The following is a 115,343-nucleotide window of genomic DNA, read 5'->3' as shown; positions in this document are numbered from 1 at the left end:
GGAATCAGCTCACTGCCCTCTCGATAGACCCCGACACGCTCACCATCGTTATTGAGCAGCAGGGCCTGATGCAACGCCGCACGGGTAACCCCGACACGGCGAGCCTGTTCATCGAGGAACTCGGGCACCATGACACTCTCGCGATTGCTCCATGACAGGCGCACCCCATCGGCCATCGACTCGGCCTGGAAGATGTTGCGCACCTCGGCCCCCAGACGACGCAGGGTGTCGGCGTCCGGCCCGAAGATACGTGCCTCGAGGCTGGCCTTGGCCGACGGACCGACCTGCAAGGCCTGTACCTTGTACTGCACCCGCGGATACTGCTGGCGCAGCGTGGTGATGACCTCCTCCATCCGTGCCGCCCGGCTCTCGGTATCGGTGGTTTCAATGATCAACTGACCATAGGCCGCGTACCGATCTTCCGGCGCATAGGTCAGGGTGAAGCGCTGAGCACCACCACCGATCACACTGGTCACCCGGGTAACATCCTGCATGGCCAGCACCTGTTGCTCAAACTCGGCCACCGTGCGTTCGGTCTCGAGAATATCGGTGCCTTCCGGCAACCACAGGTCGGCGAAGAACAGCGGTGTGGTGGCCGAGGGGAAGAAGGCATTCTTCACCTGGCCTGCCATGGACAGCGTTCCGACCAACAGCACCACCGCCACGCCCAGGGTCAGGTAACGCAAGCGAATGGCCATCCGCAACAGTGATCGGAAGCCGCGATAGACCACCCCTCGGTAGGGATCTTCTCCTGCGCCATCGCCCGACTGTGGATCATCGGAATCCTTGCGGTAGAACAGGTCGAAGAAGAACGGTGTCAGGGTCAGTGCAGTGATCCAACTGAGCAGCAGCGAATAGCACAACACCCAGAACAGCGAGCCGATGAACTCACCCGTGGCGTCGGGCGACAGACCGATCGGTGCGAATGCCGTGATAGCAATCACCGTGGCTCCGAGTAACGGCAGGCGGTTCTGACCAACCACCTCGAGCGCCGCCTGGCGCTTTGTCTTGCCCCGCTGCAGGCCGATCATCATGCCTTCGGTGATGACGATGGCATTATCCACCAGCATGCCCAAGGCAATGATCAGCGCTCCAAGAGAGATCTTCTGCAACTGGATGCCATGAATCGACATCATGATGAAGGTGCCGAGGATGGTCAGCAGCAGTACCAGCCCCATCAACAGGCCGCTACGCACGCCCATGAAGATCAACAGCACCAGAATGACGATACCGACCGCCTCAGCGAGGTTGATCAGAAAGCCATTGACCGCCTCTTCCACCACCTCGGGCTGGTGATAGACGGTCGTCAGCTCCATGCCCAGTGGCATGCGGGGCTCGAGTTCGGCGAGCCGCTGCTCCACCAGTGCCCCGGCATCCACGACATTGACCCCGGCGGCAAAGGACACCCCGATCGACAGTGCCGGAAGACCATCGGCATGATAGATCAACTGGGGAGCATCACTGAAATGGCGCTCGACCTCAGCAATATCCCCGAGCCGAATCAGCCCATTGCCCGGCCGGCCGATCACCAGTTGCTCGAGCGCTTCAACGCTGTCGAATTCACCGCTGGGCTGAATCGACAATGACAGCCCATCGAGCTTGATATGGCCGGCATTTCCGACCACATTCTGAGCATTGAGCAGATCGGCCAATTGATCGGGCGACACTCCCAGCGCCTTCATGCGGTCGCGATCAAGCAGCACCACGACTTCCTCGTCACGGGTACCACCGATGGCGACCTTGTTGACACCGTCGACCAGACGCAACTCACGCTGGAGGAGATCCGCATGATCCTCGATATCGCGTTGGCTGTAGTCCTCACCACTCAGCGTCACCAGCAGGCCGAACACATCACCGAAATCATCATTGACGATGGAGCTGCCGGCACTAGGCGGTAACCCGGACTGAGCGTCGCTGATCTTGCGCCGCAAGCGGTCCCAGAACTGATCGAGTTCATGCTCCCGCACCGTGTCATCCAGTTCGACGATGATCTGTGACAGGCCATCGGAGCTGACCGAAGTGACATTATCGAGGCGGGGAATCTCCTGAATGGCCTTCTCCAGCCTCAGGGTGACTTCCTCTTCGACCTGCTCGGGCGTGGCGCCCGGATAGGGCGTGGTGATGACCGCATTGCGAATGGTGAACTCGGGAAACTCCAACTGGCCAAGGCCAAGAAAGCTCACCACCCCGCCCACTGCCAGCAGCAGCGTCACCATCCAACTGATCACTTTCTGACGCAGGAAGTAATCGACCATGCTAGAGCCCCTGTTCCTTGACCCAGGGCTGGACGCGCAGGTCCTCCTGCAACGCCTGGGTACCCGCTGCGATCAGCCGGTCACCCACGGCGAGATCACCTTCGACGAGGATTCCTCGGGCAGTCACCCTTCCCGGCGTCACCGTGACCGCTTCGACACGCCCCGGCGACTGCGGGTCTTCGGGGTCGTCGGCCACATAGCGCCACACTACCGGCTGCTCCGGTTGTTCATCGCGGGTCGTCAAGGCAGAGACCGGCACTCGCCAGGCCTGCTTCTGCTCCTGGGTCAATGCCTGCATATCCAGCAATACCGTGGTGCTCATGCCGGACAGCACGGTGATGTCCTCCGGCTCGGGCAGTGTCAACGTGACCTCATAGCTCAGTGAGCCTTCACTGACACTGCTGTCATGCTTGCGATAATGAGCGGGATAGCGCTTGCCGCCATGGGAAAACTCGACCCAGGCCACTTCGGTGCCACTGGTCCGCACCGCATCGGTACGCTGCTCATCTATCTGCCGAACCTGTTGCTCGGGCAGCTGGAAGGTCACATCAATGGAGCCGGGTTGCTGGAGCTCGGCAATGGTCTGCTGGGCGCCCACCACCTGGTAGTTGTCCACCGGCACCTGAGCAATGACGCCATCGAAGGGCGCGCGCAATACGGTATAACTGAGCTGATCCTCCGCCTGGGACAGGTTGGCCCGAGCCGAGAGAAACTGGGCACGCGCCTCGTCATAGCTCGAACGGCTGATGGCACCACGCTCCAATGAAACCCGCATCCGCTCATGGGTCGCAGCAGCCAGCTCATAGCTGGAACGAGCATTGTCCAGTTGGCTTTGCGCATCACGGTCATCGAGCCGTGCCACCTGATCACCGGCCTTGACCTCATCACCGGCACTGACCGACAACTCCGCAAGCTCTCCGCCGGTACGGAATGACAGCGCCGAGCGCTCCGAGGCCAACACCACGCCGGGGTAACGCAACAAACCGGCCTCACGACCGGCATCCAGCGTCACCAGTTTGACCGGATGAATCTGCTGCTGCTCAAGGGGTGAAGCAGCCTCACTGCAGGCCGTCAGCAGGCTGACTATTACGCTCAGCAGCACCCATGGGTACCAGCGCTGCCCAGCGCCAGTGGACATACCACGCTGCAAGGTCATGACACGGACTCCTGTGAAGCACAGTGCTTCAGCGCAACGGCATCCCAGGCCATGGCAAAGGCCATGTCGATGCTGGCGCTGTCGGGTTCGAAGGGGTGGCAGCCGCTGGACTGCACCAGATGATGAATCGGTCGAAACAGAAAGGCTTCCAGCAACGCCAGTCCCACCGGCTTGATCAGCCCCTGGCGTTGCCCTTCCGCCAAAGCCTCCAGTAACGGTGCCAGGCGTTGGTCATTACGCTCACGCAGTTCATCGGTCATCCACGCCGAATGACTGAACATGTCGTAGAAGCGGAACAGCCGCGGTGACGCCAGAGCCACCTCGAACAGGGCCACCCACACTCGGCGCAACTGTTCACGCAAGACCAGATGCTCATCAACCTGCCCCAGGGCGGTATCGATCAGCCGGTCACAGACATCGAGGAAGGTGGAGACCAGCAGCGCATCCTTGTCCTCGTGATAGATATAGAGCGTACCGGGCGAGACACCGGCACGGCGCGCAATCATCGCCACCGAGGTCGCCGAGAACCCCTGCTCGGTCACCAGTTCCAGTGTTGCCTCGAGCAGTGCAAGGCGTTTGTTGTCATCACGTTGACGCATGGAGAGCTGTCCTGAAGAGCCGTTCCTGAAGAGCACCGTCCGCCTCTGACTTGCCGAAGTTTCCCGGTGCTGGAATCAACTCCGCAAAAATAAATGAACAATCATTCATTTTCAATACTCATTATCGTTGGCCAACCATTCAGCACGGTCAATCGCGACTTGGTATCATCAGCGCATCACACCGCCTGCTGTCAGGAGTCTGCCGGTTGACCACGCCCCCCACCCCCTCGGCTCGTTCCCACCGACATCGCTCGCTTTCCGGCTGGGCCTGGTTGACCTTCGTGGTGGCCACTATCGTGGCCCTGCCGGTACTGGTGATTCTCGGCCATCTGGTGGTGCCCTCCGCCGAGGTCTGGCAACACCTCGCCAGCACTGTGCTGCCTCGCTATCTGATCAACACCTTGATACTGGTGACCTGTGTCGGCCTGGGCACCCTGGTGATCGGCACCGGCACCGCGTGGCTGGTGGTGATGTGCCGCTTTCCGGGCAAGCGCCTGTTCGAGTGGGCGATGCTGCTGCCTCTGGCAGTACCGACCTATGTCATTGCCTACGCCTATACCGATTTCCTGCAGTACTCCGGCCCCTTCCAGAGTGCACTACGTAACCTGTTCGGCTGGACGCGCCATGACTACTGGTTCCCGGATATCCGTTCACTGCCGGGTGCCGCCGTGCTGATCACCCTGGTGCTGTACCCCTATGTGTACATGCTGGCGCGCGCCGCCTTCCTCGAGCAGTCGGTATGCATGCTGGATGTGGGCCGAACTCTGGGACGCGGCCCCTGGCAGATGTTCCGGCAGATTGCCGTGCCGCTGGCTCGACCAGCGCTGGTTGGTGGTGTTTCGCTGGCGTTGATGGAAACCCTCAACGAGTTCGGTGCCGTGCAGTACTTCGGTGTCGATACCTTCACCACCGGCATCTATCGCACCTGGTTCGGACTCGGTGAACAGGTTGCCGCCGCCCAGTTGGCCGCCTGCCTGTTGGCACTGGTGATCCTGCTGGTGCTTCTGGAGCGCTGGTCACGGGGACAGCGTCGCTATCACCACACCTCACACCGCTACCAGCAACTCCCCGAATACCAGCTGCGTGGTCTCAAGGCCGCACTGGCGACGTTCGCCTGTGCAGTGCCGGTGGTGATCGGCTTCGTGGTGCCCTGTCTGGTGCTCGGGGAGATGGCGCTGCGCAAGGGCGACTCGGTACTCGGCCGAGGATTTCTCGAATATGCCGGCAACAGCCTGGTACTGGCGGTGATCGCGTCGCTGGTCGCGGTCGGCATGGCGGTGGTTCTCAGTTACGGCGCGCGCCTGCAGCCTGGTGTATGGACACGCACGGCAACACGCATTGCCTCGTTGGGCTACGCCATTCCCGGCTCGGTGGTCGCGGTCGGTATTCTGATTCCCTTTGCCTGGCTGGATAGCCAGATCAATCATCTGTACAAGGGCTGGAGCGGCGAGGTACTGGGGCTGGTATTCAGCGGCACCGCCTTTATCCTGATCTACGCTTATGTGGCGCGCTTTCTGGCGGTGTCATTCAATGCCGTGGAGGCCAGTCTGGGCAAGGTCACTCCCTCCATGGATGCCGCGGCGCGGACCCTGGGCGAGACCGCCACCGGCACGCTACGCAAGGTGCATGCACCGATCATGCGCGGCAGTCTACTGGCGGCCGCCATTCTGGTATTCGTCGATGTGATGAAGGAACTGCCGGCCACCATCATCCTGCGTCCATTCAACTTCGACACCCTGGCGGTACGCGCCCACAACCTGGCCGCCGATGAGCGCCTTGCCGAAGCTTCGACAGCATCACTGACCATCGTCGCGGTGGGCATCGTGCCGGTGATTCTACTGAGCCTGGCCATGCGCCGCTCGCGTCCCGGCCAGACAGGTCAGCAAGTTCAAGCTCAGGTCGCCACGGGGAAGACAAACACCTGACTCGGATCCAGGCTCACCTGCACCGGCTGCCCTTCCTCGGGGAGAAACACCCCCGGCATCCGGGCATGCAGGTGGGCTTCCTGTCCTTCAGTACCATGGGCGCAGAGGTGCAACAGGCTGGTCCGTCCCAGCAGACGCGCCATCAGCACGTGACTATGGTGTTCATGGGGTTGGGTGCTGGCGATCTCCACCACCCGTAGCCCTTCTGGCCGCACCAACACCTGAACACGGCTGCCATCGGGTTGATCCGTGGCAACCGGGCCCACAGAGGTGTGTACATAACCATTACTGACAACGCCTTCCAGACAATTGACCTCACCGAAGAAGGTAACCACAAAGGGATCCGTTGGCTCGCAGTAGAGCTGTTGAGGCGTGCCGACCTGTACTACCCGCCCTTCGCGCATCAGCACGATACGGTCGGCCATGAACATCGCCTCCTCCGGGTCATGGGTCACCAGCAGGGCGCCGGCTCCAACCTTCTTCAATACATGCAGAGTGTCATCGCGAATGCGGTCGCGCAGCCGTGCATCAAGGCTTGAGAAGGGTTCATCGAGCAGCATCAACTGCGGTGATGGCGCCAACGCCCTGGCCAGGGCGATACGCTGTTGCTGACCACCGGACAGTGTGTGTGGAAAGGACTCGGCGTAGTGCGTCATGCCCAACTGCTCGAGCAGTTCCCGAGCACGCTCGTTGCGCTGCCGTGCTCCCATCTGCTGCAGCCCGAAAGTGACATTGTCGAGTACGCTCAGGTGCGGGAACAATGCCGACTCCTGGAATGCCAGCCCGACACTGCGACGCTCCGGAGGTACATGCGCTCGGTCGGTGGCAGCCAGCAACTCGCCGTTGAAGTGCAACTCCCCCTGCTGAACGGCTTCCAGCCCGGCCACGATACGCAACAGTGTGGTCTTGCCACAGCCGGATGGCCCCAGCAGACAGACCACCTCCCCCGGCTCGATATCAAAGGAGACATCGGACACCGCTGATTGGCCGTCGTAGTAATGGCAGAGCCCCCGCACCTCGAGCAACTTCCGGGCGGCGGTGTCCACTGGCGTTGCAGCGGGAGAGCGGGCAGGTTGCGACATGGACAAGGCATTGGCTCCTGCAGGCATTGGCGGGCTGGTTGGGGAAAACGCTGATCATCTTACCGCGCTCGTCAGCGAGATGCCTCCGACGGCGCAGGCGTAGCGTTGACAGAAGCGTCATCAGAGAAGGCTTGCCAGGATTCTGTGCCGATTCAATTCAACAGTAATGACACTTATTATCAAACAACATCTCTTACCTATACTATGCAGTGCCATTCATTGTACCGCCCAACGATAATTCGAGGTCAACCATGCGCCATCTCTCCGCAATCGCCGCCGCCGTCGCTTTGGCCAGTGCCAGCACTGCGGCACTCGCCGATGGTAGCGTCAATGTCTACTCCGCGCGCCATTACGACTCCGACCAGGCCCTCTACGATGCCTTCACCGAAGAAACCGGCATCGAGGTCAATGTACTGCAGGGCGAATCCGATCAGTTGATCGAGCGTATCAAGCGCGAAGGCGAGGCCAGCCCGGCGGATGTCATGATCACCGTCGACGCCGGTCGTCTGTGGCGTGCCGAACAGGAAGGCATCTTCGCCCCGGTGGACTCCGAAGTACTCAACGAGCGCCTGCCCGAAAGCATGCGTCACCCGGAAGGCAAGTGGTTCGGCTTCAGCCAGCGGGCACGAATGTTCTTCTATAACCCCGATACCATCGAGCCGGAACAGATCGCCACCTACGAATCGCTGGCCGACCCGGCGCTTGAAGGCAAGATCTGCATTCGCTCATCCAACAACATCTACAACCAGTCGTTGCTGGCATCGATGATCGAACACCATGGCGCGGAAGGCGCGGAAGAATGGGCCCAGGGCGTTGCCAACAATCTGGCCCGCGACCCGGAAGGCGGTGACCGCGACCAGATCAAGGGCGTTGCTGCAGGCGAGTGTGACGTGGCGGTGGCCAACAGCTACTACTATGCACGAATGCTGAACTCCGACGATGCTGCTGAGCGCGAGGCTGCCGAAGCTGTCGAGCCACTGTTCCCCAACCAGGAAGATCGTGGCACCCATATCAATGTCGGCGGCGCAGGCCTGGTCGAAGGGGCCCCCAACCACGACAATGCTGTGAAATTCCTCGAGTTCCTTGCCTCCGATAAGGCTCAACACCTGTTCGCCATCGGCAACCATGAGTATCCAGCCGTCGAAGGCGCAGAAATGGATGAGACCCTGGTCTCCATGGGCGATTTCAAGAAAGACGATATCAACGTCAACGTACTGGGTGAGAACAACCCGGAAGCAGTGCGCATCTTCGACCGCGTTGGCTGGCGTTGATTGTCATTGCCTGAGGATTGATGCTCGGGCGGAGCGACATCTGAGGTTACACCGACAGAGCCCACGCCATTCGGCGTGGGCTCTGTATGTTGTGGGGGTAACACCAGTGCACCACCAGAGCTGATGTTACGAATGCAGCAACGACGGTAGAAACAGGCTCAGCTCTGGAACCAGAGTTACAACAGCCAATACAGCGAGAAGCGCGAGAAGAAATGGCCAGATCGACCGAATTATCTGTTCGACTGGAAGTTGGGATATCTGGCTGGCCACAAACAAATTGACTCCTAACGGCGGCGTAAGGAACGCAATTTGAATATTGGTCACCAGAATGATCCCAAAGTGTACCGGGTCTATCCCAACCGCTACCACCAATGGAACCAGTATGGGTGCCAGGATGATAATAGCGGAGATAGTCTCCATAAACGTACCCACAAACAGAAGAAATACATTAATCCACAATAAGATGATAAGAGGGTTGGTCGAAATGCTCGAAAATGCCTCACTGATCTGTTGTGGTACGTTTTCCAACGTGATCATAGTGGCAAGAAGAGTCGAGCATGCCACGACTATCATCAACGCTCCCGAAATCCGATGGGTCTGCTCGAAGGCTGACGACAGCGCCTCCTTATCCAATTTTCTGTATACAAAACGGGCAACCAGCAATGCGTATACAACAGCAACAACGGATGCCTCTACTGGTGTAAATATCCCCGAATATATACCACCAAGAATGAGTACGGGAAGGAACAGTGCAAACTTTCCCTTCCAGACCAGCACTGCAACGCTCTCTGTCTCGATCTCATCTTCGTTATTGACCACAGCGCCAGTACGCTTGGCGACCAAGTATGCTGTAAATGCCAACACCAACCCCATCAAGAGCCCCGGAAATAACCCGGCAGCAAAGACATCCGCGATGGAAACATTAGCGATAACTGCATAGATAATCATGGGATTGCTTGGTGGGATCAGAATGCCAAGTGTACCACCAGTTGCAGTAACTGAGGCTGCGTACGGTGCTGGGTATCCGTAGCGGATCATTGAAGGGATCATGATGGACCCAATTGCAGCTACCGTGCCCGGGCCTGAGCCAGAAATGGCTGCGAAGAACATGCAGGAGAAAATGGTGACGATCCCCAAGCTACCGGGAATTCCGCCGAAAGCACGACGAAATATCCGAATAATATCGTGAGTCAACCCTCCCTTCTCCATGATATTTCCGGCCAGGATAAAAGCCGGTATCGCCAGCAGTGCGAAATTATCGACACCGTTGAAAATTGCCTGAGAAGCGAAAACCAGCTGCGCGTCCATCAGATATGCAGCAGCGAACCCGGTCAACCCCAGTGCTGCATAGATAGGTACGCCCAGCAAGAGTAACAATGGCAATACGACTGCCAGGACCATCTGCACGCTTGTCATGCCGTATCCTCCACCGTAGCAGTACGATTCTTCCAGCCAGGAATTCGTGCCACGGCTGACAGAGAGAAGGCGAACACCAGCACCAGAAACAAATAATTGGTATTGAAGCCAAGCACTGGAGAGACACTAGGGTATTTACGGCCATCCAACACATTACCAAAGCAATATATAGCCATAAGACAATCGAAAAGCACAAGAACCACGGTAACAAAAAGTTGAACGGGTGCCTCACCGACGCGGTTACACAGCCAGTCAGCGAATACGCCAATCCTCAAATCAGCCTTCATTATAGTTGCATAGCTTGCACTTATAAAAACAAATGAAATAAAGGTGAACCTGGATATCTCTTCCGTCCACTCCACACCAAAATTTAAACCACGAGAGATGATTTGTAAAAACAATGCCAATACCATCACCGACAGTAGCGCATGGCACAGCGCCAGCTGAATCTTTCGAATAATTCTTATCATATTCACACTCCACCGACCGAACCTCGGACGAAAAACTTCACACTAAACCATAAGATTTAGCGGCGTGATTATTGATTATTTTTACTGTCGTACTTCTCAACTATATCTGTAGCCACCTTAACCAGATCGGCACCGTCTTCTCCGATCAGATCGTAGTAGTCTGGCCAGGTCGACTGTGCACGCTCTCGCCACTCCGACTCATCCTCGATGAAATCGACCTGAAGACCTGCTTCTTCGGCCATCATCCACCACCGAGCCTCATCCAGTGGCTGCCACCAGCGCACATATTCTGTGGTTTCCCTCCCCGCTCTCAGTACTACCTCTTGTAGATCCTGAGGAAGGCTCTGGAACCAATGCTCAGACACAACAATGGGGTGTGTAAGGATGGTGTAGTGAAGTCGTGTGACTCGAGAAATTACCTCATCAAACTTCATACCGAGGATATCGGTGATGGGATTGTCCCCACCTTCTACTACACCTTGCTGTAGTGCGCTGTATAGCTCATTCCATGCAATCGGTGTTGGTGAGGCACCCCACGCCCGGTAGGTACCAAGCATGATGGCGTTGGGTGGCACGCGCATTCTCAACGGAGCAAGGTCAGCCGGGCTTCTGATAGGATCAGGCGCGTTGTAGAAGAAGTTTCGCCAACCGGTATTTTCCCACCCGACTATTCGTACACCGGCTTCTTCGATGACCCTTGGCACCAGTACCGGGGTGATCTCGTCAAGAAGGAAATTGGACTCTTCCGTACTCTGCGTCAGGTAAGGTAGCAGTAACACATTGAGGCTCGGAGCGAGCTGCGCCATGTTATTGGTCGCTGGAATGGTCACCTGAATCACCCCTTGTCGGGCCTGTTGCAACATTTCCTTTTCGCCACCCAATTGTGATCCAGGAAAAATCTCCGGCTTGATCCGATTGTTGGAATAGATGGCGACAAGCTCTGCAAAACGCTTGATGGCTACCGTTTGAGAACTCCACTCCATGTTCAAGGAATGAGCCAACCGCATGGTGATCTGGTCATCTGTTTCCGGAACCGAAGACCAGTCAAACGGGTTTGATGTGGCGGCATGGGCTGAAGCCGACAACAGCAGCAGCGCAAGCCCCATTAATCTTTTCATTGTTTTCATAATAATTACCCTATTGTTATTCATGCCGAGCTAGAGGCCGATCCATGCCATCCTCATGACACCTGCTCTGGCCTGTCACCAGGCTAGATAGGCACTTTGTTCCACGGTATAGAACGCCGCAACCGAGGCTCCTACCGAATATGGGCCGACGCCAGATGCTTTCGTGCCACCAAAAGGCATATTCACATCCGGCACGGTCCCATTGTTGATATGCAACATTCCGTGGTTGCTCTCCTGAAGAAACCGCTGAACAAGCCTGTGCGAATCAGAGAACAAGCTGGAAGTGAGTCCATAGCGTGTCTCATTGAGCATTACCAATGCTTCATCGAAAGTGTCATAGGCCATCACCGCCAGTACCGGGCCGAATATTTCCTCTCTTCCGGCAGTGGTAGAGCGGTCAGCGTTGTCGAGAATCGTAGGCTTGTAGAAGTAACCGTCGGGGCATCCCGGCACAACGTCAACGCCTCCACCGGCAATCAAGCTGGCTCCTTCGTTTATTGCTTTTTCGGTAAGCTCTCTAACCGAATGCCAGTGTTCTCGATGGCAAAGTGGCCCCATTCCGGTCTCGTCGCTCATACCGTCACCCAAAGCAAGGTTCTCGATACGTGCAGTCAATCCTGCCACTACCTGCTGGTGTAACTCTCGGTTTACGATAACGCGGCTGATACTGGTGCAGCGCTGCCCACCAGTCTGAAATGCTGCCGAGAACACCTGGTCAAGACAGTTATCAAGGTCAGCAACATCATTGATGACAACCGCATTCTTCCCCCCCAATTCCAGTTGCGCCGGTATCAAATCAGCAGCAGCAGCCTCAGCAACCTTTCTTCCAACCTCCACTGACCCAGTAAAACTCACACCATCAAAACACCCAGAAGCAACCAGTTCACTCGCAAACTTTCCTGGGCATGGCATGACTTGAAACAGATTATCAGGAAAGAATTCCGCGGCAATATCTGCCAGTATAAATGCCGCCGCAGGAGTATACTGTGATGGCTTGATCAGCATTGCATTGCCAAAAGCAATAGCAGGGCAGAGCTTGCGCAACGGAGTCATGGCCGGGAAGTTCCATGGGCATATTGCAAAGACAGTACCTCTTGGCCGGTGGAGAATCAGGTTACGGACATCACGTCGTGCGGCGGCAACTGATTGCGTTTGCTGGCGAGCAGCTTCACCAGCAATAAAGCGACCTTCGGCACAGCCTTTGAGCACCTCATTACGACTCTCCTTGAAAGGCTTTCCCTGTTCGAGTGTGATGGCCTCCGCTATGCGATCAACCTGCTGCTCTACAGCAGCCAGATACTGGCTCAATATGTCACCGCGCTGTACACCCGGCACCTTCGACCACTCAGCCTGTGCCTTACGCATTTTGGAGATAAGTTCATCAGCAACTTCGCGATCATTAACCTCCCGATATCGTCCGACACGCTCCCCCGGATGGGCCGGGTTGCATGTTTCAAATACGCTTCCACAATGACTGCTGCCTGAATAATCGAACTTCATTTCAGTTCCTCCACTGCCGAATTTTCAGTTTTGGATCCGGTCAATGACATTCCACCATCCATGTCACTATTCAGAACCATATCCACTCCTCTTTCACCAATCATCAGTGACGGAGCATTGGTGTTCGCTGAAGTCACCGTCGGCATGACGGAAGCATCTATGACTCTTACTCCCCGTACACCGCGAACCCGTAGCTGAGGATCCACTACCGAAGCAGCATCCTCTCCCATACGGCATGTACCTACACAATGGAAAACAGTGCCTCCCTTGTGGCGAACTGCATTCCATATCTGCTCATCACTGGCCACATCAGCACCCGGCTCGAGTTCACACTCCCAAAGCTCTCGAAATGGTGACTGGTTGGCGATATCGCGAAGCACCTTCACGCCTTCCACCATGACGTCACGATCAAACGGGTCGGAGAAGTACTTTGGATCAATTACTGGAGCCACCATGGGGTCGGCAGATGCAAGCCTTACCGTTCCCCGCGAACGCGGATGACACTGCCAGACAGAAGCGGTAAATCCAGGATATCGATGCAGGGGGGTTCCAGGCTTGTCGACTGTGAGTGGCATGACATTGAACTGAATGTCTGGCCGGTCACCATCGGCGTAACGCGTACAGGCGCTGCCACCAACCTGCCCGGCTCCTACCGTCAGAGGTCCTGATGCGTTGATAAGCCAGCGCAGCCCCATTTCCGCGAGTTTGATCGGGTTACGTACGTCCGTGTTGAGCGAGACCTTCTTCTTCAATCGGTAGGTAACTCGCATCTGGTAATGGTCCTGCAAGTTCGCTCCGACCTCCGGAGAGTCGTATATCGGTTCGATGCCATTCTCCCGCAGGTGGTCAGCCGGGCCGATACCCGACAATTGCAGCAGGTGGGGCGACTGTATTGCACCGGCACACAACAGCACCTCTCCGGCCACATGGGCTCGACGCAAGTCGCCATTCTGCTTCCACTCAACTGCGTTCGCCTGTGTACCGTCGAAAAGAACGCGAGTGACATTCGCACCAGTGACAATGGTCAGGTTAGGGCGATGTTTAATCGGTTTGATAAATGCGGATGCCGCACTACAACGCCAGCGCCCCTTCAAACTCAGCTGGTAGGAGCCCACTCCGCGGGTATCACCACCATTCAAGTCAGCGTTGTATGGGAGGCCGTATTCCTGTGCTGCTGTCACCCAGGCTGCACAGTACGGGTGGTCATGGCGCAGGTCAGAGACACAGAGTTCGCCCTCTCCACCACGATATTCGCTGGCACCTCGGCAGTACTTCTCAAGACGCCGGAAGTAAGGCAACACATCCTTGTAGGACCAACCCGTGGCCCCTTGTGCCGCCCAACCATCAAAATCTTCCTTCTGCCCACGAATGTAGATAAGTCCATTGATGGAGCTGGAGCCGCCAACAACCCTCCCCCTGGGCCAGATGATATTCCGTCCCCCACTGCCCTCAGAGGGGACCGTGTCGAACAAGCGGGAGAACCGCTCATCGTAGATGGAGCGAAAGTACCCAACCGGCAGATGAAGCCAGAAATTTCGATTCCACCCCCCGGCCTCGAGCAGAAGAACTCTTGTATCGGGGTTGGCTGAAAGTCGGTTTGCGACGACACACCCCGCCGACCCCGCACCCACTACGATGTAATCATAGGCCTGAGACACTGTTTGGCTCCCTCGACATTTCAATCGATGTTGTTCTGTAGATGAGAATTCTGGTCATGCAGCACCTGGCTGGCAGCTTCACAACCACGACCTATCATGTCATGTAGTCCTAATGTTAGGACGTCTCTTGTATAGGACGTTTCCACATGCTAGCATTGGTGTCAAGATTTTTTGTCGTGAGAGAGGGGGAGCCAGACACTGCTCCCCTTGAAGCCGGTAGAAGGCTTCAGCCGTGCAGAGAGCGATTTAGCCGCCTTCTGGAAAACAGTTTGGAAGTCGCCCAGTTGGAAGATCATCAATGACTGATCAGACGAAAAAACCAAAATTCTTCGATTCGAGCCCGATACCGTTATACGTCCAACTAGCCGATATCATTCGCTACCGGATTGAACGTCAGCTCTGGCCGGAAGGCACCATGCTGCCGACCATCGATACGCTGATGGATGAGTTCTCGGTTTCCCGAGTAACCGTGCGTCATGCGATGCAACTGCTGAGCAGTTCTGGCCTTATCGAGATACAACGAGGGGTGGGGACTTTCGTCCTGAAAAACCATACCCGGCGCAATCCGGTCAAGGTCGAAACGACACTGGATGGCCTGATCGAGGCCTATCGGAACGACAAGCCGTTACTCACCTACATATCAGATTCCAGCGAACCCCTGTGCCTGACCGAAGATGACGGTATACCCGCCCCGTCTTACCAACATCTGCGCCGTGTGCATACTCGAGACGACGTCAAGTATTGCGTCATATCCATCTATCTGGATGAGCGGATATTCAAGATGGCAGAAGAGCGCTTCCGAACCGAGGTCATTCTGCCAGTACTAGCATCGCTTGATGACGTCACCGTTGCCAACGCGAAGCAAAGCATCACCATCTCAAAGGCTGACCTGGAGACCTCTCGCCTGCTCGATCTTCCGTTGGGAGATCCCGTTGCCCACGTCCGTCGAGTTCTGACCGCCTCTGACGGCACCATTATCTATGTTGCCGGAGTCACTTACCGAGGTGATTACATCCACCTCGAAATGGATCTAAAAAAATGAACAATCAGATCGCTATTCAGGATATCACCGCTTTCGTTTACCGATGCCCACTTGAAAAGCCGGTGGAAACGTCTTTCGGGACGATGTCAGACAGACCTATGGTCATCGTCAGGGTCACCGACCAGGACGGGCAGGAAGGCTGGGGCGAAGTCTGGTGCAACTTTCCCATGGTGGGGGCCGAACATCGAGCACGCCTTATCTCCAGTGTATTCAGTCCACTGCTGAAGCAGACCACCTACGACTCTCCCGAGCATGCCTTCGACATGCTGACCCAGCAAACAGAAGTGCTGTCCCTGCAAGCAGCGGAGCCGGGGCCATTCGCCCAGTGTATCGCTGGTATAGACCTCGCCCTCTGGGACCTTTGTGCGCGTCGTAGCGAACAACCATTGTGGAAATATCTAGGCGGTGTGAACAACGAGATCCCGGTCTACGCAAGCGGACTGAACCCCTCTCAGCCTGCCCGGCTGGCCGCAGCCATGCAGGCACAAGGCTACACGCGGTTCAAACTCAAGGTTGGCTTCGGTTTGCAACGAGATATCGAGAACCTTCAAGCATTGCGCAGCACCCTCGGCAGCGATGTCGGCTTGATGATCGATGCAAATCAGGGCTGGTCTCTCGAACAGGCCCAAAAGAACCTTCCTGCACTGGAACGATTTCGCCCTGGATGGATCGAGGAGCCTCTACGCTGCATTGAAGAGTGGGCACAGTGGAAGGAACTGCAGAAAACAACATGCATTCCGCTAGCAGCCGGAGAAAATATCCTTGGCGAAGGAGATTTTCAGAAAGCTCTGGATAGTCAGGTTCTATCTATTATCCAACCGGACGTCGCCAAGTGGGGAGGCATCAGCAAGTGCTTACCTCTGGCAAAGGCCATCAACGGCTCGGGCTCTCACTATTACCCTCATTATCTTGGTGGAGGTATTGGCCTGATGGCCTCTGCTCATCTCCTTGCAGCAGTCGGCGGCGAAGGTGCTCTGGAAATCGACTCGAACCCCAATCCTCTTCGGACAGAGCTTTCACTGCCACTCAATAAGCTGGAAGACGGGAAAGTGGTCCTGGGCAACGAACCGGGCACCGGTCCCCTGTCCGGGCTGGCAGTCATCCAACGTTACATGACTGGTGAATACTGAGGAGCCCGGAATGCTCTTCGAGAAGCGCCCCGCACACTCCAGCTAGTTGTACTCCCACCCATATGCACTGGAAACAGCCGACCTTGAAACGATCCAGCCTACTGCCACGCGTCACGTTTGGAGAAGGAACAGATCCAGATCCCCGCTACACGCTTGCAAATGAACGCACGTTTCTTGCCTGGGTACGCACTGCACTTGCACTAATGGCATGCGGCGTTGCGATAGAAACGTTCACAGCGGACCTTCTTTCGCCTCTGCTACGCAGCACAATGGCGGCCTCACTGCTGATACTTGCCGCAGCAATCAGTGGCTGTGCATGCCTTCGCTGGTTGGCTGTTGAGCGCGCATTGCGTAGAAAGGAATCACTGCCCTTACCACTGCAGGTCCCCATTGTTTCGGTCACACTAGCGCTGGTCAGCCTTGTGTTCATGGCAATCCTGCATTACTGAAAATGACTGCTACCCCTATCTCACCAACTAGCCCATGAAGAATATACAGCTACATCACGATCCAGGCCTCCAACCTGAACGCACCGTACTAGCATGGGGGAGGACCGTTGTCTCCTGTCTGCTAGTCAGCCTCGGCCTGTTGCGCTGGCTACCTACTTACCCACATCTCGTCTCCAGCTCGGTCTCGCTTGCTCTGATATTGACGGGCTGGTGCCTTGCAACACAACGTCAACGTTATCGCAGGCAATCACTGGGTATCGTAAAGCAGAAAATCACGCCAGCACTAGGATTGATTTTCGCAACCGGGTTGAGTGTTTCATTGGCAGCTACCAGCTTCGCTATCGTTCTCTTGCTGGAGCCACGCTAGCTTATCGGCTCACGTCAGAAAGCACTTGCTCAACATTGCAACCTCAAACATTGCCGTGTCCAACCCCACAATGCACGACGTTACAATGCCAACATTACAACGACAGAACCCACGCCATTCGGCGTGGGTTCTGTTCATGGTGAGCGCCAAAGTATCTATTGCGCGCCCATTTCCTCATCGGCCAACGGCATGGCATCGGCATCCTGCTGGAACACGCTCAATGCGCCCATGCGGTGGCCTCGGTCATTGACGAAGGTTTCCAGCGTCACCACGGCATCGGTGCCTGCACGGGAGAACAGTACTCGATCATCACCGGGCGTTGCGGTCCAGTCATTGCCGAGACACTGTCCCAACGCTGCGCTGCCCGCCGCCAGGCTGCCACGCGGATCCTCGACCTGCATCCTGCCGAAGCATACATAATGATCCGGGCGCTGCGCCGAAGTGATCACACAGGCATTGTGGAAGGCCTGCACATCAGTATCCCAACTGCGGGTCAGGCGAGTGTCGCTATAGCGCCCCTTGATATCCTCGAAGCCGTTCGCTGCGCTGGCAACGGCCTGGTCCAGCGCCGCACAATCGAAAAGATCAGCTGCCTGCTGCGGCGTGCTGGTGGTGACACATCCCGCCAGGCTCAATCCTGCCATGGCCAGGCTGGCCCTGATGAAGATTCCCCGTGTCATATCCTTGTCTCCGACCGATAGCCGTGTCCATCACGACCTTGATGAGGTAAACAGCTGACACCATAGCATTATGCCCACATACCTCGCATGCGCTATGTCGCCCCTCCCTTCTATATCGGCATATCAGCTACGGAGCTTGAGGCGGCGTAATGTCGTTACGCCCAGACAGGAGACCCGCGCTGGAGGGCGCGGGTCGAGGATTGGGGGTTGGGGATTGAGGGTGATATCAGGCGTCCTGCTGACCATCCGGCAAGGTCTGGGCATCGGCCTCCTTCTGGAAGACGCTCAACGTGCCTACGCGGTGATGACGATCATTGATGAAGGTTTCCAGCGTCACCACGGCATCTGTCTCCTGGCTCCGATACATGACACGTTCACCAGCCATCTCAGCCTTCCAGTCCCCTCCGAGACATTGCCCCAGTTCTTCGCTGGCGATGGCAATGGCGCGCTCTGGGTCCTCGATGTCGATGCGTCCAAAGCAGTCATAGTGATCCGGACGCTGCGCCGAGGTAATCACACAGGCCTCATGAAAAGCCTGCACATCGGTGTTCCAACTACGCGTCAGGCGCGTTTCGCTGAGCGGGCCCTTGATGTCGTCAAAGCCATTGGCAGCGCTGGCAACGGCCTGGTTGAGCTGCGCACAGTTGAACAGGCCAGCCACATGCTGCGGCGTAGCAGTGGCTACACAACCTGCCAGGCTCATGGCACTGGCCATGGTCAGTCCCATCCAGATGGAAGTTCTCCGCGTCATTTCCTTGTCTCCATACAATAGCCGTGCCCGTCACGACCCGAGGGACGTTACCATGCAACATCACGGCATCCTGCCGATATGCCTCCCATGCACCGCACCCTGTACCCCCTATAGACCCATTGGCAAAAGCAGAGTCCGGCTGCACGGACTTACCAGTGGGTTGTCAGACCCAGTACAGGTGTTCGTGCTCAGCCTCGCCCTTCCTCTTCAGCCAGGGTTTCACTGAGCAGCTCGGCAAAGGAGGCCATGGCCGGCGGCATCGAACGCCCCTGCGCCACACAGATTTCGATTCTGGCACCATCAATCGGGCGGTCCTTGAGCGGCCGAAAGACCAGTTCGCCTCGCTGCACTTCCCGAGCGACATCCAGCGGGTTGAGAAAGGCTATTCCGAGCCCAGCACTGGCCAATGACTTGATGCTGAGAAGCCGACTGCATTCGGCCAGAACACGGAATTCCACCTGATGATGGGCCAGCGCCTGCTCAAGAGTAGAACCACGAAACATGTCCCGATCGGGAAGAATAACGGGATACTCCGCACAATCCTGCAGCCGCACCTCAGGCTTTCCCGCCAGGGGGTGACCACTGGCCATCACAGCGCCGAACCGAAAGGTGGCTCTACACAACGTGCGAACACGCGGGTTGGGGTTGGGATTCACGCAAATGCCGATGTCCGACTCTCCCGAGACGATACGATCCACAATCATATCGGTCAGGCCGGTCAGCAACTGAAAACGAACCTTCGGATAACGCTGACCGAAACGCCTCATCACATCCGGCAGGGCCATATCAGTCATGGACTCGACGCTGGCGATGCGAATTTCCGCACACCCCGTTCCACGAATCTCGTCCAGCACCCCCAATATCTGGCGCTCATCACGTTGCCATTGGCGCGTTTGATAGAGCAGTAGCTCTCCAGCGGAAGAAAGCCGAAGCCCCCGTGGGAGTCGTTCAAAAAGCGGGACGCCGAGCTCCTCCTCCAGTTTGAGAATCTGTCGGTTGACCGCCGAGGCCGCGACATGGAGGCGTTCGGCAGCCTTGCGCAGCGAACCCTGGCGCGCCACTTCCTCGAAATAACGCAGCGCGATGGTCATCAATGGCATGACTCACAACTCCTGATCACCAGTACACCGGGACATCGTTGCCAAAAAGGCAACACCATAGACGAAAAACGATTATGGACCGGTACAGTCAATCAAGGCTAGCTTGCTGGTCAGCCTTGTGAGTTTCCAGCTGGCGCCGCCCCCTACCCGGCAGTTACACAACAACAATGAGGTACTTCCATGTCTCGCATAGCGTCTCCTGTCCCGGACCCCGTCGATGAACGACTCCCCTGGCTAACAGCCCTCCTGTTTGGCCTGCAGCATGTGTTGGTGATGGCGGCCGCGCCGATCACCGCCGTGTTTCTGGTCGGTCAGGCCATGGGCTTCGGTGCCGACATCACGGTACCGCTAATGAGTGCCACCTTTCTTGCCTGTGGTCTGGGCACCCTGCTGCAATCCTTCGGCCCGTGGGGCATCGGAGCACGCCTGCCCTTTGTACAGGTACCCGGTGGTGCGCCAATCGTGATCTTCCTGGCCATCGCCCAGGCGACGGATATGCAGACCGCCACCGGAGCCGTGATTCTCACGGGCCTGTTCTACTTCCTTGCCTTGCCGTTCTTCACCCGGGTGCTGCGCTTCTTCCCCCCTATCGTCATCGGCACCATGTTGTTGCTGGTCGCCGTCAACCTGGTCAAGATCTTCGGCGGACTGATTACCGGCAAGGTCGATAGCCCCCAGTTTGCGGCCAGTCCGGATATTCTGCTGGCCCTGGCAACCATGGCTGCCATCGTGCTCTGCGCTCGAGTGTTCACGGGAGTGCTACGGCGTATATCGGTCATGCTGGGCCTGGTCGCCGGCACCTTGATCGCGGCCTCCCTCGGAGCCATCGACCTCAGCGGCGTGGCCGATGGTCCCTTGATCGCCTTCCCGCAGTTGTTTCCCTTCGGGATGCCGAAGTTCGACATCATCGCCTCCCTGCCATTGATCATCTTCAGTGTGGTCTCGATGACCGAGGCCACCGGCCAGACCATGGCAACGGCCGAGATCGTCGGCAAGCGCGGGGACTCCCGAGCGCTGGTACCGCGCAACATTCGCGCCGATGCGCTGGGGTCGCTGTTCGGAGGCTGCCTGGGCACTTCGCTGATCATCACCAGTGGCGAGAACATCGGTATTGTCCGAGCCACCGGTGTGCGTTCACGGTATGTCACGGTGGCAGCGGGATTCCTGCTGATCATCATTGCCATGCTCGCGCCTCTCGGTCATCTCGCCGCCTCCTTGCCCACCCCCGTCGTCGCGGGTACCGCCGTGATCGTGTTCGCCATCATCGGGGTCATGGGCATCAACATCCTGCGCGGCGTGAATCTCAACGAGCACGGCAACCTCTACACCCTCGCCTCGGCACTGGCCATGGGCCTGTTACCCATCGTCGTGCCCGGTTTCTACTCCGACTTCCCTCAACATCTGCAGATCATTCTGGGCAACGGCCTCGCCATGGGCACCCTTACCGCCGTGCTGGTGAACATCCTGTTTCAATGCATGGGCAGGGCTGCCTCACGTCGCCAGAGCCCGATCACCGCTGCCAACGACCAGGAGCCCCGCTGATGCCCGTCGACCATGCCTCCTCGACACTCTCTACCAGCCTTGTTGACGCCAAAGAGCTGTTGCTGGTACCTCGAGAAGTACTGATCAATGGCGATGCGGTCACCGGCCAGGCCGTGCATGTGACCGAAGGACGCTTCGCCGCCATCGGACCCGCCGCCGAGTTGCGCGCCCGACTACCTCACCTGACTGCCATTGAGCTGCCATCGCACCTGCTGATGCCGGGCTTCATCGATAGCCACCACCACCTGACCCAATCCCTGGGCAAATCACTGGTGTTCGGAGAGCCGTCGGAGATCTTCCGCCGTATCTGGGTACCGCTGGAATCGAGCCTCGATGAGCGCATGCTCTATCTGAGTTCGAAGCTCGCCGCGCTGGAAGCATTGCGCGGAGGTTTCACGACCGCTGTCGATGCCGGCACACGTTCCGCAGGAGAAATCGACTCTCTGGCTCGGGCCGCCGACGAAACCGGCCTGCGCTGTGTGCTGGGCATGATCTGCAATGATCGCGGTGGCAGTGCTGCTCAACCACCTCGGCAACAGATCATCGAAGGTGCCGAACGCCACCTCAGCCGCTGGAAGGACGCGCCCTTGATTCATCCGTCACTGGCCATTTCCATTCCGGAGGCTGCCAGCGACGACATGCTCCATGATGTTTCAGCCCTCTGTGCGGGTCATGGCGCCATCTTCCAGAGTCACGTCAATGAGCACCTGCAGGCGGTGGAACGTTCACTGGTGGCTCGTGGCCAGCGGCCCCTGCAACATCTGCATACCGTCGGTGCGCTGGGTCCACAGACGCTGATCGCCCACGCCACCCTGGTCACACCGGATGAGTTGAACCTGCTGCGGGATACCGACACCGCCGTTGCCTTCAACCCGGTGGCCAGTAGCTGGAAGGGAAACGCTGTCGCTCCGGCACTGCAGATGAATGCGCTGACGATTCGGATGGGACTGGGCACCGACGGGACTCGTAGTGATGGCTTCCGTCTGATGGATGCCGCCGAAACCAGTCAGCGCCTGACGAGTGGATTGGCGACAGGAGACAGCTCCTGTGGTGGAGGCTGGCTATGGCTTGATATGGCGACCTCCCGTTCGGCCGATGCAACGGGGCTCGGCAAGGTATGCGGCCGCATCGCTGAAGGTCTTGCTGCGGACTTCCTGTTGGTCAATGTCGATGTTCCGGAAATGACCCCGAGTTGGGACCGTCCCTGGGAACTGGTGCGCTATGGCAATCGCGATCAGATCGATGCTGTGTTCACCATGGGCAAGCTTCGCCTGTGGCAGGGCTGGCCCTGCGATTGGGATGCCCGGTCTCTGCTGGCAGAAGTGCGTGAAGCGGCCGCTGCAGCTATTGAGCAGGCACCGATACAGCGGGTTCATCCGCGCTCCTTCGAGCACCGAGCGGCCATGCGGGGACATACCAGAGAGGGACAGGCATGATCGAGCTGAGCCTGTACATTCCGGTGGCCATCGCCACCGGAATCGCCGCCTTTGTACAGGGTGCCATCGGTATCGGCTTTGCTCTGGTCGTCGCGCCGATCATGGGGCTGCTGATCCCGGGACTGCTGCCGGTGGCATTGCTGGTACTGATGCTGCCACTGAACCTGTTCGTCGCCCTGCGCGAGCGCAGTGCCATTGACTGGCGTGGTAGCGCCTGGATCACTGCCGGTCGCCTGCCCGGCACCCTACTGGGGCTATGGATACTGGTCATCCTGAGCGTCGAAGGACTCAATCAGGTGGTTGGTGCCTCGACCGTGCTCGCGGTGCTGGCGGCTCTGTTTGCGCCAGTATTTCGCCCCGGAGGGACGGCTTGCGTATCCGTCGGGGTCATCACCGGAATTACCGAAACTGCCACCGGCGTTGGTGGGCCTCCGCTGGCACTGCTCTATCAGCACCGTCCCGGCCCCGAGCTGCGATCGACCATCGCCTGCTGCTTTCTCGCCGGAGAGCTGATCTCGCTGGCCATTCTCGCGGTTGTCGGCAGGATCACCGCCGAACAACTCTGGTGGGCACTCGCGCTGGTTCCGCCCTTGCTGGTCGGCAGCGTGGCCAGTCGCGTCGTCCATCAACGTATCGACGCACGCCGACTGCGCCAGGGCGTGCTGTTGTTTGCCCTGGTCTCAGGTCTGCTGCTGCTGATCCCTCATTATTAACCCGGCATGCTTTCATGTCGGGTTAATGGCGGCACAGGGATGTGCCGCCGTCGGCCATCAGGCCGACGCGAGACCATACCCCACCAGCAGATCCGCGCATCTGCGCCAGTGGGGTGCGGACGACAATCAAATCGATCAGGATGAGCGATTTGATTGCCATGTCAATAATGGCGCCGCTGGGCCGAAACGAGCCGGGCTGTTGCATGGCGACAGGAGCTGACTACCCTGTTGAAACACGCATCCGCACCGATAGGCCAGGGAAGGAACCAGGGAATGTCCGGGATACTGCTATGGGTCGCTGTCGCCGTTATCGCCACAGGAGTGATCTGGAAAGGTAGCGGCCTGCTGGAAAGCTCGAGTCAGCGTCTATCCGCCTACTATCGATTGCCCGAAATCGTTCAGGGCGCCATCGTGGTCGCGGTGGGATCCAGCTTCCCTGAATTGTCGACCACCGTGATCTCGACGCTGATCCACGGCGATTTCGAGCTCGGGGTTTCCGCCATCGTCGGCTCGGCACTCTTCAACATTCTGGTTATCCCGGCGCTCAGCGGCCTTGCCTCCAGGACACCGCTCCAGGCCAATCGCGACCTGGTCTACAAGGAAGCCCAGTTCTACATGATCGCGGTGGCGGTGCTGTTGCTGACCTTCGCCTTCGCGGCCATCTACTATCCCGTCGAGCCGGATTCCGGTGCAGGGGGCGGCGCCATTCAGGGTGAGATGACCCGCTGGCTGGCGTTGATACCGATTGCTCTCTACGGGCTGTATCTGTTCGTCCAGTACCAGGACACCATGGACCACGAATCCGAGGAGGATGTCGGCGACATCCAGCCTGGCCGGGAGTGGGGCAAGCTCGCCGTATCGCTGTTGATCATCGTCGTCGGGGTGGAAGGCCTGGTGCAGGCAGCACTGAATTTCGGCGAGATCTTCGGCACCCCCAGCTTTCTGTGGGGCATCACCGTGGTGGCCGCGGGCACCTCGATTCCCGATGCCTTCGTTTCCATTCGTGCGGCACGTGACGATCGTGGCGTAACCAGCATTGCCAATGTGCTCGGCAGCAACACCTTTGATCTGCTGGTCTGCATCCCGGCCGGGGTGTTGATTGCCGGAGTCGCGGTGGTCAACTTCTCGGTAGCGGCTCCGATGATGGCGGCGCTGACCTTCGCCACCGTGCTGCTGTTCCTGATGATGCGCACACGGATGACCCTGAGTCGGGTGGAGTGCGTGATTCTGCTGGTGGTCTATGGGTTGTTCGTGGTCTGGATCAGTCTGGAAACCTTCGGCGTCATCGACAGCGTGCCCCATCTGCCACCAGCCACTGCATCTGCCTGAACATGTCTGCGCTCACCAGGCAGGAGCCCTCCAGCCTCCCCTGTGCCTCGGCATTGCGTCAGCATGACTCAATGCTGCCAGGAGATCTGTAGCGAGCCGAACTCGTCGTGAGCGTCCTGACCTTCGAATTCATGGGTACGGTAGACACTGGTCAATGACAATTGCCAATTCTGCCAGGTCAGAGTCAGGCCCAACTGGGCATCCCCCACCCAGTCCTCTCGCTCCACCGAATGGCTGTCACTGAAGGTATTGCCATCCAGCAGCAGGTTATGGGCCATGAAGCGACCTTCGACATTGGCAAAGACAAACCAGGCAAAGTCCCCTCCGGGGCGAAACCAGGCCTGTCCGGTCACCGCAGGGGCCACAGCGGGAATCGCATAGCTGCGATCCAGCCCCTGACCGACACGCAGTGCGCCACCCGCCGATACATAAGTGTAGAGATTGCCCAGCGCGACCCCGGCAGTGGGTCCCACATCCATCTCCAGGGCACCGAGTGAGCGCTGCGCGATCCACCCGCGTTTCATGGCCAGGTTGACGATCGGTTCGAAGTCGAGCTGATGATCCCAGCCCTCGGGACGATCACTATCGGTCAGTTCATGGATGCCCTTCTGGGTCTGTTCGGCGAAGCTGGCAGGACCCACCCACCCCACATCGAGATGCACTCCGGTCATCTGACGCCAGCTGTCATGGCGTTGTTCATCGAACAGCGACACTCCGCCGTACAGCAGCCCCGCGTAGGGGCGATCATCCTCGACGAGGTCACTGCGCGAAATGTCGATGGGGGTATACATCTGCTGGCCAAAGCGCCAGGCAGCAAGATCGAGCTCGCTTTCGGGCAGGCCTGTCAGGGTGTGCGCCATTCTACGGCTCCAGTGCCCCGACGGTGGCACAAAGGTCCAACTGGCCTCGACGCCATTGGAATAGTGGCCATCGGTGGTACCGGCGAAGAGGTCATTCTCCATCTTGACGCTGGCCACGCCATCCGCCCCGGCCAGGCTTGGAGGAACCCAACTCAGCAGCAATACCCCGCACACCGTCAGGCGGACCGCTGGAGATTGCAGGCGGAGACGGCAACGCATGGAAGACGTGGGACTCATGGATGCACCCAGGCAAGGTTTCATGCAGATACCTTACCCAACTACCATCGTGCCTCTCGATCCCTCGAATGAGGGGTTGCATCAGGAAAACATTGGATAGCGATGTCAGCAGTCCAGCTGTGTCGCCAGGTCTTCCAGTGACTCAGCATGGAAGTCGTTGGCAGGCGATCCACTGACATCCTTGCTCTGCTGATCGCGACCGAACTCTGCGGGACGCTCGATATAGGCCGTGCGCAAGCCACAGTCCCGGGCAGCATCAAGATCATCCTGATGGGCGGCAACCAGCATCACATCAGATGGCTCGACATCAAAGACGTTGGCCACGCCAAGATAGGTCGCCGAGTGCGGCTTGTAGGCACGAAACACTTCCGCCGACAGGATCAGATCCCATGGCAGACCTGCTCGCTTGGCCATGTTGGCCAGCAACCCAAGGTTGCCGTTGGAAAGCGAACACAGGGTGAAGCCCTGCCTCAGGCGGGTCAGCCCCGGCACACTGTCCGACCAGGGGTCGAGTCGATGCCAGGCCAGGTTGAGGTGACGACGACGCGCCTCGTCCAGATCGACACCATACTCGTCCAGTACCTCATCAAGAATGATGCGATGCAGATCATCGATCAGCATCCAGCCCAACTCTCCGGCCATGACGCGGGCCATTGCCGGCTTGTATCCGGCACGCCAGGTACGCACGAAATCCGCGGCCCTCACGTCCTCGGGGAGGATATTGAGAGATTCGAGCTCATGGGTGATGGAACCGTGCCAGTCGACCACGGTACCAAAGACATCGAAGGCGAGAATACGGGGCAAGGTCATGACGCGCTCTGAAGCTCCTGTGGAAATGGTCCATCGGAGCCTTAAGCCTGGCAGGAGCCCGGCATCTCTGCCGCACAATTCCTCGTGCGGCAGGCAACATGCAACAGACAATCAAAAAGGCGCTGGGGCATCTTTTTCGCAGAAACCGAGGCCCGCAGCATCTGAGTGTCCACAGAAACTCAGCTCCCAGAAGAATCCAGTGTCTACATAAGTCAGTGCCACCAGCGCCTCTCTATTGGATCAGGGTGATCGATCCGGTATCAGTGCTTCAGTGCGCTTCATCCCAGTTGACTCCACTATTGGCTTCGACGGTCAACGCCACATCCAGGCTGGCTGCGCCCTGCATGCGTTCCTTGACCGCTGTCATGAAGCCATCAACCTGCTCCTCGCGTACCTCGAAGACCAGTTCATCGTGTACCTGCATGACCATCCAGGCATCGTACTCACACTCACTGTTCAGCCAGGCATCAACATCGATCATCGCGCGCTTGATGATATCGGCGGCAGTCCCCTGCATCGGCGCGTTGATCGCAGTTCTTTCAGCCCCCTGACGGCGCCCATGATTCTGCGAATGGATCTCCGGCAGATACAGGCGGCGACCAAATACCGTTTCGACGAAGCCATCCTCGGCGGCCTGGGAACGAATACGTTCCATATAGCGGGCAACACCGGGATAACGATCGAAGTAGCGCTCGATATAGACCTTGGCCTGCTTCTGTTCGATATGCAGCTGGCGTCCCAGTCCCCAGGCGCTCATGCCGTAGATCAATCCGAAGTTGATGGCCTTGGCACTGCGTCGCTGATCGCTGCTGACCTTGTCCAGCGCCACACCAAACACCTCGGCCGCCGTGGCGGAGTGAATATCCTGGTCGTCAGCAAAGGCGGTCAACAGCCCCTTGTCACCGGACAGGTGCGCCATGATGCGCAGTTCAATCTGCGAGTAGTCGGCAGCGACAATGCGATAGCCGGGACGCGCGATGAAGGCCTGGCGAATACGACGCCCTTCCTCGGTACGGATCGGGATGTTCTGCAGATTGGGGTCAGACGATGATAGCCGTCCGGTGGAGGCCACCGCCTGATGATAGCTGGTGTGCAGTCGCCCAGTGCCCTTGTTGACCAGCTTCGGTAGCTTCTCGGTATAGGTCGAGCGCAGCTTGGACAGGCCACGATGCTCCATGATCACCTTGGGCAGCGGGAAATCCAGCGCCAGTTCCTCGAGTACCGCCTCCGCTGTAGAAGGCGCGCCCTTGGGAGTCTTCTTGCGCACCGGTATGCCCTGCTCCTCGAACAGAACCTGACCGAGTTGCTTGGGTGAGCCGAGATTGAACTCGCGCCCCGCCAGCTCATAGGCGCGCGCTTCCAGTTCGCGAATACGCTTATCCAGTTCACGGCTCTGGGTATGCAGGCGCTCGGCGTCCAGCGCCACCCCGTTGCGCTCCATCCGCGACAGCACCCGGATCAGCGGACGCTCGAGCTCATCCAGCACCGCGGTCAGACGACCGGTCTTTTCCAGTCGGGGGCGCAATTCCCGGTGCAACCGCAGGGTGATATCGACATCCTCACAGGCGTAGGGTACCGCCTGCTCCAGCGCGATCTGGTTGAAGGTCAATTGTTTGGCGCCCTTGCCGGCAATATCCTCGAACTTGACCGTGGCTTCGCCCAGATACTTCAGCGCCAGCGAGTCCATATCGTGACGGGTCGCCGTGGAATCCAGCACATAGGATTCGAGCATGGTATCGATCAGAGGCCCCTCGACCGCGATGTCATGCCGTGCCAGCACCGAGATGTCGTACTTGAGGTTCTGGCCGATCTTGGTGATATCGGGATCGCCCAATACCTCGGACAGTGCCGCCAGCACCGTCCTGCGGTCGAGCTGTGCCGGCGCATCGAGGTAGTCATGCCCCAGCGGAATATAGGCCGCCTCACCAGGCTCGATGGCCAGGCCGACACCAACGATGTCGGCTTCCATATAGTCGAGACTGGTGGTTTCCAGGTCGAAGCAGAAGGCCTCCGTCTGCTTGAGCCGCGCCAGCCATTCGTCGAATTCGGCCTGCTCGAGGATCACGCAGTCGCGCCGTTCAGCGCTCGACATCTTCTGCTCGTCACTATCATCAACCGTATCATCAACCGTCGCGTCATCGGCCGGTGTCGGTGTACCAGCCGCCACGTCATCAACGCCCTTGTCCTGCCCCTTCAACAGTTCCGACAGCCAGTTCTTGAACTCGAGCTTCTGATAGAGGGTTTTCAGCGCCTCGCGATCCGGTTCCGCGATCGCCAGGTCGTCGAGCCCGACCTCCAGCTCACAATCGGTCTTGATGGTCGCCAGCCGGTAGGACAGATAAGCCTGATCGCGATTGGCCTCCAGCTTCTTCGGCAGCGTCTTTGCGCCACGGAAGGACAGGGTAGTGACACGGTCGAGATCGGCATAGATGGTATCCAGACCACCGCCCATGCCCTGCAGCAGGCCAATGGCCGTCTTCTCGCCGACACCGGGCACACCGGGGATGTTGTCGACCTTGTCGCCCATCAACGCCAGGTAATCGATGATCAACTCCGGCGGCAGACCAAACTTGTCGTTGACGCCAGCCACATCCAGGGTCTCATCCTTCATGGTGTTGACCAGGGTGATGTGCTGGTTGACCAACTGCGCCATGTCCTTGTCGCCGGTCGAGATCACCGCATCACGCCCTGCTTCGGTAGCCAGGCGCGCCAGGGTGCCGATGACATCATCGGCTTCGACGCCCTTGATGCACAGCAGCGGCAGGCCCAACGCCTTGACGCAGTCATGCAGCGGTTCAACCTGGGCACGCAGGTCATCCGGCATCGGCGGACGCTGAGCCTTGTACTCAGCGTACAGGTCATCGCGAAAGGTCTTGCCCGGCGCATCGAAGACCACCGCCATGGGACTGCCGGGGTAGTCACGAATCAAGCGCTTGAGCATGTTGATCACGCCCTTTACGGCACCGGTCGGCTGACCTTCGGAGGTCGTCAGCGGCGGTAGCGCATGAAAGGCACGATAGAGATAGGAGGAACCGTCGACGAGAACGATGGGGCTTGCGGCCATGAGCGACGTCTCTGAACTGATGGGTGACATGAATGGTCCAAGGGAAACACTGTGCGGAAAAGCCACCGGCCATCATTCCGTCACAGTGCCATCCCTTCACACTGCCCTTCATGATACGCATCCAGGGCGGGAAATGCCGGGCTTTTGTGCGAACCGGGATGGCCGTATAGTGAGTCACCTGACACATATCCTGCCCACCGACCGGTGGAGGAGAAAAGATGATCAATTCCCGTCTGTTACCCGCCCCGTTCTTGAGGGCCCCGTTTTCGAGAGCCCCGTTTTTGAGGGCCCCGTTCTTGAGGGCCATGCTGGCGACCATGCTGGCGACCACCCTGCTGGCAGGTGCCGCGCCGGTGCTGGCCCAGAGTGTCACACCAGACGTCAGCGTGCGCGAGGAAGCCGACCAGACCATCCGTGAATATCGGGTCAACGGCAAACTCTACGCCATCCGCGTCGAGCCCAGCAACGGCTCTGCCTACTTCCTTGTCGACCGCAGCGGAAACGGCAATTTCGAACGTCAGCAAGGCGATAGCGTTCCGGTCCCGGACTGGGTCAAGTAAGCCGTTATCATTCACCCTGCTGGAGTGCGTGCAACCACAGTCGAAGTCGCTACAATAGCCCCCTTGGATTTTCCGGGGCGAGACAACACATGGCCGTATTCACTCCGCTTGCCGATGCGCAGGTCGCAAGCTTCCTCAGCCGTTTCGATGTCGGTGAGCTGACCGAACTCAAGGGTGTACCAGCCGGTACCGAGAACAGCACCTTCTTCGTTACCACCGACCAGCGCGAGCTGGTACTGACCCTGTTCGAACAGGGAGAGCACGAGGAACTGCCCTTCTTTGTCGAACTGCTCGACTTCCTCGACGAGCACCGCGTCCCGGTTGCCGGCCCGATCCATGACCGCGAAGGCATTGCTCTGCATGAGCTGGCCGGCCGCCCGGCGCTGTTGTTCCCGCGTCTCCCCGGCGCGCACCCCAAGGCGCCCAACCTCGAGCAATGTCGAGCCCTGGGTGATGCACTGGGGCGCCTGCACCGTGTGTCCCAGCATTTCCCCGGCCAGCGCCCCAATCCTCGCGACCTGCACTGGTTGAACGCCATGTACCACAAGGTGCTGGCATTCCTGTCCCCCGAGGATCAGGCACTGATGCAGGACGAGGTGGAAGGCTACCAGACGGCGCTCAGTGAAGCCGCTGAGCTACCGCAGGGAGCGCTGCATGGCGACCTGTTCCGAGACAACACGCTATTTGACGGCGACCGTCTCGGCGGCATCATCGACTTCTACAACGGCTGCACCGGCGACCTGCTGTTCGATCTGGCCATTGTCATCAACGACTGGGCGACCGACAGCGATGGCAGCCTCAACCGCGATCGTCACGATGCCCTGCTGGGCGCCTATCTCGCCCAGCGCCCCTTGAACGCGGATGAACGTGAGCTGTGGCCGCTGATGCTGCGCCTCACCGCGCTGCGCTATTGGCTGTCACGCCTGCTGGTGGTCTATGTTGATCCGCCGGCGCACGACCTGACGCCCCACGACCCGGAACAGTTCCGCCGCATCCTGCTGGCGCGCATTGAACATGGTGCGCTATCTCTACCCGTCCCCGCTCTGCACGATCCAGGGCGGCCCAATCCCGGAGATGCCGAGTGAGCCAGACAACACCTGATGCCGTCACCCGCGCCCGCCGCACATGGAACATCGACCAGTGGGGCAGCGGCTACTTCGACGTCAATCCCCAGGGCCAGGCGCTGGTACGTCCCCTCGGCGATGGTGTCGAAGGTCCCAGCCTGCCGCTGGTGGAGTTGACGCAACAATTGCGTGATGCAGGGTTGCGCCTGCCGGTGTTGATTCGCTTTGCCGATATTCTTCACGACCGGGTCGAGCAGTTGTGTGCCGCCTTCGATCAAGCGATGAGCGAGGAAGACTTCAGCGGAGGCTATACCGCCGTCTACCCGATCAAGGTCAACCAGCAGCGGCGCGTAGTCGAGGAAATCCTCTCCACCCAGGAGCGTGGTCGTGGGCGTGTCGGCCTGGAGGCCGGCAGTAAACCCGAGCTGCTGGCGGTACTGGCACTGTCCGGCGATGGCTCCTCACTGATCGTCTGCAACGGCTACAAGGATCGCGAATATATCCGCCTCGCGCTGATGGGCGAGAAGCTGGGACATCGCGTCTACCTGGTGGTCGAGAAGCTCTCCGAGTTGCCGATGATCATCGAGGAAGCCGAGCGTCTGGGCGTCACCCCGCGCATCGGCCTGCGGGCGCGTCTGTCATCGGTCGGCAAGGGCAAATGGCAGAGCACCGGCGGCGAGAAGTCCAAGTTCGGCCTCACTGCAGGACAGATTCTCAGCGTGATCGAGATGCTCAAGGAAGCCGACCAGTTGGATAGCCTGCAACTGGTGCACTTCCATCTCGGTTCGCAGATCGCCAATATCCGCGATATCCAGCGCGGCCTGCGCGAGTGCGCACGCTTCTACCAGTTCCTGCGCGAGCTCGGGGCACCCGTGGATACCGTGGATGTCGGTGGTGGGCTCGGCGTCGACTACGAAGGCACCCGCTCACGCAGCGACTGTTCCGCCAACTACTCGATGACCGAGTACGCACGCAACGTCGTCTACGCCTTCAGCCAGATCTGTGAAGCCGAGGAGCTGCCGCAGCCACACCTGCTCAGCGAGTCAGGCCGCGCCCTGACGGCTCATCATGCCGTGCTGGTCACCAATGTCATCGGCGAGGAGCGCGTCGATACTCACGCCCCCGAAGAGCGTATGGCCGATGATCCCGAGGTCGCTGCCCTGTGGCGTGTCCACGATTATGTCGAAGGCGACCCCGAGCCCCGCGAACTGGTCGAAGCCTGGCACGACCTGGTCCAGCATATGGGCGACCTTCATGACCGCTTCCTGCTGGGGCTGGCCGATCTGACTGCCCGTGCCGAAGGTGAGCGCGTCTATTTCGCCGCCGCAGCCGCCCTGCGCAAGCGCCTCGACCCACGCAACCGCGCCCACCGGGAAATCCTCGATGAGCTGGCCGAGAAGCTGGCCGACAAGCTGTTCGTCAACTTCTCGCTGTTCCAGTCATTGCCGGATGCCTGGGCCATCGACCAGATCTTCCCGGTACTGCCGCTGACTGGCCTCGAGCGCAAGCCGGAACGCCGCGGCATCATCCAGGACATCACCTGTGACAGTGACGGGCGTATCGAGGGATATGTAGACGGCCAGGGCGTCGAGACTACCCTGCCACTGCCGGAATGGCAGGAAGGCGAGGAGCGTCTGTTCGGCTTCTTCCTGGTCGGCGCCTACCAGGAGATCCTCGGAGACCTGCATAACCTGTTCGGCGATACCGATGCCGTCGAGGCCTCACTGGACAGCAAGGGCGAATGGGTACTGAGCCATATGCAGCGTGGTGACCGGGTCTCCGATGTGCTTGGCTACGTCAACTTCAATGCTGAAGTCCTTCGCGACCGGCTACGCCACCAGCTCGCCGACAGCCGTCTGGATGCCGCCGATCAGCGCCGTTTCCTCGATGATCTGTCCAACGGACTCGATGGTTACACCTATCTGGAATGACTCCACCGAACTTGAATGTCCTCTCCAACTTGAAGAAGGGCTTCGAGTAGATCCTGAAGAGCCGGCAATTCCCGTGTCCTGAACAGTGAGGCCGACATTTTGGTGTCGGCCTCACTGTTGTTTGAGCGCTTGCTACGCCGCTTGCCACCGGACAACTGACGTTCTGCCGGTGAGCCTCCGGCTCCGGGTCTCAATCAGCGACTCGGGTATCCACACGCAGGGCCTCACCGCTCGGCAACACCAACTCGAAGGTCAGTTCCGTGCCCTGCTCCAGCTTGCCCACTCCCGCCGGGGTTCCGGTCAGCACCACATCGCCGGGCTCGAGAGTGAAATGCTGACTCATCTCGGCCAGCAGCACTGGAACCGGGAACAGCATGTCGCTGACCTGGCCATGCTGCTGCCGCTGCCCACCGATATCCAGGCTGAATTCCAGCGCCGACCAGTCGGGCACTTCATCCAGGGCAATGAATCGCGACAGCGGGCAGGCCCCGTCGAAGCCCTTGGCGATTTCCCAGGGATGTCCCTTCTTCTTGAGTTCCGACTGTACCCCTCTCAAAGTCAGATCCAGTGCCAACCCTACCCCGACCACGGCCTTCTCGGCCTGCTCGGCGCTGGCGCCGCTCAACGGACTGCCGATCAACAGCGCCAGTTCCGTCTCGAAATGCACCTCGGAACGCGCAAAGGGCCCACTAACCGGCTCCTCCAGGGGCACCGCACTGGTTGCTGGCTTGATGAACAGCAGGGGCGCATCAGGCACCGGATTATCCAACTCCCGGGCATGCTCGGCGTAGTTGCGACCGATGCAGACTACCTTGCCCAGGGCATGGTCAAGGCTCTGGCCGTTGGTAAAGCGCGGTTGGAAAGGCATGCGGGACTCCTTGGAAACGTTGGGGGGCTATTGTTTGGGGGCTATTGACGTGGCGAACACATCGAGTCTATCCCAGCGCCCGCTTGTGAATGAAGCCGTTGTGTCTGTAATGGCGCGAGAAGCAACGCCACGAGAGCACCTGCGGCCGGGCTGGCAATCGGTTAGGCTATCGGTAACGCGGCCCATGCGACCAGCAGAGATGAGCGTGATACGAATCCTCGAGGATGATCTGACCCGCGGTGAGATGATTGCCTTGATCCGCGATCACCTGACCCACCTTCGGCAACTGGCTCCGGACTCACCGCCGGAGAGTCACCACGCGCTGTCGGTGGATGACCTGCGCCGCAACGACATCATCCTGTGGGGCGCCTGGCAGGAGCAGACGCTGGTCGGCTGTGTCGCCCTCAAGACCCTCGACGGTCAGCACGGCGAGATCAAGTCGATGCGCACCGCCAGCGGCTTCGAGCGCCAGGGCATCGCCTCGCAGATGCTCAAGCACCTGATCGCTGCCGCGCGGCGACGCGGTCTCCAGCGCCTGAGCCTGGAAACAGGCTCCCAACCCGGCTTCGCGGCAGCCCGCGCTTTCTACGAACGTCATGGTTTCCAGTCCTGCGCCCCCTTTGCCGACTATGTGGATGATCCCAACAGCGTCTACATGAGCATGATGTTTTTCGATCAACGGGCCCCACAGGCGGAGGCCAAGGCATGAGCTCAGGCGAGACCCGCGGTCGTGAGGCCGCTATCGGTGAACGTGACACCAGCGGCCATGATGCAGTGCCGGAAGGCGCTCTCGATGTGGCCTTCATCAGCGCCGGAACAATATGTCGCGGCTGGCATTTCCCTCCCGCACGGGAGCCAGCTCACGCCACCGTGCTGATGGCGCACGGGCTCGGCGGCACCATCGACGGTGGTCTGGTCGACTATGGCCGCCAGCTGTCGCGGGCAGGTTATCGAGTGGTGGCCTTCGACTACCGCTACTTCGGCCGTTCGGATGGCACACCACGTCAGTTGTTGACAGTGCGCAATCAACTGAGCGACTGGACGACAGCCATCACCTTTGCACAGCGTCTGGCACCGACGGCTCCGCTGGTACTCTGGGGCACCTCCTTCTCCAGCGCCCATGTGATGAACCTGGCCTCGCGTCGCGACGATATCGCGGCAGTGATCGCCATGAACCCTATGCTGGATGGCATGACGTCGGTACTCGCCAAACTGCGCGAGAGCGGCTGGAAATCCGTCCTCAAGCTGACGGCATTCGCCCTGCAAGACACCCTGCGTGGCCTGATCGGCAGCGAACCGAAACATGTGCCTATTGTCGGAGAGCCGGGCAGCCTGGCGGCAATGACGGCGCCCGATGCCGAAGATGGTATTCGCCGCTTTGCCGCCGACAATTTCATCAACAGCATGTCGGCACGCATGCTGATGACGCTGGGGATGTATCGCCCCATCCAGCGTGCCGGACGTATTCGCTGCCCGGTGCTGCTGCAGCTCTGTCTGCGCGATACGGTGACACCCACTGCCGCGGCCTACCGCACCGCCGCTCGCCTTGCCGACCTTGCCACGCTGAAGACCTATGATGCGGGCCACTTCGACATCTACCAGGGTGCCATGCAGGACACCTTCAGCCGTGATCAGATCGCCTTCCTCGACCATATGCTGAAAGATGCATAATCCATAACATGCATGTCGTCAGCCAGCGCCACAGGCGTGGTTATACTGCCCTTCGTTCCGGGGCAGCTCCCCCCGAGGAGGCGATATGCGCTATTTCACGTGCCACTGCTGTGACAACCGACTGTTCATCGACAACACCCTGTGCCAGTCCTGCCACTCCGAGCTCGGCTGGTGCTCTGCCTGCCAGACGATCAGTGCCCTGACGCCACTCGGCGATGGCCGTTACCACTGCAGCAATCCCGACTGCGTCAGCCTGCTGGTCAAGTGCCAGAACTATGCCGTGGAGAACGTGTGCAACCGCATGATCCCGTTACACAGCGCCGAAGCCGGCATCGTACTCTGTGATTGCTGTCGCCATAACAGGCAGATTCCCGATCTCGAGGTCGACGGGCATCGCCATCGCTGGGCCAAGCTGGAAAGCGCCAAGCGACGCATGTTCTATACCCTCGACCTGTTGGGTCTGCCCCATGAGGTGGACCCACAGAAGGCCCCTCCTCCGCTGACTTTCGCCTTCCTTGCCGATGAGGTTCCCAGCGACGATGGGGAGTGGCAGTCCCATCATGCCCTCGACCCCGTCTACACCGGGCATGCCGACGGGCTGATCACCATCAACGTCAAGGAAGCCGACGATGTCGAGCGCGAGCGTCTGCGTCGCGATTTCAAGGAAGCCCAGCGCACCCTGATCGGCCACTTTCGGCATGAGGTCGCGCATTACTACTGGGACCTGCTGATCAAGGGGCATGACGAGGAAGCGGCCTGCATCGCGGTATTCGGCGACCACAACTCGCCCAGCTACGCCGAGGCCCTGGAGCGCTACTATGCCGTGGGGGCCCCGGTAGACTGGGCCGAACGTCATGTGTCCGCCTACGCCACCATGCACCCCTGGGAAGACTTCGCCGAAACCTTTGCCTTCTACCTCGACATGGTGGCCGTACTCGATACCGCCGGAAACTTCGGGATCACCCCCACCGGTTACGAAGAGGATCTGCACGCCATGCTGACCACCTTCCAGCGCCTGGGCATGGCGCTCAATGAAGTCAATCGTGAAATGGGTCTGGTGGATATCGTGCCGGAAATCATCACCCCGGCGCTGTACGCCAAGCTGGAGTACGTCCATGAACTGATCCTGCGCCAGCGACTACAGGCACCCGCCAACTGACAGGCGTCGGGATTGCCTCACCCTTGAAAACCCCAGGGGCACCGATGAGGTGCCCCTGGTGATGGCTGACAGGTCGACGACTGGCTCAGGCCTGAGCGACGTTGATCGGCTCAACCTCCCCCAGAGCATGAATGGAAGGGAAGTAAGTCAGGGCAATGGCGTCGTGCAATCTCCCCAGCCCTACCTGGACCTCATCGATGAAGGCACTCAATGCCTCCGGAGAACTTACCAGGGCACTCACATCGGCCTCGGCCACATCCGCTCGTATCCGGGTGGCTGCCGCCAGCGCTCGCTCGTGCCGCGGCAGATCCTGCAAGGCATCGGAGAGATCCCTGACACTGCGCGCCACCGAGCGCGGCAGGTGCGGGTCCTGCAACAGGAACGTCAGCACGTCGACGGCACAGACGCGCAGGCGGACATGCTGACGATACATCTGGTAGGCGGTCAACGACTTGAGCACGCTCATCCACTGCAGATGCACAAAGGGCAGGATCTCGTCATCGTTACGTGGCAGCAGGTTGCCCGAGCGCACGTCGATGATCCGCGTGGTCATGTCGGCTCGCTCGACCTGCTGCCCCAGTAACATGAAGGTCCGCGGCTCGCCGTGGCTCAAGGTCCCCTCCACCAGCCCGGTGAGGGTCTGGCAGCCGTTGATGACCTGACCGAGGAACAGATCCAGGCAGCTCGGCCCCAGACCGCACTCCGCCTGGCTGCAGGCGGTCATGTACAGCTGGTTGACGCCCTCCCAGACTTCGCGAGGCACCACGTCACGTGTGGTGCGTAGATTCTCCCTGGCCAGTGCCAGCGCCGACAGGATCGAACCGGGATTGTGGCGATCGGCACACAGGAACTGCACCACATTGTGGTCAGTGCGCTCGTCATAGAGGCGTTCGAACGCCTCGGCGCCACCGGTGATATCGATCATCGCCGACCAGCCCAGCGGCTGGCGCTCCGGCATATCAAGCATCAGGTGACTGGTGACGTTGACCAGACGAGCGGTGTCCTCAGCGCGCTCGATATAGCGCGCCACCCAATACAGGTTCTCGGCAACTCTTGAAAGCATCAGCATGGCGTCACGACTCCCCCATCTCGACGATCCAGGTGTCCTTGCTTCCTCCTCCCTGAGAGGAATTGACCACCAGCGAGCCCTCCACCAGTGCCACTCGGGTCAGCCCCCCAGTGGTGACATAGGCATCGTCCTGTCCGGAGAGGATGAACGGACGTAGATCGACATGACGTGGCTGTGGCCGCCCTTCGAACAGCGTCGGTGTGGTCGACAGTTTGAGCATCGGTTGCGCCATGTAATTGCGAGGATCGGACTCGATACGACGGGAGAACTCGGCGCGCTCTGCCTGACTGGCATGGGGGCCAATCAACATGCCATAACCGCCCGACTCATTGGCCGGCTTGATGACCAGTTCGTCGAGGTGCTCCTGTACGTAATGGCGATCGCCTTCGTTCATGCACAGGTAGCTGGGGACATTGGGCAGCAAGGCGTCCTGGTCCAGGTAATAGCGGATCAGCTCGGGCACGAAGGTATAGACCACCTTGTCGTCGGCCACTCCAGCCCCCGGTGCGTTGGCCAGTGCCACCGTGCCTCGCCGCCACGCACGCATCAGCCCCGGTACGCCGAGCGTCGAATCCTTGCGGAAGGCCTCCGGGTCGAGAAAATCATCGTCGATACGCCGATAGATGACATCGACGCGGGTCAGGCCCTGGATGGTCCGCATGTAGACCACGTCATCATCGCCCACCACCAGGTCCGATCCCTGCACCAGTTGAACCCCCATCTGCTGGGCCAGATAGGCGTGTTCATAGTAGGCCGAGTTGTAGATGCCCGGTGTCAGCACCACCACTTGAGGATCATCCCAGTAACGGGGCGACAGGCCCGCCAGCATATCGTAAAGCTGGGGAACATAATCATCGACCGGCAGGATATGCCCTGAGGCGAACAACTCCGGCAATACCCGCTTGGTGACGTTACGGTTTTCCAGCATGTAGGAAACACCGGAGGGGATACGCAGATTGTCCTCAAGCACATAGAGAGTGCCGTCGTCACCGCGCACCAGATCCGAGCCACAGATATGGGCCCAGGTGCCATGGGGCGGCGATACACCAACACACTGCGGGCGGAAGTTCACCGACTGCGCCAGTACTTCAGCGGGTAACACCCCATCCTTGACCACCTTCTGGTCGTGATAGAGATCGTCGATGAAAAGATTGAGTGCCTCGACACGCTGCTTGAGACCTGCCTCGGTACGCCGCCATTCATCGGCGGGGATAATGCGAGGAACAATATCGAAGGGCCAGGCCCGATCAATCATGCTGCCTTCGGAATAGACCGTGAAGGTAATTCCCATGGTGCGTATCGCCACCTCGGCGGCGGCCTTGCGCTCGGCCAGCTCATCGGCATCGAATCCCGCGAGCGCATCACACAACATTCTAGCGGCATCACGAGGTTTGCCTGGTGCCGCCATCAGCTCATCATGAAAGTCGTGACAGCGATAGGACTGCCAGTCTACCTGGCTCATTGTCTATACCTCCCTGTACAGAATCCCGGGCTCTCTCCTGTCATCTTTCAGACAGGATTCCTTGAGCAGGATCTACAGATGTATAGCAATCGACACGGTATCGGCGAGGAAAACATGTCCCTTTCTCCATACCGCGCCGTTATTTGATCGTTTTGCAATAGTTTCTACTAATAAAGTAATTTACGAGCATATAAAAAGCACAATTCACCGATAATCCATGCGTAAATGCTGGATGTTTTCAGGAAGATGATGCATGAAGTCTGCACAGATTCATTTTTCATTGCCCTTTCCTGATGTATGCAATATTCAGCTCAACCCCGGCCGCCATCGCCATCCTGAATACAGCGCTGATGCCTGACAGATTCGGATTCCATCGCGCACCCTGCAACGACCAGGCGATAATAGGCATCGATCAGTTACATCGATCAGTTACATCGATCAGACAGTTGGACATCGATAGCGATGACGGGATCCTTCGCACATAACCCAAGGAGCATCATTGGATGCAGGACATTCTGATCTGGCTGGCCTCAGGCCTTGGTCTCGGTCTCTCCCCCCGGGCTCCCGGGACGGTGGGCTCCCTGCTGGCCATACCGCTGGCCTGGTGGTTACTGAGCCTGCCGCAATATCGGCGCATGATCATCTCTCTGATTCTGATCTTCGCGGCCATACCACTGTGTGATGCCGCCTCTCGCTGGCTGGGCGGTGGTGATGTGCAACAGATCGTGGCCGATGAGATTGTCGCCATGCCATTGGCCGTCATCCTGCTGAGTGCCGCCACACGGGTGTGGAGCGTCCCCCTGGGGTACGTCCTGTTCCGGGTATTCGACATCATCAAGCCATTTCCCGTGGGTTGGGCGGAAGGCCTGGACGGAGGCGGCGGACTCGGTATTGTCGCCGACGATGTGGTCGCCGCCATCTACGCCGCCATCATCATCGCCGTGATATACCGCCTGACTCGGGGGCGCAGCACGCACAGTTCATAGCGTGGCCAATACATCAAATCAGGACATCAAAAATCAGTACATCAAACCGTCACACACCCAGTGCAACATACGTCTCGCTGGCCAGGGCCTACCGGACCACAAGACCCTGCGGCGAACAGCGATTTGACGAGCCTGCATAGTTTCTGCCGGCAGTGGAAAACACTGCCGACACATGGGAAGGACGCCATGATGTACTACCCGATCAGTTGCACGCGTTGCGGATGCTCCCGGACCAATCTGCCTCAGAACACCCAGAGCTGGGAGCCCGTTCATTGCCGTGATTGCGGCGAATTTCTCGGCACTGTTGATCAGTGGGAAGAGTGGCTGACGATCAACTACGCGGTGAAAATGCTCAATATGTCTCGCGCCCTGCTGCTACGCATGGCGCGCGAGCGCACCGCCTGCGGGAGAGCCTCGACATGATCTCGGTCGCGCTGGATCTGACCTGCTCGGTATGTGGTTTCAGCCAATTCCTGTTGCCGATTCATCATCAGGATGGCGCCAATGTGTGCTGCGCCAACTGCACTGCCTACAAGTGCAAGGCCCTGGATCTCGAGCGTGTGCTGACCTCTGTACAACGCACGCCCCATACACAGCCTCAACCGTTTTAAGCCATCCGCGTCCTGGCTTGCACGCCGCTCTGTGGAAACACCTCACAGGGCGGCGTTTTTATTGGCGTGACTCACCCCCGAAGAGCATGCGATGCCACCAGATGGCGGTCGAACCCCTGGTCGATCAGCGCCTGCCAGGCCTCCAGCACCTCGCCGGGAATATTCAGGTGGGCCTGATATCCCAACTCGGGGTACACCAGCAGGCGGTGGACATCACCGACCATCTCCTCGATCAGCCCCAATACTCCCACCTGATTGGACACCTGATCGGGAAAGCGAATCGCCGGTGCGCTGACCGCGGCCTCCACTTCGGGCCATTGGATGGGTAACGTCTGCTGCACACGGCGAATGGAGTTGGGTTTGGTCACCAGCGTCACCCGCCGGACGCCCTCCACCAACTGCCGCGACATGGCGATGTTCTCGGCAAAGTTGGTCGCACGACTCTCGAGGATCAACTGCTCTTCGGCAACGCCGTTATCCCGTGCCCGAGCCGCAAATATTTCCGCCTCGGAGTCGGACCACAGGTAGCGCGTCCAGTTACCTGTGCTACCAGAAATCAGCAGGCGCGATGCCACTCCCTGATGCAGCAGGTCACAGGCGTGGTCACACACTCGAAGATCGTAGGAGCCGCATACCACAAGCACATCACTGTGCGGCAGATGTCCGCTGCCTGTGCCGAGAAACTCCCAGAGGCACAAGGCATGGCGCATGGTGGGTGTCATCCGACTCTCCCGATCGTTCAGTGGCGAGGTTCAGTTCCGAGGTTCGGCCAGCCCGTCGATGATGGCACGGGCAAAGCCCGCTTCCACATAGTCCACACTGCCGTCGGCCAGGCCCAGAATGCGATCCACGACCACGCCCTGGAAGCGCAGCACCTGCTCCAGTTCATCGGCCGCCGAATCGGCCTCGTCGGTACCGGCGGCATTCATGGCCTTTGCCACACTGCGATAGGTGGCAGCGCCGAGGTGCAGGATGGTTTCCGCAGCCATATGCGCATCGGGCACGTCGAAACGGTCTTCCTGACGCCCCTGCTCGATAATCCGGGCCAACAGCGGCGAGACCACCGCCATCGATGCAGCGTTGATGCGGTGATAGAGCACCTGATTTCCGGGCTGGAACAGGGTCTCGAACAGCCCACGCATCTGCGGTACCTGCTCCACCTTCATCTGCCGCGCACGGGACAGGAAGGTGTTGAGCCTGGTCAGAGCATCAAGATCAGGACCTTCCAGCACATCCTTCAACTCCGCCATGCTGGCACTGGCCAGACGCTCCACCAGAGCCTCGAGCACCTCTTCCTTGGAACTGAAGTGATGGTAGAAGCCGCCCTTGGAAAGCCCCGCGTGCTGAATCAGATCATTGACCGTGGTCTTGTCGTAGCCACGCTCGAAGAACAGTGCTTGCGCACTGTCGAGCAATTCGCCGCGCCGCTGTTCCGCGGGTTTTATCTGGCGAGCCATGATGAGTTCCCCGTCGTCCCTTGTGAGTTCGCAGATTCAGGATTCTACAGAACCAGCGAGTGAATAGTGCTTGACCCACGACCGACCATTGGTCTGTAATTGGACCGACCGTCGGTCTGTTAAAGGTAACTCGGCAATGAAGCCCGCGCAATCTACATTACGTCGTCTGCGGCGTCTGTCACTCGTATTGGTGCTGCTGGCCGGCTTCGCCATGATCGTCTGGTGGGTGCTGCGCCCTACAGAGGTAACCACCGTTACCCCCGAGCGTGGCGAAGCCGCGGAGATCGTCTATGCCACGGGCGAGGTCGAACCCCACGACTGGGCGCAACTGGCGCCACTCGCCAACGGCCGTATCGAGTATCTGTGTCAATGCGAAGGTGAATGGGTCGAGGCAGGAACCGTGCTGGCACGGCTGGATGACCGTGAAGCCCAGGCTCGGCTGGAAGAACTGACCACCCGCGCCGAGCAGACGACCGACGACCTGGCGCGCATGGAGCGGCTGGCCAACCAGCGTGCCGTGAGTCGCCAGGAATTGGATCAGGCACGCAGCGATGCCAGCCGTGCTCGAGCCCTTGCCAGCGCCCAGAATACTCTGCTCGACCACCATGTACTGCGTGCGCCGATCGCCGGCAAGGTGCTACGCCAGGACGCCGAGGTCGGTGAGATCGCGGGCCCTGATCAGGTGCTGTTCTGGGTAGGAGAGCCGAGCCGCCTGGAAGTGGTGGCCGAGGTCAATGAGGAAGACATCCCCGAGGTCGAGAGCGGGCAGAAGGTGCTGATCCATGCCGATGCCTTCCCCGAGCAGACACTGAACGCCGAGGTGATGCGCGTCACGCCCAAGGGTGACCCGGTGGCGCGGACATACCGAGTCTATCTCGCGCTGCCACAGGACACGCCGCTGCGTATCGGCATGAGCGTGGAGGCCAACATCATCACTCGAGTGGTCGAGAATGCCCAGCTACTGCCCATTGAAGCCTTCCAGCAGGATGCCGTCTTCGTGGTCGACGATGGCAAGGCACAGCAGCGCCAGTTGGAAGTGGGCATTCGTGGCACGGAGCGGGTGGAAGTGCTGGAACCGCTGGAGGAAGGTACCGAGGTGATTGTGCCCTGGCCAACCGACCTGTCCGATGGGGCCAAGGTCACCACCAGTGCCGGAGATGACGCATGACACCCCTGATCCTCGAACTGGCGATCACCCATATTCTGGGGCGCGGCCGTCAGACCTGGATTGCCGTACTCAGTGTCGGCCTTGGCGTGGGATTTTCCATCGCCATGGCGGCACTGATGCAGGGAGGGGAGGACGATCTCATCGACCAGTTGGTCAATGACATGCCCCATGTGGAGATCAGCGACGAACAGCGCGATGCTCGCCGCCAGCCCGCCGAAGACAGATTCGACGCGGCGCAGATCAGCGGCTTGAGGCCGCTGGAGGACAGGCGCGGGATGCTCAATCCCGAGGAGATTCGTGCCCAACTGAGCGCCTGGGTGCCCGGCGAGATGGTATGGCGCCTGCAGACCCAGGGCGTGGTACGTTATGCCGGACGAGACGAGGGCATCAGCCTCTACGGCATCGAGCCGGAGCAGGAAGCGGAAGTCGAATCCATCAAGTCCGAGGACTTCGTCCACGGCGACTTCAACTCGCTGCTCAGCGGCGGCAACAACATCGTCATCGGCGACCGCCTTGCCGACAAGCTGGGCGCGGATCACGGCACCACGTTGTCACTGGTGTCGTCCACGGGTCAGACCCGAGCCTTCAAGATCACCGGTATCTTCCATACCGGCACCACCGCACGCGATGAGGGCGAAGGCTATGTCCTGCTGAAGAAGGCCCAGATACTCAGCGAGCGGCCCAATGTCATCAACAGCATCCGCCTCTACCTGCCGGACCCGGATATGGCGCCCAGCGTGGCCGCCCGTGCCGAGTCCCAGATCGGCTACAAGTCGGTCTCCTGGCAGGAGGCCAATGAGTCACTGCTCGAGGCGCTGGTGATACGCAATGTGATCATGTACACCGTGGTCGGCACCATCCTGCTGGTGGCCGGTTTCGGTATCTACAACATCATCTCGACGCTGACCCACGAGAAGGCCCGCGACATCGCCATTCTCAAGTCACTGGGCTTCACCGAGCCGGATATGCGGCGGCTGTTTGTGCTGGAAGGCATGATCTTCGGCGTCGGCGGTTCCGTGCTCGGCTGGCTGCTGGGCTTCGGATTATGCGTGGCGCTGTCGATGGTGCGCTTCGAGCTCAGCGGCGATGTGGTGGCTCAGGAAATCACCCGCCTGCCGCTGGCCTGGAGCATCTGGCACTACGTGATTGCCGGTGGCTTCGCGATGTTCTCCGCCGCCGTGGCCGGCTACCTTCCGGCCCGCAAGGCGGCCCGTCTGAATCCTGTTGCCATCATCCGGGGGGCCTCATGAAGACACTGGTCGAAGCCCGCGACCTGGGACGCACGCTGCCCGCCACCGTCCCCGTGACCCTGGTGGAAGGCATCGACCTGAGCATCGGCGACAATGAGTTCGTCGCCATCACCGGCCCCTCGGGGTCGGGCAAGTCGTCGCTGCTGTACCTGCTGGGCCTGCTCGACCAGCCCAGCCATGGCAGCCTGCATATTGACGGCCACGACACCGCCACGCTCAAGGAGCCTCAGCGAGCAGCACTGCGCCTGGAATCCATCGGCTTCGTGTTCCAGTTCCACTTTCTGCTGCCTGAATTCAGCGTACGCGCCAATGTCGAGCTACCGATGCGCAAGCTGGGAAGGCTCTCGGCAAGCCAGCGACGCGTGCGAGCCGAGGAACTGCTCGACTCCCTCGGTCTCGCCGACCATCTCGACAAGCTGCCCGAACAGCTTTCCGGCGGACAACGCCAGCGTGTGGCCGTCGCCCGCTCACTGGCCAACGACCCGCCCCTGCTGTTCGCTGACGAGCCCACTGGCAGCCTCGATACTCAAAGCTCCGAGCAGGTCTTCAATATCCTCGACGAGCTGGTTCACCAGCGCGGCAAGACGGTGGTCGCCGTCACCCACGATATCGATATGGCAGACCGCGCCGACCGCCGCGTACATCTCGTCGACGGCAGGCTGACGGATCATGCAGAGTCACATTGAAAGGTCTGGGGCGAGCCGGTGCTGTAGCCAGCCCTTAGCCCAGCGCATGACTACTGCTGGAGGAAGAGATCAACTTGGCCCCACAGCTGGTAGCACAGCCGTGAAAGGCAGCCGCCTTGCCATTGACCGAAATGGTGGGATGCCCCTCGATGATGCTGCACACCCCATGACCATCCTTGGGACACGTTACCTTGTCCCCTACCACCGCCACCTGCTTGCCATTGACGAGGTAGTTCGACTGCCCGGAAATCACCCGACCACCATGGGTAGTGGCATCCCCCAGCAGAATTACACCATCACCTGAACCGAACATGGTTGTGCTCCTTTTCAGCCCCGGACCATGGCCCGGAGATCATCCTTCCAGAACGTCTTGAGATTGCTTGCCACGCTCTACCCTGTTCCTCAATGCCAGCTCGAAGCGGCCTCTGTCGTGTTGCAACAGACCGCCTGAAGCAATCCCGATCTTCCTGTCCTTATCAACCTCATTGCCCTGCCGTCGGTAATGCAGGATACAGGATCTCCTCTTGTACTCGACCCGCAAGATTTCGCTATACCGCAACATCAATTTCGACCTCACTGGTCCACGATTGATCAACAAATGATCATCGCGGAATTCGACCAGAGGAGAGCTCTTCCACCACACACCCATCACGATCATGATGCCACTGATTGCCCCAAGGCTCGCGGTACTAGACAAGTCAGACAGCATAAATATCAGCAACACCACAATCCCGCATCCAAGCATGAGGTTGCCTTGCTTCACCGCATGGAAAGTTGCTGAGCCCCGCCCTGATGTCTCACGGCCCTCGAGAGACGCATCCGTATCCTTACTGGTGGCTTTTCTCGCACCGAGAATGGCTACCAGGCCCAAAGGGACAAAAATGATCGAACCAATGATCAGGAGAACAGAGCCGACTTTCCTCTTGCCGGTCAACATCATAAGGAAACCGACAACAGACAGACTCCAGAAGCCGATACAGAGATAGGTTCCCACCTCGACAATCTGCGCATTATTGAAGCCATAAAGGTCCTGAGACAACCCGAAGGTCCATAGCAGGTTAAGTACAAGACCAATAAACGCGACTTTCATTGGAAAACTCCTTTTTCCAAGTCTTACATAATCCATAATTCAGGCTTTCATGTCGTCAATGGTCAGTTCAAGTTCGTTCAATCCCATGTCTCGGTAGCGTTCGCTTGTCCTGAGCCGGCCGAAACAAGTGACCCAGCCAGTTCTGACATTGTTGCCCTTTAACCAATACGGCAATCACCAACATCACACCCCAACTCGAGCTCCATAGACAGCAGCCAACGTCAACGCAGTCGCGTCAGCTGCTGACAGAGAATAAGCTGCCCGCTCAATACTATGGACCAACCACGATGATCCAGCCGATAACGCCGATGAAGGCTCCTACACCAATAAGGGTGCAGATCAGTGGCCAATAAAGCTCCCACCATCCGATCGTGTCGTTGTCGCGCCAAGTCAGCACGTAGGGATCATCCGCATCCACCTGACTTTCCTGCTCTACCTCTGCAGGCCACTCCGGCACCTTGCTGGTCCACATCGCCAACATCCGGCCGACGGCATTCAGACCCAACACGGGGGAGGCAATGAACTGTAGCCATGGCCAATGACCTGACCAGGCATAGTTCTGCACGATGCTCCAGCGCCAGCCTTCCCTACGGCCATCCACCGGCATCAAGTAGCCTGTTTGTTCTTTGAGATGTCGCCAGGTGCGCTCTACGCCATCTTCCGCTTCCATATACGGCTGCAGAAAGGCCCAGAACTTGTCGATCGACTCGGCGTTGCCCAGTAATGATGGATATCCCAGCGAAAACGACTCGCGTACCGTTTCGCCGTCGGCATCCAGTACATGAGCGCGTAGGTCATAGGTGGTGCTGGTGATGGGACTCTTGGCTTCGCCAAGAGTGATGAACAGGTCGTCCCATGGCACCGTCAGTACCGTGCCATTCTGGCGGAAAAAATACACTTGACGCGTCTTGCGGTTCAGACGCATGGGATAGTGGGTATAGCCTAAGCATTCAACTTTGAACGCATACCACGCACCAAACCAGGCAAACAAAAAAAGTACGACCGACAATAAAACCAAAAATATAGCTGGACCAAGTTCTGAAACCATCGGATCTCCCACAGGGAGAAAAACAGCATAAAGTAAAGCACCTCCTGCAATCACTGATGCTCCACCCAACATGACCGAAAGCCATGCCCAGAATCCTCGAACGGGATACCAGCGATCAACAAGTTCGATATAGCTACTGTTGAACTTGATCACAGAAAGAAAATCCATCGGTGGCGCTTTGCTCGATTTTTTCTGGTCGTAACGTGCTGCGCGTTCGGCATCACTCAACGGACGGTTGATAGGAAAGTGATTCCTCTTTCCAAGTCCTGCATAATCCATAATTCAGCCTTTCATATCGTTAAGGGCCAGCTCCAACTCGTCTATCTCCAGCTCCGGCTCCTGGTAACGTTCGCTTTCCTCGAACTTGCCGAAATAGCACCGTTCCAGCCAGTCCTGCACCTTGTTGTCCTTGAACACCTCGATCAATATCGCAATAGCGATAACCAATACCACCAACACAATACCGATACCCGTAGCAGACAATCCGAAAACAGTTGCTCCAAACCAGCCCGCAAACATTCCCATAGCAAGCAAGCTAAACGTACCTGAGGCGAATAATAATCCTCCTACCCAACCATTTCCTTCTCCAAGCTCTTGGAATCCGCGTCGAAAGTCCCATAGCGCCATCACCACCCCTGCGCCAATGCCAAACGTTTTTCCCACCACACGCAAGGCTATACCAAGGTATCGCTCCAATGCCCTGGCAACACGGCTACCAGCCTTAGATGCACTCTCCGACCATTTGCCCACCGTCTCCGCCAACGTACCTATCAAGCCCGTGAAGCCGGTGCGATAGCGCCAGCGGTTTTCGTTCTGCTCGTGTGCCATGCCGTTGTCCAGGTCATCGGCCAGCTTGCCCAGAGCCATACATTGCAGAATACCCGCCACCACGCCCAACCCGGCCTCGGTGGGCAGCAATTGGCGCCAGCGCAGACGCGTCAGCTCTGTACGCTCGACCTCGGTCAGGATCGCGGCTTCGGCAAAGCGCCGTGCATTGCCCTGCGCGTCCTGTCCAGGGAAATCGCCAACGACCCTGGGGTCGGCCATGATCAGGTAGCGATGCTGACTAGTGCCTTCGATATGCATACCGTAGATACGTGCCTTGCGCATCTGGATATCAATCGCCCGATTCAGGTCATCCAGCGTCCCCACTTCTGGGTTGACTGCCATCATGCGTGCGACCAACTCGGCAATCGCAGCCTGTTTGCTCATCGTTACATCGGCCAGGATCACTGGCGCACGACCGATGACGCCCATTGCCACCAGCGCCGGCCCCACGACCCGGTCGACCGCATCAGCCGCTACCTTGGCGAAGGGTCCGCCCAATACTGCTGTCAGCCGTACTACCGCGTTCTGGCTACCATCGCGCAGGGCATCGAGCGCCTCGCCGTAACCGGTAATCAAGGCATCCCAGGGTAGCCCGCGCAGAGCATCTGGCTTCAAGCCACCCTGCAATGTCCCTTCCCACTGTTCCAGTATCGCCGCCTGGTGGTAACCCAGGGCTCTCAGCACCAGGTTGCGTCGCGCTATGGTCGTAGCGGAAAGCCAGCGCTGGTATAGCGCTGCGCATGGAGCGTACTCCTGCGTATCCTGAATGCACAGCAGCAGCGTATCGACAAAAGCGGCACCGGATTCGATATCCCTATCGTCGTGTTGAGTGTCCAAGTGCTCGTAGAGGTTATCGCTCTCCATCCACTGCACATGAGCCCGAGCCAGCGGGACCAACTGCTCGGTGTCGAAATCCTGCAATTCTTTTTGCCATTTGCTCTCCCACGCCTGCAGCTTTGGCATATTGAGCTTGCTCGTGTAGTCATCCCAGGCGTCGTCCCGAGCGGTGCTCAATTGCACAGGAGTAGGATTGCTCCAGTTCTCCCGTATCTCTTGCTGCATTTCGCGCACATCGGAGCTGAACAGCCCTGCCAACACCATGCCTCTGCTATATGCCAGTTGCGTGGCTTGACGCTCGGTACGATAGATCTGCCGGTTCTCGGCATCTTCGCGAATACTCTGGCGGATATTGCCAATGGCTGCGGAGATCGCCAGCGGCCGGGCTTGCGCCGGATCGGTCATCTTCTCGCCTAGTCTTGCCCCCATCAGGCTGGCCAGATCGGAGGCGATGCCCACCGGATCATCCAGAGCAACCATCACCGGAGGCATATCTAGTGGTTCGGCCTGCTCTTCGGCCCAGGTCACCAAGCCCTCAACCTGATCGTCCATGCCATGTATCGACGCGGGACTGTGACCAAAAGGAGCAGTCCATTGGTAGAGGTCGCTGCGCATCAAGGTGACGGGCGGCAAATTGGGTGGCATCGACTCGTAGTTGGCTTCCGCTACCCGATCGGCCAGCTCGGCCATAGGAGCAGCATGCTTGGCGCTACCCCCGCGCCACTCAGCCAACGAGAGCTTACGCATATGATCTCGCCGCTGCAGGCCGTTGTCGCCTACCTGGGCATTGGTGGCATGCTCGTGCCAGACACGTTTGGTCCAGGCGGTATCGGAGAAGGCCAGGTATATGTTGTCGGCCTGGTCCGCATTGGGGATAGTAATGCAACGCCCCGGATATTGGTGGTCCGGGTTGAGCGTGCAGGTGAACTCTTCCTCATCGGGCGGCGGCTGCAACTGGGCATCAATGCCACCCTGCACCTGTTCAGGATTCATCCCCGCCAGAACATCATTTTTTATTTCAGAAACATAGGGGAATAGATACCCTCGTTCAGTCACGATGTACCCAGACCAGGTTTTCCCTGCTTCATTAAACACATAAAGATACCCAGCACGTACCAGGCGGAGGGTATAAGACTGCCCTTCCGGTAAGGCAATATCGGTCACTCCCTCACCAAAGGACCCGCTGAGCTCTGGCCCCTGGGGAAGCCCACTTCCGCTGTCAGTACGTGTGACGGCATAGCGCAGGGGAAGAATAGGCAGTCCTGATTTCTGACAATATGGACAGCTTGCAATACTCTGTTGCTGAGTCGCCTCGCTCATGGAGCCTCCTTGCGCGTATTCTGGTTATCCAATTCCGCGGCCATGCGTTCCAACATGGCATCATCAAGATCTGCACAGATACGGGTATAGGTGCTGCCCTGCTCTCGAGCGGAGTCGAGTCGGGCCTTGATGGCGGGATGGGAATGAATGTCTTGATGAAAACGAACGGCCTGCTCAGCATAAAGCTGGCGATCCTCGTCCTGCCCCAATGACAGCTGCTCCGCCTTTGCCAACAGCGAGTCCACTCGCCGCCACAGAATCTCGTCCTGTGTCTGCTCTGGAGCAGAGATCAACAACCTGTCCAGGATGCCATTGAGTGATGCCAGTCGATCAATGCGACGCCACTGCGTCCTGTCGAGCATGAGATGAGGCAGGGCAGATTGCCTCGTTGAGTGGTGTCGCTGGCAATACCAGTCACCTTGAACATCTGGCCAACGCCATGCAGTTATTGGTCCCAACAGGCGGTCCATCTGCTCCGGCTCCAATTGCCAACTCAGGTGCCGAAAGACGTGTGGGTCGTAGAACCGCAACCACCACCGTCTACTGTCACCGCTCCTGCGCTGCTCGAGGTGAAGCTTGAGGTGCTCGGCGATGGCATCGGCGGAAGCCTGACTTTGGAGGAGTGCACAAAAGAATGTCACTCCGCGTCGCTGATGAAGTTCGATGCGCTTCACCAGCGCCAGCCGAGCCTCAGATGAGAGCTCATTCAAGCAAACCAGTTGCGGTAGCAGATGGGGACGGACATTGGCATGCGGAGTCACCAATGGCTCACAAGGCAGGTCTGCCCATGCCTCCGAGTCCACTATCAGTGGATTCAGCAAGGCGTACTCGTGCGTCAGCAGCCAATCAGGTACGAGAGGTGCCGCCCTCTGATGCCGGGTATCTGGTTGTTGGGGGGACATGAAGCGTTACCCTCCCAACGGCATGGCGCCGCTACGCTGCTTATCCGCACCTTTCATCTGGGTCTCACAGCCACCTTCAGGCAACTCCGCCAACTCGCTACTCATACTCGCGGGCCCGGCAAACAGGTGTTGTGCGCCCTTGATATCGATCTTGCCGGGGCCGTGGATCTCGATGTTGCCGCCCTTGAGGCGGATATAGCCTCCGCCGCTGGTAAGGAGGATTTCCTCGGCGGCGTCGATGCGTACTCCCGCTTCGGTGGAGGTGACCTTGACGTCCTTCTCGGCGGTCAACTCCATGTTGTCGCTCTGGGCCTGCATCTCGACCTTGCCCTGGGCGGCGAACAGCTTGATGCCGGCGCGCTGGACGAACATCGACAGCTTCTCGGACATGGTGGCGATCAGGCTCTTGCCGGTGGCCAGGTTGATGTCACGACCACTGGTCACGCTCAGTGACTTGCCCTGGGCGAGGTGGGTTGATTCCGGTGTGCTCATGGCGATGCCCGCCGGTGATGAAGCGTGCAGCCAGGGGGCGTTGAGCCTGGCTGCTTCACCGAGTCCGCCCTGGCTGGCCGTTCGCGCGCTGCTGCCGTCGAATCCTCCACTCCCCTCGGCGCCACCCCGGTTTTCCGCAGCACCATAACGCCCCTCGGCGTCTTCACCGGCCTGCTTGAGGTTGTCGCGGGCGTCCAACGGTTCGGCGTTGTGACTGGTGGCGCTTTCACTGAGCGAATCGGAGAGTTGCCAGGCACTCGAGAGCTGTTGCCAGGCCTGGGTCATGTCGAGCTGCTCGCCATTGGCACCGAGCTGGCCCCAACTGGTCAGCAACAGGCCCTCATTGGCGCGGACGGCGCCGTAGGCATCGGTACGCAGTTCAAAGCCGGTGCCACGGAAGGCACCGCGGGTATTGCCCTGTTGGTCGATCAGGTAACCGAGGTTGAGCTGACTCTTGCTGTGCTCGGAGTTGAGCTTGACCCGTTCCTGATCGGTGGCATCGTCGAACACCAGTTCGTTGAACTTGCCGCCCCGATAGGTCCTGGTCTTGAAGCCCGACAGCAGGCCGTTGCTGTGCCACTCCGGGGTCTGGTCGCCGTTGTAGACGCGACCGGTGATCAGCGGACGGTCGGCGTCGCCCTCAAGGAAGTCGACGATGACTTCCTGACCGATCCGCGGCACGAAGACGCCGCCCCAGCGACCTCCGGCATTGGGCTGCGAGACGCGCACCCAGCAACTGGAATGGGCATCGCGCTGGCCCTCGCGATCCCAGTGGAACTGCACCTTGACCCGGTTCAGTGCATCGGTGTGGATCTCCTCGCCTTCGGGGCCGACCACGGTCGCGGTCTGCGGACCACCGATGACCGGACGCTGATGATCGAGGAAGGAACGATAGGGCTGGCTGAGCCGCTGGGCTTCGAAGTCGACCAGATAGTGGCCGGTGCCGACTCGCCGATAATCCTCTCTGTAGGCGTCATCATCTTCGAGCCCATGAGCCTTGAAAGCCGCATCGATGCGCGACTGCAGACTACCCGGCAGGGTCTTCAGATGAGCGGAGACCGGCAGCGCATTCTCGGCGTGGATGTTGAGGCCAAGAACCAGGAACTGGCGTTCGCCTTCATCGCCCTGCTCGTGCCGGGCATGCTGGCTGATTTCGAACCACTGTCCGGTCTGCAACTGGCGCACACCGCCGGAGCCATGGAAGCGCTTGGCTTGCGACTCCAGTGCTTCGAGGCGATTGAGGGCCAGGTGCTCACCACGCTCAGGGCCAAGGTAGTAGTACTCACCGGGGTAATCGTAGACTTCCAGATCCGGCAGGTTACCTTGATCGCGAACCGTCTCCATGCTGGTGCGCTTTTCCAGTCCCGGCTGCTTGTAGTCGAAGGTGCCGAGACTGACGCGGGTCGGCTGCTGCTGACGCACCCCGCCCCACTGGGTAATCGAATCCTCGGTCTCGGTGGCATCCTGACGATGGAAGCGGATGACCTGAGGCGCGACCGGCATGCAGGTTTCCGGGTCATCGGTGAAGACGATGCGATGGCCATTGAAGTCATCATCTTCTGTGGCATGTTCCGCATACCACCAGATGCCCTCTTGCTCGAGCAGCCGATTGACGAAGTTGAAGTCGCTCTCGCGGTACTGCACGCAGTAGCTGCGTGAGGGGTATTCGCGGCGCAGATCGAAGCGCCAACGCACCGAGTCCTCCCCCATGGCAGTGGCGTGCTTGCCGAATACCTGTTCGAGTATCTCGACCACGTTGTGGTCCTGGAAGATACGGCTGTCGCGTCCCAGCTTGAGCATCGCCAGCCAGGGCACCAGGCTGATCTGGTAGTAATAGACCCCACCATCCTCACCGAGCAGGGCAGCAGATTCGACCAGTCCGGAGAGTCGACGGTAGTTGCCGTCCGCCTGACGTATCGTCAACGCGGCAGGCTGGGCCATCAACGTCTTGAGTTCGATGTCGCCATTCTGGGAGATGCAGTCGAGGGTGTAGGAGAACGGTCGCGAAAGACGCTCTTCACCCACCAGCCGATGGGGGATGAAGTCGCTGTCCCCCAGTTGCAGCTGCAGCAGGCGCTCGTCCTGCGTCAGTGTCACGTCGAAGGATTCGAGGATGTTATCCAGCAGGTTGAATTCTTTCATGTCGCGTTCCCTTCTCCATTGGCGGAGGTCCCTTCCGCATCCTCACCGGCAGCGGCGCCGTCCCCGGATACCGCACAGCTACGCAGTGCCATGCCGCGGCTGCTGCGCTCTTCCACCACGTTCAGCACCAGTGCGCTCTCGCCATCGCCAAGAGGGGCGATAGCCAGCAGCAACTGCAGGGCAGTCAGTGCCTCTCCCGGCCAACCACACCAGCGATCCACGCTGACGCCGTTATCGGTCAGGTCGATGCCCCTCCAGCGATCAGTCAGCGGCCCAGCAACGTCGGTTACACTCCCGGAGACGCCCAGCGCATCCATCACGATCCGTGATGGCGCCTCAGACTCGGTATCTGCCGCCGCCTCGGGCCAGCTCTTTTCCAGCAGATCCTTGATGACCAACGTCGCGCCACCCTGCCGAGTCCTGCTCGAACGCGGCGCATGTTCCTGCTCAATGGCGCTATCCAGTCTCCAGCCGGAGGCTGATTCCGCATCATCTTCTTCCGACACCCGCTGCATCAGTAGCGCCACTGCCGCTTCTCCCGGCGCCAGCCCTACCGACCGCGAGGCCTTCATCAATAGTCCGCGTCGATCGAGGCGTCCCACATCGGTGGCATTGATCAGGGAGTCGGCACACAGCCACAGCACATGGGGATGGCCGCCGGATTCCGACACTGCCAGGCAGGTATGCGGATCCCAGCCCACAGCACTGTGACGAATATCGCCCAGGCGCTCGCCGTACTCTGTCTCTGCCACCGCCTGCTGTATCTGCTCCAGCAGCAGGCTTGCGGCCTCCCCGGATCGCAATGGCGCGCTCAGGACGATATCGAAACGGCCATTCTCGGGCAGTGCCTCGAGCATCATCAGCGCATCGAGGAGGATGGTCTGGATCAGCTCGTGCAGGCGTAGAGCCTTGGGGTCGAGACGTCTCAGCCGCGACTCGCCCACCGGGATGACCTCCTTCACCGCACAGGCCATCAACTGGAAACCATCCGGCCCACGCATGTCCTCGGACAGTTCCACGCGGGCAGCCTCGGGCACCGAGCCCATGGCAAGCACTCCGGCGGCGGTCAAGGCGACACCATCCAACAGACGCAGCCGGTCGGCACGGAAGTGGCTGCGTTCCTCGACGACTACCGGTTGCTCGACAACAGGTTGAGCGCGCTGCTGAAGCAGGTCGTATATCGACGCCCTCGACATGGGTTAGTCCTCGTTTCGGCGCTGAGTGCCGAGTGTCTCGCGGATGCTGTCGATGATGTGGTCCTCGCGAATCACATCACGCAGCCAGTCTTCCAGCGGCATACGGCCCCAGCGCATGGCGCGTTCGACCAGATACGGCACCGGGCTGTGCGGCTCGCTGCCCTTGAAGAATTGGGCAACGCCGTTGAGCATTTCGAAGGCTTCCTCGCGGGACTGCGGTGTCGTACGCAGCGCCGCCTGGGGTGCGGCCCTGGTCTGTGCCGCGGCGCCCCCATCGGTGGCCGGCGGGGCCGTTGCTTCTGTCTCGGAAGCCTCGGCCGCGCCGGGCTCTTCCGATTCATCGAAGCTGACACCACGATCACTGAGCATCCGCTCGATCAACTGGCTGCACTCGCGTAGTACTTCCTTGAGCTCGTTGAGTCGCGGCGCGTGGTCGCCCATGCGTTCAGTCAGGGTGTCGTCCAGCTCGCGCAGTGCCTGCTGGCAGCCGTTGATCTCTCCGTGACGCTGGGTCAGGAAGTCGGTTTCCGTGAGCACCACGGAACGCTGGAAGATCTCGGCGTTGATCTTGCCATCGGCCAGTGCATCATCCATGGCATCGCGGTCGTTGCGCGCAAGGTTCTCGACCTGACGCGACTCCTCGTAACGCGCCAGCCCATACCCCTGACCTTCCAGCAGCGGTATCTCACCGACCATGCCGGCCAGGGTATTGTCCAGCCAGGACAGGCGCCCGAAGCGCTCCTCATCGCCATCTTCCAGGCTGGGGTAGAGCGTCTCCCAGAAGCGTCGGCACAGCTCGTTGACCAGCTCGATGCCATAGGTCATGCCGGTGAAGTGATTACGATGAGACAACCCTTCACACAGCCACCCGGCCAGCGCCAGGTCCTTGCTCTGCTCCGCCAGCGCTTTGGAGGTGAGCGAGATGACCTCATTCCAGTCGGACTTCTTGAGGTCGGCCTGCCACTCCCCCTGACTGAGATAGGTCGGATCGGCGCGGCGTGCTTCCTTGATCTGGTCCATGAGCAATGAAAAACTCAGGTCTTCCCCGGCACCATGCTCACCAATCGGTGCGAGCAGGGCTTCGCGATCCCATTCATCAGCCATGTGAGTTCCTCTCGGCACGGGGACTTGTCCACATCACAGTGCGTACTCCCCGGTTGTGGATAGATAGCGGTTACCACGGCGCAATACCATGGCCAGTCTCTGCGGCAATCCTGGCACCTGACGTTCAAGAACCCGGTTTCAAAAACCTGGAGCTCAAGAACCAGGCCAGGACTCTCGCAGTCACTGAAGGTTGACGGTCATGGGGTCGCCCCCATGACCGGTACAGCAGGGAACGGCGACAGATGCCGCCGCTCCCGTTACGCGACCTTCCCTGTACCTTGCGGTATCAGGAGTAGACGCGGTTGCGAGTGCGATCCCAGCCACCCGCGATGTTGCCGCCACCCTGGCCATCCTGGCGCTTCTGCTGGGTGTAGTTCACCTTGATACGCGCGTAGTTGAACTTGATCTCCTCGGAAGGCAGATCGTGACGCGAATCGTGCACGGAGTCCGTAGCACCGCCACCAGCGTTCTGGGAGAAGCTGGCCATGCCTTCCATACCAGTGGAGGACACGATGACTTCTTCCAGTTTCACTTCGAGGTAACGCACCTGGTCGCCGCCTGCACGGTGTACCTGCAGGGTGACTTCCTTGATGTGCTGACCACGGCAGCAAGCTTCGAACAGCTTGGGAGATGCCTTGTCAATGAACTTGGAGATAGCAAACTCGCTCAGGTTGACGCGCTCGGCGGAAGCACCACCCGCAGAGCTGGCCGTCGCAGAGGTCGCCTGGCTAGCACCGAACTCAAAGCTCAGCAGCTCGATCCAGTCCGTGTGGTTGGCATCCAGGCTTTCGCCGGGAATACCATCGATCTTCAGATATGCATCAAATGCCATGTTTGGATTTCCCTATTTCGCGGTGAATAGAACGACTCGACCCTTATCGGGAGTCGGGGCGCCCCCGGGTCCCACCGGGCCCTTTTTCAGGCACGCTACCGCCAGGAGCCGTCAGGCCCCGCCGGTGACTGCCCTCTCTTTTGCCACTCCATGGAGCGGCATGTTTCCTCCCTTGCGGGAGAAACCCTTGGGGAGTTGCCGCCTGAGCGGGCAGCTCCCCCTGTTTCTTCGATGCCGAGCCCTCAGTTGAGCGCCCGCACTTCAATTTCCACGCGCCGATTCGGTGCCAGGCACTGAATCCGCTCGGCGCGACTCATACTGCCGTCACACTGCACCAGAGGCCGCTCGTTGCCGGCTCCTATCGCTTCGATCAGTTCCGGTGCCATACCCTTGCCGATCAGGTAGGTGCGCACAGTCTGGGCACGCTCCAGTGACAGCCGCTTGTTGGCCGACGCCGAGCCGATCTGATCGGCATGACCGGTGATGGTGATACGGCCGAGATTGGGCGTGTTGGACAGTCGCTCGGCAATCTGGTTGAGCTGCCGCTGCCCAGCGCCCTGCAGGCCGGCGAAGTCCGCACGGCCAAAGGAGAACAAGGTGTCGGACTCCAGCGTGATGGTCTCCAGGGTGCGCAGCGAACGATCCAGCAGGCCATCGATGTAGTTGCGGCTCGACGAGATCAGGAACGCCTTGGCGTCGATGCGCGGCACGTCTTCGGCATGGATCTGAGCGGCGTAGAAATCGATCTGCCGACTGGCGTAATCGAGGTCACGCTGATCACGCTCACCACCATCCGCGGCGGTGATCGCTGGATACCAGTAATCCGGCAGGCGTTGACGCAGCAGGTCTGTCTCGACCTTGTCACGCGGTGTCCGCGACAGCTCGAGGTAGGTCAGCAAGGTGGCATTGCCGAAGTCCGCCAGTGCCTGCGGAGAGTTGTCCACCGGGCGGGCGTAGGGCTCGACACTCTCCACCTCGATGTCCTCGAGGCGTTCGCCCCCTGAGCGATAGACCGGGATGGTCGGCAGCACGAACAGTGACTGGGACAGGTTATCGGCCACCGGATCGAGCATGACGCGATCAAGCTGCGTGAAGTAGCTGCGGCGCAGCTCCGGTTCCATCTCCCTGCCGTGGTAGAGACCAAAGCGCAACGACCAGGGTACGCCCTGCTGGTGACGTTCGAAGTAGCGCTGGGATTCGCCACGCAGGGCATCCAGCGTCTGCCAACGGGTATAGCTGTCGGCATTCTGGTCATCGACCTCGCTGGCCTCGGCCAGTTGTGTCTCGATGCCGCTCAACTCATCGGCGTTCTGGAAGAAGGACACCCCCCAGGCAGTGCACAGCAGCAGCGCGATGGCGAGTGCCGCCCAGCTCCAGCGCAACTGGCGTTGGCGCTGGCTGTTGGGCCCGCTGTAGAGACCGACCAGATGCTGGTCCGGGAGAATCACCTGGGAGAACAGCCCGGTCACGAACAGGCTCTTGCCGTCCTGCCGGGAACCGATACCGCGGCCGCCCTGCAAGCCAAAACGCTGCGCGACCGTGCGCGCATGCTCGCCCTGGGCCGGCTGACCATCGGCCAGCGCACTGGTGAAATAGAAGCCACGCAGCAACGGCGCCGACTGGTAGGGGTTGGCCTGCAACAGGGCTCCGACGAAGCTGGTCAGCACGCCGGACAATGCACGCAGCTCAAGCGGGAACTCCAGCGCCGCCGGATCCTCGCGAGTCCGGATGACATCATTTTCGATCAGGCTCTGTTCACCGATCCCACGGCAGCGTGACACCAGCCGCGCCAGGCCCTCGGAGAAACGCCGGGTCAGGTTGGCATTGGCGAAGTCCTGATGCGGGAAGGTCATGCCCAGCACTTCCTCGCGCTGTTCCGGCTCCAGTTGAGCGTGGAACTGGCGGAAGCCGGGAATCAGGTCACTCTTGGTGAAGACCAGATAGATCGGCAGCGCGGTACCGAGCAGTTCGTGGGTTTCCTGGATACGTTCCCGCAGACGCTGGGCCAGCGTCTCGCGCTGTGCCTCACTGCTGTCGATCAGCTCGTCGGCGCTGACCGCCACGATCAAGCCATTGAGCGGGCGACGCGGACGATGGCGTTTGAGCAGTTCAAGGAAGGCTCGCCACTTGCCGACTTCCTCCTCGTCACTGACATAGCGACCGGCGGTATCCAGCAGCACCGCTTCGCTGCTGAAGAACCAGTCGCAATGGCGGGTACCACCGACACCGGACACCCGAGCGTTCTCGCGGTCGGCGAACGGGAAGTCCAGTCCCGAGCGGTAGACCAGAGTGCTCTTGCCGACGGCCGGCTGACCAATGACCAGGTACCAGGGCAGGCGATACAACAGATCACGCTTGCTGCCCTTGCCGCCGCCGTTCTTCTTCATGCGCTCGAGGGCGTTGAGCAGGCGCTCACGCAGCAGGCTGACTTCTTCACGATCCTCCGGCGCGGCACCGAGTACGGCATCATCGGCGTTCTGGATCAACAGCGACTCGACATCGCCGTCCTTGCTGCGCCCTTCACCACGATAGAGCAGCAACAGGTACAGCGCGGAGGCCACCAGGAACACCAGGATCCCCACCAGCAGGCTATCCAGTGACGAGAAACCCATCCAGCTGCCGAGGCCCCAGATCACGAAGATCAACAGGAAGAACCCCAGTGCCATTGCGTAGGGGCGATATCTTGCCCAATAGTATTTCAGCTTGTTCATCAGCTTTTTCACCACGACATGGTTCCCCTGCTCCCCATTGGGTTTTCCTGATCAGGAAACCTCGTTATATACGTCCCCATATCCAGCTCCGCCGGCGGCGGGGTGATCTCCGCCCAACGCGGGTCAAACTCCTCGAATGCCTCGAGCACATCGATGCGCGCACCACGCGAAGACGCGCCGGCAAGCAGCCGAAATGCCTCGTGATCGGCGCTGGCAAAGCGCCACAGTCGAGGGCGCATGAAGTCATCAACCAACAGACTGGCCTTGGCCCGTTGTGGTGATTGATGTTCCAGCCAGTGCAGCCAGAGATCAGCGGCCGGGCGCTTGAGCGCTCGCTCGGCAGGCAACGGCAGCACCGCCTGCCATCTCGCACCGTCCTTCAACTCCTGGCGAAGTACCTGCATGCGCAGCGCAAAGGCGTTGGCAATGAACTCCGGGAAACTCGGCTCCAACGCCTTGATCAGGTCGCTGAAACGCACATCATCGAGAAAGCGCTGCAGCAAGCGCTGCTGGAGCTTCACATCGGCATCACCCAGTCCGCGCAACTCATCGACACGTTGATGCAACTCATCGACGCTGGCCTCACCATGCACGGTGCGCTGCAACAGCTCACGCAGCTGCCCGGCGAAGGTCTCGCTGAGGGTATGCACACCGACACTGCCCTCCACCTGGGGCGCCACACTGAAGCGCTGGAAGATCAGCAGCGGATAGCGGCGCCCGCTGGCATCGCGGGAACTGTGCAGGCCACCGAGCAGCCAGTAGCCATTACTGGCCCTGAAGTGGAAGAAGCAGGTCGGCAACGCATCGAACTGGTCCTGCCAGTCGCTGTCGTGCTCCGCCATCCTCGCCAGGGCGTGCTGCAGCCAGCTATCCAGCTCGCGCACGTCCTTGTAGGCGGCGTTGTGGGCCACGAAATCGGCGCTTCCCGGCACCTTGCCGAAATATCCGATCATGACGCGACCTCCCTGACCTGCTGCCTTGCTTCCATCACTCAACCGGCTCCTGACGTGGGCGTGGGCATGCGCAAACGACGCACCTGTTCGAGATCGGTGAGCTTGACGCCCCCGAAGTTACGTACCGTCAGGCTTACCGGCCCCATGCTGGTGTACCAGGTGAAGCGCTGACGTACCGCATCGAGGTTGGTGACATCGGCGGAATCGATCAGCTTCAGCAGCCCCCAGCGCGACGGGTAATCAAAGACCGTCACGCGTTGACCGCCATAGGTGACCACTTCCAGGCGCGCCCCGGCCTGACGCTCATCACCCGGCCAGGTGAAGCGTTGCCAGGACTGCGGCCCATTGCGATAACGCTGCTGCTGGCCATCCAGAGTCAGCTCGATGGAGGTGAAGTTGGACGCCGGCTCGACCATGATCTCGAAGCCGTTCTCGACATCCGCCAGGCTCTCGAGCACACGGCCCACATTGGTGCCTTCGGCGATGGTGGCGGTGATGCTCGGGTCGACCAGCGGTTCACCGTCGCCCCCCGCCTCATCGAGATTGCCGACTTCCTGCTCATCGAAGGTCACCAACAGTCCAGACTGCGGATCGACGAACCGTCGCAGATCACGCACCGAGGCCTCGTTGCTGGAGTCGCTGACCGGATAGCGTCCACTGACCATGCTCCGCCAGGGCGCGGCGATCTGGTCACCCCAGGCCGCTGCCAGTTGCTCGGCAATGGGACCGTCGAGACTGCCCACGGAGAATTCCACCGGATCACGGAACAGACGCTGCACTGACTGCACCAGCTCATCACGCGAGGTATCGATGTTGGCCGCCACATAGTTGCGCGCCGCAGAAATCTCGTTGGGATTGCCGGCGATGACGTCTTCCATCAACTGCTTGGTGCGCTTGCCCAGGTCACCACGCTCGAGGCTGTCGAGACGCGCCTTCAACTGACGCAGCAGCAGCAGGTATTCGTCCATGTGGTTGCTGTCGCCCTCGGCACCGGATTCGGTGGAGAACAGATTGCCCACGGGCTCGAAGTGGTAGGCCAGCAGGCCATCATGGATCGGCGGCATATCGGTGAGCAGCGCCACCTTGTCGGCGGTTTCGCCGCCACTGACCCAGTCCAGAGTCCCCTTCCAGAAGCCTTCGGACTCGGCATCGCTGGATTCACCCTCGGCAGCAGCGCGCTCGGCCTGACGCTGTTTGGCTTCCGGTGAGTCCCAATGGGTGTTGTCATTCACCACCTGCAGCAAGATCTTCAGCGGCGAGCGCTGATAGTCACTGAGCTGAGTGAGGTGCGTACGCGACGCCGCCAGGTCATCGAAGCGACGGATTCCCACATCGGCAAGGAAGCGTTCCCAAGCCTGGATGTAGTCGCTCTTGTAGCGTCCCAGCACGTGTCTGGCGAACTCCGCCTTGCCCTGCACCTCATCCAGCGAGGAGTCACCTTCCAGCACCCAGTCACGCTCAACTTCGATATCCGAGGCCAGCGTCTTCGCCAGCTCGGGGCGCACGAACTCATCCCAGACCCGGTGGGTGAAGAAGGCCGGTACGGCTTCGCCGGCATAAATCACCGACTGGCTGGATTCCGGCAGGATGTCGTTCAGGGTCAGCGGTGGGAACTGCTGCTCGGCCAGCAGACGCAGACGCAGGTATTCGCGATCCGCCGGAGACTGGTTGACCAGGAACGACTTGAGGTCAGCACGCGCCTGGGCCACCAGTTGATCGTCACGTTCGATGGCCGGCGCGGTGCCTGCAGCAAGGTAATCGCTGTAACGAGCCACGCCATCGGCGATCAAGTCGTCACCACCCGGCACTCGACGATCCCGTGCGGCCAGCTGTTGCCAGGCCAGCGGCAGAGCGTTCTGTACGGCCTCACCCTGATCCGGGTGCGACTCGGGATCACTCAGGATCAGATACAGCTTGAGCACGTCATAGGCGTCGATCAGATCAGCGACCTGGTCAGGCTCCAGACGACTGAGCGCTGCATCGGTGAAGGCCGGCCCCGCGTGGGTAAAGGCCGAGTCGGCAATTTCCTCATCACTGAGGCCATTGCGCCAGGCGTCACGGGCTCGGTTGCGCAGGGCATCACGTCCCTGCTGGCGTGCGCCCCAGAAGGCATCGTTGGCGCTGCCGCGCACGCGATAGTCGAGCTCACCGCGGACACGTCCCGCCAGCTCGCCGGGCGAGCGAGGCACACTGCCGAGGGACGGGCGGCTGGTCAGACGATCACGCAGGCGGTCTCCGCTCTCCTCAACGATGTTGTTGCCCTCACCCATGGCATCGGCAATCACGCCACCGGTGTCACCTTCAGCACCTGCGGTCTCGACCTGATTGTCGAGCCCCAACGAGTCGGCCAGTTCGCCCACCTCGGCAAGGCGTCGCCCGAGGTCACGTCCCAATGGCGTAAGCACCTGACGGCGCATGGTATCCATCCACACCTGTTCGACGGCCGGATGCAGGTCATCCTCGATGCCCAGCCCCATGCTCTGCCACGCCGCCCAGCCTTCGAGTTGCTGGCTCTCCAGCTGTGCAAGCTGGTCGTTCAACATCATCAGGCGTTCGCTGTCGGAGGCCTCGTCAGCGCTGTCCAGCTGTGCATCCAGCTGCTCGGTGGCCTTGTAGTTCGTCCACCAGCCGTGGCCAAGCAGCCCCAGCACGCCGATACCAACGATCCCCGCCAGTCCCACCATCCACAAATTAGAGCCCTGACGACGCCCGTTACGCGAGTAGTGCTGCACCAGGTTGCGATCGGCAATCAGCACATCGCGGAACAGCCCCTGGATGAAGTAGCTACGCTCCCCGCGCACGCGGCTGGCAGCAGGCGCGATGCTGTCTTCCTTCAAAGCGAAGGTGTTGCTGGTCTGCACATCGAGGATGGCTTCCAGTCCCTCGCCCTGCTGCAGAGCGCTGGTGAAGTACAGACCACGAGTCAGTGGCGCCGTATCGGGGTTGTGACGCAGGTCGAAGGGCTCGAGAAAATCCCCCAGACGGCCATGGATCTCGGCCACATATTCCGGGAAGCGCAACAGCGTACTGCTGGTGTTGCGGCCTTCATCGACCACCTGGCGATCGACATGGGCGCGGAGCGCCTCGACCATCGGCGCAAACCGCCGCGCAAAGGATTCCCCCAGCCCCTTGCCGCGAATGTCGGCGACCGGGAAGGTCATGCCCCAGGGCCGCTGACGCGCCTCGGCGTCGAGTCCCTGGAAGGCCTCGACGAAGCCGGGCAACAGGTCAGCCTTGCTGAAGCACAGGTAGACCGGCGGCGCGGAGCCCAGTGCCTTGTGGTATTCGTTGATCCGTTCGATCAGTTGCTGCGCCTGGGCGTGGTTGTCCTCCCGCGAGGCACGCAGCAACTCGGGAAGATCAATCACCACCACCAGACCATTGATCGGCGTGCGCCGACGGCGCCGGGCCAGCAGGCGCAGGAAGTTGGCGAACTCATGGGCCGGCTGCTCCTCGGCCACATAGCGACCGGCGGTATCAATCAGCACGGCGTCGCTGCCGAAGTACCAATCGCAGTACTGAGTGCCGGACTCCGCGCCCAGGCCAGCGCCGGTGTTGAGCCCGGAGCGGGTCAACAGCGAAGTCTTGCCCGACGCCGAATGTCCTACCACCAGATACCAGGGCAGTTCACTCAGGGTGCCACCACGACCGCCACGGGCCTTGAGCATCCCCAGCGCCGACTTGAGGCGTTCGCGCAGCACTTCGTAGTCGCTGGCCTGGGACGCCGCACTGGCCGCTTCACGATTGACTTCCAGTTGTACCAGTTCCTCCAGGTCACGCTCGGCGCGAACCTTGCGGTACTTGCGCAGCACGATCGCCAGCAGCCACAGCGCCGTGATCAGCGCCACGGCAATGGCAAGACGCTGCGGGCCAGCACCAAGGCGCGGGATCCACCATACGCACAGTGCCACCGCGGCCAGCCACAGGACGAACGACAGCAGCCAGAAACTCTTGAGGAATCGTAGAACTCGCCTCACAAGCGTCTCCTCAAGATGCTTCAAACAGGGTTTGCAGACGCTCGATCAGCGCCTCGACGCGAGCGTCGAGAATGCCGTCCAGCACCAGAAACACCACTCCGCACAACAGGGCGATCAGCACCAGATACACCCACACCGGAATCTCGTGGCGCAGCAACTGACCGACCTGGTCCGGCAGACGCCAGTCCGGCGCGAGCTCCTGAGGAGCCTTGCGGTAGCGGGCGATGTCCTGTCCGAGTGTATTGGCGATGTAGCGCAGCTGGTCACGGTGCTCGAGGCGATACTTGCCCTCGAAGCCCAGGGCCAGACACAGGTGGTAGACCTCGAGCACATCCACGTTGCTCTTGACGTCACTGCGCAGTGAGTCGAGGCGCTCGAAGAAGCCTTCACCGGCGAGGTGCACGCCGAAATAGCGATACTGCAGCGGATGCAGCTCGATATGCTGACGGATGTTGTTGGCCCCGGCGCCCAGCACGCTCTCATCGAGGAAGGCGCACATGGCGTACTGGGCATCACGGTACTGTTCCATGGAGTAACCGGCAGCCAGCGCACGGGATTCCAGCTCAGTGAAATACGCCTCGACCCGCTCGAGGAAGGCATCGACGCTCTGCGCCTCACTGCCCCGGCGAATCATCAGCACCATGGAAAAGAAATCCTGGGTCAGATTGAGCAGCGTTGCCGGAGCTTCCGCGGCGGCATCCTGCTGTGTCGCTATGTACTGATTCATTTGAGCACCGCCATCAGTTCAATCTTGAGATTGGTGAAGCCACTGGGGACGTAGAAGGCGATGGCCTGCGCCGCCATCATCCGCTCGTACATCTGGCCGCGCGGTTCCAGGGCGAAGTAGTGGTTATCCAGGCGCACGGGGATGGCCACCGGCAGACGGCTGGAGTGAACCAGCGAGCCACCGGGCATAGCACTGTTGACCACCACCTCGATATCTTCCGGGGAGCCGACCTTGAAGGCGCGCGGCACCAACTCGATAAGGCGCGCACCGGGCATGTCGGCATGCACACAGACATAGAAGTCGGCATCCACCAGACGCGGGTCATGCAGCCGGCCGACGAAGTAGGAAGGCTTGGTCTGCTCCAGGGCAATCGGGATGTACTGGTTGGGCACCACGGTATCGAGCAGTTCCCGCGCCATGCGGTCGAGTTCGACCAGCGAAGCCATCGGATTGTCGTGCCGGTAAGCCGGCAGGTCGCCGAGCCGGTGACTCATCGAGAAGGTCATCAGGCTCGAGACCAGATCGGCCAGGAAGCCGTAAAGGCGCTCGGGGTGCAGGCGTGGATGCTGCAGCAGATGGGCCAGGTGCGGATAGGCACGATTGACGGTGTACAACAGCCAGAACAGCGTGACATCGCTGGAGCCGAACTCGGCCACCTGATCGGCCCGCTCGCGACGACGGTTCGACAGAGCATCGCTCTTGGCCTGCAGGACACCGATCAGGCGCTGCGCGAGGGTCATCAAGGACTCGCTGGCACTCAGGTGCAGGCTCGGCGCCACAAAGTCGCTGTCCACCGAGAAACCGCCGGTAGCATTGCGCTTGAGCAGAACCAACGGGCAATGGCTGGTGCCTTCGAGATCATCGCCTTCCAGCAGCAACCGAACATTCAGCTCCAGCAGCGAGAGTTCGTTCTCGACGTCGCCCTCGACCAGGTCCGGCAGGTTGCTGAAGCGCTGGCGATAGCGGCGGCTGGTACCGCGCCGATGCTCGTCATCCACCACGTTGGAGGAGAACGACTCGGTCAAACGCAGCGCCGCATAGATGCGGCACTCGGAGACGCCACTCAGCTCACTGAGGTCACGCGCCGGCGGCAGCGGATCGTGCTGAGGAGCGTCCACCAGAGTGCCATCGGGGAACACCAGCTTGAGACGCGTCAGCTGCAGACGTCCCTGGGCCAGGGCGTCGACATCCACACTCAACTCCTGCACGCCCCAGTTGAAGGCACCGGCACGCTGGCTGGCCTCACTCAACTGATGCTGGTGATACTCGTCCTGGTATTGAAAGTGCTGCGGTTGAAGGAACATACCCTCCGACCACATCACGCGATTATGCTTGCTCACTTGTCCCTTCCCTTCTCGGCGCGGATGGCGCGAGAGATCACTGGTCGTTGCTTGAGACGAGCAGCTCGGCGCTGTCGTCTACGGCCTCTATGTGGTGGCCCGCCAGATGGACGGTGACGCCATCGGGGGATGTCAGGATGCCGTCCTTGCGCATCTCCGCGGCATCGAATACCAGACGCCAGCGGTTATCCGGCACTTGTCGGAAGAACGCCGCCACGGCGATGTAGCGGGTCTCCACTGCCATGGGTGCGCTATCGACGACCTCGCCCTGAGGCAGCATCACGACCTCACGCTCACTGAGCAGCGAGTCCCCCAGCGCCTCGCCCGAGTCCTGCCAGAGCAACTGCGGTGAGGCCGCGTTGAAGGCAGTAAGCGAGTCGAGCTGATAGATGCGCACGACCACCGACAGCGGGTTGTCATCGGCGTCCGGGTTGAGGTTTTCGTCACCCTCGAGCGTCACCACGACCTTCTCGTTCTGATCGAACAGGATGTCGCCCACGGTGCCGTCGAATTGCTTGCCGACCCGTCCACTGATGCCACAGCCGGCCAGCAGGCTGGATAGAATCGCCACCAGCAGGAGGCTCCACAGCCCCCTGCGGTACTGAGTGTGTTGCGTCACTTCCCTGCGAATTATCATTTTTCTTTTATCCTCTGCTGCGTGTCATTCCATGCGATAGGTGAAGTCGCTGTGCTCATCTACCCCGACCTGGATGCTGTCGATGGGCGTGTCCTCGGCCATGCGCTCAAGCACCTGCTCAGCCAGCTCCGGCATCAGGGCGCCGGTCAGCAGATGGTCGATACTGCGCGCCCCGCTGTCGGTCTGGGTGCAACGCTCGGCGATGTGCTCGGACAACTCCGGCGCAAAGCTCAGCTGAGCACCGTGGTTGATCTCGAAACGCTGAGCCAGGCGCGCCAGCTTGAGGTTGACGATGCGCGTCAGCACTTCGCCCTGAACGGGATAGAAGGGCACGATCTTGAGGCGGCCGAGGAAGGCCGGCTTGAACACGGCATTGAGACTGTCGCGCATCTCCTCGACCAGTTCTTCGGGGTCGGGGTAGGCTTCGGCGCCGAGACAGCGCTGCATGATCCAGTCGGTCCCGACGTTGGAAGTCAGCAGGATGACGCAGTTGCGGAAGTCGATCTCGCGCCCCTCGCCGTCGTCCATGACGCCCTTGTCGAACACCTGGAAAAACAGTTCGAGCACATCGGGGTGCGCCTTCTCCACCTCATCCAGCAACACCACGCTGTAGGGTTTGCGTCGCACCGCTTCGGTCAACACCCCACCCTCGCCATAGCCGACATAGCCGGGCGGAGAGCCCTTGAGCGACGACACCGTATGGGCTTCCTGGTACTCCGACATATTGATGGTGACCAGATTGCGTTCACCGCCATAGAGAGTGTCGGCCAGTGCCAGAGCGGTTTCGGTCTTGCCGACACCACTGGGGCCGAGCAGCAGGAACACACCAATCGGCTTGTTGGGGTCCTCGAGCTTCGCCCGGGACAGGCTGATGCGCTTGCCGATCTCGACCAGGCCATGGTCCTGACCGATGACCCGCTCTGACAGCAGTTGCGGCAGGCGACGCACGGTGTCGATCTCGTCACGCTGCATCTTGCCCAGCGGGATACCCGTCCAGGCGGCCACCACGGCTCCGATAGCGTTGCCATCGACACAGGCATGCACCAGCGGCTCATCACCGGCCAGCGTTTCGAGCTGCTGACGTGCCTCGAGCAGGGCTTCACGGGCACTTTCCCGCCCCGCATCATCGCTGGCCTGTGCCAGTTGCTGCTCGACTTCACGAATGGTGGCGACGGAGTCACGCTGCTGTTGCCAACGGGCTTCCAGCGCCTCGATCTGTTCGCTCAGCTCGACCAGTTGCTCGTCAAGCTCGGCCAGCCGTTCATCATGGGCGCGCTCGCCACGCTCTCGCTCGTGGCGCAGCACCGTCTGCTCCGCCTCGAGATCCAGACGCCGCTGACGGGCATCCTCGAGCTGGGCGGGAGCTACGGCCTGGCCCAGCGCCACACGGGCGCAGGCGGTATCGAGTACGCTGACCGCCTTGTCCGGCAGTTGACGGCCGCTGATGTAGCGATGCGACAGGCGCACGGCCTGCACCACTGCATCATCGAGCACCTCGACGCCGTGGTGGTCGCGCATGCGGCCCGCGAGACCCCGCAGCATGTCGATGGCGACATCCTCACTAGGCTCCTCGACCTTGACCACCTGGAAACGCCGCGCCAGCGCAGCATCCTTCTCGAAGTACTTCTTGTACTCGGCCCAGGTCGTTGCGGCGATGGTACGCAGCTCACCACGCGCCAGCGCCGGCTTGAGCAGATTGGCGGCATCGTTCTGGCCTGCCTGACCGCCACTGCCGATCAGGGTGTGGGCCTCGTCGATGAACAGGATGATCGGGTGCAGGCTGCGCTTGACCTCCTCGATGACGTTCTTGAGGCGCTCCTCGAACTCCCCCTTTACGCCAGCCCCGGCCTGCAGCAGGCCGAGGTCGAGGGTACGCAACTCCACATTGGCCAGCGCTTCGGGCACGGCGCCGGCCACGATCTTCAGCGCCAACCCTTCGACGACAGCCGTCTTGCCGACCCCGGCCTCGCCGGTCAGGATCGGGTTGTTCTGCCGACGACGCGTCAGGATATCGATCATCTGGCGGACTTCGGCATCACGTCCCAGCACCGGGTCGATGCGCTTCTCCCGGGCGTTGGCAGTCAGGTTGATGGTGTACTGGTCAAGTGCTGGCGTCTTGCCACCACGCTTTCCTCCACCGCCAGTCTTGCCGGACTGCTGCGAAGCCGCTGTCTCCACCGACTGCTGCTCGGGGCTCGCTGCCAGAAGATCCTCGAAATTGAGACGCAGATCATCGGCATCGAGCTGGTCGAGCTCCGGAGCACTATCGCTGACCACACGGCGCAGCTCCTGATCGCTGAGCAGCGCCAGCAGCAGATGGCCACTGCGCACCAGGCCCATGTCCTGATCGATCGAGGCAATCACCCAGGCCCTCTCGATGAGGCGGGTAATATGCGGTGACAACGCCGGCGTCCGCGTACAACCGGTCTTGAATGTCTCGAGCGACCGATCCAGTTGATCAGCAAGGCGATCCAGCGCCAGCTCGTAATGCCGTGCGATGCGCAGGACGTCGTTGTCATCGGCATCGATCAGCTTGAGCAGCAGATGCTCGATGTCGACCTCGTACTGGCGTTTGGCAAGACACAGCCCAGCGGCCTCTTCCATTGCGCCGCGGCTGACATCGTTGAGCTTGGCAAATAGTGTCTTGAGGCTCACGTGGTGGCTCCGTTGAAGGGAATACGAAATAGTGCCTGGCCATTGCGGGTGCGAGGGCGCTGTCCCAGCCAGCCGATGCGCCCCAGGCTCACGCCGTCATCACCGCCCAGGCGTGCCGCAGGTACCTGCTCAGCGGCAAGTTCCAGCTCGATCTCGAAGTCCAGCTCAGCCCCGAGGTAGTAACGCGTCAGGCTGACCAGTTGGATATGATCCGGCTGGCCGGGCTGGAAACGCTGGTAATCACGGCGTGACAGCGGCCCCAATGCCACCCTGACGCAGGACTGGTAATCCCAGACCCGGGTACCGGCCACGGCAGACTGCCCGAGACGCGCATTGGCCACCCCCACCCGCGAACGCTCGCGCTCGGGAATATCCAGCCAGCGCCCACTGAAGGGGCGCACCTGAGTCGGCACCCCCAGATAGAACTCGAGCATGGACTGCAGGTTGAGCTGATTGCGTGGCCGTTGGGCCAGCAGGCCAGCGAAATAGCTGAACAGGTCTCGCGGCAGGTCCGCCTCGGGCTGGTGCTCGCGATGCTGACGGGTCAGCAGTGCACTGGAGTGATCAGTGAGGCCCACCAGAGCGTGCAACTGACGCTCGAAGTCCGCCTCGCCCCGGCGTTCGTACTCGATGAAGAAGCGGTACTTCTGCCAGGCCTCGTAGAACATCGCCGTCATGCGATGCGAGAACAGGTCGAGGAACGCATGACCGGCGTCATCACGCAGCTGGATATGCCGGTCGATCAGCGTCTCGGTGTAAGGGCGCGGCAATACACCGGAAGGCCCGACCAGTCCCATGAAGGTCACCTGAATCTCGGTCAACGGCTGATCGTTGGCCGACAGGCGCTTGTCACTCTCGAAGTTCAGGTCGCTGATCTCGCTGGCCGGAAACTCCAGCGACAGCTTGCTGCGGAAACGCAACGGATCCTCGTGCGGACGCGATTCAGGATCGAGTCTGCCGAGGTGGCTGTAATGGAGTCTGAACAGACGCACGAGCTGGAAGAAGCCGAACCGGTAGGGTTCAGCCCGCGCTCGGTCGATCAGACCAGGGGCTGAGTGCCGGTTCTTGGCGGCCATGTCACTACATCCTTCTCGCGCTGGCGACTGCGCAGCGTCAATTGGGTGAAACTGTTGATCGTGCAGTACTGCGCCAGGAAGTGATCCAGCACCATGCCGAACACATAGATACCGCTACCGATGAACTGCTGTTCGTCCATCTCGAGGGTAATGCCCAGCCCCCTGACGAAGGCTGGACGCGGGTGTCCAATCCGCGTCATGGTCGGTTCGCTGTCGATGGCAGTAATGCCCTTGATCTGACGCCGCGCCGCCTCGGTATCGCGGTAGTTGTAGAGCGACAGCATCTCCAGCAATGCCTCGCGCCCCCGCGACACCATGGAGAGGTGGTTGAGTGACAGATGCGAGATCAGACGCCAGATCAACCCCTTGCCGAGCGGCGGACGTACCGCGGTGGTCGGCTTGCGCAGGCAGCGGATTGCCTTGACGACCTGTTCACGAGGCAAGGTGAAATCGCCCTGCGGATGCCCGATGGTCAGTTGCTGCGGCAGATCGCGGTTGCTGCAGGTCAGGTGCAGGCTGAGCACATCACTGGATGTCTCGACACGAGTCAGTTCGCGATCGACCAGGCGTAGCTGCATCTCGGTGCCGAGATCCCGACGACGCTCGGAAGGCACCCTACGCGCCAGCCAGAAGCTGTCACCATGGCGCTGGTTGTGCCAACGCGGTTCGAAGAAGGGATGACAGACCGTCACTTCATCGCGCTGCGCCGTCTTCTTGACGCGCTTGACCTGATCGATGGAAACGATCTCGACGCCATGGGGATGACGCACATCAGCCACCACCGGGTACTCATGCTGGGTATGAGTCAGCTTGATCGGTTCGGCCAGGCGCTGGAACAGATTGATCACCGGCGTACAGCCGAGGCGGAAGTGCGTACGTCCAAGGTTCTGCGCCAGACGCGACAAGCGCTCACTCGAAGCGTAATTGGCAAAATGGAAGTGCAACGTGAAATGCCTGCCTTCCACTCTGGACAACACTCGCGCCAGACCGGACAGGTCTACAAACATGAACTTCTCGGGGAACACGAAGTACTCGTGCAGTAGCCGATAGCCGAGGAACGAGCGCTCCGAATAGTCGATCAGGCCTTCGTCCGGACCGAAGCCTACCGGCTTCAGCGAGTCCAGTGGCAGATTGACCTCACGCCGCTGGCCTTGATCATCGAAGCTGACGCTGAGCCGTGAGAGATTGTTGAACAACAGCTCATGCAACGGGTGCATCAAGGCCCCTTCCCCGTCGAGGAAGAAGCGCAGACTGTCGATCTCCAACGGCGCGATGCTCTGCTCCGCCAGGCTGGCCAGACTGAGATCGAGGCGTGCCACACTGTCACGATCCCGACCATTGAACGCCGAACGCTCGAGCAACGAGAAGCGTGCCTGCTCGACCTGCACCGGCCAGACCGTGACGTCATAGCAGGTACGGAAACGGCAGGTGGTGCCGCCCACGGCACGCGAGAACAGCTCGGTATGACGCGGTACGTGGTAACGCGAATCCAGCGTCGAGCTGTCGCCGAGATCAAACTGGGCGATGGACAGTGACGGCGTCGGCCGCAGGTAGTGCGGGTAAAGTACCTCAAGGAACGACTCGACAATTTCCGGCAGGTCATCATCAAGCTTCTTGTGTACCCTGGCGGACAGGAAGGCAAATGCCTCGATCAAGCGCTCGGTGTGCGGATCGGCACTGCTGTCTTCCTCGAGCTGCAACCTCGCGGCAACTTTAGGATACTCACGCGCGAACTCCCGGCCGAGGAAGCGCAGGTGCGAAAGTTCCTTTTCGTAGTAAGGCAGCAGATCGTCGAGCATCAGGTCAGATTCTGTACTTTGTAGCGTTGTGTTTCGGCCTGCAGGACGGCATCGAAGGCCACCTGCTGCCGGGCATCCACCAGCACCAGCATGGCGTCAACCCGAAAGCGCAGGAGACGATCCTGGTTATCCTGGTCGAGCAGGCGAACGCGCACATTGCGAAAGCGACTGTCGTTGCTTTCGATGGCGCGTTCCAACTGGCGCTGAATGAGTTGGCGATCGTCAGTGCTGTGCAGGCCGCGCCCCAGAAAGTCGGGCAGGCCATACTCCAACAGGGATCCCTGCAGCGATGGGTATTCGTCGAGCCGAGCACTGAGCAGCTCACGACGCGTGTTGACCAGGGTTTCCAGGTCGCGCACGATCGTTGCCTTGTACTCGTCAAGCGTGCTCCATTGCCGCTCCTCGGCTTCCACTCCCCGGTGTGGCTCATCATCAAGCAGCCGGTTCCAGAGAGTGGGCACGAACATCCTTGTGCCCTTGAGTTGCACGAATCACCTCATCGCTTGAAGCGGCCAGCCTGGCTGGCCGCTGGGCTCATGACTTCCGGGTTGACTGCGGCAGCTCGGCGACCAGACGCAGAGAAGCCGTCAATTCGTCGAGCTGATAGTGCGGACGCAGGAAGGTCACCGCCTTGAAGACGCCCGGCTTGCCCGGCACCTCAGCCACCTCGACACGAGCCTCACGCAGCGGGTACTGAGCCTTGGCCTCCTGGCTGGCGTTGTCATCCAGCAGGACGTACTGCGACAGCCAGTCGTTGAGGTAACGCTCGACACTGGTACGCGAGGCAAAGCTGCCGACCTTGTCGCGCATGATCGCCTTCATGTAGTGGGCGATACGCGAGGTCGCGAAGATATACTGCAACTGCGCCGAGAGACGCGCGTTGGCGTTGGCCACGTCAGTGTTGTAGTGCTTCTGCTTCTGCGACGACTGCACGCCGAAGAAGGCGGCATAGTCGGTGCCCTTGCAGTGCACCAGCGGGATGAAGCCAAGGTCAGCCAGTTCCTTCTCGCGGCGATCGGTAATGGCGATCTCGGTCGGACACTTGAGTGCCACCTCACCATCATCGGTCTGGAAGGTGTGCGTCGGCAGATCTTCCACCAGGCCGCCCCCTTCAACACCGCGAATCGCCACACACCAGCCGTAGTTGGCGAAGGCATCGGTCACTCGTGCGCCGAGTGCGTAGGCGGCGTTCATCCACAAGTACTTGTTGTGCTCGCGGCCATCGACGCTTTCAACGAAATTGAATTCCTCGACCGGGTCGGTATCCGGGCCATAAGGCAGGCGACCCAGCACGTGAGGCAGCGTCAGGCCGACATAGCGAGCGTCCTCGGAGTTGCGGAAGGACTTCCACTTGGCGTATTCGACGGTATCGAAGATCTTGGAAAGATCCCGCGGGCCACTCATCTCGGTGAAGGAGTCCCAACCGAACAGTTCCGGCGAGGAGGCCGAGAGGAACGGCGCATGCGCTGCCGCGGCCACGTGGGACACCTGCTCGAGCAGATAGATGTCCTCGGGGCTGCGGGAAAACTCGTAATCGCCGATCAGCATGCCGAAGGGCGCACCACCAAAGGTGCCGTACTCTTCCTCATAGACCTTCTTGAACAGGGCGCTCTGGTCGAACTCGGTGGCCGACTTCATGTCGCGCACCAGGTCCTTCTTGGTCGCATTGAGCACCTGGACCTTCATGTTGCTGCCGGTCTCGGTCTGATCGACCAGATACTTCAGGCCACGCCAGGAAGACTCGAGTTGCTGGAACTCGTTGGCGTGCATGACCTCGTTCAACTGCTCGGAGAGCATCGCGTCAATTTCAGCGATCCGCGAGTCGAGTACGGCGATCAGATCCTTGCTGGGCAGAACCTCGCCCTCCAGCACCTGAGCAACCAGCTCCTCGATGAGGTCACGGGCGCGCGTACGCTCCGACTCCGAACGTGCTACACGGCTTTCGGAAATGATGCTGTCGAGCAGCGATGATTGTGGCGCAAAGACGGTGTCCTGAGCTTCCTGGGTCACCGACGCCTGGGATTCGGTCTTCTTCTCTGACATGTCTGGCTCCAGCGTTACTTGTCGTCTTCGTCGCGTACGGCCTGCTCGCGCCCGAACTCTTCGCCCAGCGTCTTGAGCTTCTCGCTGTTCTGCAGGACGTCCATCAGCAGTTCTTCAAGCTTGTCATTACCGCCCATCTTGTTGCGCAGATCGGCAAGCTTGTTGCGCACTTCCAGCAGCTTGCGCAGCGGCTCGACCTGCTTGACGACGTTCTGCGGCTCGAAATCCTCGAGCGCGTCGAAGTTCAGCTCAACCGGCAACTGGGAGCCATCCTTGGACAGGGTGTTGTCGACCCGGTAGGCCAGGCGAGGCTTGTAGCCCTTGAGTACGCTGTTGAAGTTATCGCGATCGATCGCAACGAACTTGCGGTCCTTGAGCTTGGGCGGCGGGCTCAGCGGATTACCGGAGTAATCACCGATCACACCCGCCACAAAAGGCAGCTCCTTCTGCTCCTGGCTGTCGCCAATCTCGACGTCGTAGGTAATGTGAACTCGCGGCGCACGAATTCGTCCCAGTTTATGTTGTGTGCTATCCCTCTCCGCCATGGCGTCGTTTCCTCGTTCGTTGAGTTTTCAAATCCTTGTATGCCCTACCGAGTCAAGCTGCGGCGATGGCCTTCAACAGGCGTTCCCTGATCCCATCTTCCATTGCTTCCACGTCTGCTGCGTCGACCAGTTCCTCGAAACTGTTGTTGCCGGCCACTTCCGTACTGCGGCGAATCAGATCCTCATCGGGAAGATGCGAAGACACCGGTGAGCCGATGACACAGAACGGCAGGTCGCCAAAGTCAGCCAGCTTCTCGAAGCTGACGGGAAAGCGCAGTCCCAGCAGCAGTCGGCCGAGCCCCGGCGCACGCTTGATGCAGTAGAACAACATCAGGTAATGCATGATGAAGCGGAACAATTCAGCGGTACTGCGATTGGGGTCCTTGATGATCTGGCGGAACTGGCTGAGCTCGAAGCCCTTGTAGCCCACCACCCAGCGCACCGGACTGGTCACTCGCACCGGCCGACTGTTGCCACTCAGCGAGATGTCATACTCGTAGGGATACAATTGTGGCGTGGAGCTGAGTACCTCCAGTGGCACGTCCAATTCCTGGATGAGACGGAACGGCGGTGCCCCGGCCGTGGACTCGAACAGCGACTTGAACTCCTTGAAGGCATGCTGTGCTTCACGGCCATTGCCGCGCGGCGCGCCCTGCAGATATTCGCCAAAGATCATCTGCGGCCGTATCAGCAGTCCCAGGGTCCCCAGGTAATCGGCTGCCTGTTCATGCAGGAGGTCTCCGACGACCCGCGTCTGCTTGCGCTGCTTGATGAACGACTCGATGTCGAACGTTCCCTGCATGCTCAAGATCCCTCCCGAAACTCGCTGTTATCCATGAAAAGTCACCTAATGCAGCGGTTCAGCTCGCACGAGTTCGTAGCTGCTGTCGTCTTTCGGCAGTGTCTGGCCGCCGGCCCACCCGAGACGCTTCCCATCATGCTCGACCCGCAGGATGAGCGGTCCGGGCGTGCCATCGAAGCGATAGAACTCGTATTCGCCGTTGGAGCTGAGCTGCCAGTCACCCCAGATGGTTGACGTGAAGTCTCCGCCCACCGCATCAACGTGGGTCTGCTGCAGCACGTACTGCTCGGGACTGCCGTCATCCGTGTCACGTATCAGCGTGAGGTCCGCGCGGATAACGCGACAGTCCTCACAGGGCAACGTGCCGACAAAGCGGGATGTCCGTTCGTAGAGCGCCGTGTCCTGCTGCTCCTCAGTCGAGGCACAGCCCACCAGCAAAAGCCCCAGCATCACCAGAGCCAACCCCCACATGACGGGAGTTTGCTGTGCTGGACGTCTCTTCCTTTGCGTAACATCGAGATATCTTTTGTAAGTTCTAGTTATGTACATTGGCGTCATAAATGTTGGTTAGACACTCCAGCATAGTTCCCTGCACACTGGGCAACTCAGCACACACAAGCGTCGGTTGGGCCGCACCACTTTCCATGCCTGAACGCAAGCTGCCGCACATCATTTTTCCCTTCTTTCGCCCATTCCCGGGCTGATACTGTCGTCCCAAACAGCATTAGCGCCCGCTGACAGGGCGCTAATTACCTGGATGAGTCTACGCAGCTTCCGGGCGAGCATCGCGCCCGCTCATGATACTGACAGCCACATGACGGAAGCTACAGCACTAGAACCACAGTACTAGAATCGCAGCACTATGCGTACACAGAAATCCCCTCATAACAAGGCGTTGACCACGACGGCACAGAGCGTTGCAGGAAATGCAACAGCCGCGTGGGTCAGGCCGTATTCGGTCGTGACTTATATACCGCACAACTTTAATTTGCTGATGCGGTGCAAGTTACCAGATGCGCCTGTCAGGAGACACCGCGTTGCTATCAGGCGACACGTAAGCCATATCTTAATTTTTTGTAAGAGATCTCTTACATTTTAATTAGAATGAGCTAACTCATTGTTACAACTGACATGCTGGCCCTGACAACCGAAAGAAAACTGGTGCCAGAGGAAACGGCATGGTTACGAATATCGATTATTTCGTAGCCACCAATATCTCTACCGTTACATGCATACCTCCTCACAACGCGAGGCCCTGCATTCAACGTAGCCGCCTCTGCAAAACTGCAGAACTGCAGAACTGCGTCTACTCTTCTCCAGGCATCGAAGATCGAACTGTGCAGGAACGCTTACCCGTGCCTCGCGAGGGAATCTGATGGCTGACTCGGATGTGGCTTCTCCCCTGCGGCAAAGAAGAGCTCTGGGCATCTCCACGCTTGCCTTCACACTCTGCTTTGCAGTGTGGACGCTGTTCTCGATACTCGGGATACAGATCAAGGACGACTACGGGCTATCGAACACACAGCTCGGCCTATTGATGGCAACACCTGTACTGACCGGCTCAGTCAGCCGCCTGTTTCTTGGTGTGCTGACCGATCGCTTCGGGGGGCGCTGGGTCTTCAGCCTGTTGATGCTGTTCAGCGCGGCCTGTGTGTACCTTCTGACCTTTGCCAACAGCTACACCATGTTGCTTGTTGGCGCCCTCGGTGTAGGTCTGGCCGGCGGCTCCTTCATCGTCGGGGTCGCCTATACCTCGGCCTGGTATGACAAGGAGCATCAAGGCACCGCCCTGGGTATCTTCGGCGCGGGTAACGTCGGTGCCGCCGTCACCAACTTCTGCGCCCCCTTCCTGCTGCTGGCGATGGGTTGGCAGGGCACAGCGGTGGTCTATGCCAGCGTGCTCGCCATCATGGGCATTGCCTTCCTGCTGCTGGCAGAAAATGATCCTCAGGCAGCACAGCGCAAGGCGGCATCAGTACCGCTTGCTCAGCAGTTGTCGCCACTGACGGATCTACGCGTGTGGCGTTTTTCACTTTATTACTTCTTCGTCTTCGGGGGCTTTGTGGCCCTGGCGCTATGGCTGCCTCACTATTTGATCGAGGTCTACGGCCTGGGGCTGGCCGCTGCGGGCGTCATTGCGGCCCTGTACACCATTCCCGCTTCCCTGTTCCGCATTCTCGGCGGCTGGATGTCCGACCGCTATGGCGCACGCCGGGTAATGTACTGGGCCTTTCTGGCCTCGATTCTGTGTACTTTTCTGCTCAGTTACCCGCCCACCGACTACATCGTCAAGGGAGTGCAGGGCTCAATCACCTTCTCTCTGGCTATGCCATTGGTGGGTTTCATTCTGCTGACCATGGTGCTGGGCTTCTTCATGTCACTGGGCATGGCGGCGGTGTTCAAGCATATCCCGGTCTACTATCCCAACAGCGTTGGTATGGTGGGGGGTGTTGTAGGAATGGTCGGCGGTCTCGGAGGGTTCTTTCTGCCGCTGACCTTCGGCATGCTCAATGATGTGATCGGCATCTGGCAGAGCAGCTTCATGCTGCTGTTCGTGATTGTGGCCGCCGCCCTGGCGTGGATGCACTACGCGATTCTCAAGGCCAACCGCGTCGAGATACGCAACAATAGCGAGTCCACCGATCTTCCCGAGCTTTCCACTCCCTCACGATTCGTCCTGCAGAATTGGCTCCCCGAGGACCCGGTTTTCTGGGAGCAGACAGGATCAAGGATTGCCAGGCGTAACCTGTGGATTTCCATACCCTGCCTGCTGCTGGCCTTTGCGGTGTGGATGGTATGGTCAGTGGTGGTAGCCAAACTGCCTCAGGTCGGCTTCAACTACAGCCCCAATCAGCTGTTCTGGCTGGCCGCTTTACCGGGGCTGTCCGGCGCTACCTTGCGTGCCTTCTACAGTTTCATGGTACCGATCTTCGGTGGCAGACGCTTTACTGCCATTTCCACCGCTTCGTTGCTACTGCCGGCCGCCTGGATCGGCTTTGCGGTGCAGAATCCCGACACCCCCTACCTGGTGATGGCAATACTGGCGCTGTTGTGTGGCTTCGGGGGTGCAAACTTCGCCTCGAGCATGGCCAATATCTCGTTCTTCTACCCCGCCCAGGAGAAAGGCAAGGCGCTGGCCATGAATGCCGGTCTGGGGAATCTCGGGGTTTCAGTCATGCAGTTTCTGGTCCCCGTGGTCATTGCCACTGGTGTGTTTTCCGTCATGACGGGCTCCGGCCAGGTTTCGGAAGGAGGCGGAGAGCTCTGGGTACAGAACGCCGGTTTCATCTGGGTGCCCTTTATTGTCATCGCAACCGTGGCCGCCTGGTTCGGCATGAATGACATCGCCAGTGCCAGGTCATCCTTCAAGGAGCAGGCGGTTATCTTCAAGCGCAAGCACAACTGGCTGATGTGTGTGCTCTACACCGGTACCTTCGGCAGCTTCATTGGCTTCTCGGCTGCCTTTCCCCTGCTGTCTCATACCCAGTTTCCCGAGATTGATGCCTTGCAGTTCGCCTTCCTCGGCCCGTTGGTCGGGGCGCTCAGCCGAGCCTGGAGCGGCGGGTTGGCCGACCGTGTTGGTGGAGCAAGAGTCACCCTGGGAGTGTTTCTGGTGATGATCCTGGGCGTGCTGGGCGTACTGTTATTCCTTGCTGGATCAGGGTCTACCTGGGCCTTCGTTGGCTTCTTTGCATCCTTCATCCTGCTGTTTCTCGCCTCGGGTGTCGGCAATGCCAGCACCAATCAGATGATTCCCGTGATCTTTCGCCATGAAGTACCTCGGCTGATGCCGGGGCTTGGCGAGGACGAGCAACGGATTCATGCCGACAGGGAGTCAGCCGCCACCATCGGCTTCACCTCGGCAATCGGAGCCTATGGCGCCTTCTTCATTCCCAAAGCCTTCGGCAGTTCCATCGACCTGACCGGTAGCGTGGCTACGGCACTGGCCGGCTTCATCGTCTTCTATGCCATCTGCACAGCACTGACGTGGTTCTACTACTGCCGAAAGGGGGCAGAAATCCGGATATAGCGGCGCGAGAACGGCATCAAGACCGTCCAGCCAGGTCGCACCGTGACGCGACCATAAGGAGGAGACAACCATGAGTCATTTTCTCGATCGCCTGAGATATCTCACCAGGCGCCCTCCCCGGTTTGCGGGTGGCCACGGCGAAACTCGTGATGAAACGCGTGACTGGGAAGATGGGTATCGCTCACGCTGGCAGCATGACAAGGTCGTGCGCTCCACCCATGGCGTCAACTGCACCGGATCCTGCAGTTGGAAGATCTACGTCAAGAATGGCCTGGTCACCTGGGAAACCCAACAGACTGACTACCCACGCACCCGAGCCGACCTTCCCAACCATGAGCCACGCGGCTGTCCACGAGGCGCCAGCTATTCCTGGTATCTCTACAGTGCCAACCGACTGAAATATCCGCTGATTCGCCAGCAGTTGGTGAGCCTCTGGCGGCGCGCACTGGATCAACACGGCGATCCAGTGGAAGCCTGGGCATCAATCGTCGAGGATCCAATTCTGGCCAACCAGTACAAGCGTGCCCGCGGCATGGGTGGCTTCGTACGCACCGACTGGGAAGAAGTCCAGACGCTGATCGCCGCCGCCAACGTCTACACCATCAAGGCATTCGGTCCCGACCGCGTCATCGGCTTCTCACCGATTCCCGCCATGTCGATGGTCTCCTATGCCTCTGGTGCTCGCTATCTATCACTGATCGGCGGTGTCTGTCTGTCCTTCTATGACTGGTATTGCGATCTGCCACCAGCGTCACCACAGACCTGGGGTGAACAGACCGACGTGCCGGAATCCGCCGACTGGTACAACTCCGGCTACATCATTGCCTGGGGCTCCAACGTTCCCCAGACCCGCACCCCGGATGCACACTTCTTCACCGAGGTCCGCTACAAGGGCACCAAGACGGTCTCCATCACTCCGGACTATGCCGAGGTCTCCAAACTTACCGACGAATGGTTGTCGGCCAAACAGGGCACCGATGCGGCTCTGGCCATCGCCATGGGGCATGTGATCCTCAAGGAATTCCACCTCGACAAGCCGAGCAGCTACTTCACCGACTACGTCAAACGCTACACCGATATGCCGTTCCTGGTCGAACTGGAGCAGCGTGACGATGGCAACCTGGTGCCCGGCAGGCAACTGCGAGCCTCGGACTTCGAGGCCGGTCTGGGGCAGTCCAATAACCCCGAATGGAAAACCGTGGCCTGGGACGAGCAGCGTGACCAACTGGTCGTCCCCCGGGGCTCGATCGGCTTTCGCTGGGGCGACGACAAGGACGCCAATGGCAAGGGCAAATGGAGCCTCAAGCCATTGGATGCCGATGGCCAGCAGATCAACCTGCGACTGAGCATGATCGATGCCCATGATGAAGTGGCCAGAGTGGCTTTCCCCTACTTCGGCGGCATCGCCCGTGAGCACTTCAACCATGTCGAAGGCAACGAGGTTCTTTATCATCACTTGCCCGCCAGGCGCCTGACGCTGGCGGATGGTCGACAGATTCTGGCAGTCACCGTGTTTGACTTGATGTGCGCCAATTACGGGATCGACCGGGGCCTGACGATCGATGGTCAACCCGGCGAGGATGATGGCGCCACGTCCCTCGACCAGGTACGCCCCTACACGCCAGCCTGGCAGGAGAAGATCACCGGGATCAGTGCCGCCCAGTGCACTCGTATTGCCCGTGAGTTTGCCACCAACGCCGACAAGACCAACGGTCGCAGCATGATCATCGTCGGTGCCGGGATGAACCACTGGTACCACATGGACATGAACTACCGTGGCCTGATCAATATGCTGATCCTGTGCGGTTGTGTCGGTCAGAGTGGTGGTGGTTGGTCACACTATGTCGGCCAGGAAAAACTGCGCCCGCAGACCGGCTGGACCCCTCTGGCCTTCGGTCTCGATTGGCAGCGCCCGCCGCGTCACATGAACGGCACCTCGTTCTTCTACAATCACTCCAGCCAGTGGCGCTACGAGAAGCTGGATATCAGCGAACTACTTTCTCCACTGGCGGATGCTTCGCGTTACTCCGGTAGCCTGATCGACTTCAATGTGCGCGCCGAACGCATGGGCTGGCTGCCCTCCGCTCCGCAACTGAACACCAACCCGCTGCATCTGGCAAAAGCAGCCTCCACCGCAGGCATGGCGACCAGTGACTACGTGGTCTCGCAGCTACGTGAGGGGCGCTTGTCCTTTGCCTCGGAAGATCCCGACAACCCGCAGAACTTTCCGCGCAACCTGTTCATCTGGCGTTCCAACCTGTTGGGCAGTTCCGGCAAGGGTCACGAGTACATGCTCAAGTACCTGCTGGGCACCCGCCACGGTATTCAGGGCAAGGACCTCGGCGCCATGGGCGCGCGAATGCCGGAAGAAGTGACCTGGCGCGAAGAGGCCCCGGAAGGCAAGCTCGATCTGTTGACCACCCTCGACTTCCGCATGTCCACCACCTGCCTGTATTCGGATGTGGTGCTGCCGACGGCCACCTGGTACGAAAAGGACGATCTCAATACCTCGGACATGCACCCCTTCATCCACCCGCTGACCGCGGCTACCGATCCGGCCTGGGAAGCGCGCAGCGACTGGGATATCTACAAGGGCATCGCGAAGAAATTCTCCGAGGTCTGCATCGGCCACCTGGGCGAGGAAACCGACCTGGTGACCCTTCCGCTACAGCATGACAGTCCGTCGGAGCTGGCTCAGCCTGAAGTGCTGGACTGGAAGAAAGGCGAGTGCGAGCCGATCCCCGGCAAGACCATGCCCAGTCTGATCGAGGTCAAGCGCAACTACCCCGAGACTTACGAACGCTTCACCTCGGTTGGACCGCTCCTCGAGAACGTCGGCAACGGCGGCAAGGGCATCAACTGGAAGACCGAGAAGGAAGTCGAACTGCTGCGTGGCCTCAACCACGTCAAGCTCGACGGCCCGGCCAAAGGACAGCCACAACTGGATACCGCCATCGACGCCGCCGAGATGATCCTGTCGCTGGCCCCGGAGACCAACGGTCAGGTGGCGGTGAAGGCCTGGGATGCCCTGTCGAAGATCACCGGACACGATCACACTCACCTCGCTCGCCCCAAGGAAGAGGAGAAGATTCGTTTTCGCGATGTGGTGGCCCAGCCGCGCAAGATCATCTCCAGCCCCACCTGGTCTGGGCTGGAAGATGAGCACGTGTCCTACAATGCCGGTTACACCAACGTCCACGAACTGATTCCGTGGCGAACCGTCACCGGGCGCCAGCAGTTCTATCAGGATCACGCCTGGATGCGCGATTTCGGCGAAAGCCTGCTGGTCTATCGCCCACCCATCGATACCAAGGCGGCCACCAGCCTCAAAGCGCCGAGTAGCAACGGTAACCCAGAGATCGCCCTCAACTTCCTGACGCCGCACCAGAAGTGGGGCATTCACTCTACCTACTCCGACAACCTGCTGATGCAGACCCTGTCGCGAGGTGGCCCCATCGTCTGGCTGTCCGAGGACGATGCTCGTGCCATCGGCGTCGAGGACAACGACTGGATCGAGCTGTACAACGCCAACGGTGCCATCGCCGCGCGTGCGGTGGTCAGTCAGCGCGTCAAGCCCGGTATGGTGATGATGTACCACGCCCAGGAGCGCATCGTGAACGTTCCCGGTTCGGAAGTCACCGGCACCCGCGGTGGTATCCACAACTCGGTCACCCGAGTGTGCCCCAAGCCGACCCACATGATCGGCGGTTACGCCCAGCTATCCTACGGCTTCAACTACTACGGCACCGTGGGCTCCAACCGCGATGAGTTCGTGCTGGTACGTCGCATGAAGCACATCAACTGGCTCGACGGAGAAGGCAACGACAGCGTACAGGAGGCCAGCAAATGAAGATTCGTTCTCAAGTCGGCATGGTCCTCAACCTCGACAAGTGCATCGGCTGCCACACCTGTTCGGTCACCTGCAAGAACGTCTGGACCAGTCGCGAAGGCGTCGAGTACGCCTGGTTCAACAACGTCGAGACCAAGCCGGGCATCGGCTATCCGAAGGAATGGGAGAACCAGCAACGCTGGAAGGGTGGCTGGTTACGTCGCAAGGACGGCAGCATCGAGCCACGTATCGGCGGCAAGTGGCGAGTACTGGCGAATATCTTCGCCAACCCGGATCTGCCGGAGATCGACGACTACTACGAGCCGTTTACCTTCGACTATCAGCACCTCCATCAGGCCAGGCAGGGGGAGCACCAGCCGGTCGCCCGACCGCGTTCACTGGTTTCCGGCCAGCGCATGAACAAGATCGAATGGGGCCCGAACTGGGAAGAACTTCTCGGCACCGAGTTCGCCAAGCGGCGCAAGGATGTCAACTTCGACCAGGTTCAGGCCGACATCTACGGTCAGTTCGAGAACACCTTCATGATGTACCTGCCGCGTCTGTGTGAGCACTGCCTCAACCCGGCGTGCGTGGCCTCCTGCCCCAGCGGTGCCATCTACAAGCGCGAGGAAGACGGCATTGTACTGATCGACCAGGACAAGTGCCGGGGCTGGCGAATGTGTGTCTCCGGCTGTCCGTACAAGAAGATCTACTACAACTGGAAGTCCGGAAAATCCGAGAAGTGCATCTTCTGCTACCCCCGCATCGAAGCCGGCCAACCGACCGTGTGCTCCGAGACCTGTGTCGGACGCATTCGTTACCTCGGCGTGCTGCTCTATGACGCTGACCGCATCGAAGAAGTGGCCGCCAGTGCTGACGAACGCGACCTGTACCAGCGCCAGTGCGAGATATTCCTCGACCCCTTCGATCCCGAGATCATCGCTCAGGCCAGGCAGGATGGCGTCGAGGACAGCGTCATCAAGGCCGCTCAACAATCGCCAGTCTACAAACTGGCCATGGACTGGCAACTGGCCCTGCCGCTGCATCCGGAATACCGCACCCTGCCGATGGTCTGGTATGTGCCGCCGCTGTCGCCGATCCAGTCCGCCGTTGACGCTGGCCATGTCGAGCAAAAGGGCATTCTGCCCGATGTCGAGTCACTGCGGATTCCAGTCAAGTACCTCGCCAACATGCTCACCGCGGGGGACGAAGCACCGGTCATTCTAGCGCTCAAGCGCATGATGGCCATGCGCCACTACATGCGCGGCAAGCATGTCGATGGCGAGCTCGATCATTCCTTGCTTGACGAGGTCGGGCTCAGTGAAGCTCAGGTCGAGGACATGTATCGCTACCTGGCCATCGCCAACTACGAGGATCGCTTCGTGATCCCCACCAGCCACCGCGAGCAGGCCAGAGATGCCTTCCCGGAGCGCGGCGGCTGTGGCTTCACCTTCGGCAATGGCTGCCAGGGCGGCGACAGCGATGCCAGCCTGTTCGGTGGACGCAAGCAGAACAGTACCCTGGTACAGGTCGAGCAATATGACCCGACTGGTGAGGAGGCACGTCATGGCTGATGCGCTGACGTTGGGTATCCGCGCCCTGGCACGGATGCTGGACTACCCGAATGCAGAGCTGGTGGCTGCCACACCGGAGATTCGTGTGGCATTCGAGCGCATGCCCTTGCCCTCCTCAGCCCCACGTCACGAACTGATGGAGTGGACTCGGCAACTGGCAGAGACACCATTACTCGACAACCAGGCCGCCTATGTAGAGCTGTTTGATCGGGGACGGTCCACTTCACTGCTGCTTTTCGAACATGTGCATGGTGAGTCCCGCGATCGCGGCCAGGCCATGGTCGATCTGCTCGGGCAATACGAAGAGGCAGGCTTCAGCCTTGACCGTCGCGAGCTTCCCGATCACCTGCCACTGTTTCTGGAATACCTGTCGACTCAGCCCGGCCACGAGATTGCCCGCTGGCTGGGGGACATCAGCCATATCCTGGCACTGTTGACGGCTCGACTGGAGACACGAAACCGCCATTACTCCCTGATTCCGTTGACATTGCTGTGCCTGATCGGCGAAGAATCACTGATCGATGGCCACCGCGACCAGGCACAGCAGGAGCCGGATGACACCACTCCCGCCGCTCTCGATGCGGTCTGGGAAGAAGAAGCCGTGCGCTTCTCTGCCGATTCCGACCAGGACTGCGCCCTGCAATCCGCCGAGGGGCAACGCATGGCTCAACGCCGCAATGGCGTACAACCGGAAACCATCCGCATCGACGACCTCGGTCGCGCTCCCTCCCAACCTTCAGGAGGTGTGACATGAGTTACCTGCATACCTTGTTGTTTGGCCTCTACCCGTACCTGGCAGGCAGTGTGTTTCTGATCGGCAGCCTGATGCGCTTCGATCACGGTCAGTACACCTGGAAGACCGGTTCTAGCCAGATGCTGTCCTCGAAGCGCATGCGCTGGGCCAGCCCACTGTTCCATGTCGGCATTCTGGTGATCTTCTTCGGCCATCTGGTAGGGCTGCTGACGCCACACTGGATGTATGAACCCTTCATCAGCGCAGGCAACAAACAGATCATGGCTATTCTGGTCGGCGGCATCGCCGGCGTGATGTGTCTGGTCGGCGGCACCATGCTATTGATCCGCCGCCTGACAGACCCACGCGTCAAGGCAACCTCCAGCACCATGGACAACCTGATCCTGCTGCTGCTGGTCCTTCAGGTCGCCCTGGGACTGTTGACGATTCCCGCCGCCATGCAGCACCTTGATGGCGGGGTCATGGTGCGACTGGCGCAATGGGCCCAGGCGATCGTGTTCTTCAAGGGCAATGCCGCCGCTCATCTCGTCGGGCTCAGTTGGATCTACCACGTCCATATCTTCATCGGGCTGACCATTGTGTTGATCTTCCCGTTCACGCGACTGGTGCATGCCTGGAGTGCGCCCCTCGGCTACCTCGGCCGTCGCTACCAGATCGTCAGACGACGCGCCTGAAGGAGTCCCGACATGCAGACCATTCCCGTAGAGAACGTCCCCGGCAGCAACCTGCAGATTCGAGTCGGCGACGGAGTGATCGATGAGGCCGCGGTGGCAGGCGAAATGCAGTTCCATCCTGCCGCTGACCGCGATACCGCAGCCAGGTCGGCGGCCCGAGCACTTGTCATTCAGGAACTGCTGCGCCAGCGTGCCATCACCCTCGGGCTACACAGCGATGGATTCAGTGATCCGGGGGAAAACGACATCGCCCGAATGCTGGAGCAGGAATTGACGGTACCGGAGCCTGATGAGGAGGCCTGTCTGCGTTTCTACCATCATCATCCAGAGCGCTTTTGCGAACCTCCACGATACCGGGTTCGACACATCCTGCTGGCCGCCGCGCCAGACGACGCTGAAGAACGTGACCGCCAATATCGTCAGTCGACCAGACTGATCAAGACCCTGACCCAGCACAAGGAGTACTTTACCGATCTGGCTCAACGATATTCCTCCTGCCCATCACGTGACCAGGGGGGTGACCTGGGATGGCTCAGCCCGGGACAGACCGTCGCCGAACTTGATCGAGCGCTCGCACGCCTGCCGGAGGGGCTGCATGACCGCCCACTGGCATCACGCTACGGCTGGCATGTGGTCCATGTGGATGAACACAGAGAGAAGCGTCCTCTATCCTACAACGCCGTGCAGGAACGGGTAGTTCGCGAGCTGACGGAACAGGCGACCCGTATGGCGCTGCGTCATTACCTGCTGGCACTGGAGGCAGAAATCGGCGTCGAGGGCTTCTCACTGGACGACGATGGCATGGACGGTTCATTGATGCGTTGACGTCAGGCATGTGCCGGGACGTACTGGCGGAAGGACCGACAGGGATGGCTGAGTGACGACAGATTATCTGTTGATCAAACACCTGCACATGACCTTCGCCGGGTTGAGCCTGGCGTTGTTCATGTTGCGTGCCTGGTGGTCGGTACGGGAAGCACCACAGCTGCATGCACGCTGGGTGCGCGTTGTGCCGCACCTTGTCGATTCTGCACTACTGGTGCTGGGCATATCGCTGATGGTGATGCTGCGTTTCTGGCCGCACCAACACCCCTGGCTGGCCGCCAAGTTGATTGGCCTTGTGGCCTACATTCTGGTGGGAACCATCGCCATCAAACGTGGCAGAACACCAGCCATTCGTGGGGCCGCTGCCGTAGTCGCCATACTGATCTTCCTGTACATCATTGGAGCAGCAATACAACATCACCCGCTCTCCTGGCTGGCATGATGGTGCTGCGCAGATCAGCGTAAATACAGAAGCCTCGAGGGTAATTCCACGAGGCTTCTGTTGTTTACCGCTATCTACTGGCGCTCGCCTGAACGGGCGTCATCAATCGGCCGGGATCATTCCTCGCCGTCTTCCCCCGCCGGTACCGCCGAGGTGGCGATGGGGAAGGTCGGAGTGAAGTTGTCCAGCAGCGAGAATAGTTGGCCCAGTACCTGAACATCGCCTTCGGTGGTCACATTACCGGCCTCGATCTCGGCACCCAGGCTGGTCTGCTGCAACAGCACCCTGTTGAGCACGTCCCGGCTCAGGGTCAGGCTGAGATCGGGCTCCTCGGCGCCTTCATCAATGCCATTGCGATAACGCAGTACCGAATTGTCCAGACTCATGCGGAACTCCTGCGGCTCATCACCAGTGAAGTGCCAGTCGATGTCCAGTTCCAGTCCATCGGCCTTCGGGCCATTGAGGCGTACCGCCAGCAGGTCGAAGATCTGCTCGATGGGCAGCACCTGGAGAATATCCGGCGAGGCCGTTGTCACCACACTCGCAGGGTCGAAGCCATTTCTCAGTTCCCGGGCACCGGTCAGGTAGATATTGCGCCACGGAGCGGACTCCGCCTGATAGCCCAGCTGCTCGAAGATATCCGCCTGAAGCTCACGGGCCGTCTGGTTGTCCGGCTGCGCCATCACCAGATGGTTCATCAGCATGGCGCCCCAGCGGTAGTCGCCTTCATCGAAGGCTGCCTGGCCCATTTCCATTACCGCCTCGGCACCGCCCATGGCCTCGACATAACGCTCACCAGCGCTCTGTTCAGGCAGCGGGTCCAGGGTGGCCGGGTTGCCACTCCAGAAGCCAAGGTAACGCTGATAGATACCTTTTACATTGTGCTCGATGGTGCCGTAGTAACCGCGGTTGAACCACTCGTTGGCGAGGCTGTCAGGGATTTCGATGGCTTCGGCGATCTCGTCACGCTTGTAGCCCAGGTTAGCCAACCTCAGCGTCTGATCGTGGAGATACTTGAGCATATCGCGCTGCTTCTCGATGTAGTCATGCACCTCTTCCTGTCCCCAGCGCGGCCAGTAATGCGAGGTCAGCACCACATCGGTACGATCACCGAAATGCTGCAATACCTCATCCAGCGCTCCGGACCAGACCAGAGCGTCGCGAATCTTCGCCCCGCGAGGCGTGAGAATGTTGTGCAATGAAGCATTGAGAATCTCCGCGGCCAGCAACGCACGCTGCTCCGGGAAGTAGAACACCATCTCCGCATCGGCCTCGGTGCCCGGCGCCATCAGAAACTCGATATCGACACCATCGACCGTCAAGGTCTGGCCGGTCTCGGTGATCTCCTCGGTCGGCTCGATAAAGGTAAAGGTCCCGTTGGAGACTCCCTTGCCCAGGCCCGCATCCACTTGCTGCTGAGCATTGCGCGGCAGCCCGAAGCCGAACATGTACTGGGAACGCCGACTCATCACATTACCCAGCAATACCGACTCGCTGGCGACATGGTCAGTAATATGCTCCGGCCCGATGACACGGACATCTCCTGCCGCCACCTGTTCCCGAGAGACGACGCCTCTCACTCCGGCAAAGTGATCGGCATGGGAGTGCGTATAGATAACCGCAGTGACCGGACGCTCGCCCAGTTCACTATTGACCAGTTCCATCGCGGCCCTTGAAGGTTCCGCCGTGGTCAAGGGGTCGATGACGATCCAGCCGGTATCGCCACGCACGACTGTCATGGTAGCGAGATCAAAGCCGCGGACCTGATAGATGCCATCCGTGACCTCGTACAGGCCCGGAGTGTTGTTGAGCTGTGCCAGACGCCACAGACTGGGGTTCACGGTATCCGGCGCATCCCCCTGCAGAAATTCCTGATACACAGATACATCCCATACCACCCTGCCATCGGCATCCTTGACCACCAGATCCGGGGTGGCCTTGATCAGCCCACGTTGAGCATCCTCGAAGTCACTGCGATCGGCAAAATCCAACTCCTCGAGTACTGCCGCATTGGCCGCTTGAGTGGCGGCAGTAGCCGATTTCGGCGTAATGGCCTCGTTGTACTCAGCCCAGCACAAGCTGCTGCTGCCCAGGGCGATCGCCGCAGTCAGCACCGAAGCAGCAAAGGGAAGTCGAGTCATGGCGTTTCCTCGTCGTTATGGTTGTCGTTACCGGGTATTGGGCATGCTGTTGCTGTTCTGGCTGTTGCTGTTCTGGCTGTTGCTGTTCTGGCTGTTGCTGTTCTGGCTGTTGCAGTTCTGGCTGTTGCAGTAGAAGTAATGCATGCACCGCGATGTGAATCGGCCGGCCTCGACGGCGAACTGTCGGACCAGCACTCGTTATGCGTCATCAATATTGGTGGCCAATGCGGTATGTCGCCTTATCGCGCCCCGGCTCAGAATTTCAAGCCAGCCGCCGCCGTGATGAAGTCAAAATCCGTATCGGCATAATCCGTGTTGCCGCTGCCTGCCCACAGGACTTCAGCAAAGTAGCGATCCTGATATTCGGCCTTGAGCCCTGCACTGCCCAACAGCCGGTCCTCGACGAAGTTGGCATCATAGGACCAGCCAGAGACGTCATGTCCGAACATGACATAGGGCGTTAGCGTCAGGCCCGGCACGACATCGGGATAGATCAACTGACCGCGCAGGCGATACCCCCAGGAGAAATCGCTTGCATAACCATCACTGGAACATCCACGTCCGGTGTAATCCGCGTTGGGTGTGCCGATGGCACAACCAATCTCGCTGCCCTGCGCCAGATCGGTTCCGAATCGGTCGCCCTTGGTATAACGGCGGTCCTCAAGATCTGCCAGGTCATGGACGTACTTCATGCCGACCTCGCCCACCAGCACCAGCGCCTTGGAGCCGAGTACGTTGGGTATCGGCTGAATGGCGCCGAAAGCCAGTTGCGAGACGTCATAGCGGTCGTAGCCATTGAAGGTGTCTCCCGGCGCAGTTGATCTGGCCCCATCGGCCAACGTGATGTCTTCACCGATGGCATTGGAAAGCAGCTCCGGGTCCCGGGCGAAGGCGGCGATCAGGTCAGAGGTGGCCAGTTGCAGCGGCTGATCATGGCGGAAGCTGTATTCACCAAAGACCTGAGTGGCCTGACCAAACCTGGTGTGGAAACCCAGCCCGAATATCTGAATATCCTCGGGATAGTCAGCGAAGTACTTCGCATTGAGGTCCGGGTCGTAACTCGAGTCTGTCGGTGGCCGCCAGCCTGGCGAGAGGCCATTGTCGTCCGGGCTGGTATACCCCCCCGAAATGACGCTGGCATAAGGCCGACGCGAGTGGATATTCATGGCATAGGCAGTTATCGCGGTGTCTTCATTGGGATGATATCCGAGACTCAATCCGAACTGCCCCATGTCACTCGGCGTATTGTCACCCGCTCGCTCGATCATCAAGTCATTGTGATAGCCGTAGGGATCATTCACGTCACTGGGTACAGCCCCACTGCCGATGACAGCCCCGCTACATCCTCCCGCCACATAGTCGTGGGTACTGAACGCCGTACCACAACCATCGAGCACGGTGCTGTCCCAATCCAACTGATAGAAGGCCCCCATCTGCCACTTGTTGGTCAGTTCGAATTCCGCGCTGAGCAACGTTGTCGGCAGACGCAGATTGTCGCCCGGCATGCGCAGTGCCGCCGGACGATAGGGGTTGATGGTATTGATGCCATTGACGAAGAACTTGCTCTCTCCCCAGGGCAGATACTGGTCGCCCAGAGTCACCATCAAGTCATGATCGGCCACATCGAAGTTGCCGTAGACGTAGGCCTCGGTGAAAGTCGCGCCCTTGAATCGTGACTCCCGATCGTAGTTGCTGTCGTCCAGAGGCTCGTTGCTGGCATAGCCATTGGCGAGGCTGCCGAAGGGCACTTCGTGATGTTCCTGATAGAGGTCGTACCAGGCCTTGCCGGCAATACGCGCCCCGACGTTGCGGTACTCCAGATCAAGCTGAGTCGTGAAGATGATAGGTGTCGAGGTCAACTCACGATCCGCGTAGTTGATACGCCCATCATCATTGTTGCGTCCTCCAATGGGGTTATAACCGCTGCCGTTCAAGCCGGCTGCGTCCGCATTCCCCTCGAAGACAAAAGCCTCGTCGGCGGACTCGGTACTCCATATCGCCCCGGCGCTCAATGAGCCCGAAAGCGTCGCCTCGACTTCACCGAAATTTCGCTCAATGGCATCAGCGGGAGACGCTGCCATCAGCAGGCAGGAAGGGAGCAACCAGGGGCAGACGCCACCACTGAATTTTCGCGAAACCGTTATCCGATCTCCGTCGGATTCCTGAAATTGGGCATGAGAGAGCCCGCGCGCACGAGGTGCGTGCGCGGATTGGAGCAAATGCATGGTCTGGTCCTCAAGCGTGTCGTCGTTCTTTTTGCCGCTCGGACATCTCCACCACAGATTCAGTGGGCAGGAGGCCTTCCGGGAGGCGCTGTCGTCAGCAGGACCGCATGCCTAACAGAGCAGGGAACAGGTATCGGGCGGTAACCTGGATTCTTGCCTTTCAAGTACTGTCTGCTGATCTGTGGTCATGGCATGCCACCTATAGTTGTTCTTTGTTGGTTGTCGTTTGCTTGTGGTGTCCAAGCAGAATAGAGAACTCACTGCGGCAAACATTGACCCGTCATGCATCTAATTTGACAGATCACGCAAAACCAGCGTTTTCCGTCTTATGCTTTCGTCGCCACTGGGTAGGACTCAGGCCAGTGACGCGCTTGAAACTTCTCGTCAAGGCACTCAACTGACTGTAGCCAAGCAACTCGGCAATCTCGCTCAGGCTGAGGTCGGTATCGAGCAGGTAGGCCTGCGCTGCCTTCATGCGAGCCCTGTCGAGCAATTGCTGGAAGCTCAGGCCGCGCTGGGCGAGCCGTGCCTGCAGTGTTCGTGCCGACACCGCCAGCGCACCGGCGACATCGTCCAGTTTCACCTGATCCAGCGGCAGCAGGTTGGTGATGATCCACTCCACCTTGTCCTCGATATCATTCCATTGATGGTGACGCATCAATGAATTGATCAGACGGCGCAACATCGGACTTCCCCCGGAGATGGGTTGCTCCAGACAGCTGCGATCAAAGACCAGCGCACTGTCTCTGTTGTTGAAGCACAACGGCGCCTGCAGCAGACGCGTGTAGGGCTCCACATCGACGGGCTCATCACCGACCAGATAGACCGCGCGCAACTTGATCGACTCGCCATACAGAAAGGAGATGATGTTGTAGGCCACCATCAGTGTGTGGTCGCTGTGCTGACGTGACGGTTGCGTCTGGCCATCCACTCGGTAGGTAAAGTGATAGAACGCCTGATCCTCGGTTTCGGCCAGACGTACCTCCAGTCCCTGAACATGGCGACCGATCTGCTCCGCGATGATGGTGAGTGCCTCGCGCATGGTCTCGCACTGCTGTATCAGCAGTCCCACGAGACCCAGGGTGGAGATATTCTGATGGCGGCCAAGCAACAAGCCGAAATGACGACATCCCGTGACGCGGGCCGCCAGTTCCAGCAGGTCGATCTTGGTCAAGACGGGAATCAGTCGATCCGGACGATCGAGGTAATCCGGAGGTAACCCCAGATCCGCGAGCAGGTGCCGGGCTTCGACCTTGCACTCGGCCAGCAGTGCAACATAGCCGGTCAGGGCGGCAACGCGAACCATCTGCTGCATCCAGCTCTACTCCATTGCTCTCAAGAAATTGCTCTTCAGAAATTGGTGTTCAGAAATCGGTATTCAGAGTCAGTGTGGGCAGTATACCCAACCGCTACCATCGACAAATTCCCGATTTGAGTACCAAGGCATCCCCTTCACACACTCTATGCTCGGCCTGGCACACGAGGAGGCCTTGCCGTTCCTTGGGTGTTTCATCAGTGCTTCATAAGAGGTTCATGGATTATTCATTGAAAATTCACCCACTCGCGCCAGGTCCGCCCCTAGGCTCGAACCTTCTCATCAGTACGCAAGAGTGGGCACCATGTCATACCGAATCGATATCGAGACCCTGCGGCGGTACAGTGCCGATGGCATGACCTCAACCGCCTTGAGCCAGGCCCAGCAGCAACGTTTCGAGAATGCCGTCGAGAGTGCGCTCGACTCGCGGGAAGACGCGGGCGGCCCGGGCGAACTGGATGCCGGCGAAGAACGCATCTTTGTCGTCGAGGAAGGTGACAGCCTGTTCGAGATCGCCGAAGAGCTGAATGTCGACTTCAATGAGCTTCTCGAGCTCAACCAGCGCGATGACCTGTCGGCACCCGATCAGATCGATGTCGGCGATGTGGTGTTCGTTCCCCACACGTCCCCGGAAGAAGCGGCCACTTCGCCACGTGATGCACAGGGTATCCCCGAGGGAGAGTCGGATTTCGTACAGAGTCTCCGCGAACAGGGCAATAACCTCGAATATGCCGATGACCCTTCGGCGGTTGATATGGATGCCGAGGTCGGGGAACTGGCCAGCGATGTGCAGACCTATGTCAGCCACCTCCCCCCGGAAGAGCAACAGGCAGCCCTGCAGCGCCTGTATGATCACGACTGGGTTGATGCCGGTCCGGCTCAGATGGCCATTGAGCAGGCCGCGGAGGAGCTCAACCTCGACCTGGGCGAAACCAGTCATGGCGGGCCCGAAGTGGAGAATGAGGCCCGGGAGATCATCGCTGACGCCCAGGCCGAGAGTGACCCGGAGCAGGCGCTCCAGATGCTGGAGGAGGCCTATGACAATGCCTCTCCTGCCGTGCAGTCCGCGCTGGATCGTTCCAGTGAGGTTCGCGAGATTGCCGAGAACAGTGCCTCCGACTTCATCGCCGAGGCCCAGGCCGCTGATGACCCAGCCGAAGCCCTGCACATCTACGAAGAGGGTTACAGCAATGCCTCCGAGCGGGTCCAGGCGGCTCTGGATCGCTCCAGCGATGGTCAGGCGATCATTGATGAGGCCGTCGAGTGGGCCGCCGAGCCGATCCTGGAGGAAGGCAACGACAATGAAATGCCGGCAGCCCGGACCCTGCAGGCCATGGAACGTCTGGAGACCCTGACCGAGGACCTACCACCGGAGTTCGCCGGCGAGGTAGTGGACGCCATGCTCCCGCAGCTCGAGCAGGCGCAACAGAACTTCAGGGATGAAGGGTACGCCGGTGTAGAGATCGGCTATAGCGGCACCATGATCCTCAACGGCATCCTCGACCGGATTGCAGGAACAGAGAAGGGTGACGCGGCGGTGGAACAGGTAGTCGACATGAGTCTGTTCGACATGAATGGCCTGCGCGCAGCCATGAATCAGGCCGTCTCTGAAGGAAACAGGATTCCTGCCATCGCTATTGAGCTTGCCTCCCGGGAAGGCGTCATGGACGGCTTCCGGGAGGAAGTCATTGGCACCGCCGAGCGGTTCCGCGATCAAACCATCGGGGACCAGTCCGAGGCCTATTACGAACACCTCCAGGAACTGGGCTACCTGATTGATACCGGTGGCTCCGCCATGACGCCCGAGCAGATGGAGGCCGCCATTGAGGATTACATCGAGTCTCAGGGTGATGAATGGAGCACCGAACTGGAAGGCATGCGCGAAGACCTGGCCGACAGTGGCACAACCCTGCTGGAGCACATCCAGCAATTGCAGAGCCTACCTGACGGGATACGTTCGGATTATCAAGAACGCATCGATGGTCTGATCGATGATCCCAATGCTCGGTTGGCCGTGTCCACGGCGCTGCAGGAGAATCCCGAGCTGGTGCGTGGAGAAGCTGGCGATGCACTGGTAGAGACATTCAACGAACTGGGTATCAGCGGTGACGATCCTCTTGCCGCCACCCTGGTCGGTGCCTACCTCAACGAGAATGTGCTGAGCTCTGCGGCGGATCTAGACTTCACCGATGCCGACGCCATGGCCGACGCCCGCCAGAGCATCGAAGAAGCACTGAGCGACAAGCCTCAGCTGGCAGAGCTGATGGGCGTCTCGACCAGCGACCTCAACGAGATAGCCACAATGCTCAGTGGCGTCCTTCCCAGCGAGCCGCTGGAGGGAAGCAATGAATTCGGTCGGGTCAACGGTATCCTGCGCAATCTCAACAACACCCTCGACCAGATCGATGGCAAGTTCGTGCGCAACAGCAATATCCCCTTCAGCACGACTTTCCGCACAACCGCATTCGCCATCGTGGGGTCCGGGCTGATCAATGCCGGGCACAACTTCCTCGAAGACCCCAATCTGCGTAATTCCGCCGAGTTCGGCGTGGCGCTCTCTCGAGTCGGCGTTGACAGCGCCCAGCTGGTGGCCGCCTATCGCAATGTCACCGACACCGGCACCGTGGGCAACCTCAAGGCAGCCGGCAGATTCGTGCATATCATGGGCGCCACTCTGGCAGGTGCCGATGCCGTCGCGCGCTTCCAGGAAGGAGACTACCTCGGTGCCGGGCTGAACGCCGCGGTCGCCGGCGGTGTCAGCATGGCACTGTTGTTCGGCTCCACCAGTTGGGGTGGCCCGGTGGGCTTCGGTATCGCTACGGCCGCGTCACTGGGTCTGTATATCCAGGAATCGCTGAAGGAGACGCCCTACGAAACCCAGACCACCGCCAACTTCCTGACCCATGCCGGATTCAGCGAGGAAGCCGCAGAGGTACTGATCGAGCGCAGCGAAGATGGCTACAACGCCGTGCCGCTACTGATGCGCTATGGCGAACTGCATGGGCTCACCCCGGAGCAGACGGTGGAGTGGATCAACTCGATTCCCCAGGGAGAGAACGGCGAAGTCATGCTCGGTGCATTGCGTGACAACCTGCTCAATACCCTCGACCAGCACCTCGAGGATGGTGATGTCAGCCAGTTCAATGAGCATATTGATGAAGGGTATGAGCTGATATCACCGTCACTGGGTCAGTCACGTGCCGGCGAGCTCGCCCCCAGGTCCGTTGCCGAACTGGATCACATTCTGCCTCAGCTCGACATCGAGTCACCACAGGCCTATGCCTGAAGCTGAAACAACGCCCGGCAAACCGCTTCCCGGCTACAGAAGAACCGCCATACAAGGCGGTTCTTCTGTCTCATTTCGCAGTACTCATTTCTCAGCACCTCGGAACTCACGGCGTCACCTCCTCCCTGGGGGATGATTCATGCGGCTCGACCGAGGCATCGACGCCGAGGAAGCCACCGGATTGCCGCCGCCACAGCCCCGCATACAGGCCATCCTGAGCCAACAGCTGCTCATGACTGCCGGTCTCTACGATGCGCCCTTCATCGATCACCACCAGGCGGTCGAGCATGGCGATGGTCGACAGGCGATGGGCAATGGCAATGACCGACTTGCCTTCCATCAGAGTGTAGAGTTGCTCCTGGATAGCGGCCTCCACTTCGGAATCCAGCGCCGAGGTTGCCTCGTCGAGTACCAGAATCGGCGCGTTCTTGAGCAGTACCCGAGCGATGGCAATACGCTGCCGCTGTCCACCGGACAGCTTCACCCCACGCTCACCGACATGCGCATCCAGACCACGCCGCCCCTGAGGATCGACCAGTTCCTCGAGGAAACTATCGGCATGAGCCTGACGCACTGCCTGCCAGATGGCTTCCTCACTGGCATCCGGGCTGCCGTAACGAATGTTGTCACGCACCGAACGGTGCAGCAGTGAAGTGTCCTGGGTGACCATGCCGATATGATGACGCAAGGACTCCTGGGTGACACCGGCAATGTCCTGACCATCGATGCGAATCGCACCACCTTCCAGGTCATAGAAGCGCAGCAACAGGTTGGCAAGGGTTGACTTGCCGGCCCCGGAGCGGCCGATGATACCGACCTTCTCGCCCGGCGCGATGATCAGGTCAAGCCCGTCAAAGACGCGCCGTGCCTCGCCTGTCGGCAGGTCGTAGCCAAAACGCAGGGCATCGAAATGGATCTTGCCAAGGGGCACGACGAGCTCCCCAGCGTCCGGTGCATCCAGTACTTCCGGTGTGCGAGCGATGGTATTGATGCCATCCTGCACGGTACCGATATTCTCGAACAGGCTGGCTACTTCCCACAGAATCCAGTCGGACATGAAGCGAATACGCATCACCAGACCAATCGCCACGGCAATCACACCCAGCGAGACCGCTTCCAGGTACCAGGCACCCACTGCCATTGCCCCAATGCCGACCAACAACATGGAATTGAGCAGGGTCAGGCTCACTGACAACTTTGTCGCCAGACGCATCTGATCGTGCACCGTGACCATGAACGCCTCCATGGCATCGCGGGCATAGTCCTGCTCACGATGGGTGTCGGCGAACAGTTTTATGGTCTGGATATTGCTGTAGCTGTCCACCACGCGACCAGTCATTCGCGCACGGGCATCCGCCTGAGCCATCGAGACATTGCGCAACCGGGGCACAAACACGCGCATGATGGCAATATAGCCCGCCAACCACAGTACCAGCGGCGCCATCAGCCAGGGCTCAGCGCTGCCCAGCAGCAGCATGGCGCCAGTGAAATAGACAGCCACATAGACCAGCAGGTCCATCAATTTCATGACCGTCTCACGCACCGCCAGTGCCGTCTGCATGACCTTCTGCGACACCCGTCCGGCGAATTCGTCCTGGAAGAAGGACATGCTCTGGCGCAGCATGTGACGGTGTGCCAGCCAGCGACCGAGCATCGGATAGTTGCCGAAAATTCCCTGGTGGGTCAGCAGCGACTGCAGCAGTACCAGCAACGGCAACCCGATCAGCACCAGCAGTCCCATACCCGCCAGACGCCAGCCATGCTCATCGAGAAACCCTTCGCGCTCGGCGCTGGAAAGCCAGTCAACCAACTCCCCCATGTAGTGGAAGAACACCACCTCGGTAGCCGAGACCAGTGCCGTGGCCAGTGACATGGCAAGCAGCAGACCCGCCACCGGACGCGAGAAATGAATGATGAAGGGCAGCAACCCTCGTGGCGGTACCTTCGGCTCCCCCTCGGGATAGGGGTTTACCAGGTTCTCGAAGTAACGGAACATATCAGTACTCTCTGGTATATCGGGGTGACGTGTCCGTGCACGATAATTCCTCAAGTTAACTTCAGGTCAAGAGATATTAACCCGGCATGCTTTCATGTTGGGTTAATGGCGGCACATGGACGTGCCGCCGTCGGCCATCAGGCCGACGCGAGACCACACCAGCAGATCCGTGCATCTGCGCCAGTGTGGTGCGGACGACAATCAAATCGATCAGGATGAGCTATTTGATTGCCATGTTAATAATCATGCAATCGCCCCATGAGATCGCGGCTATTGCACCGACATCAGGCGCCAGTCATTGTCGGTCAATGCCACCCCACCACTGGGTGTCACGCGCACGGTGTCACTCAGACCAACGCCCCATTGCCCGGGCAGGCGCAGACACAGCGGCAGATGGAACACCATATCGGCTTCGAATTCGCGCAACTGACCGCGGGCGATGAACCCCGTGCCCTCGACCCAACTCGGTGGAAACTGGGCGCCCACGGCGTAACCGAACACGCCCGAGAAGAATACCTGCTCCGCATGCGGTGCCAGGATCATCTCGGCGGCACGCGCCGCATCATCGAAGGTGTTTCCCGGTCGCATGGCCTCACACAACGTTTCTCCCAGTCTCCGGCACAGCTCCGCGATTCGTTCCATCTCACCAGAAGGACGACCTGCCACAGCAGTGCGCATCATCGGTGCCGTATAGCGCTGGTATGCCGAGCCAAATTCCAGGAACACCGGCTCATCCGCTGCGATCAACTGGCGCTTGTGGTTGACGTGAATGGTACCGACACGTCGGCCACTGGTGACGATGGGCTGCAGACTCATGAATTCGCTGCCTTCCGCCAGCATGGCGCGAGCGCCTTCCGCGGCGACATCATTGTCGGTAATACCCGGTTTGATGATCGCCATGGCCGAGCGGAGTCCACTGGACGTGATCCGAGCACTCTCGCGCAGACACTCCAGCTCAGCAGTGCTCTTGACGATACGCAACCGGTCGAGCAGCTCACCGCCATCGTTGCGGAAGCGCTCCCTACCCAGCCGCAACTGCAATTCACCGAACACACCGTGACGCAGCCCGGCACTGAAGGCATCCACGCCAATGACCGGGTGTGGCACCAGAATGTCGGCCAGCGGTTCGATCACCTCATCGATGCATTCCCAGCGATAGCCAATGATCTCGTCGACGACCGCGGTGACCACCGCCGGCCCGGTCTCGATGGAAGGTACCTGCAGCACCAGTCTTTCGGCCGTGACCACCAGACAGGCATGCACCGAGACCTCAAAGGTGTGATAGCCGGTCAGGTAGTAGAGGTCAGCGGGATCCGTGAGCAGCAGAGCGTCGAACCCGTGCGCCTGCATCGAGCGACGCAAGGCTCGACGACGTGCCATGAATTCCGCCTCGGGAAAGGGCAGCTCACTCCCTCCGAGTACACTGGCGAGAGCGTGCTGATAGGCATGATGATCCATGACAGACCTCCTTGCGAAAGAGGCTCCGGAGGGCCCCCGGAAGCCTTGCAGCGAGCGTTGGCACAAGACCAACACGTATCCGACCGGCCACAAGAGCCGGTCGGATGGCACGGAACCCTGGACACCCTCGACAACAGCGACCTCAGGTCAGATGACGCACTTCAAAGCGAGCCAGAACCTCGCCATCGGCATCGTGTAGCTCGAGATGGTCGGCCAGCACGCGATAGCTTGCGGTCTCCTCCAGTACGTCGAGGAAGCGCGGCTCGACATCCGCATCCGTACCATTGATACAGGCCATCATGGTGGTCGCGACCTGACTGAAGCGGAGGCTATCGCCGTTCTTCTCATAGCCGCCCATCAGTCGATTGCAGCCTGTGGAACCTGCGACTCGCGCGTCCTCGGCATGCAGCACCAGATGCGGTTCACGCTGGCCTTCAGCCATATCGATGGACTTACCGTCCAATTCGATCAGCTTCCAGTAGGTATTCTCCAGGCTGTCCGTAACGAAACCATCGGTGCGCTTGAGAGTGTAGTCCAGAGTCGACTCGATCTCGTTGCCCTCCAGGTCGAGGGCTTCCAGGGTTGAGGCATCTTCTACCCGCCACTTGCGAGGTTGCTCGCCATCATCGAGGGTCAGAGTGTCGCCGCTACCATCAAGTGACCATTTGCCCTGCTCATGAAAACGAGCCTCCTCGCCCTCGCCCAGATAGGTTGTGTTCAGGCTGTAGACGCCATCCGGTAACAGCGAAAGCTGATGACGTATCCCCGCACAGTCGGCACAGGGAAGATCACCCTGAAAGCTGGCCGGCAGCTCGCCCAGCGACGCTTCAGCGCTGCCATTGCGAGAATGCCCATCAGCAGCACACCCCGCCAGCATTGCCGACAGAAGCAGGAAATAAACAGAACCAAACATCCTTTTCATGGTTATTCATCCTGATAGTGGAAATGAGATGACCATTTGACCACAACCCGGCGGAAGGTTCTGCTGCGGACGGTCCTGCGCCCTGCTCCGAGGTCAGGAACTACCGCCACCCTTTGACCAACTTCTGATTCAAACGCAGGAATCGGAGTGTTGTGAGCCATCCTATCCACGATAGTCCACTCCTGAGCCGTACCGCACCGGGGCGGTTTTACAACGCCTCGTTCAATTCCCAACTCCTTGTTTCATTTACAACTCTTTGCTTCAGGAGATCTTCCATGGATATGCTTCATCAGAAAACTGTGATTATCACCGGCGCCAGTTCCGGTATTGGCCGAGCCACTGCCCTGCTGTTTGCCAGCGAAGGCGCCAATGTTGTTCTCAGTGGCCGTCAGCAACCGGCGCTCGACAGCATTGTGGAGAAAATCGAGGCAGCAGGTGGGAAAGCGATCGCCGTGGTCGGCGACGTCAAGAAAGAAAGCCATGCCAGGCAGTTGGTCAGCACAGCTGTCGAGCATTTTGGTGGGCTGGATATTGCCTTCAACAATGCCGGCATTCTGGGAGCTATCGAGCCGATGACAGAGACATCGCTTGAAAGCTGGCATGACGTCCTCAATACCAACCTGACCAGTGCCTTCCTCGGTGCCAAACATCAGGTTCCTGCCATCCTCGCACGCGGAGGCGGCTCACTGATCTTCACGTCAAGCTTTGTCGGAAATACGGTCGGTATATCCGGCTTGTCAGCCTATGCCGCAAGCAAGGCTGGAATGACAGGCCTCACAAGAACACTGGCCGTTGAGCATGGTCCACAGGGACTGCGGGTAAACGCTATCCTGCCGGGCGGAACAGATACACCGGCCAACATGGTGAACCTACCCGGAGCAACTCAGGAAGTACGGGACTTTGTTGAGGGACTGCACGCTCTCAAGCGTATCGCCGATCCCGAAGAGGTGGCACGCGCAGCACTCTTTCTGGCCTCGGATGCCTCGAGCTTTGTAAGCGGAACCACGATGCTTGTCGATGGTGGCCTGTCCGTCAACAGAACCTGAGCCAGATCCATCATGGTGGCGCTGGAGAGGTCCAATACCTTGCACTCAGTTTCTGCAGACAAGACCTCTCCAGACCAGTTCTCGACTTACGCCAGGTCAAACAACAGGACCTCGGAGGCCAAGGTACACCCCCCCATGATACTCTCGGGCATTGATACAAGGAGTCGCATCGTATGAAGGACTTATGGTTCAGCGGGTTACTGGTGCTATTACTCAGCGCAACTGCATCCACGGCCCAGGCCTCCTATGTGAACTCCTGCCTGCTCAAGGCTGAGATACTGGCACCGACAACATCCCAACCCCTTGCACCCGACGCGGCGAGTACCGGTGAGGCAACGACACGGATTCATGTCCGTGCCAGGGTTTTCGAGGCAACGCCAAACGGCCGTGCGGACAGTGGCTGCACAATGTTCCTCGACGGCGAATTCGACCGCGTGATTCACAGCAGGAATACCTATTCATTCCAGGCCGGTGACAGGATTCGCATTCAAGTCACGGAGTTCGATGATCGAAACATCTCGATGACAGAGACAGTACGCATAAAGGACGACTAAAGCGACATATAAAATCACGCATATAAACATTAAGTTTCACGATATCAACAATTCGCATCTTCCTCCGAATCAGGCATGAGCGAAGGCTCTCCATCGCCATGACCACTAAAAATGCAGCATCAAAAATGCATGTTTTTGTTTCTTCGAGAAACAGAATGCCCTTTATGTGAAACTGGAAACGACACACATACTGTACTTGGCTGTATAAAGCACTACGAGAACCATTCCACCACTGCCCCAGAAATAAAAATCCCCCTGAGTAATTTTTGCCCTTTCAGAGTTCTACAGAATCATTCTGGAGGACGGTTGAAAAGCACACAAGCCCAGACAACAAGCCCCGCTGGCATTAGTCACTATTATCACGGACGATAATAGCTCCACTCTTCCACCCAATTCCTACTGGCGCCAGAAAATAAAAAAACACCGTTCCACAGAACGCCTTACCCAACACTTATCATTGAAAAGCAACACACCTTAATAACAGGAACGTTACAAACAAAAACCATTCCTTACGCCCCCGGATATAGAGCTGATCTAGATTGGGTAGGGCTGTTACAGCACCTAATTAATGAGCGACAAGGGCGTTACCCAAGGCCTCCAGCAAGGATGATCCACGATGGCCTCCACTTGCCTCCTGGCCTTCATGAATTTCGGTTAGCGCCCGCAAAAGTCGCCTGAAACAACACCTACCTGAGCACTGCTTTTTGGTGCCATCGAGTCGATATATCGATTCTCCTCTGACATACCATTTATCGAATGCATTCACGGAATGGAGCATCTCATGGTAACTCAAACGACTTTACCCGCACTGAACCCCATCAGCGCTGCTGTCAGCAACGCCACTGCAAGCCTGACCGGCAGCAATAGTCTGCTGGGCGGTGACCTACTCGGTGGCGTCCTGAATACAAACCTTCTCAATGGCCTGCTGGGCGGTGATGGCCTGGTCGGCGGATTGCTGGGCGGTGATGGCCTGCTGGGCGGTCTGCTCGGCGGCGATGGCTTAGTCGGCGGCCTGCTGGGCGGTGATGGCCTGCTGGGCGGCCTGCTCGGCAGTGATGGTCTGGTGGGCGGTCTGCTCGGCGGCCTGCTGGGTGGCGGCAACAACAACCTCGACCTGGTGACAGGAATTGCCAATGGTGTCGTCTCTGTCGTTGGCGGCGTGGCCGGACATGTCGTCGACACCGCCAGCTACGCGTCGGCCCTGGTCCAGGGCAGCCTGGCAGGCGTGCTGGCTGATGGAGGGCTGCTCGACCAACTGATCGATGACGACCTCACCAGCCTCCCGGTCAGTGAACTGGGCGATGCTGTCGCCATCATTGCCAGCCAGGTGGGTAGCGTTGTAGACAACACCGTTGACGGCGCCCTTGAGCTCGTGGGCAATCGCCTGGACAGCGTGCTTGGCGACGATGGCATCGCCGATGCGCTTGCAGGCATTGCCGATGGGGCCCTGGGCGACCTGCTCGACAGTGCCGGAGGTCAACTGGACAACATTGACGATGTCGCCAGCGCACTCACCGCAGAACTGACAGCATCCCTCGAAGGCGCGTTTGACCTGGTTCGTGCAGGAGTGGATGACGTGCTCGGCAACGATGGTCTGGTCGACCAGCTCACCGACGCCCTCAATGACGTAGTCGACAACGGCCAGGTCAATATTCCGATTGGCGAGCTGACCGCGACTGTCGCCGGCGTCATCAGTGATGTTGCCTCTCATCTGGCTGAGACCTTCAACGAAGCCTTCACCGGTGTAGTAGGCGACCTGGAAGGCATGCTCGAGGCCGACGGTGTACTGGGTGGACTGCTTGGCGCAGACCTGGTCAATGGCGTCATCGGCGAAGACGGCCTGCTCGGCGGCCTCACCGGCGGGGGCGGTCTGATTGGCAGCATCCTCGGCGAGGATGGCCTGCTGGGTTGCCTGCTGGGCGAAGACGGCCTGCTCGGTGGACTACTGGGTGGTGATGATGGTCTGCTCGGTGGATTGCTGGGTGGCGATGGCCTGGTCGGCGGCTTGCTGGGTGGTGATGGCCTGCTGGGTGGCTTGACTGGTGGTCTGCTGGGCGGTGACGGCCTGGTCGGCGGCCTGCTGGGTGGTGATGGCCTGGTCGGCGGCCTGCTGGGCGGTGACGGCCTGGTCGGCGGCCTGCTGGGCGATGACGGCCTGGTCGGTGGTCTGCTGGGCGAAGACGGGCTGGTCGGCGGCGTGACCGGCGGCCTGCTGGGCAATGACGGCCTGCTGAGCGGTGATGGTCTGGTCAGTGATCTACTGGGCGATGATGGCCTGGTCGGTGGCCTGCTGGGCGGTGACGGCCTGGTTGGCGGAATCACTGGAAATCTTCCGGCCATCGAGCTCGTCGGCAACAACGAGGTTTCCATTCCGGAAGTCGCCTGATTTCCCCACATCTGCCTCGAGCTTCCGGCTCAGGGCAGATGGAGGCATTCCAACATACATACGCCCGGCAGCTCAGCTGCCGGGCGTCTTCATCTTCTCAGCTCTTTCTCAACTCTTTCTCGACTCTTTCTCGACTCTTTCTCGACTCTTCTGCCGAGGCATCTTCAAAAGGCCAGTACTTCAAGACCAGTACTTCAAGATCAGCACTTCAAGATCAGCACTTCAAGATCAGTACTTTCGGCTCCACAAGACACCCGAAGCTCCAGCACAGTCGAACAGTGTCTTCTGCTCGACGCACGACTCAAGCGCCTCGAGTCAATGTCTTCAAGGTTTCCATGGCACGCATCAAGTCATCGGCCCCTAGATCTCCCACCGCCACCTCCAGGCTCAACCGATCCACCAGATACTGGCGCACCACATCGATATACTGAACACGCAGATCATAGAGTTCAGCTCGGGCATCAAGGACATCCACCAGGTTACGCAAGCCCAGTTGCTCGCCCTTCTCCGCCGCCTCCAGGAACAGGCGACTGGAATCCAGTGACTGGCCCAGGGCATTCAATCGACGCAGGTTGCCACTGATATTACGCAGTCTCTCGCGCACATCCTGCCGCGCCAGACGTTGCTGATGGGTCAGTGACTCCCGGCTGGCCAGCGTGGAGAGCTCCCCCTGACGCACACTAGCGCTGGTGTATCCCCCCTGATAGATCGGAACCTCGACCTCGACACTGGCTCGACCATCACGGTTCTCACGAAAGGGATCATTGGAGCTGCGGTCCAGGTAGCTCAGGCTGAGATTGACCTCAGGATAATAGCCGCTGCGACGAGTGTCGGTACCGGCCTGGGCAACCTCCATCTGACGTTCAGCCAGACGCACGGAGAGGTTATCGGTGGTACGAGCGACCCAGGCTTCCACATCTCCCTCGACCGGTACCAGATTCACTCCGCGCAGATCTCCCAGCACCTCTCCAAACTCGGGGCGTTGTCCCGTCAAACGCTCCAGCTCACCCAATGCCGAGTCCAGTGAATTCTCTGCCTGGATTCGATCCGCAATGGCCTGGTCGAGACGCGCCTGCGACTCGAGCATATTGAGACGATCCCCAACCCCCAGCTCATAGGAACGCGACGCCTGACGATGCTGCAACTCGAACGCCTCGCGTTTCGACTCCATCAACCCGACTTCGCGGGAGGCCAGGAACGCATTCAGATAGGCTTCGATAACTGCCATGGCAAGGTCGCTTTCACCCACCGCCAGCTCGAGCCGCGCAGCTTCCACCTGGGCCTCGGCCTCGTCGACCCCGCGCCATCGCTCCAGGCTGAACAGGGGCTGGGTCAAGCTCACTTGCCAGGAGGTATCTCTGGTACGTCCTTCGAAGCGAGCCTCGTTATCGTCGGAGCCAACTACCTCATTACTGGGGTCGTAATCAGGGTTGTCTGTATAGTAGTTGTCGCTGGCCTGGTACATGTACGACGCACCAGCGGACACCTGCGGCTTGAGTTGCGACCAGGCCATGTCGATTTCTTTTGTGGTGGCCTCCAGCTCATAGCGCTGGCTTGCCAGATCACTATCATTCTCCAGTGCGAGGCTGAAAAGTGCCGGTAATGAAGGCAGTCCAACCGATGTCCCGGCGGTGGGCAGCGATGACTCCATGGCCGTACGAGAGTTGGACATGCCGCTCTCGACACCCCCGGTTCCCACTGCCAGGCCAGTGATGGGCAGCGCCAGGCACAACATCGCCGTTCCTCGAACACTCCACACGTGACGATGCTCCTTCACTTCCCGCCGCGCCATCCTGGGCATCAATATCACTCCTCTCGCATGGCCCTGGCCAGCATGTCGGTAATAGGTTTGGCAATGTAACTGGCAAAAGTACGTTCGCCGGTCTGGATCATGACCTCAGCCGGCATTCCCGACAGCAGCTTCATCTGCTCTGTCATGTCGCCCTCGCCCTCACTGGTCACTTTCACCCGAGCCTTGTAATAGCGCTCTCCCGTGGCTTCATCCTCGAAGCTGTCGGCACTGACATGAGCGACCTCTCCGGCAATTTCATTGGTCAGGCGCTGGTTGAAGGCCGAAAAGCGAATATTGGCCGCCTGCCCCGCATAGATATTGTCGATATCGCGGGTGGGAACGCGTGCCTCGACCACAAAGCCATCGCCACTGGGCACTACATCCATGATCGGGTCCCCCGGACTGATGACGGCGCCTCGGGTGTGCACTTGAAGCCCCACCACCGTGCCGGTAACGGGTGACAACACCGTGGTGCGCTCGACCTGATCCGTGAGTGAAGTGATCATTTCCTCGGCTTCAGCGATGCTGGACTGTGCCGTACGCAGTTCCTCACCAACTTCTGACTGGAATTTCTGGCGCTGGAGCTCCTTCTGCAGCTCATTCTCGCTGATCTGTGACTTCAGGCTGGCAATCTGAGAGCGGTGGTCTGCCACCTGGCCCTCATAATCCAGTACCTGGCGCTCGAGCTCTCGCAACCGCTGATTGTCTCCCAGTCCTTCGCGGAACAACGAACGAAAGTCCTCGGCCTCAGCACGCAATGACTGGATCCGCCGCAGGTTGACCCCAACCAGCGACTCCAGGCCTCCGATCTGCTCGCGCATCTGGTTGACCTGCTCATCCAGTGACTCGAGTGTGCTCTGTAATGACTGACGACGAGCCACGAACAGGCCACTCTGGACAGCCAGCACTTCCTGAACCCGCTGGCGATCACTGTTGATCAGCTCCTCAGGGAAGCTCAGGGTCTCGGCCCCACTCTGCTCCGCCAGCAGACGCACCTCCATGGCACGATTGATCAAGTACTGGGAACGGGAAATATCCAGTTCTGCACGCGCCTGGGTATCACTCAACAGGATCAGCGGATCCCCTGCTTCGACGCGATCACCATCCTCCACCAGGATCTCACGCACGATCCCACCCTCCAGGTGCTGGAGCGTGCGTTTGAAGGACTCGATGGATACGTTGCCGGGCGCCACCACGGCCACCGCCAGACTAGCGGTCATCGCCCAGGTGCCGAATACACCGAATGCCACGACCAGGGCCAACAGGCCGAAACGCCGAGTTCCCTTGTCATCGGTCGGCAGCTTCTCGCTATACGACCCTTCGTGGGTCTGAGGGGTGATATCGACACTCGCGCTCTCTGCCACTTGCCGTTCAGATCGCTGGTTGTCCATCAACTCTGCTCCTCAGGCCGGCTACCGGGAGCGCTCCCGCGAATGGCAGCCAATCGACCGCCCGACTTCTGCGCGACCTGTTGCTGCTGTGAGGTCACATTTCTGGCGTACTGCGCCAATACCTGCTCACGGGGACCAAACATGCCAACCTGCCCCTCCTTCATGACCAGCAGGAGATCCATCTGCTTCAACACGCTGGGCCGATGACTGATCACGAACAGCGTGGTTCCTTCCTTCTTCAACTCACGTATGGCGTTCGACAGTGCCTTCTCACCGGCATCATCCAGGTTGGAGTTGGGTTCATCGAGCACCACCAGTACCGGCTCACCGTAGAGCGCACGAGCCAGGCCAACACGTTGACGCTGACCGCCGGACAGGGCACCACTGGTGGAAGAGATATAGGTGTCATAACCCTTGGGGAGTTCGAGAATCATCTCGTGGACACCGGCCTTGCGCGCCGCCGCTACTACCTGCTCGGCGTCGACATCTCCAAAGCGGGCGATATTCTCGCTGACAGTGCCATCGAACAGTTCAATATCCTGCGGCAGGTAGCCGATATGGGGCCCCAGTTCATCGCGATTGAACTGCTGAATATCGGCGCCATCCAGGCGTACGCTGCCGACCTGGGCAGGCCAGATGCCCAGTAGAACTCGAGCCAATGTCGACTTCCCCGCCGCACTGGGTCCAATGATTCCGACATGCTTCCCACTGGGTACCTCAAAGTTGATACCGCGAATGGTGGCCATCCGTGTCCCCGGGGGAGCTGCCGCCACGGTTTCCATGGCCAACCGTCCTTCGGGTGCAGGCAACGACATACGGCGCTGCTCTTCAGGAATCTGAGTCAGCAGTTCATTGAGACGCTCATAGGCTCCCCTTGTACTGACGAACCCCTTCCAACTGCCGATCATCTGATCGATGGGGGACAGGGCCCGGCCCATGATGATGGAGCCGGCGATCATCATGCCCGGCGTCATCTGGTCCTTCAGTACCAACCAGGCGCCAAGACCCAGGATCATCGATTGGAAGAGCAGCCTCAGCGTTCTGGAGGTGTTGGTCAGGGCATTGGCACGATCACTGGCCCGTGACTGCCTGACCAGGAAGGCATGGTGCTTCTCGGCCCAGCGCCCGCGGATATTCGACAGCATCCCCATGGCATGCAGCACTTCGGCATTGCGCAGGTTGGAGTTGGCCAGCTCCTGCGCCTTGATATGTTCGCTGTTGGCTTCCTCCATCAGCCCCTTGGTGGCCTTCTCGTTGGCAATGGCCAGCGCCAGCAGAATGATCCCGGCTCCGGTAGCAAATAAACCGAGCCACACATTGAACAGGAACAGCACACCCAGGTAGACAGGTACCCAAGGCACATCGAAGAAAGCGAAAAGCCCATTACCGGTGAGAAATTGGCGCAGGTTGGTCAAGTCACTGAGTGGTTGGGCGGATTGACGCCCCTGGGCCACCACGCTGCGTCGGAACATCGCACTGTAGAGCCGAGCGTTGATGTTCTTGTCCAGCCGGTTGCCGACCCGCACCAGAATACGCGAACGCACCTGCTCAAGTGTACCTAGCGCCGCAAACAGGAAGACCACTACCAGAGTAAGCATCAGCAGGGTCGCGAAACTTCGTGTTGTCAGTACCCGATCATAGACCTGCAGCATGTACATTGGTGGGACCAGCATCAGCAGGTTGACGAACATGCTGAAGAAGCCCACCGAGAAAAAAGACCCTGTGCATGCCTTCAGAGCGCGCTGTAGATCCGTGACGTCCTGTAGCTTATCCATGTAGGGAATCACCGTTGAAGAAATAGCGCTGTGGAGGCAAAAGATATCGCCTCCGGAAAGGTGGTGAGTTTCTTGTATCGAGAGTCAGGCGGACACATATACCGTGGTTGAGAAACACTTCCGCGATAGAAAAGTCTGGTGCCCCGATCAGAATCAGCCCATACCGGAAAAATAGCGGCTCTTCGGGCTTTCTCCAGGCTGCCGAAAGTTCTCACGATGATATTCAGCTGCCGAGCTCTCCGGCGATAGAAAGGGCCTGGACAGTCATTTTTCGTTTCTTTTTCAAGCTCTTGTTCTATGGCGCCTTGAGGAGTCACTGGCTGCATTCCATTGTGGCCAAACTGCTGTAGCGATGCTCGACACCGCCTTTCCTTCGTTCCCACCAGAGCGCTTTCGGGGCCTGCCTGGCCAGCTCACTGAGGGGGCGGGCATACGAGATGGCTAGCCTATCCTGATAACGGAGAAAAGTGCAAAGGCATGTATCGAACGCCCACTGGCAAGTGGTGGAAAAACGTAACGGACTGTACTGTTTAAATGAGTCAATCAGGTTTCAACAGCAACATGATCACCAAAAAACGACGCAACCTCACCCATGGTTACATAAAGAAAATGAACAACAGACCAAGTCAGTCATAAGCAATTAAATGAAACAAACGTTTGAAGCCCAGAGGTTAAACTCCAGATATTGAAGAGCTGGTCTTGAAGAACACGCCTTGAAGAACAGGTCGTGAAGCAAAAGCCTTGACGCACGAGTCTTGAAGTCTAAAAGTCCAGCATGATCTACAACGTCCAACGGCAGGCAGACACCCGCAAGGCATGTTGCCGGTAACCTCCCGCTACCTACTCGGCATCGTGGAAGATAATCCCGGCACTGAGGCGCTGACCAGCGCGTACCCGACTGACGCCATGGCGCATGTTGACCCGATAGACGCCTCGAGCTCCTTGCACAGGGCGATGATGGCTGGCAAGAATGGCCATGTCGCCGCGCTGCAGGGGTAGCACCTCGACTCGGGATTGCCTGCGTGGCCGTTGCTCAGTCAACACCAGTTCACCGCCCTGATGATCAAGGCCGGGTTCCGTCAGCAGGATCACCGCCTGGAGCGGAAAGGCAAGATCACCATAGAGATCCTGATGCAGACAGTTGTAGTCCCCCGCATGGTAACGCAGCAGCAAGGGCGTTGGCCGTTGCTGACCCGCCGCGTGACACTGGGCGAGAAAGTCAGCATGGCGGTCGGGGTAGCGCCGTTCCTGATTCATCCATTGATTCCAGCGGTTGGCAACAGGCGCAATCCGCGCATATAACGCCGTGCGCAACTCGGCAATGGGCCGAGGAAGTGGATAGTTGAAGTAGCGATACTCTCCCTGACCGAAACCGTGGCGCGCCATCGCTATATGGCGACGGAACAGCTCGCGCCTGGCATAGAGCCCTGCCAGCAGACGGCACTCACCTTCATCAAGCAACCCCGACAGCACCGCCACACCTCGGCCATCGAGCTCCTGCTCGACATCCTGCCAATCGAGCGCCTCCAGGCGCGTGATGGCAGTCGGAAGTATGGGCTCAGGACGCACAACGCCGGGCATGGTCATGCGTCCGCCTCCCGATCCAACAATGCACGCTTGCGCTCAACGCCCCAGCGATAGCCGGACAGCTCCCCGTCCCGGCGTACCACTCGATGACAGGGAATCGCGACCGCCAGCGGGTTGGCTGCACAGGCGCGAGCGACGGCCCGCACTGCAGCAGGCGAACCGATACGTTCGGCCACTTCGGTGTAGCTCGCCGTAGCGCCCACCGGAATCTCGCGCAGAGCCTGCCAGACGCGCTGCTGGAATGCTGTACCGCGAATATCCAGCGGCAGGTCCATTCCCAGCGCAGGATCGTCGATGAGACCAACCACCTGGGCGATCCACTCTTCGAAGCCATTTCCGCCGGCATCCAACTCGGCTTGCGGAAACTGGTCCTGCAGATCGCGCAGCAGGACGTCGGGGTCATCGCCAAGCAGGATGGCACAGATACCGCGCTCACTGCGCGCCACCAGAACCGATCCCAGCGAACATTCACCGACGGCGAAGAGGATGGCCGTGTCCTGCCCTCCGCGCTTCCATGCCGTTGGGGTCATGCCGAGCATGGCATCAGCGTTTTCATAGAAACGACCACTGGAACGGAACCCGGCGCTGTGGATCGCCTGAGTGATACCGCTGGCAGGATCGCTCAGTGCCTCGCGAACCCTCCGAGATTGATGCGCCCGACCATAGGCCCGCGGCGTTAGACCGGTAATGGCCTTGAAGCAATGGTGCAGATACGAGGGGCTGAGCCCCACCCTCTCCGCCAGTTCCGGCAGCCCGAGAGGCTCGTCAGACTGTTCGATAAGGCGACAGACGCGTTCGACAAGCGCCGTTATCGGCGCATCTGACGAGGCCGAGTTCGGCGCACAACGCTTGCAGGGACGGTACCCTGCCGCTTCGGCGTCAGCCGGGTTGTCATGGAAGGAGACATTCTCCGGCTTCGCCGTACGCGACGGACAGGAGGGGCGGCAGTAGACGCCAGTCGTCAGCACCGCATAGACGAAAGTGCCGTCTGCCGAGGCATCGCGCTGCACAACCGCCAGCCAACGCCAGTCCTGCTCGGTATCGAAGGGGCGCTGAGTTGCCATGGTGATGTCCATCTCGGTGTCCTTTCATTGTGGATGATGGAAGGAGTAAAGGACACCGAGGCAAGGCCACGCACTCCGCTACTGGCTTTTCAATCTCACATGAGACACAGGGCTCACCCGAACATCAGGTTGACTTCCTCATGCTGTTCCACTCAGTGACTTGAAGGGGTCATCCCCCTGACACACGGACGCATGACAATAACCTGCCTTTCAGCTGCCATTTCGAGCGAGATCCGTGTCATGTCTGCCGACCTTTCCACTGGTACTCATTCCTTCCGAGTGGCGACCTATAATGCGTCCCTCAACCGCAGTGAACCCGGCGCCTTGCTGGCTGACCTGTCAACGCCCGACAATACCCAGGCGCAACAGATTGCCGAGGTCATTCAGCACAATCGCCCAGATGTCCTGTTGCTCAACGAGTTCGACTATTCTCCCGAAGCCATTGAGGCCTTCCAGCAGAATTACCTGGGTATCAGCCAGGATGGCCAGCAGCCCATCCATTACCCCTATGTCTACTCGGCACCCGTCAACACAGGTGTGGCATCCGGCTTCGATCTCGACAATGACGGCCGGGTCGTGACCACCCCCGGCGAGGAAGGCTACGCCGGTGATGCCCTGGGCTTCGGCCAGTTTCCCGGCCAGTACGGCATGCTGGTGCTATCGCGTTACCCGATCGAATATGACGAGGTTCGTACCTTCCAGGACTTTCTGTGGCAGGACATGCCCGATGCTCGACTGCCCGATAACCCGGACACACCAGAGGCCCAGGATTACTACTCACAGGAAGAGCTCGACAATCTACCGCTCTCATCCAAGAGCCACTGGGACATTCCCATCCAGGTGAACGGCGAGACCGTCCACCTTCTGGCCTCGCACCCCACGCCACCGACCTTCGATGGTATCGAGGACCACAACGGACTGCGCAACGCCGATGAAATTCGCTTCTGGTCGGACTACGTCACCCCCGATCGCTCGGACTATATCGTCGATGACGAGGGCCAACAGGGAGGCCTGGCCGACAATTCGCGCTTCGTCATTGTCGGTGACCAGAACGTCGATCCCACCGATGGCGATAGCCTTGATGGCGCCGCTCAGCAATTGCTCGGCAATGCGTTGGTGGACGCTGGCCTGGCGCCCTCCAGTGATGGCGCCGTTGATGCTGCCGAACAGCAGGGAGGAGCCAATGCCGATCAGCAGGGACCCCCCCGCTTCGATACCGCCGATTTCGGCGACAGCGCCCCGGGCAACCTACGCGTCGACTATGTGCTGCCGTCACAGGCCGGGTTGACCCGCCTCGACGGTGGTGTGTT

The 115,343-nt window shown here is 59.7% G+C and carries 91 protein-coding genes and 1 pseudogene (2 of these 92 running past the window's edge); 37 read left to right on the top strand and 55 right to left on the bottom strand.

The features are described from left to right. The 3 genes in view from BUE38_RS07630 to BUE38_RS07620 are tightly spaced (at most 1 nt apart) and all read right to left on the bottom strand, a layout consistent with a single transcriptional unit that may run on beyond the window. Positions 1-2,255, bottom strand: partial view of an efflux RND transporter permease subunit gene (locus tag BUE38_RS07630; RefSeq protein WP_073434428.1) — the 5' portion only. The gene continues 847 nt to the left of window position 1, outside the view; 2,255 of the gene's 3,102 nt are visible here — the first part of the coding sequence; it begins with the start codon at positions 2,253-2,255; its stop codon lies beyond the left edge, outside the window. A gap of 1 nt (position 2,256) precedes the next feature. Then, positions 2,257-3,411 carry an efflux RND transporter periplasmic adaptor subunit gene (locus BUE38_RS07625; protein WP_084541811.1) on the bottom strand — a complete coding sequence of 385 codons (1,155 nt, stop codon included), beginning with the start codon at positions 3,409-3,411 and terminating at the stop codon, positions 2,257-2,259. Then, positions 3,408-4,010 (bottom strand): TetR/AcrR family transcriptional regulator, encoded by a 603-nt coding sequence (locus BUE38_RS07620; RefSeq protein ID WP_073434427.1) that lies wholly within the window; start codon positions 4,008-4,010, stop codon positions 3,408-3,410. Before BUE38_RS07620 ends, BUE38_RS07625 begins: the two co-directional genes overlap by 4 nt. A gap of 272 nt (positions 4,011-4,282) precedes the next feature. On the opposite strand from BUE38_RS07620, the gene BUE38_RS07615 reads away from it, so the two are divergent. Beyond that, positions 4,283-5,935, top strand: a complete 1,653-nt coding sequence (locus tag BUE38_RS07615; RefSeq protein ID WP_084541826.1) for an ABC transporter permease — start codon at positions 4,283-4,285, stop codon at positions 5,933-5,935. On the opposite strand, the gene BUE38_RS07610 is transcribed toward BUE38_RS07615, so the two are convergent. Then, complete coding sequence (locus tag BUE38_RS07610; RefSeq protein WP_073434425.1) at positions 5,905-7,017, bottom strand: ABC transporter ATP-binding protein; 1,113 nt, start codon at positions 7,015-7,017, stop codon at positions 5,905-5,907. The genes BUE38_RS07615 and BUE38_RS07610 overlap by 31 nt on opposite strands. 251 nt (positions 7,018-7,268) lie before the next feature. On the opposite strand from BUE38_RS07610, the gene BUE38_RS07605 reads away from it, so the two are divergent. Next, positions 7,269-8,288, top strand: coding sequence for a Fe(3+) ABC transporter substrate-binding protein (locus BUE38_RS07605; protein ID WP_073434424.1), 1,020 nt, complete (start codon positions 7,269-7,271; stop codon positions 8,286-8,288). 126 nt (positions 8,289-8,414) lie between these two features. Here BUE38_RS07605 and BUE38_RS07600 read toward each other — a convergent pair whose 3' ends face one another. From BUE38_RS07600 to BUE38_RS07580, 5 genes are all read right to left on the bottom strand, one after another. Continuing rightward, a complete protein-coding gene (locus BUE38_RS07600) occupies positions 8,415-9,704 on the bottom strand; it encodes a TRAP transporter large permease (protein WP_084541810.1) in 1,290 nt (429 codons plus the stop codon). After that, positions 9,701-10,174 carry a TRAP transporter small permease gene (locus BUE38_RS07595; RefSeq protein WP_073434423.1) on the bottom strand — a complete coding sequence of 158 codons (474 nt, stop codon included), beginning with the start codon at positions 10,172-10,174 and terminating at the stop codon, positions 9,701-9,703. The genes BUE38_RS07600 and BUE38_RS07595 overlap by 4 nt, the downstream gene beginning before the upstream one ends. 68 nt (positions 10,175-10,242) lie before the next feature. Continuing rightward, the gene (locus BUE38_RS07590; RefSeq protein ID WP_234986815.1) at positions 10,243-11,280 is read right to left on the bottom strand and encodes a TRAP transporter substrate-binding protein; all 1,038 of its coding nucleotides are present in this window, start codon (positions 11,278-11,280) and stop codon (positions 10,243-10,245) included. Between the two features lie 96 nt (positions 11,281-11,376). Further along, entirely contained in the window at positions 11,377-12,801 is a 1,425-nt protein-coding gene (locus BUE38_RS07585; protein WP_073434422.1) for an aldehyde dehydrogenase family protein, read from the bottom strand. Continuing rightward, the gene (locus BUE38_RS07580; protein ID WP_234986814.1) at positions 12,798-14,459 is read right to left on the bottom strand and encodes a GMC family oxidoreductase; all 1,662 of its coding nucleotides are present in this window, start codon (positions 14,457-14,459) and stop codon (positions 12,798-12,800) included. The genes BUE38_RS07585 and BUE38_RS07580 overlap by 4 nt, the downstream gene beginning before the upstream one ends. Positions 14,460-14,757: 298 nt before the next feature. Between BUE38_RS07580 and BUE38_RS07575 the strand changes: the two genes are divergently transcribed. From BUE38_RS07575 to BUE38_RS23480, 4 genes are all read left to right on the top strand, one after another. Then, complete coding sequence (locus tag BUE38_RS07575) at positions 14,758-15,501, top strand: GntR family transcriptional regulator (protein ID WP_073434421.1); 744 nt, start codon at positions 14,758-14,760, stop codon at positions 15,499-15,501. Continuing rightward, a complete protein-coding gene (locus BUE38_RS07570) occupies positions 15,498-16,631 on the top strand; it encodes a mandelate racemase/muconate lactonizing enzyme family protein (RefSeq protein WP_073434420.1) in 1,134 nt (377 codons plus the stop codon). The genes BUE38_RS07575 and BUE38_RS07570 overlap by 4 nt, the downstream gene beginning before the upstream one ends. A 62-nt stretch (positions 16,632-16,693) precedes the next feature. Continuing rightward, positions 16,694-17,080, top strand: a complete 387-nt coding sequence (locus BUE38_RS23485) for a YidH family protein (protein WP_073434419.1) — start codon at positions 16,694-16,696, stop codon at positions 17,078-17,080. A gap of 34 nt (positions 17,081-17,114) precedes the next feature. Beyond that, positions 17,115-17,447, top strand: coding sequence for a DUF202 domain-containing protein (locus tag BUE38_RS23480; protein ID WP_084541808.1), 333 nt, complete (start codon positions 17,115-17,117; stop codon positions 17,445-17,447). A 155-nt stretch (positions 17,448-17,602) separates the two neighbouring features. On the opposite strand, the gene BUE38_RS07555 is transcribed toward BUE38_RS23480, so the two are convergent. The 3 genes from BUE38_RS07555 to BUE38_RS07545 form a co-directional block, all read right to left on the bottom strand. Then, positions 17,603-18,127, bottom strand: coding sequence for a hypothetical protein (locus tag BUE38_RS07555; protein WP_073434418.1), 525 nt, complete (start codon positions 18,125-18,127; stop codon positions 17,603-17,605). A gap of 226 nt (positions 18,128-18,353) precedes the next feature. Further along, a complete protein-coding gene (locus tag BUE38_RS07550; RefSeq protein WP_143166233.1) occupies positions 18,354-18,878 on the bottom strand; it encodes a hypothetical protein in 525 nt (174 codons plus the stop codon). Between the two features lie 188 nt (positions 18,879-19,066). Then, a complete protein-coding gene (locus BUE38_RS07545; RefSeq protein ID WP_073434416.1) occupies positions 19,067-19,978 on the bottom strand; it encodes a LysR family transcriptional regulator in 912 nt (303 codons plus the stop codon). A gap of 180 nt (positions 19,979-20,158) precedes the next feature. Here BUE38_RS07545 and BUE38_RS07540 point away from each other — a divergent pair, with 180 nt between their 5' ends. From BUE38_RS07540 to BUE38_RS07520, 5 genes are read left to right on the top strand one after another with little or no spacing between them, the layout of a single operon-like run. Further along, positions 20,159-21,520: a uracil-xanthine permease family protein gene (locus BUE38_RS07540; RefSeq protein WP_073434415.1), complete on the top strand. Its 1,362-nt coding sequence runs from the start codon at positions 20,159-20,161 to the stop codon at positions 21,518-21,520. Then, complete coding sequence (locus tag BUE38_RS07535) at positions 21,520-22,956, top strand: amidohydrolase family protein (protein ID WP_073434414.1); 1,437 nt, start codon at positions 21,520-21,522, stop codon at positions 22,954-22,956. The genes BUE38_RS07540 and BUE38_RS07535 overlap by 1 nt, the downstream gene beginning before the upstream one ends. Then, on the top strand, positions 22,953-23,669 hold the full coding sequence (locus tag BUE38_RS07530; RefSeq protein WP_200802160.1) for a sulfite exporter TauE/SafE family protein: 717 nt from the start codon (positions 22,953-22,955) through the stop codon (positions 23,667-23,669). Before BUE38_RS07535 ends, BUE38_RS07530 begins: the two co-directional genes overlap by 4 nt. Before the next feature lie 25 nt (positions 23,670-23,694). Continuing rightward, entirely contained in the window at positions 23,695-23,889 is a 195-nt protein-coding gene (locus BUE38_RS22460; protein WP_143166232.1) for a hypothetical protein, read from the top strand. Positions 23,890-23,942: 53 nt separating this feature from the next. Then, positions 23,943-24,998, top strand: coding sequence for a sodium:calcium antiporter (locus tag BUE38_RS07520; protein WP_073434412.1), 1,056 nt, complete (start codon positions 23,943-23,945; stop codon positions 24,996-24,998). A 68-nt stretch (positions 24,999-25,066) separates the two neighbouring features. Here BUE38_RS07520 and BUE38_RS07515 read toward each other — a convergent pair whose 3' ends face one another. The 3 genes from BUE38_RS07515 to polA all read right to left on the bottom strand — a co-directional run bounded on the left by BUE38_RS07515 (position 25,067) and on the right by polA (position 29,969). Further along, the gene (locus BUE38_RS07515; protein ID WP_234986813.1) at positions 25,067-26,095 is read right to left on the bottom strand and encodes a lipid A deacylase LpxR family protein; all 1,029 of its coding nucleotides are present in this window, start codon (positions 26,093-26,095) and stop codon (positions 25,067-25,069) included. Positions 26,096-26,200: 105 nt separating this feature from the next. Continuing rightward, positions 26,201-26,905 (bottom strand): haloacid dehalogenase type II, encoded by a 705-nt coding sequence (locus tag BUE38_RS07510; protein WP_073434411.1) that lies wholly within the window; start codon positions 26,903-26,905, stop codon positions 26,201-26,203. A 268-nt stretch (positions 26,906-27,173) separates the two neighbouring features. Then, complete coding sequence (gene polA / locus BUE38_RS07505; protein ID WP_073434410.1) at positions 27,174-29,969, bottom strand: DNA polymerase I; 2,796 nt, start codon at positions 29,967-29,969, stop codon at positions 27,174-27,176. Positions 29,970-30,274: 305 nt separating this feature from the next. Between polA and BUE38_RS07500 the strand changes: the two genes are divergently transcribed. From BUE38_RS07500 to speA, 3 genes are all read left to right on the top strand, one after another. After that, positions 30,275-30,529 carry a DUF2782 domain-containing protein gene (locus BUE38_RS07500; RefSeq protein WP_084541807.1) on the top strand — a complete coding sequence of 85 codons (255 nt, stop codon included), beginning with the start codon at positions 30,275-30,277 and terminating at the stop codon, positions 30,527-30,529. An 89-nt stretch (positions 30,530-30,618) separates the two neighbouring features. Beyond that, positions 30,619-31,614 carry a homoserine kinase gene (locus BUE38_RS07495; protein ID WP_073434409.1) on the top strand — a complete coding sequence of 332 codons (996 nt, stop codon included), beginning with the start codon at positions 30,619-30,621 and terminating at the stop codon, positions 31,612-31,614. Next, entirely contained in the window at positions 31,611-33,524 is a 1,914-nt protein-coding gene (gene speA, locus BUE38_RS07490; protein ID WP_073434408.1) for a biosynthetic arginine decarboxylase, read from the top strand. Before BUE38_RS07495 ends, speA begins: the two co-directional genes overlap by 4 nt. Positions 33,525-33,714: 190 nt before the next feature. Here speA and BUE38_RS07485 read toward each other — a convergent pair whose 3' ends face one another. Beyond that, the gene (locus BUE38_RS07485; RefSeq protein WP_073434407.1) at positions 33,715-34,392 is read right to left on the bottom strand and encodes a fumarylacetoacetate hydrolase family protein; all 678 of its coding nucleotides are present in this window, start codon (positions 34,390-34,392) and stop codon (positions 33,715-33,717) included. A 199-nt stretch (positions 34,393-34,591) separates the two neighbouring features. On the opposite strand from BUE38_RS07485, the gene BUE38_RS07480 reads away from it, so the two are divergent. From BUE38_RS07480 to BUE38_RS07470, 3 genes are all read left to right on the top strand, one after another. Then, positions 34,592-35,101, top strand: a complete 510-nt coding sequence (locus tag BUE38_RS07480) for a GNAT family N-acetyltransferase (RefSeq protein WP_200802159.1) — start codon at positions 34,592-34,594, stop codon at positions 35,099-35,101. After that, positions 35,098-36,063 (top strand): alpha/beta hydrolase, encoded by a 966-nt coding sequence (locus tag BUE38_RS07475; RefSeq protein ID WP_084541806.1) that lies wholly within the window; start codon positions 35,098-35,100, stop codon positions 36,061-36,063. The genes BUE38_RS07480 and BUE38_RS07475 overlap by 4 nt, the downstream gene beginning before the upstream one ends. An 85-nt stretch (positions 36,064-36,148) precedes the next feature. Next, a complete protein-coding gene (locus BUE38_RS07470) occupies positions 36,149-37,222 on the top strand; it encodes a zinc-binding metallopeptidase family protein (protein WP_073434406.1) in 1,074 nt (357 codons plus the stop codon). 85 nt (positions 37,223-37,307) lie between these two features. Here the strand turns inward: BUE38_RS07470 and BUE38_RS07465 are convergent, their stop codons facing one another. Together BUE38_RS07465 and BUE38_RS07460 are read right to left on the bottom strand one after the other, a co-directional pair. Next, entirely contained in the window at positions 37,308-38,291 is a 984-nt protein-coding gene (locus BUE38_RS07465) for an alpha-E domain-containing protein (RefSeq protein WP_234986812.1), read from the bottom strand. A 4-nt stretch (positions 38,292-38,295) separates the two neighbouring features. Next, on the bottom strand, positions 38,296-39,753 hold the full coding sequence (locus tag BUE38_RS07460) for a circularly permuted type 2 ATP-grasp protein (protein WP_073434405.1): 1,458 nt from the start codon (positions 39,751-39,753) through the stop codon (positions 38,296-38,298). A gap of 503 nt (positions 39,754-40,256) precedes the next feature. Between BUE38_RS07460 and BUE38_RS07455 the strand changes: the two genes are divergently transcribed. The 3 genes from BUE38_RS07455 (at position 40,257) to BUE38_RS07445 (ending at position 41,350) form a co-directional block, all read left to right on the top strand. Further along, a complete protein-coding gene (locus BUE38_RS07455) occupies positions 40,257-40,739 on the top strand; it encodes a phosphatidylglycerophosphatase A family protein (protein ID WP_073434404.1) in 483 nt (160 codons plus the stop codon). Positions 40,740-40,925: 186 nt separating this feature from the next. After that, positions 40,926-41,162: a hypothetical protein gene (locus BUE38_RS07450; RefSeq protein WP_143166231.1), complete on the top strand. Its 237-nt coding sequence runs from the start codon at positions 40,926-40,928 to the stop codon at positions 41,160-41,162. Then, positions 41,159-41,350: a hypothetical protein gene (locus tag BUE38_RS07445; RefSeq protein ID WP_073434402.1), complete on the top strand. Its 192-nt coding sequence runs from the start codon at positions 41,159-41,161 to the stop codon at positions 41,348-41,350. Before BUE38_RS07450 ends, BUE38_RS07445 begins: the two co-directional genes overlap by 4 nt. Positions 41,351-41,421: 71 nt before the next feature. Here BUE38_RS07445 and BUE38_RS07440 read toward each other — a convergent pair whose 3' ends face one another. Continuing rightward, positions 41,422-42,072, bottom strand: coding sequence for a YdcF family protein (locus tag BUE38_RS07440; RefSeq protein ID WP_073434401.1), 651 nt, complete (start codon positions 42,070-42,072; stop codon positions 41,422-41,424). Between the two features lie 30 nt (positions 42,073-42,102). Further along, positions 42,103-42,807 carry a TetR/AcrR family transcriptional regulator gene (locus BUE38_RS07435; RefSeq protein WP_073434400.1) on the bottom strand — a complete coding sequence of 235 codons (705 nt, stop codon included), beginning with the start codon at positions 42,805-42,807 and terminating at the stop codon, positions 42,103-42,105. Positions 42,808-42,943: 136 nt separating this feature from the next. Here BUE38_RS07435 and BUE38_RS07430 point away from each other — a divergent pair, with 136 nt between their 5' ends. From BUE38_RS07430 to BUE38_RS07420, 3 genes are read left to right on the top strand one after another with little or no spacing between them, the layout of a single operon-like run. After that, the gene (locus tag BUE38_RS07430) at positions 42,944-43,975 is read left to right on the top strand and encodes an efflux RND transporter periplasmic adaptor subunit (protein ID WP_073434399.1); all 1,032 of its coding nucleotides are present in this window, start codon (positions 42,944-42,946) and stop codon (positions 43,973-43,975) included. Then, a complete protein-coding gene (locus BUE38_RS07425; protein ID WP_073434398.1) occupies positions 43,972-45,225 on the top strand; it encodes an ABC transporter permease in 1,254 nt (417 codons plus the stop codon). The genes BUE38_RS07430 and BUE38_RS07425 overlap by 4 nt, the downstream gene beginning before the upstream one ends. After that, complete coding sequence (locus BUE38_RS07420) at positions 45,222-45,911, top strand: ABC transporter ATP-binding protein (protein ID WP_073434397.1); 690 nt, start codon at positions 45,222-45,224, stop codon at positions 45,909-45,911. Before BUE38_RS07425 ends, BUE38_RS07420 begins: the two co-directional genes overlap by 4 nt. 34 nt (positions 45,912-45,945) lie before the next feature. Here the strand turns inward: BUE38_RS07420 and BUE38_RS07415 are convergent, their stop codons facing one another. The 24 genes and pseudogenes from BUE38_RS07415 to BUE38_RS07305 all read right to left on the bottom strand — a co-directional run bounded on the left by BUE38_RS07415 (position 45,946) and on the right by BUE38_RS07305 (position 77,438). Beyond that, the gene (locus tag BUE38_RS07415; protein WP_073434396.1) at positions 45,946-46,224 is read right to left on the bottom strand and encodes a PAAR domain-containing protein; all 279 of its coding nucleotides are present in this window, start codon (positions 46,222-46,224) and stop codon (positions 45,946-45,948) included. A 39-nt stretch (positions 46,225-46,263) separates the two neighbouring features. Continuing rightward, complete coding sequence (locus BUE38_RS07410; RefSeq protein WP_073434395.1) at positions 46,264-47,001, bottom strand: hypothetical protein; 738 nt, start codon at positions 46,999-47,001, stop codon at positions 46,264-46,266. A 271-nt stretch (positions 47,002-47,272) separates the two neighbouring features. Continuing rightward, a complete protein-coding gene (locus BUE38_RS22455) occupies positions 47,273-48,328 on the bottom strand; it encodes a DUF6708 domain-containing protein (RefSeq protein ID WP_143166230.1) in 1,056 nt (351 codons plus the stop codon). 3 nt (positions 48,329-48,331) lie between these two features. Further along, positions 48,332-51,034 (bottom strand): T6SS effector BTH_I2691 family protein, encoded by a 2,703-nt coding sequence (locus BUE38_RS07400; RefSeq protein ID WP_143166229.1) that lies wholly within the window; start codon positions 51,032-51,034, stop codon positions 48,332-48,334. Beyond that, positions 51,031-51,396 carry a hypothetical protein gene (locus tag BUE38_RS23250; RefSeq protein WP_234986811.1) on the bottom strand — a complete coding sequence of 122 codons (366 nt, stop codon included), beginning with the start codon at positions 51,394-51,396 and terminating at the stop codon, positions 51,031-51,033. The genes BUE38_RS07400 and BUE38_RS23250 overlap by 4 nt, the downstream gene beginning before the upstream one ends. Before the next feature lie 114 nt (positions 51,397-51,510). After that, positions 51,511-51,936, bottom strand: a pseudogene (locus tag BUE38_RS23475) (DUF4123 domain-containing protein); the annotation flags it as partial. Between the two features lie 6 nt (positions 51,937-51,942). Continuing rightward, positions 51,943-54,570 carry a type VI secretion system Vgr family protein gene (locus BUE38_RS07390; RefSeq protein ID WP_073434391.1) on the bottom strand — a complete coding sequence of 876 codons (2,628 nt, stop codon included), beginning with the start codon at positions 54,568-54,570 and terminating at the stop codon, positions 51,943-51,945. Continuing rightward, a complete protein-coding gene (locus tag BUE38_RS07385) occupies positions 54,567-55,766 on the bottom strand; it encodes a hypothetical protein (RefSeq protein WP_073434390.1) in 1,200 nt (399 codons plus the stop codon). Before BUE38_RS07385 ends, BUE38_RS07390 begins: the two co-directional genes overlap by 4 nt. A 3-nt stretch (positions 55,767-55,769) precedes the next feature. Beyond that, complete coding sequence (gene tssA / locus BUE38_RS07380) at positions 55,770-56,870, bottom strand: type VI secretion system protein TssA (RefSeq protein WP_073434389.1); 1,101 nt, start codon at positions 56,868-56,870, stop codon at positions 55,770-55,772. A gap of 286 nt (positions 56,871-57,156) precedes the next feature. Next, the gene (locus tag BUE38_RS07375) at positions 57,157-57,702 is read right to left on the bottom strand and encodes an Hcp family type VI secretion system effector (protein WP_073434388.1); all 546 of its coding nucleotides are present in this window, start codon (positions 57,700-57,702) and stop codon (positions 57,157-57,159) included. A gap of 242 nt (positions 57,703-57,944) precedes the next feature. Beyond that, positions 57,945-60,413: a type VI secretion system membrane subunit TssM gene (gene tssM, locus BUE38_RS07370; RefSeq protein WP_073434630.1), complete on the bottom strand. Its 2,469-nt coding sequence runs from the start codon at positions 60,411-60,413 to the stop codon at positions 57,945-57,947. Between the two features lie 8 nt (positions 60,414-60,421). After that, positions 60,422-61,366, bottom strand: a complete 945-nt coding sequence (tagF, locus tag BUE38_RS07365; protein ID WP_073434628.1) for a type VI secretion system-associated protein TagF — start codon at positions 61,364-61,366, stop codon at positions 60,422-60,424. Positions 61,367-61,404: 38 nt separating this feature from the next. Next, positions 61,405-65,343, bottom strand: coding sequence for a type VI secretion protein IcmF/TssM N-terminal domain-containing protein (locus tag BUE38_RS07360; protein WP_073434387.1), 3,939 nt, complete (start codon positions 65,341-65,343; stop codon positions 61,405-61,407). Between the two features lie 10 nt (positions 65,344-65,353). Further along, positions 65,354-66,070 (bottom strand): type IVB secretion system protein IcmH/DotU, encoded by a 717-nt coding sequence (icmH, locus tag BUE38_RS07355; protein WP_073434386.1) that lies wholly within the window; start codon positions 66,068-66,070, stop codon positions 65,354-65,356. After that, positions 66,067-67,410 (bottom strand): type VI secretion system baseplate subunit TssK, encoded by a 1,344-nt coding sequence (tssK, locus tag BUE38_RS07350; RefSeq protein WP_073434385.1) that lies wholly within the window; start codon positions 67,408-67,410, stop codon positions 66,067-66,069. The genes icmH and tssK overlap by 4 nt, the downstream gene beginning before the upstream one ends. Before the next feature lie 37 nt (positions 67,411-67,447). After that, on the bottom strand, positions 67,448-68,047 hold the full coding sequence (gene tssJ / locus BUE38_RS07345; RefSeq protein WP_073434384.1) for a type VI secretion system lipoprotein TssJ: 600 nt from the start codon (positions 68,045-68,047) through the stop codon (positions 67,448-67,450). Between the two features lie 24 nt (positions 68,048-68,071). After that, positions 68,072-70,702 carry a type VI secretion system ATPase TssH gene (gene tssH, locus BUE38_RS07340; protein WP_073434383.1) on the bottom strand — a complete coding sequence of 877 codons (2,631 nt, stop codon included), beginning with the start codon at positions 70,700-70,702 and terminating at the stop codon, positions 68,072-68,074. Continuing rightward, positions 70,699-71,778, bottom strand: a complete 1,080-nt coding sequence (gene tssG, locus BUE38_RS07335) for a type VI secretion system baseplate subunit TssG (protein WP_073434382.1) — start codon at positions 71,776-71,778, stop codon at positions 70,699-70,701. The genes tssH and tssG overlap by 4 nt, the downstream gene beginning before the upstream one ends. Further along, positions 71,742-73,577, bottom strand: coding sequence for a type VI secretion system baseplate subunit TssF (tssF, locus tag BUE38_RS07330; RefSeq protein WP_073434381.1), 1,836 nt, complete (start codon positions 73,575-73,577; stop codon positions 71,742-71,744). The genes tssG and tssF overlap by 37 nt, the downstream gene beginning before the upstream one ends. Further along, positions 73,577-74,044: a type VI secretion system baseplate subunit TssE gene (gene tssE, locus BUE38_RS07325; protein WP_073434380.1), complete on the bottom strand. Its 468-nt coding sequence runs from the start codon at positions 74,042-74,044 to the stop codon at positions 73,577-73,579. The genes tssF and tssE overlap by 1 nt, the downstream gene beginning before the upstream one ends. 67 nt (positions 74,045-74,111) lie before the next feature. Then, entirely contained in the window at positions 74,112-75,620 is a 1,509-nt protein-coding gene (tssC, locus tag BUE38_RS07320; protein WP_073434379.1) for a type VI secretion system contractile sheath large subunit, read from the bottom strand. 14 nt (positions 75,621-75,634) lie between these two features. Continuing rightward, positions 75,635-76,165 carry a type VI secretion system contractile sheath small subunit gene (tssB, locus tag BUE38_RS07315; protein WP_073434378.1) on the bottom strand — a complete coding sequence of 177 codons (531 nt, stop codon included), beginning with the start codon at positions 76,163-76,165 and terminating at the stop codon, positions 75,635-75,637. A gap of 52 nt (positions 76,166-76,217) precedes the next feature. Then, positions 76,218-76,967 (bottom strand): hypothetical protein, encoded by a 750-nt coding sequence (locus tag BUE38_RS07310; RefSeq protein WP_073434377.1) that lies wholly within the window; start codon positions 76,965-76,967, stop codon positions 76,218-76,220. Positions 76,968-77,012: 45 nt separating this feature from the next. Then, entirely contained in the window at positions 77,013-77,438 is a 426-nt protein-coding gene (locus tag BUE38_RS07305) for a copper resistance protein NlpE N-terminal domain-containing protein (protein ID WP_073434376.1), read from the bottom strand. A gap of 904 nt (positions 77,439-78,342) precedes the next feature. Between BUE38_RS07305 and BUE38_RS07300 the strand changes: the two genes are divergently transcribed. The 7 genes from BUE38_RS07300 to BUE38_RS07270 all read left to right on the top strand — a co-directional run bounded on the left by BUE38_RS07300 (position 78,343) and on the right by BUE38_RS07270 (position 89,095). Then, a complete protein-coding gene (locus BUE38_RS07300) occupies positions 78,343-80,997 on the top strand; it encodes a nitrate/nitrite transporter (protein WP_073434375.1) in 2,655 nt (884 codons plus the stop codon). A 70-nt stretch (positions 80,998-81,067) separates the two neighbouring features. Further along, a complete protein-coding gene (locus BUE38_RS07295) occupies positions 81,068-84,847 on the top strand; it encodes a nitrate reductase subunit alpha (RefSeq protein WP_073434374.1) in 3,780 nt (1,259 codons plus the stop codon). Further along, complete coding sequence (gene narH / locus BUE38_RS07290; RefSeq protein WP_073434373.1) at positions 84,844-86,400, top strand: nitrate reductase subunit beta; 1,557 nt, start codon at positions 84,844-84,846, stop codon at positions 86,398-86,400. The genes BUE38_RS07295 and narH overlap by 4 nt, the downstream gene beginning before the upstream one ends. Further along, positions 86,393-87,154, top strand: coding sequence for a nitrate reductase molybdenum cofactor assembly chaperone (narJ, locus tag BUE38_RS07285; RefSeq protein ID WP_084541802.1), 762 nt, complete (start codon positions 86,393-86,395; stop codon positions 87,152-87,154). The genes narH and narJ overlap by 8 nt, the downstream gene beginning before the upstream one ends. Then, positions 87,151-87,828, top strand: a complete 678-nt coding sequence (narI, locus tag BUE38_RS07280) for a respiratory nitrate reductase subunit gamma (protein ID WP_073434371.1) — start codon at positions 87,151-87,153, stop codon at positions 87,826-87,828. The genes narJ and narI overlap by 4 nt, the downstream gene beginning before the upstream one ends. 12 nt (positions 87,829-87,840) lie before the next feature. Further along, positions 87,841-88,653: a peptidylprolyl isomerase gene (locus tag BUE38_RS07275; protein ID WP_073434370.1), complete on the top strand. Its 813-nt coding sequence runs from the start codon at positions 87,841-87,843 to the stop codon at positions 88,651-88,653. A 52-nt stretch (positions 88,654-88,705) separates the two neighbouring features. Continuing rightward, entirely contained in the window at positions 88,706-89,095 is a 390-nt protein-coding gene (locus BUE38_RS07270) for a SirB2 family protein (protein ID WP_143166228.1), read from the top strand. Between the two features lie 116 nt (positions 89,096-89,211). Here the strand turns inward: BUE38_RS07270 and BUE38_RS07265 are convergent, their stop codons facing one another. Next, positions 89,212-91,236 carry an alkyl/aryl-sulfatase gene (locus BUE38_RS07265; protein ID WP_073434369.1) on the bottom strand — a complete coding sequence of 675 codons (2,025 nt, stop codon included), beginning with the start codon at positions 91,234-91,236 and terminating at the stop codon, positions 89,212-89,214. Here BUE38_RS07265 and BUE38_RS23355 point away from each other — a divergent pair. Next, positions 91,235-91,369: a hypothetical protein gene (locus tag BUE38_RS23355; RefSeq protein ID WP_255320740.1), complete on the top strand. Its 135-nt coding sequence runs from the start codon at positions 91,235-91,237 to the stop codon at positions 91,367-91,369. The two genes, BUE38_RS07265 and BUE38_RS23355, sit on opposite strands and share 2 nt — an antisense overlap. Positions 91,370-91,490: 121 nt before the next feature. Here the strand turns inward: BUE38_RS23355 and BUE38_RS07260 are convergent, their stop codons facing one another. Both BUE38_RS07260 and BUE38_RS07255 read right to left on the bottom strand, forming a co-directional pair. Further along, positions 91,491-93,461, bottom strand: a complete 1,971-nt coding sequence (locus BUE38_RS07260; protein ID WP_200802158.1) for a DUF1302 domain-containing protein — start codon at positions 93,459-93,461, stop codon at positions 91,491-91,493. A gap of 301 nt (positions 93,462-93,762) precedes the next feature. Then, complete coding sequence (locus tag BUE38_RS07255; RefSeq protein ID WP_073434368.1) at positions 93,763-94,776, bottom strand: AraC family transcriptional regulator; 1,014 nt, start codon at positions 94,774-94,776, stop codon at positions 93,763-93,765. A gap of 304 nt (positions 94,777-95,080) precedes the next feature. Here BUE38_RS07255 and BUE38_RS07250 point away from each other — a divergent pair, with 304 nt between their 5' ends. After that, positions 95,081-98,062, top strand: coding sequence for a LysM peptidoglycan-binding domain-containing protein (locus BUE38_RS07250; RefSeq protein ID WP_073434367.1), 2,982 nt, complete (start codon positions 95,081-95,083; stop codon positions 98,060-98,062). A gap of 106 nt (positions 98,063-98,168) precedes the next feature. Here BUE38_RS07250 and BUE38_RS07245 read toward each other — a convergent pair whose 3' ends face one another. Next, a complete protein-coding gene (locus BUE38_RS07245) occupies positions 98,169-100,058 on the bottom strand; it encodes an ABC transporter ATP-binding protein (protein ID WP_073434366.1) in 1,890 nt (629 codons plus the stop codon). A 115-nt stretch (positions 100,059-100,173) separates the two neighbouring features. Here BUE38_RS07245 and BUE38_RS22905 point away from each other — a divergent pair, with 115 nt between their 5' ends. Continuing rightward, entirely contained in the window at positions 100,174-100,320 is a 147-nt protein-coding gene (locus BUE38_RS22905) for a hypothetical protein (RefSeq protein ID WP_159438868.1), read from the top strand. 8 nt (positions 100,321-100,328) lie between these two features. Here the strand turns inward: BUE38_RS22905 and BUE38_RS07240 are convergent, their stop codons facing one another. Both BUE38_RS07240 and BUE38_RS07235 read right to left on the bottom strand, forming a co-directional pair. Continuing rightward, positions 100,329-101,516 carry a M24 family metallopeptidase gene (locus BUE38_RS07240; RefSeq protein WP_073434365.1) on the bottom strand — a complete coding sequence of 396 codons (1,188 nt, stop codon included), beginning with the start codon at positions 101,514-101,516 and terminating at the stop codon, positions 100,329-100,331. A 142-nt stretch (positions 101,517-101,658) separates the two neighbouring features. After that, a complete protein-coding gene (locus tag BUE38_RS07235) occupies positions 101,659-102,438 on the bottom strand; it encodes an META domain-containing protein (protein WP_073434364.1) in 780 nt (259 codons plus the stop codon). Between the two features lie 152 nt (positions 102,439-102,590). Here BUE38_RS07235 and BUE38_RS07230 point away from each other — a divergent pair, with 152 nt between their 5' ends. The 3 genes from BUE38_RS07230 (at position 102,591) to BUE38_RS07220 (ending at position 106,424) form a co-directional block, all read left to right on the top strand. Beyond that, positions 102,591-103,484: an SDR family oxidoreductase gene (locus BUE38_RS07230; RefSeq protein ID WP_234986810.1), complete on the top strand. Its 894-nt coding sequence runs from the start codon at positions 102,591-102,593 to the stop codon at positions 103,482-103,484. Between the two features lie 173 nt (positions 103,485-103,657). Beyond that, positions 103,658-104,038: a hypothetical protein gene (locus BUE38_RS07225; RefSeq protein WP_073434362.1), complete on the top strand. Its 381-nt coding sequence runs from the start codon at positions 103,658-103,660 to the stop codon at positions 104,036-104,038. 781 nt (positions 104,039-104,819) lie between these two features. Then, entirely contained in the window at positions 104,820-106,424 is a 1,605-nt protein-coding gene (locus BUE38_RS07220; RefSeq protein WP_073434361.1) for a hypothetical protein, read from the top strand. 301 nt (positions 106,425-106,725) lie between these two features. Here BUE38_RS07220 and BUE38_RS07215 read toward each other — a convergent pair whose 3' ends face one another. The 5 genes from BUE38_RS07215 to ada all read right to left on the bottom strand — a co-directional run bounded on the left by BUE38_RS07215 (position 106,726) and on the right by ada (position 114,033). After that, positions 106,726-108,225, bottom strand: coding sequence for a TolC family outer membrane protein (locus BUE38_RS07215; RefSeq protein ID WP_234986809.1), 1,500 nt, complete (start codon positions 108,223-108,225; stop codon positions 106,726-106,728). 5 nt (positions 108,226-108,230) lie between these two features. Continuing rightward, positions 108,231-109,607, bottom strand: coding sequence for an HlyD family type I secretion periplasmic adaptor subunit (locus tag BUE38_RS07210; RefSeq protein ID WP_073434359.1), 1,377 nt, complete (start codon positions 109,605-109,607; stop codon positions 108,231-108,233). Beyond that, positions 109,607-111,382 (bottom strand): type I secretion system permease/ATPase, encoded by a 1,776-nt coding sequence (locus BUE38_RS07205; RefSeq protein ID WP_073434358.1) that lies wholly within the window; start codon positions 111,380-111,382, stop codon positions 109,607-109,609. Before BUE38_RS07205 ends, BUE38_RS07210 begins: the two co-directional genes overlap by 1 nt. Before the next feature lie 840 nt (positions 111,383-112,222). Next, positions 112,223-112,969 carry a 2OG-Fe(II) oxygenase gene (locus tag BUE38_RS07200; protein ID WP_073434357.1) on the bottom strand — a complete coding sequence of 249 codons (747 nt, stop codon included), beginning with the start codon at positions 112,967-112,969 and terminating at the stop codon, positions 112,223-112,225. After that, entirely contained in the window at positions 112,966-114,033 is a 1,068-nt protein-coding gene (ada, locus tag BUE38_RS07195; RefSeq protein WP_073434623.1) for a bifunctional DNA-binding transcriptional regulator/O6-methylguanine-DNA methyltransferase Ada, read from the bottom strand. Before ada ends, BUE38_RS07200 begins: the two co-directional genes overlap by 4 nt. A 240-nt stretch (positions 114,034-114,273) precedes the next feature. Here ada and BUE38_RS07190 point away from each other — a divergent pair, with 240 nt between their 5' ends. Beyond that, on the top strand, positions 114,274-115,343 hold the start of the coding sequence (locus BUE38_RS07190; protein ID WP_200802157.1) for an esterase-like activity of phytase family protein. The gene runs 1,384 nt beyond the window's last position; 1,070 of the gene's 2,454 nt are visible here — the first part of the coding sequence; the start codon lies at positions 114,274-114,276; its stop codon lies off the right edge, out of view.

The sequence above is a fragment of the Halomonas cupida genome, from assembly GCF_900142755.1.
Taxonomy (GTDB): Bacteria; Pseudomonadota; Gammaproteobacteria; order Pseudomonadales; family Halomonadaceae; genus Halomonas; species Halomonas cupida.
Note: the sequence above shows the minus strand (reverse complement) of the source record. Positions and strands in the feature narration are given on the sequence as shown.

Bases quoted from the DNA above. Each gene is read 5' to 3' on its own strand.
- BUE38_RS07625 (WP_084541811.1), bottom strand. From the start codon at position 3,411: ATGACCTTGCAGCGTGGTATGTCCACTGGCGCTGGGCAGCGCTGGTAC.
- BUE38_RS07620 (WP_073434427.1), bottom strand. From the start codon at position 4,010: ATGCGTCAACGTGATGACAACAAACGCCTTGCACTGCTCGAGGCAACA.
- BUE38_RS07610 (WP_073434425.1), bottom strand. From the start codon at position 7,017: ATGTCGCAACCTGCCCGCTCTCCCGCTGCAACGCCAGTGGACACCGCC.
- BUE38_RS07605 (WP_073434424.1), top strand. From the start codon at position 7,269: ATGCGCCATCTCTCCGCAATCGCCGCCGCCGTCGCTTTGGCCAGTGCC.
- BUE38_RS07600 (WP_084541810.1), bottom strand. From the start codon at position 9,704: ATGACAAGCGTGCAGATGGTCCTGGCAGTCGTATTGCCATTGTTACTC.
- BUE38_RS07595 (WP_073434423.1), bottom strand. From the start codon at position 10,174: ATGATAAGAATTATTCGAAAGATTCAGCTGGCGCTGTGCCATGCGCTA.
- BUE38_RS07590 (WP_234986815.1), bottom strand. From the start codon at position 11,280: ATGGGGCTTGCGCTGCTGCTGTTGTCGGCTTCAGCCCATGCCGCCACA.
- BUE38_RS07585 (WP_073434422.1), bottom strand. From the start codon at position 12,801: ATGAAGTTCGATTATTCAGGCAGCAGTCATTGTGGAAGCGTATTTGAA.
- BUE38_RS07575 (WP_073434421.1), top strand. From the start codon at position 14,758: ATGACTGATCAGACGAAAAAACCAAAATTCTTCGATTCGAGCCCGATA.
- BUE38_RS07570 (WP_073434420.1), top strand. From the start codon at position 15,498: ATGAACAATCAGATCGCTATTCAGGATATCACCGCTTTCGTTTACCGA.
- BUE38_RS23485 (WP_073434419.1), top strand. From the start codon at position 16,694: ATGCACTGGAAACAGCCGACCTTGAAACGATCCAGCCTACTGCCACGC.
- BUE38_RS23480 (WP_084541808.1), top strand. From the start codon at position 17,115: ATGAAGAATATACAGCTACATCACGATCCAGGCCTCCAACCTGAACGC.
- BUE38_RS07555 (WP_073434418.1), bottom strand. From the start codon at position 18,127: ATGACACGGGGAATCTTCATCAGGGCCAGCCTGGCCATGGCAGGATTG.
- BUE38_RS07550 (WP_143166233.1), bottom strand. From the start codon at position 18,878: ATGACGCGGAGAACTTCCATCTGGATGGGACTGACCATGGCCAGTGCC.
- BUE38_RS07545 (WP_073434416.1), bottom strand. From the start codon at position 19,978: ATGCCATTGATGACCATCGCGCTGCGTTATTTCGAGGAAGTGGCGCGC.
- BUE38_RS07540 (WP_073434415.1), top strand. From the start codon at position 20,159: ATGTCTCGCATAGCGTCTCCTGTCCCGGACCCCGTCGATGAACGACTC.
- BUE38_RS07535 (WP_073434414.1), top strand. From the start codon at position 21,520: ATGCCCGTCGACCATGCCTCCTCGACACTCTCTACCAGCCTTGTTGAC.
- BUE38_RS07530 (WP_200802160.1), top strand. From the start codon at position 22,953: ATGATCGAGCTGAGCCTGTACATTCCGGTGGCCATCGCCACCGGAATC.
- BUE38_RS22460 (WP_143166232.1), top strand. From the start codon at position 23,695: ATGGCGGCACAGGGATGTGCCGCCGTCGGCCATCAGGCCGACGCGAGA.
- BUE38_RS07520 (WP_073434412.1), top strand. From the start codon at position 23,943: ATGTCCGGGATACTGCTATGGGTCGCTGTCGCCGTTATCGCCACAGGA.
- BUE38_RS07515 (WP_234986813.1), bottom strand. From the start codon at position 26,095: ATGAGTCCCACGTCTTCCATGCGTTGCCGTCTCCGCCTGCAATCTCCA.
- BUE38_RS07510 (WP_073434411.1), bottom strand. From the start codon at position 26,905: ATGACCTTGCCCCGTATTCTCGCCTTCGATGTCTTTGGTACCGTGGTC.
- polA (WP_073434410.1), bottom strand. From the start codon at position 29,969: ATGGCCGCAAGCCCCATCGTTCTCGTCGACGGTTCCTCCTATCTCTAT.
- BUE38_RS07500 (WP_084541807.1), top strand. From the start codon at position 30,275: ATGCTGGCGACCATGCTGGCGACCACCCTGCTGGCAGGTGCCGCGCCG.
- BUE38_RS07495 (WP_073434409.1), top strand. From the start codon at position 30,619: ATGGCCGTATTCACTCCGCTTGCCGATGCGCAGGTCGCAAGCTTCCTC.
- BUE38_RS07485 (WP_073434407.1), bottom strand. From the start codon at position 34,392: ATGCCTTTCCAACCGCGCTTTACCAACGGCCAGAGCCTTGACCATGCC.
- BUE38_RS07480 (WP_200802159.1), top strand. From the start codon at position 34,592: ATGAGCGTGATACGAATCCTCGAGGATGATCTGACCCGCGGTGAGATG.
- BUE38_RS07475 (WP_084541806.1), top strand. From the start codon at position 35,098: ATGAGCTCAGGCGAGACCCGCGGTCGTGAGGCCGCTATCGGTGAACGT.
- BUE38_RS07470 (WP_073434406.1), top strand. From the start codon at position 36,149: ATGCGCTATTTCACGTGCCACTGCTGTGACAACCGACTGTTCATCGAC.
- BUE38_RS07465 (WP_234986812.1), bottom strand. From the start codon at position 38,291: ATGCTGATGCTTTCAAGAGTTGCCGAGAACCTGTATTGGGTGGCGCGC.
- BUE38_RS07460 (WP_073434405.1), bottom strand. From the start codon at position 39,753: ATGAGCCAGGTAGACTGGCAGTCCTATCGCTGTCACGACTTTCATGAT.
- BUE38_RS07455 (WP_073434404.1), top strand. From the start codon at position 40,257: ATGCAGGACATTCTGATCTGGCTGGCCTCAGGCCTTGGTCTCGGTCTC.
- BUE38_RS07450 (WP_143166231.1), top strand. From the start codon at position 40,926: ATGATGTACTACCCGATCAGTTGCACGCGTTGCGGATGCTCCCGGACC.
- BUE38_RS07445 (WP_073434402.1), top strand. From the start codon at position 41,159: ATGATCTCGGTCGCGCTGGATCTGACCTGCTCGGTATGTGGTTTCAGC.
- BUE38_RS07440 (WP_073434401.1), bottom strand. From the start codon at position 42,072: ATGACACCCACCATGCGCCATGCCTTGTGCCTCTGGGAGTTTCTCGGC.
- BUE38_RS07435 (WP_073434400.1), bottom strand. From the start codon at position 42,807: ATGGCTCGCCAGATAAAACCCGCGGAACAGCGGCGCGGCGAATTGCTC.
- BUE38_RS07430 (WP_073434399.1), top strand. From the start codon at position 42,944: ATGAAGCCCGCGCAATCTACATTACGTCGTCTGCGGCGTCTGTCACTC.
- BUE38_RS07425 (WP_073434398.1), top strand. From the start codon at position 43,972: ATGACACCCCTGATCCTCGAACTGGCGATCACCCATATTCTGGGGCGC.
- BUE38_RS07420 (WP_073434397.1), top strand. From the start codon at position 45,222: ATGAAGACACTGGTCGAAGCCCGCGACCTGGGACGCACGCTGCCCGCC.
- BUE38_RS07415 (WP_073434396.1), bottom strand. From the start codon at position 46,224: ATGTTCGGTTCAGGTGATGGTGTAATTCTGCTGGGGGATGCCACTACC.
- BUE38_RS07410 (WP_073434395.1), bottom strand. From the start codon at position 47,001: ATGAAAGTCGCGTTTATTGGTCTTGTACTTAACCTGCTATGGACCTTC.
- BUE38_RS22455 (WP_143166230.1), bottom strand. From the start codon at position 48,328: ATGGATTATGCAGGACTTGGAAAGAGGAATCACTTTCCTATCAACCGT.
- BUE38_RS07400 (WP_143166229.1), bottom strand. From the start codon at position 51,034: ATGAGCGAGGCGACTCAGCAACAGAGTATTGCAAGCTGTCCATATTGT.
- BUE38_RS23250 (WP_234986811.1), bottom strand. From the start codon at position 51,396: ATGCTCGACAGGACGCAGTGGCGTCGCATTGATCGACTGGCATCACTC.
- BUE38_RS07390 (WP_073434391.1), bottom strand. From the start codon at position 54,570: ATGAAAGAATTCAACCTGCTGGATAACATCCTCGAATCCTTCGACGTG.
- BUE38_RS07385 (WP_073434390.1), bottom strand. From the start codon at position 55,766: ATGTCGAGGGCGTCGATATACGACCTGCTTCAGCAGCGCGCTCAACCT.
- tssA (WP_073434389.1), bottom strand. From the start codon at position 56,870: ATGGCTGATGAATGGGATCGCGAAGCCCTGCTCGCACCGATTGGTGAG.
- BUE38_RS07375 (WP_073434388.1), bottom strand. From the start codon at position 57,702: ATGGCATTTGATGCATATCTGAAGATCGATGGTATTCCCGGCGAAAGC.
- tssM (WP_073434630.1), bottom strand. From the start codon at position 60,413: ATGAACAAGCTGAAATACTATTGGGCAAGATATCGCCCCTACGCAATG.
- tagF (WP_073434628.1), bottom strand. From the start codon at position 61,366: ATGATCGGATATTTCGGCAAGGTGCCGGGAAGCGCCGATTTCGTGGCC.
- icmH (WP_073434386.1), bottom strand. From the start codon at position 66,070: ATGAATCAGTACATAGCGACACAGCAGGATGCCGCCGCGGAAGCTCCG.
- tssJ (WP_073434384.1), bottom strand. From the start codon at position 68,047: ATGATAATTCGCAGGGAAGTGACGCAACACACTCAGTACCGCAGGGGG.
- tssG (WP_073434382.1), bottom strand. From the start codon at position 71,778: ATGGCCGCCAAGAACCGGCACTCAGCCCCTGGTCTGATCGACCGAGCG.
- tssF (WP_073434381.1), bottom strand. From the start codon at position 73,577: ATGCTCGACGATCTGCTGCCTTACTACGAAAAGGAACTTTCGCACCTG.
- tssE (WP_073434380.1), bottom strand. From the start codon at position 74,044: ATGTTCGTGCCCACTCTCTGGAACCGGCTGCTTGATGATGAGCCACAC.
- tssC (WP_073434379.1), bottom strand. From the start codon at position 75,620: ATGTCAGAGAAGAAGACCGAATCCCAGGCGTCGGTGACCCAGGAAGCT.
- tssB (WP_073434378.1), bottom strand. From the start codon at position 76,165: ATGGCGGAGAGGGATAGCACACAACATAAACTGGGACGAATTCGTGCG.
- BUE38_RS07310 (WP_073434377.1), bottom strand. From the start codon at position 76,967: ATGCAGGGAACGTTCGACATCGAGTCGTTCATCAAGCAGCGCAAGCAG.
- BUE38_RS07305 (WP_073434376.1), bottom strand. From the start codon at position 77,438: ATGTGGGGGTTGGCTCTGGTGATGCTGGGGCTTTTGCTGGTGGGCTGT.
- BUE38_RS07300 (WP_073434375.1), top strand. From the start codon at position 78,343: ATGGCTGACTCGGATGTGGCTTCTCCCCTGCGGCAAAGAAGAGCTCTG.
- BUE38_RS07295 (WP_073434374.1), top strand. From the start codon at position 81,068: ATGAGTCATTTTCTCGATCGCCTGAGATATCTCACCAGGCGCCCTCCC.
- narH (WP_073434373.1), top strand. From the start codon at position 84,844: ATGAAGATTCGTTCTCAAGTCGGCATGGTCCTCAACCTCGACAAGTGC.
- narJ (WP_084541802.1), top strand. From the start codon at position 86,393: ATGGCTGATGCGCTGACGTTGGGTATCCGCGCCCTGGCACGGATGCTG.
- narI (WP_073434371.1), top strand. From the start codon at position 87,151: ATGAGTTACCTGCATACCTTGTTGTTTGGCCTCTACCCGTACCTGGCA.
- BUE38_RS07275 (WP_073434370.1), top strand. From the start codon at position 87,841: ATGCAGACCATTCCCGTAGAGAACGTCCCCGGCAGCAACCTGCAGATT.
- BUE38_RS23355 (WP_255320740.1), top strand. From the start codon at position 91,235: ATGGCGTTTCCTCGTCGTTATGGTTGTCGTTACCGGGTATTGGGCATG.
- BUE38_RS07265 (WP_073434369.1), bottom strand. From the start codon at position 91,236: ATGACTCGACTTCCCTTTGCTGCTTCGGTGCTGACTGCGGCGATCGCC.
- BUE38_RS07260 (WP_200802158.1), bottom strand. From the start codon at position 93,461: ATGCATTTGCTCCAATCCGCGCACGCACCTCGTGCGCGCGGGCTCTCT.
- BUE38_RS07255 (WP_073434368.1), bottom strand. From the start codon at position 94,776: ATGCAGCAGATGGTTCGCGTTGCCGCCCTGACCGGCTATGTTGCACTG.
- BUE38_RS07250 (WP_073434367.1), top strand. From the start codon at position 95,081: ATGTCATACCGAATCGATATCGAGACCCTGCGGCGGTACAGTGCCGAT.
- BUE38_RS07245 (WP_073434366.1), bottom strand. From the start codon at position 100,058: ATGTTCCGTTACTTCGAGAACCTGGTAAACCCCTATCCCGAGGGGGAG.
- BUE38_RS22905 (WP_159438868.1), top strand. From the start codon at position 100,174: ATGGACGTGCCGCCGTCGGCCATCAGGCCGACGCGAGACCACACCAGC.
- BUE38_RS07240 (WP_073434365.1), bottom strand. From the start codon at position 101,516: ATGGATCATCATGCCTATCAGCACGCTCTCGCCAGTGTACTCGGAGGG.
- BUE38_RS07235 (WP_073434364.1), bottom strand. From the start codon at position 102,438: ATGAAAAGGATGTTTGGTTCTGTTTATTTCCTGCTTCTGTCGGCAATG.
- BUE38_RS07225 (WP_073434362.1), top strand. From the start codon at position 103,658: ATGAAGGACTTATGGTTCAGCGGGTTACTGGTGCTATTACTCAGCGCA.
- BUE38_RS07220 (WP_073434361.1), top strand. From the start codon at position 104,820: ATGGTAACTCAAACGACTTTACCCGCACTGAACCCCATCAGCGCTGCT.
- BUE38_RS07215 (WP_234986809.1), bottom strand. From the start codon at position 108,225: ATGCCCAGGATGGCGCGGCGGGAAGTGAAGGAGCATCGTCACGTGTGG.
- BUE38_RS07210 (WP_073434359.1), bottom strand. From the start codon at position 109,607: ATGGACAACCAGCGATCTGAACGGCAAGTGGCAGAGAGCGCGAGTGTC.
- BUE38_RS07205 (WP_073434358.1), bottom strand. From the start codon at position 111,382: ATGGATAAGCTACAGGACGTCACGGATCTACAGCGCGCTCTGAAGGCA.
- BUE38_RS07200 (WP_073434357.1), bottom strand. From the start codon at position 112,969: ATGACCATGCCCGGCGTTGTGCGTCCTGAGCCCATACTTCCGACTGCC.
- ada (WP_073434623.1), bottom strand. From the start codon at position 114,033: ATGGCAACTCAGCGCCCCTTCGATACCGAGCAGGACTGGCGTTGGCTG.